Raw genomic sequence first — 115,343 nt, 5'->3', positions numbered from 1 at the left:
GCCAAGCTACCGATCTACTGGATTGATGAGGCTTCAGTTTTGTCGATGATCTGGCTTGGCTTTATTGGTGCTTCGGTGATGACGCGTCTACGAATCGACTTTGCGGTGACGCTTCTGTCCGATCATCTGTCGCCCAAATGGGTTACGCGGCTGCGCGCGCTGGCGACGGCTTTCTCTTTGGCCTTCGCACTCGGCATGATCACCATGTGCTGGCTTTGGATGGATCCACTGGGAATCGCGTCCCACGGTTTTGACGCCAAGGCGTATGCTGCCGAAACGTTCAATTTTCTCTATACGGAAAAAACGCAGACACTGGAATGGCCGACTTGGCTAGTCAATCTCGTCCTGCCGCTTTTCGCTATCACGCTTACCATTCACTGCGCGGCTAACCTTCTTGAGGACTTGGGCATAGCCCGCAAACGCGAGCAGGTCTCTCTCGCTACTGCGGAAGGAGCAGCGTAATGTTTACCTTCGCCGCTTTCGTAGCCCTCATGCTGATCGGTCTGCCGATCTCGATCGTTCTGTGCCTGACCGCTGCTGCCTATATTTTGCAAACAGGCAATACGGTGCTGTTTGTTTCCTTTCCAACGCAGATGTTTACAGGACTGGATAGCTACGGCCTTATCGCTATTCCGCTTTTCATCCTGATCGGTGAAATCATGAATGGAGGTGGCATTACGCGCCGCATCATCGACATGGCCATGGCATTTGTCGGTGCGCTCAAGGGTGGGCTTGCCTTTGTCAATTTGATAGCCAACATGTTCGTCGCCTCCATTCTTGGATCAGCCGCGGCTCAAGTGGCCCTGATGTCCCAGATGGTTGTGCCGGAAATGGAACGCAAAGGCTATGACAAGACCTTTGCTGCGGGGCTGACCGCATATGCCGGTATGCTTGGGCCGATTATTCCACCCTCGATCATGTTCGTGGTGTATAGCGTAATGGCTCAGGTTCCAATCGGCAGCATGCTGGCAGCCGGCATTATTCCGGGCATCATCCTGTTCGTAGCCTTCTGCACGGTCATCGCTCTGATGGGATTAGTCTACAACTATCCTCGCGGCGAACATCTGCCTGTGCGCCAGCGTGTCATCATCACGCTGAAAGCCCTACCGACACTCGTCATTCCCGTGGTCATCGTAGGTTCCATCGTAACCGGTCTCGCCAATCCAACCGAAGCAGCGGCAATGGGCGTCATTGCGGCGACCCTCGTCGGTCGCTTCGTGACTGGCGACCTTCGCTTCGCACAACTACCGCAGATGTTCGTGAAGGCGGGCGTCCTATCGGCAAGCATTCTGTTCTTGATCGCCGCAGCGGCCGTCTTCTCTTGGGTTCTCGTTTACGGAATGGTTCCGCAACGGGTGGCCGAATGGATTCAATCCATCGCTAGGGACCCGATCACCTTCATGCTACTGGTCAATATAATCCTGCTCATCATCGGGACGGTGATCGACGGCGCGCCCGGCCTGATCATGACGGTGCCGATCTTGCTCCCCATCGCCACGGATGTCTACGGTATCGATCCGGTGCATTTCGGCGTCGTCGCGGTCATCAATCTGGTTCTTGGCTTCCTGTCACCGCCGGTAGGGTTGAACTTCTTCATCGCCGCCGCCGTGACGGGAGCGAAGCCTGGCAAGATGTTCATCGTCACACTTCCGTTCTTCTTCGTCTGTTGCATCATACTGGTGCTTCTGTCGATCTTCCCGGCGCTTTCAACCTACTTCTCATAACAGCAAACCAACAGAGAGGGAAAACCAATCATGATATTCACCCGCCGCTCGTTCATGAAGACCATGTCGCTCGGTGCAGCCATGGCCGTTACGACACCGACGATCTTGCGCGCCCAAAGTACCAAAGTCTATCGGCTCGGTATTACCACTCCTCCCGGTCATCCCTGGAACCTTGCCGCCGAAGAGGTTGGCAAGCGCCTGTCGCAAGAAACCAACGGACGCCTGTCAATTCAGGTCTTCCCATCCAACCAGTTGGGCAATGAAGGTGCGATGCTGCAGCAGATGCAGTCCGGCGCGCTCGATCTCGGCTGGATCATGACTGCCGAACTCGGTTCGCGCATCCCACAGATCGCCGCGATAAATGCACCTTGGCTCGTCGATAGCACCGCGAAAGTGGCGAAGCTGGTCCGGCATCCTACCGCCATCAAGCTGCTCGACGTCTTACCTGCTGAAACTGGCACGGTCGGTCTCGGTTACGGCATCACCACGTTGCGCGTCGTGTTCACCGGCAAGGAAACCACTGGAATCGATGACATAAAAGGTATGAAGCTGCGCATCAACACGACGCCTGCCTATCGCGATTTCTATCAGTTGCTGGGCGCCGCGCCAACACCGATCCCGACACCGCAGGTTTTCGACGCGATGTCGAACGGTCAGGTGGACGGATTGGAAGCCGATCTCGACCTGTCATGGAATCAGCGATACGACAAGGTCGCCAAGACCATGCTGCGCATGAATGCCATTTTCATGCCCTGCGTCGCGCTGGCGTCCGGTCGCATATGGAAAGGCGTACCCGACGCCGACCGCGAGCTGATTTCCCGCATCACTCGTGAGGAACTGGACAAGCAAATCGATGCCACAGTCACCAAAGAAGCTGCTCTCCTCCAGAACTTCAAAGAAGCAGGCATCAAGATCGTAGATGTCGATCTAAATAACACGGCCGACATCATTGCCGCTTACGATAAGATTTGGCTGCCAAAAGCGCCGGTTCTGAGTGAGCTGCGTAAGGTCGGCGCTTCACTTTAAAGCAGAATCTGTTTCAATCTTCCCCCAATACCCTCCTGTAACTCGGCAGGGTATTGGGCTTATAATTTAACACCACGCGGCTCGCTTATTAGTACACCCCGAATTTGAACCACAGTTCAAATATTGCCGGACTGCACAGCCACACTTACCCGCCCCACAGCCGAAACTGGTTACTGATGTTCTCCTGGGCGATAGATTTCTGTATGGATGATGCCATCCGCACCGCACCATGCGCGATACATGCCTGGGCTGTTGAAAGGAAGGCAGATATTTCCTTTTGCATCCACGGCCACCAGACCACCTGAACCGCCAATCTCGCCCAGTTCGGTCACGACATCGCCAGCTGCTTTTTGCAAATCCTGTCCTGCCCAGCGCATGCGCGCATCAATCTCGTGACCAACGGCCCAGCGAATGAAGTATTCGCCATGTCCTGTCGCTGAGATCGCCGCAGTCGCATCGTCCGCCCATGTCCCGGCGCCAATAACAGGACTATCGCCAACGCGCCCGGGTGTCTTGGCGGTCATACCACCGGTGGAAGTTGCTGCCGCGAGGTGGCCGAAGCGATCAAGCGCAACCGCCCCGACAGTTCCGTGCTTGCGAGCAGGATCCCCATCATCGGGGAGCCCCAGTTTGCGGCGCTCCATTTCGGCTCTGAGGGCGTTTAACCGATGTTCCGTCCCGAACCATTCTGGACTCTTCATTTCGAGACCAGCATTTTCACAGAAGCGTCGGGCACCTTCACCGGCCAGAAACACATGCTCGGTCGTTTCCATTACGGCGCGCGCGGCCAGTATAGGATGACGGGGCCCACAGATACCCGAGATCGTACCACATTCGCGTGTGGCGCCGTCCATGATCGCCGCATCCATTTCATGAGTGCCATCGGTCGTGTAGACCGCGCCACGGCCTGCATTAAACAACGGATCATCTTCCAACGCCATGACCGACGCCGTAACCGCATCAAGCGATGTCCCACCCGCACGCAAAATATCAAGGCCAGCTTCAAGGCAAGCACGCAAACCAGCATGAAAAGCCGCTTCGCGCTGCGGTGTCATATTGGATTTCAATATCGTTCCCGCGCCACCATGCAGCGCGATAACAGGCATCGTTTCAGACATTCTGACCTCTATTAACGGAAGGAATTCAAGCTTTTCTGAGAGGGTTAGCGCAATGCAAAGCTCATCGCGGAAAGAGCAGTCATCCAGCCGATCACCTCTGCCATCGTCGCGCAATCAAAGCCGATCGTGACCGCATCGACACGTCTGGCTGGTGGGAGGATCGCCATTTGATCCGCAAGGGCCGCACTACCCATTGTGAACTCTAATTTATACGGACCGTTCAACAGGAACGGCTTTTTATCGCCAGCTTCCCGGACGGCGCGCATCGCCGCGTCCTTCAGCATGGTGCGGGCTCGCTGGACCGATACCTGACGCGCCGCGCGATGACCGAAAGATTGTTTAACGACGACAAATTCCGCATCGGGAAAGATGCCGATATTTTCTTCCTTTGTGCAATCGTCGCCGGAAACAAGACCGACCGGGACGCCAATCTCTCCAGCATAGGCTCCATATATGCCTGGCTCTCCATAAGGTTGGCCGTTGATACGCACCTCGCGAAAGGCAAAGCCATTCGTTGTGTGAGCGAGCACGCCGCCTTTGCCGGCCATGGAGTGATGTCCGACCATGAAAAACAAGTCGAAGTCGGCGGTCAAGCCGCATGCCATGTTCATTGGCTTGGGCTTGCCAAGGATCAGATCCGCCGAAGGGTGCAGCAGGGACGGCAGAATATTTGTCATCGGCCCGTGGGAGTCGTTGACGAGAATTTCGGCTACATCCGCCTCCACCAAGCCTTCAACAACGGCATTGACTTCTTCGGTCATGAGAATGCGAGCTTTCTCATATTCCGCATGGCCTGCCTGACCTTGGGCAGGCGCTACGACACCTGCAACACCCTCAATATCAGCGGAAATGTAGACACGCATGACAGGGACTCCTCAGTCGGATCGCAGCTTCGGATCGAGCGCGTCGCGCAAGCCGTCGCCAAAAAGATTGAAACCGAGCACAGTGACGAAAATTGCAATGCCGGGGAACAGCGTCAGGTGGTCGGCGACCCCCATATAAGTCCGTCCATCGGCCAGCATGGCACCCCATTCTGGGCTTGGCGGTTGCGCACCAAAACCGATGAAGGAAAGAGCAGCAGCCGTCAGAATGGATGTGCCGATACGCATGGAAAAATAGACGATGACATTGGGCAGGGTACCGGGCAGGATGTGGCGGAGCATAATGACGCGATCGGCCACACCGATGGCACGCGATGCATCGACATAAACCGTACGCTTCAATTGCAACGTGGTGCTGCGGGCAAGCCGAGCAAAGACCGGGATCGAGAAGATCGCGACCGCGTAGATGACGTTGGTGATACCCGGTCCAAGAACCGCAATTACGGCGATAGCCAGCAGAATGCCGGGAAAAGCGAGTAACAGATCACAGATACGCATGATGATCGAATCCACCCAACCACCGTAAAAGCCGGAAACGATGCCAAGCGTCACACCAAAAAGGGCACCCAGCGTTACCGAAAGAAAGCCGACCGCCAGAGAAATGCGTGCGCCCCAGATGATCCGGCTGAAAATGTCGCGTCCATAGGCATCAGTCCCGGCCCAATGGTCGCCACTTGGGCCCTGCAATACGGCATTATAATCCGGCGCACTGGGATCATAAGGAGCAATTACAGGTGCCAGAATTGCCGCCAGAACCAATGCGATGATAAAGATCAGCGCGACAAGCGCAACTTTCTGCTTTTTAAACCGGCGCCAGAACTCGGCCAATGGTCTGCGCATTTTTTGGGTGGGCTCCACCACAACACTTGTCGCACTCATTTGTAGCGGATCTCCGGATTTGCGAAGGCATAAAGAACATCGACCAAAAGGTTGATGAAGATGAACTGCAACGAAAACAACAGGATCAACGCCTGAATGACGGGATAATCGCGATAGGAAACTGAATCGACCAGCAGCCTGCCCACACCCGGCCAGGAGAACACGCTTTCGACCACGATCGAACCCCCGAGCAAAAAGCCGAATTGTAGGCCAACCATCGTAATAATGGGGATCAGCGCGTTGCGCAGCGCATGTTTCCATATGACACTGCGCTCTGGCACACCTTTGGCGCGCGCAGTGCGAACATAATCCTCACGGGCAATTTCTATGAACGCCGAACGGGTAAATCGCGCCATAACAGCGGCAACGCCAACACCGAGCGTGAATGAGGGCATCACATAATGCTGCCAGGTGCCGTAGCCCCCGGTTGGAAACCAGCCGAGCTTGACAGAAAAAATATTGATCAGAAGCAGGCCAAGCCAGAATGGTGGGAATGATATGCCGGAAACCGCGATGATCATGCCGGCATAATCCGGCCACTTGCCACGTTTCACTGCGGAAATCACGCCGATCAGCAAGCCAAAAAGCGAGGACCACAACATAGCGAATACGGTGAGCCAGACAGTAGGCATCAGCCGCTCGCCAATCTCCTCGGTGACCGTGCGTCGCGTCTTCAGCGAAACACCGAAATCGCCATGAGCCGCACGTGTCAGATAACGCGTGAATTGCTCTGGCAGCGGCTTATCCAGGCCAAGCGAAGAACGAACCGCGGCGACGTCCTGCGGGCTGGCATCAGGCCCAGCCACAAGGCGTGCGGGATCGCCTGGCAGCATATGCACAAAGGCGAACACGCAAACCATCACCATCACGATGACGGGAATGGTGGCGACAAGCCGTTTGATGAGATATGCAAACATAAATTCCCTTTCGGAAAGCCAGCGCTGGCCTCAAAAGGCCAGCGCTCGTTTCACGAGCTGTTATTCAGCAAATGCCGCTTCTTCGAGCAGGAAGCCACGATCCGGAAGCATATAGACACCGGATAGAGCTTTGCTTTTGGCCGAGAGGTTCTGGTTCACGCCAAGGAATATCCAGGGCGCACCTTCCCACGCCGCCTTCTGTGCTTCAGCATAAAACTCTGCCCGCTTGGCTGGATCGGCAGTGCTGATCGCGCCTTCAATGGCTGCATCCACTTTCGCATCCTTGAAGTAAGCAACATTGAACATTGCTGGTGGAAAGCTCTGGCCGTATAGCAGAGGGCGAATGCCCCAGTCAGCATCACCTGTCGATGCGGACCATCCGCCGTAATACATCTGCACTGCGGCATCTTCCGGCTTTTCGACAGACCAGATCTTCTGGGCGGCCACACCTGCCTCAAGCGGCATTACGTTCACTTTGACATTGATCTGTGCAAGCTGCTGCTGAATGAACTGAACAGCGCGAATGGATTCCGTGTTGGAATTGGCCCAGATTTCAGTTTCAAAACCGCTCTCGTGACCGGCCTCCTTCATCAGCTCCTTGGCTTTGTCGAGATTGTACTCGTAATTGCCAACCGGCACGTGGAAAGCGAGGTTTTTCGGGATGATGGAATCGGCTGGCTCACAATGGCCGTTATAAACGATCTTGCAATATGCATTCTTGTCAACGGCATAGTTCAAGGCTTGTCGAACGCGCACGTCATCGAACGGCTTCTTCAAATTGTTGAGGGAAACGTACCATTCGACGATGGACGGGGCCTTGTCCACCTCAACATTAGGGTTCTTTTCCGCAACCTGGATCAGTTCGGGAGGAAAAGACGGTACGAACTGCGCTTCACCTGTCTGGAGCATTGCAAAGCGCGCGCCGGATTCCGGCACCGAGCGAACGGTTACACCGTCGACTTTGGGAAGGCCATCTTTCCAGTAGCTGTCGTTCTTCACGACATCCAGCGTATCCGCCGACCAGTTCTTGAACTTGAATGGTCCGGTTCCGACTGGATTGCGTCCGATATCCTTGCCATACTTTTCAAGAGCTGCTGGCGAAATGATCATGGCTCCCGGATGAGCGAGGGAAGCAATCATTGCTCCGAACGGCTCCTTGAGAACCAACTTGACGGTGGCGTCGTCAACAACCTGAACTTCCTTGACCATGGAGACAAGGCTGCGACGCGAAAGCTTGTTGTCAGGATTTGCGAGACGCTCGATATTTATCTTGACCGCTTGAGCATTGAAGTCCGTGCCGTCGTGGAACTTGATGCCTTTGCGAAGCTTGATGGTGAACTCGGTCGCATCGTCATTGGCTTCATAGCTCTCAGCCAGAAGCGGAATGAGTTTCATGTCCTTGTCGAAGCCGAAAAGGCCCTGATAGATCAGACGAAGCGAGGTCTGCGACAGCGTATCGTTGATATTCGTGGGATCGAGACCCGTCAGATTGTTTGGCACGGCAACGGTGAGCGACTTCGCCCATACCGTACCCGGCAGCACCATCGCGGCGGCCAGCGCCGACGACAGCAACAAGTTTTTCAGTTTCATTGTCATCTCCTTCCTAAGATCAATGAAAGTCGCCAATAGGATGCCGCGCGACGAAATGGCCGGGCTCGACCTCGACCAGAGGCTTGACGACAGGCATGTCGTCGGGTGCGCGTACCGGGCTCGGTATCTCCCCCTCTATAAGTGGACGGCTACGCTCGCGTCGCTGGGGATCGGCAATGGGAACTGCGGACAATAGCCGCCGCGTATAGGCATGCTGCGGATTCTCGAATATCTGGCGTCGCTGTCCGATTTCGACGATCTGGCCCAGATACATCACCGCTACGCGATGGGAGATACGCTCCACCACCGCCATATCGTGGCTGATGAATATGTAGGAAAGACCGCGCTTCTCCTGCAATTCCATCATCAGGTTTATGACCTGTGCCTGAATGGAAACATCGAGCGCCGCAACCGCTTCGTCGGTAATGAGAATATCGGGATCGCCCGCAAGAGCACGCGCAATACAGATACGCTGGCGTTGGCCGCCCGAAAACTGATGCGGATAACGGTGCGCGTGTTCCGGCTGCAGGCCCACATCGCGCAGCAATTCCACCACACGATCCTGAATTTCGGACCCTTTTGCGAGACCGTGTGTGATCAAAGGTTCCGCGATGGAAAAGCCAACCGTCAGGCGGGGATCAAGTGATGCAAACGGGTCCTGAAATACGTACTGGATCTTGCGGCGAATGGATTTCTTTTCAGCTCTTCCGAGCTTGAAGATATCCTTGTCACCATAAAGTACCGATCCGGCGGTTGCATCCTGTAGCATCATGATGGTGCGCCCGGTCGTCGACTTGCCACAACCCGATTCACCGACGAGCGCCAGTGTTTCACCCTGTCGCAGATTGAAACTGACCTGCTCGACTGCGTGTACGCGGCCGGTTAGTTTCGAGAACAGCCCGTTCCTGATGTCGAAACGGGTTACCAGATCGCGCACTTGCAGGACCGGCTTAGGCGACTTGATCGTGTCTTGCGGCGGGTATTCGGCAAAACTGTCCATGCCGGTTGCGTCGGCCTTCAGAAGAGGAAATCGGCGCGGCAGATTTTCACCATTGAGTGCGCCGAGGCGCGGAACGGCTGCAAGCAATGCGCGGGTATAGGGGTGTCGCGGCGCTTCAAATATGGCATCGACCGAGCCTTCTTCGACTTTCTCGCCACGACGCATAACAAGTACCTTGTCGGCCACTTCCGCCACAACGCCCATATCGTGGGTGATGAAGAGGACGGCCATACCCATCTCTTCCTGCAGCAGGCGGATGAGGCGCAAAATCTGCGCCTGAATGGTGACGTCCAGAGCCGTGGTCGGTTCATCGGCAATCAAAAGACGCGGCCGGCAAGAAAGAGCCATGGCAATCATGACACGCTGGCGCATGCCACCCGATAACTGGTGCGGATGACGATCAAGTATGCGCCGGGCATCGGGAATACGAACCTTTTCCAACATGCGCAGTGCTTCAGCCCGCGCTTCGGAAGAAGAACATTTCTGATGCAAACGCACCGCTTCTGCGATCTGTTCTCCGACAGTAAAAACCGGATTGAGAGAAGTCATTGGCTCCTGGAAGATCATGGCAATGTCGTTGCCTCGAATATCTTCCATGGCATTGAGCGAAAGCTTGGTGAGGTCGCTTGTTACGCCATCGCGGCCGGTAAACTGAATAGTGCCTTGCGTAATCTTGCCACCACCGAATTCCACAAGGCGCATGATAGCGAGCGACGTGACGGATTTGCCAGACCCCGATTCACCGACAACCGCCAGCGTTTCTCCAGGTTTGATCTCGAATGAAAGATTGCTAACTGCACGAAACGTGCCATCGTCGCCCTTGAAATCAACGCTGACGTTCTCAACACGTACGATCGGTGCGTCTGCAGGATTACTCGGCTTCACTGGCATCCGTGGTCCTCGATTTGGACTGCGGCTGACTTTCATCTTCCGCATAAAGGTATGGTATGAGGGAGCGCGTTACCGAGACGGCATCTGACACGCTTTGGTGATGTGCCGTCAGCACGGCGATGATCGCTTCGAAAGCCGCGAGCGCCCCAATCGTTGAACTGTGCAGGACAGGATGGCTCGCAGGCACGAAAATCTGCTCATGACTGAGTGGACAAAGCGGTGAGGCAGGACCGTCGGTCACAGCAATACAGTGTGCTCCCCGCCCCCGCGCAAGTTTCAGAAAATCAAGCGTCGCCTGTGAATAGCGTGGCAAGGCCATCGCTATCACGAGGTCGCCGGGGGCTAGGCGGAGTACTTTTTGAGCAACACGCTCAAGTCCACCCGCCCCGTTCAGCATGATCTGCGACTGGGTAAAAAGGATGGACTTGTCCGCGAGATACTGCAGCATGTTCGCGCTAACACCGAAGCCAAGAAATGCAACACGCGGCGCGTTCATCATTTGGGCGGCAATGTCCTCCCACAACGTGTCGCCGCCGTCCTGCATGAACTGCTGAACAATCTCCGCAGCGCTCTGGAAAGAATCTTCAGCAATTTTTCCTGGTGGGATGTGACGGGCGCGATCGACGTTTTCCACGGGACGCAGCAATGACTGATAGCCTTGCACAGCAAGGCCCCGGAAATCCGTAAAGCCCCCCAACCCCAGCGCGCGCACGAAGCGAGTAATAGTCGCCGACGAGGTGGAGGTTGCTTTGGCGAGCTCCTCGATACCCATCGTCGCGACCGCAAATGGATTGGCGAGTACAAAATCTGCAATCTTCTGCTGGTTCGAGGTCAAGCTGTTTCGGCTAGCCTCGATCAATGTAGCCAGATTCATGTTGTTCCCGCTTTTTTATGCGTTTATGAAAGCTTGCTTATCAGACTTTGAATTATTTGAAAATCTTTTTCATATCGATCCGTGCATTTATTGCGTTCGACCATACGTCTCGAAAATTGCGGCTTGGCTTAACGGTGTGAAACTCCTTTTGTCCTGGCAAGGGCATGCGAAGCTACTTTTACACCGCTCAGGTTCTCAGTATCAGATAGAGATTCAGAGGTTCGACGACCTATCAACATCGCGACGGTGAACAGGGACAAAATTCGGAGAGACGGTCGCGCATTTTTTCAGCGAACTACAAGCTTGTTGGTCTCTGGGCGTAGTTATGATGCGCAGATCGAAACGAGATGCCCATTGGGTAAAAATTCATATCCCGCCATACCAGTCATATCCATAATCCTCCCAATACCCGCCTTTTCCTCCCTGAATATTGGCGAAGCTCGACACCAGCTCAATCGATTTGATGTATTTGCTCATCTTGTAACCGAGTTGTCTTTCGACACGCAAACGGAGGGGAGCGCCATTTTCTACGGGAAGGACACGATCATTGAGACCATATGCCAGAATAGTTTGCGGATGACGGGCGTCAATCAGGTCTATACTGCCGTAAAATGATGCTGCACCTTTCGCACCATCTACCTTATCGAAACAGTGGAAAACGACAAAGCGCGCGGATGGCACGGGACGTACAACATCGAGGACCTGGCTCAAGGGAACGCCAGTCCATTTGGCAATTGTACTCCAGCCTTCCACACAGTCGTGGCGAGTGATCTGGGTGCGGCGTGGCATGTTGCGCAGCTCCTGCAGCGAAAAGCCGACCGGCTTTTCCACAAGACCTGTTACCTGCAAAACATAGTCCGAGAAATCAGCGGCACGAAGTGCCTCATACTCTTCTGTCGCAGGATTGGTTTCGCCATTAGGTTTTTGACCTTGACGCAACTCGCTTTCCCCATACTCCCTGGCGAGAGCGCTATCTCCCTGCAGTTTCCTTTGAAGGAAGTAGGTCAGATCGTTGGCCTTTTCGAGGACGTGCCGCGTAACGCTTTCATTGTTGCCGACAAAATCGAAAGCATCGCAACCGCTCAATATAATGGAAGAGGTTGCCGCTCCTGAAAAAGTAAGGAACTGCCGTCTGGAAATATTCAGCTTTCTCATGGGTGCTTATCCTTGTCGTTTTCCGGAAGATCGGCACGATACCAACCAGAAATCATTGATCGCATTTCGTTGATTGGACCTGCCGCAAGCACCATGACGATATGAATGACGACGAATGCGCAAAGAAGGAAAACGGCTACAAAATGAAGCGTCCGGGCTGTCTGGCGTCCGCCGAGCCATTCCGTCAGCGGCATAACGGCATCCATGCCGGGAGACATGGCAAGCCCAGTCACTATAACCATTGGGAAAAGACCGAAAAATACCATGCAATAGGTCAGCTTCTGCATCGGATTGTATGTTTTTCCATGCTCGAAGCGAAATTTCAGATGGTTGAGAAAATCGCCGGGCAGGCGCTTTCCGTCCAATGCAGTAGGCAGCAGATCATGCTTCAGATGCCCATTCAGAACACTGCCGACCAACCATAAAGTGAGCGTACCCACCAAAACCCAGGCAAAGAAGAAGTGTACCACGCGTCCGGTTGCAAGATCGCGATAGGATGGAATGGTCAACACTGAGGGAAATGCCTGATAGTCGGGAGAACTTGAAGCTCCCGATACCCCAAGAAAACCGGTCGTCTGGAAGCTTTTGCCCAAAACGTCGACGCGACCTTCAGGACCGTTTTCGCCATCGACCGCGTAAATTGCCAGAATGGCATTTTCATAGTCGAAACCGGATTCATTCCCCAAATAGAGCGTTGGGTGCGCATTGAATATTTGTAGCCCCGACAGCAGCAGAAAAAAGAGGCTTGCAGCCCATGTCCAATGTGTGAGGCGCGTTAGCAAGCGCTGGCGATAGATAAGCTGTTTCATGATGTTGCGCTCCGGTAATTTACCCGCCAATCCTGCGGGAGGACTGGCGGGCCAGAACATTTACTGAGGCTTTTTCATGGAGTCAGACTGCATCGCGTCCTGTTTCATGGCATCGCTCTTCATCGCTTTGTCGTCATGTTTCTTCATTTTCTTTTTTGTATCGCTATGCATAGCATCGTCTTTCATGGCGTCATGCTTACCCATGGCATCCTTCTTCATAGTGTCAGACTTCATGGTTTCGGTTTTCATCGTGTCTTGCGCGAAAGAAACCGGCGTGAAAGATATAGCTGCAAGCAGTGCGAGCGCCGGAAGGACGGCGATGTTCTGTTTAATGGTCATGACGATACTCCTGTTTGATCTGGGCGCCAGCGGCGCGTAACGGGAGGAATTTCGACAGACATAGGCAAATGGTTACATCGATCACGGCGATGTGATCATTTATCGAGAGATGTAACTTTTTCCGCGTCTTTCACGAATATGCCGGTGATTGGAGTTGCAACCTGACCTGTTCAAATGAAGAAAGGTTAAAACAGCTGATGATACTGGCGCTCGACGGAGACAAGGCAGCCTATCGGACCTTGCTTGAGGACTTGGGGCGCCAACTGAAACCTTTTTTTCTCCGGCGTCTTTTCGGAGACAAATCCCAAGCGGAAGACCTCGTTCAGGAGACGTTGCTGGCAATCCATACCCGGCGCATAACCTATGATCGAGGTAAGGCGTTTCTACCTTGGGTAAATGGAATAGCGCATCACAAGCTTATCGATCACCTACGCCGTCACGGGCGTGAAATGGCTACACCTCTGGACGAGGATGTCCCTGTTTCCGATGAAGGCGACACCGCCGATGCGCGCATGGACGTGGATCGGATATTAAGCGGCGTTTCTGAGCGCACGGCTGGTTTGATCCGCAAAGTAAAGATCGAGGGGCAATCCATAGATGAAGCCGCACGCGACGCCGGCTTGAGCCAGAGCGCGGTCAAAGTCGCTATCCACCGTGGTCTTGCAACACTCACCCAGCGGTTTGGAGGCAAGAAGCGTGACTGATGATCTGATCAACAAGCTGACGGCCAACCTCAAACCGGTTGCCCCTCGCGCAATGCACCAGCTTCTCTTGCGCTATGCGACAGGAGGCATTGCAGGCGGACTGGCGATCATGCTGGGCTTCCTTGGCGCGCGTCACGATTTGTTATCGGTGATGACGACCGCCGCCTATTGGATGAAATTTGGCTACGCGGCTCTGCTTCTCATCCTATTGATCCCTGCTTTATTCACCCTGTCGCGACCAGTTCGCGCAGAACTACACTGGCGACCGCTGGCCATACTTCTGGCCTGCTTCGCAAGTGCGGCTTTAATTCAGCTAATGAACGCAGAACCTGAACAAGCACAAGTGCTGATCTGGGGGCAAACGGCGTTGGTCTGTCCATGGCTGATTGTTCTAATCGCGCTTCCCACGCTCACGCTGCTACTCGTCGCCATGCGGCGGCTTGCTCCGGCAAATCCTGCTCTGACCGGTCTTGCCGCCGGCATCGTTGCAGGCGCCGTGGGAGTCCTCATCTATTCGTTACATTGCCCGGAGTCAGGGATGCCGTTTATTGTGATCTGGTATACGCTCGGTGTCGCAATCACAGGCTTTCTGGGTATGATTGGCGGGAGAGTTTTTTTGCATTGGTAAAAAAGACAGCGATCAGTCTTCGATTACTGCACTGCGGCCGCATGTGAGCGACGTGCTCTGTGTACCCTGTTTGTATAGGCACTTTCGTATCGGTCTCGGTAAATTGGCACTTTCACGCACTCGGTGAAATATGGTTCGCGGATTTAACCCAACCCAAACAAGTAGCCAGGTTGAGTTTGATGATTTCTCAGCTCTTTACCTCGGATAGCCAAGTCCTGAGACGAACGATCATTCCGGTTTGCTGAATCAACAGGGGTGTCTGAACCACAAAGTGTACTCCCGACAAAACAACCGCGCCTGCTGATCGTTGGATGTTCTGTTTTGGGTTACCGATCCTTATCCGCTGCGGCCCTTTGTGCCAGGAAATCGATGACTGCGCGCACGGCGGGAAGCTGTCCACGCTTGTGTGGTGTCAGCATCGTTGTCATCACGCTGCCCGCAGTCCACGCCGGTAATAAACGGACCAACCGTCCATTCCTGACTGCCTGCGCCGAGATCATTTCGGGTAAACAAACAATCCCCAACCCCGACTCGGCAGCCTTTATCAAAGTCATAGATTCATCGGCATAGAACTGTGATCGCGGCACGACTTCTATGGTGCGGCCGTTTGAGTCACTCAACCGCCACGCTTTCATTGTCATCGAGGACATCAGACCGTCGTGCTCGCTCAACGTTTCGGGTGTTGTTGGCTCGCCGCGCTGGGCGATGTAGGATGGCGAAGCTAACAGAGTAATTTGATCCTCACTCAAGCGCCGTTGCAAAAGGTCAGAGTCAGGTAGCGATTCAAAGTGACTGCGAACGGCAATGTCAAATCCCTCCTGCACCAAATCCACGAAGCGGTCCGTCACGTGAAGCTGGACCCTCAGCCTTGGATACTGCCGCGCCAGAAGAGGCAAGCGTTCCGCGAGCTGAAACTGTGCAGCTGGCACTGACGCTGTGATCCGCACCGTGCCGCTTGGTTCAGCCAACCGGCGGTGTACGACGGCTTCGACCGCCTCCGCTTCAATTATCGCGGCGCAAGCATGATCGTAGACTTCACGTCCCAGGTCGGTCAGCGTGAACGTACGCGAGGTGCGGTGTACCAATTGTACGCCAAGTGTTCTTTCCAGGACTGCCACCCTTTTGCTGATCGTGGATTTCGGACAATCGAGCCGTCGAGCTGCTGCAGCGAAGCCCCCGTTATCAACTGCTTGTGTGAAGAAATGCAAGTCGTTGAGGTTAAGCATAGAAGTCTACATTTGTGTACATTGAGTCTCAAAATGACAGTCTTTTAGATAAAAGTCTACGTTTGTAATATGATTCAAGTCAACAAACGGAGATACAAAATGAAACCGATATCCGAACCAATCCTCACCTCCGGCTTTCCGCTTGGCAGTTCTGCTGGCCTCGTCGCTGCCTGCGAATGGCTTGGACAGCCCTATCGCGTTACCCGTGTGGACATGCTTGGGGAGATGCGCACCGAAGCCTACAAACGTCTGAACGGCAGGATGGAAACGCCGGTGCTGATAACCCCTGAAGGTCACGTTCTGACTGAGACGATGGCGATCGTCCTGTGGCTGGAGGCACGTGATACCGAACGCCGGATAAGCTTCGAGCGCGGTACGCCAGAGGCCGACCGCATGCATCAATACATCGCGTTCCTAAACACGAGCTTTACCGGCGCATTCTTTCCGATGTGGGTCGCGCTTGAAGCGGAGGAAGTCACCGAAGGCGAAAAGAGAATCTTGTACAAGATGGGTCGTAGCTTTGTTGCCAAACGCCACGAACAACTCGAAGCGATGATCGGCGACACCGACTATCTGTTAGGCAACGAGCCGACTTTGGCGGACGCAGTATTTGTCGGTGTAGCGCGATGGGCGGATTTCCACCATGCAATCGAGCCGCACGATTATCCGCGCATCCTGCAATTACGCCATCGCCTTGAGGCTGACCCCGCGTTTCGCTTTGCACTGGCGGTCGAAAACGGCGAGCCAGCCACCGGCGGCGGTGCTATGAAAGGGCTTGTTCCGCTTGAAGAGGTGCTGCGAAATACAGGAAGCTTCCTGGCCGCATGAGTTTCAGAAGGGGGCTGCACGCCCCCCTGCCCATCTCTTCGTCGGCGAGTGTTGATCACATAGGAGCAATCCGGCCAGCCCTTGTCATCGCTGTCTTGCTGCTCGCGGCAGCGCTTGCCTGAGACCGAGACTGGATTGCATCTGGATGGTAAGTTCTGCGGGTCAGCTTCGGCGGCAGGAACGCTTTGATCGTGCCTGCAGGAAAGTGTACAATACAAGCTCGTGGGCACATCCAGAATGATTTTTTGCTGAAGTGAAGTAATTGACACTCCAGCCGAGTACGTTTTTTTCCCAATGGCAACCGTTGACCTTTTGCATGACTGCGATAATTCATTAGGGATTGATTGTATGATCATCAGTGAGTGTTAATGATTAGACGCTTTGTAATTAATCCGCCAGTATTCTACGGTTCACTCCTTGTGATCGCCATATTTCTCGCGATAGGAATATTATTCCCGAATAGGTCGTCTGAAATATTCAGCCACATTCAATCAACGGTTCTCGAAAATTTTGGTTGGCTCTATTTATTGTCAGTGGGAATTTTCCTGGCAAGTGTAATACTCTTATGTCTCGGAGAATACGGGCGCCTCAAGCTAGGTCCCGACGACTCCACGCCGGACTTCAGCTTTATTTCCTGGATTGCGATGTTGTTCGCCGCAGGAATGGGCATCGGTTTGATGTACTATGCGGTTGGCGAACCTATGACGCATTTCATGGCGCCACCCACAGCCGAACCGAGAACAGTAGAAGCCACGCGCGAGGCTATGTCAGTAACGTTTTTCCATTGGGGCATTCACGCATGGGCCGTGTATGCAGTCGTGGGGCTATCGCTAGCATACTTCGGCTACCGCTATAACTTGCCACTAACCATTCGCTCAGGTCTCTATCCCGTGCTGAAAGACCGTATCAACGGTCCGATCGGCCACGCCGTGGACATTTTTGCTGTCGTCGGCACAATGTTTGGTATAGCGACCTCACTGGGACTTGGCGTCGCACAGATAAATGCAGGCCTGAATTACCTGCTTGAAGTGCCTATCGGGCTTCAGGTGCAATTACCTCTCATTTTGGCAATTACTGCCTTGGCGACAATATCCGTGGTAACAGGCCTGGATAAAGGCGTCCGAATACTCTCCGAGACCAACCTTATTGTTGCAATTCTTCTTATGATTTTTGTTCTGGTGGTTGGTCCGACAGCTCAGCTCTTCCGGGACTTCGTCCAGAACATTGGCTTGTACCTTGATACGCTGGTGCTTCGGACCTTTAACATATATGCGTACGAGCCGACGCCATGGATTGACGCATGGACACTTTTTTACTGGTCATGGTGGATATCGTGGTCACCATTTGTCGGTATGTTTATCGCGAGAATATCCCGGGGACGCACTGTACGGGAGTTCGTGACAGCCGTATTATTCATACCGGCTGGCTTTACGTTCTTCTGGATGACTGTATTCGGCAATTCCGCAATTTTCATCGACACAACGACAGCAAACGGAAGGCTCGGTGCAGACGTGGCTGCCGATGTCTCCGTAGGGCTTTTCAGGTTCTTTGAGTATCTTCCGCTCACGGGCCTGACCTCTACGCTGGCAGTGCTGCTGGTGGCGATTTTCTTCGTCACATCATCGGATTCCGGCTCGTTGGTTGTTGATTCAATTGCGGCTGGCGGCGAAACTGAAACAACAACCGCGCAAAGAGTCTTCTGGTGCACGCTGGAGGGCATCGTGGCCGCCCTGCTGCTAGTCGCCGGCGGATTAGGAGCGCTACAATCTGCGACGATTGCAAGCGCACTTCCGTTTTGCATCGTGATGCTCGCTCTCGTTTGGTCTCTTTTTAAAGGAATGAGAGCTGATCTGGCGCAGCGAACGGCGAACATCGCCGGACCAGTATCCGTATCGAACCAACCCGGTTCGGGCGTCACCTGGCAACGCCGCCTATCTCTCTTGATGCACGCCCCCTCGGAGAAGGAAGTGGAAATCTTCATTAACACGCAAGTGAAACAGGCTCTCGACGCCGTCGCGGAAGAACTGAACAAGCGTGGTCGTTATACCGAGATCAATCAAGACGAAAACGGTGGCATAAACTTACGATCGCCTGCTGAGGGCGTACGAGACTTTATCTATGGTGTATTGCCTGTTTCTCACAGGCTTCCTTCATTTTCACCAATGATAGTCGGTAAGCCAGAGTTTCGCTTTGAAGCAAGAACCTATTTTTCAAGCGGTGGCCGCGGTTATGATATTATGGGGATGTCGCGGGATCAGATCATCTCCGATGTTCTCATTCAGTTTGAGCGATACCTGAATCTGGTCGTTACCGCGGAGGTACATCTTGTTCATAGTGCACCCGAACACACGACCGAGACTTGAACGGTAATCCCGCGAACGTGATACTGGCCGCAGCCTCGGACTTGAAACCCAGCGCGGCTATCATCGCCATTAGATCTCGCAGATGTACCCGTGAGTATTGACGAAACGCTTGCGCCGGAACCTTCGGACTACTGCGCAGAAACAGGACGCATACAATCGCGTCCTGTTGAGGATCGCGATCAGAATGTTTTGCCGATCTTCAGACCGAACCCGTGGTCCCGATTGTCGTTTCCGAAAGCGGTGCGATAATCGAACCGAACTGTCCAATCCAGGTCGAGCTCCGCATCGAGCGACATTCCGAGCGTCAGGTGGTCACGCCGCGAAGTCTCGATGTCGAGCCAGTAAGGTAGATTAGCAAGGTCGACATAGCCCAGATCGATCCGGCTGGAGCCAGCAAAGTCATGCGTGTACTCAATGCGTCCGCCCGGTGTGAGCGTTCCCCAGCCAGTCTTGAAAGCATAGGCCGCCCGAAGGCCAACGATCCCCGATATCGTGTCAATGTCCTGGTTTCCGTAGCGCAGACCGAAAGCCCCTCCGCCATCCTCTATGAAGCCGTCGAGCCACGTGCGGGAAAGTTCCACCCGGCCATAGGGCGAGACAAGCCATCTTTCGTTACGGAGTTCATAGGATGCGCTCAACGATCCGAAGACCTGTTGTCCTGAGCGGCTGCCTGTGGCGAAGTCACCAGTGGTGGTTATATAGCGATTGCTGTCGAAATCGAGCCAGCTCGCGCCGACGAGCCCATCGATGAAGAATCTATTCGCCGGCTTATAGCTTCCATAAAGCGCGGCACTATAGGCACGCCCGGTATTTTCGGTTCCGTTCGCGCCCACATCCGTGCGATCACGTCCGAACCCGATGCCGAAACCACCGATGAACTTGTCGGAAAAGCGGTAGTCGACGCCACCACTTACGCCGACGAGAGTGCTGTCGAGATCGATGCCGCCTGTATCGCTCTCGCTGAAATCCACAAAACCGCCTGTCCAAATGGCATAGCTTCCCAAGTGCGTATCCCAGCTATCGGGCGCGCCAGATCCGTTCGCCTTGCCTGCGGCAAATCCCGTGCCAGCTGCTCCGCCGGAAGATTGCGGTGCATAGCTGAGAAGACCAGGTATATTGGCTCCGGTTTCGTTCAATGCGCGGACGGCACGATCATTGTCACTCGCCACGTTCTGATTGTAACCCAATCGCACATTCATGCTGTTTCTACGACGGTCGCCTTCATCGTGCAGCTGTTCCAATCGCCCGTTGAAATTGCGGGTCTGCACCTGCGCGAAACGCTTCGCCGTGTCGACCTGCGCCTTCAGCAATCCAATCACTTCGGCATCTTTTGAAGGATTTGGCCGTGCAAGGACCACGAAAGAAATCGTTCCGGGTGCTGAGTTTCCGTATGCGTTCGAGAGTGTGAAGCGAATATCTGCGCCACCCGAGAAGGTCGAGCTGGAGGCGAAGACGAGCAGGAAGTTCTGCCCCTTCTGTTCGATATGTGCAGAACCGGCACCCCTGTCTGAAATATCCACAATTCCGGCCCCCGTAAACGGGCCGCCCGTCGCACCTTCGGAGAGTTCCACGGATGCTGTCTGACCCGCATTTATTTCGATAGTGCGCGACAGGACGGTCGGAGCGGGCAATGCTCGATTGACCTTAACCGTATAGGTTTGTCTGGTCGCCCCGTCCTGCGCCGTCACGACGACAGGAATCTCCGTCGTCCCGATCGCAAGGGCAAGCGGCTGACTGGCGCTGCCCGAAGCAACCGCAACGCCGTTGACGGTAATCGTCGTATTGGGGTCGTCGGCGGTCGGCGTCAGGGTGAGGCTGGCAACGGAATTGGCGACTGCAACGGCATAACCGAACGTAGTCGCATCGAACACTGGATCAAGCTTGCCAAGGCTTGGCGAGAGGCCGGTCAGCAAAGCGTTGGTCGAGGCGGCGCGGACGACGGTAACTGTGTAGGTCCGCAGGGTCGTTCCGTCCTGCGCCGTCACGACGACAGGGATCGCCGTCGTCCCGACCGCAAGGGCGAGTGACTGACTGGTGCTGCCCGAAGCAACCGCAACGCCGTTGACGGTAATCGTCGTATTGGGGTCGTCGGCGGTCGGCGTCAGGGTAAGGCTGGCAACGGAATTGGCGACAGTGATGGTATAGCCAAGTGTGGCAGCATCGAACGCGGGATTGAGCGCGCCAGTACTCGACACAAGACCCGCCAACGATGCGTTGGAGGATCCGCTGCGCATCCAAGGCGTTCCCGACGAGTACGCTGTAATCATCGGATTGCCGGGCGTATCTGTAATCGACCCGTCCGCCAAGACGTCGAGCCGCAATGAGCCGATGCCGGAAATACCGGTGACGCTGACCGTATATGTCACATTATCCGGAGTGGCGACGCCGGTAATGCTCCCTGCGGTACTTCCCGTCGTTGTGAGAACAAAATCCGATGCATCGACACCAATCACCGGCTTTGAGAATGTCACCAGGAAGTCGACAGCAAGCGCGTCCGAGTTCGGGCTGCCATCGACTGCGCTGGAAGTTACCGTTGGCGCGGCGGCGTCAATGAATACACCGCTGGTGCTGCCTATGCCGTTGAGAGTCAGGTCGGCAGGTATGCCGGAGCCGTTTGCAATTGCGCCGCCATTCAGGCCAATGACGCTGCCGACCTGAATGCCATTGAGATCCAGCTGGCCCGGATTGACAAGATATTGGAAGACAAGTGCACTCGACCCGCTTCCGGACACATAGCTGGCATCAACCGTTGTAGCGCCAATTACTACGGAAACGCTTGGCGAACCGCCCGTAGTATTAACGAAAACGGCTTCGTCGAAGTTGACGGTGAAGAAAAGCACATCCCCTGCACGATAGTATCCGTTGGCGGGCACGCTCACGGAACTGACAATCGACGGGACGCCGGCATTAATCTGAAATGAATAGGCCCGGCTACCGCTATGTGGACCGCTGCCAGTACTGCTGTCGGTGGCGGTGACGGTGAAATTAAACGTCCCACCCATCGAAGGGGTACCGGCAAGCACTCCCGCTGAGCTCAGGCTCATACCGGCGGGTAAGGCCCCGGCGGAGACCGTATAGTTGTATGGGCTCGTCCCGCCACTAGCGGTCATAGTTTCACTGTAGAAAACCCCGACTGTTGCGGCCGAAAGACTGGCTGGAGCCAAAGTAATATCGGGTACGGGATCGTCGTTGGCGATGGTGCCCTGCCCCTGAAGATCGCCAGCGACTGCGCCTGCCAGGTTGGTGATGTTGACAAAAAACGTCTCATTGGGCTCGTAGGTCGTATCGCCGTATACATCGACATTGAAGACATAGGTGCTCTGCCCTGCCGATATGCTGGCGCCCACGATGCTGTTTGCCTCGTAGTCCTCACCCGCTGTTGCCGTGCCGTCGGCGGTGGCAATATCAAACGTTACCCCGCCGGGTCCGGCGGGACTGCTGAGCGATATGGTGAACGGTATCGTCGTAGTGCCAGAGTTAGCTTCAGAAAAGTGGACATTGTTAATCGTCAGAGTCGGGATTGCGGGCGGGTTATAAGTAAAGCCACCCGTTTCCGTATCTGTGCCATCGGGTGTCGTCACCGTCACATCCACCGCCCCGGCCGTTCCCGGCGGCGTTACTGCCGAAATAGTGGTGCTACTGTCAACCGTGAAACTCGCAGCAGCCGTGCCACCAAAGGTCACGGCCGTTGCACCGGTTAAGTTCGTTCCGGTTATGACGACCGGCGTACCACCCGAATCCGGACCACTGTTCGGAGAGATGGAGCTGATTGAAGGAGGTGCTGCGTCGTCGTTCAGGATCGTGCCTGTGGCAGTGGAAGGCGCACCGACACCATAACCGGAGCCGGGCAGAACTGTGATTGTAAGCGTTTCGTCTGGCTCCACGGTGGCATCGGAAACCGGATCTATCACCACGATGCCGCTCGTCGAGCCGGGTGGAATGGTTATAGTCAAGGTCCCGCCAACATAGTCGCTACTATCCGCGCTGCCGCTGTAACCGAGATTGACGATAGTGGTTGTCGCCAGGTTCTGGCTGCGTGTGATCGTGTAAACCATGGTGGTTGCGCCGTCCTCATTCACCGCGGAAGGGCTGACGCTTATGGACACTGACGGCGCCGCTGCGACCGTCAGAGTGAAGTTCTCAAGCTCGAAATAGACGCCCGGTCCAGTGCTGGAATCCGTGACACGCAGCACCAGAGGGTAAGATCCTGTTGCGCTGGAGGTGGTACCGCTTAAAAGACCGCTGCTGGATAGGGATATCCCTGTCGGCAAAGCGCCGTTCTCCAGGCTGAAGGTATACGGACCGACACCGCCGCTGGCGCTGATGGTTTGCGAGAACGAGATGCCCTGAATGGCCGTTGCCGATGTCGGAGAAATGGAGATCGTCGGGTTCTGCACCGTACCGGTGTAGCCTTTATCGACAAACTGCCCGATATTGTCGGTCACCCTCACGGTAAACGCGTAACCACCGCGCTGCGTTGGTGTGCCGTTCAGAACTCCCCCGGAGGTTAAGGCGATTCCAACAGGTAGCGATCCAGACTGCAGGCTGTAGGTGTAAGGCGCCGTACCGCCACTGGCCGACAGCGCCTGACTGAATGCCGTTCCCGCTGTCATCGTTGCCAGCGCGCCCGGCGAGACCGTGATGGGCGAGGCCGGCGGATCAATGGTTATGTTGACCGTCACGACCCCCAGGTCGTTATCTTCCAGAAAGAACTGATCGGTCGTCGCCGAATCGCCACTATGAGCATAGGTCACAAACTGCGTGCCGCCACTATTGGCGCCGATGGTCACCGTGCCGTGTTGTGCGAAAGGCGCGATCGGACCGCTCATGCCCCCGTCAAACGGGCCATCACAAGTGCTGACATCGATGTCCACCGACCCACCGTTGGCGACAGTGGCGCTTAAAGCCGAACAGTAGACTGACGACGCGGCTGAAGCAGCAACCGGCATCCAAAGAAGCAAAGCTATCAGAATCGCCCCGATCGACAGGCTTTTTCGGCCCGATACCGGTACCCCCATCTCCACTCCCCCCGTGTTCCCCATTCACGTTAGACGGAGGTATTGGAGTCCCCTCCCCCGAAGAGGGCACCATAAATCTTACTTCAGAAAGTTTGCAAGCAGTTCAGTGCGTAAATCTTACTAATTTATGTTTAGTACCAAACTTATTAGTTGCCGTTAGTCCAACTTCTTGACGGCGAAGCCCTTCTGGTAACCGTACCAAGCGTATCCAATCCGAAGAGTGATCCTTGGCGCAATCTCCTGCCCTTCCCCAGGCTTCAGTACGCATTGCAACACGCCCATGGCGACCGTTCACTCCGGCATTCCCAGCCGCCCTGAGAACGGTTGTTCGGAAGGGCGGCCGGTCTTCGATGGTACTTCGGACGTCAGTTCATGCCGAGCAGCCGTGGCAGGAAAAGCGTGACTTCCGGCAAATAGGTCACGATACCGAGGAAGACGAGCGCAGTGATCAGCCACGGCATGGCCGATTTCGTAACCTCAGTCAGCCCCAGCTTGGATATGGCCGAGCCGACATAGAGGTTGAGCCCAACCGGCGGCGTGCACAGGCCGATTTCCATGTTTACCACCAGCATGATGCCAAAATGGACCGGATCGACACCGAGTTTAACGGCAACCGGATAAAGTATCGGCGCCATAATCAGGACGATGGCGGACGGCTCCATCACCATGCCGATGAACAGCAGGATGACATTCACCATCAGCAGGAAGCCGATCTTGCCGAAGCCGAGGCTGACGATCCAGTCGGAGAGCGTCTGCGGGATCTGCTCCGACGTCAGGATGAAGGCGAACATCACGGCATTGGTGATGATGTAGAGAAGCATTGCCGACATGGCCGCTGAGCTGAGCAGCACCTTCGGCACCTGGCGCAGTGTAATGTCCTTGTAGACCCACACCGCGATGACGAAGGCATAGACTGCACTGACTGCTGCCGCTTCCGTCGGCGTGAAGATGCCGCCATAGATGCCGCCCATGATGATGACGATCAGCATCAGGCCCCAGACGCTGTCGCGGAAGGCACGTCCGCGCTCGCCCCAGGTGGCGCGGTCCATACGCGGATAGCCGTTCTTCCAGGCGCGGTAGATGGTGGTGGTGCCCAGCATCGATGCGAGCATGAGGCCCGGAATGACGCCAGCCATGAAGAGTGTGCCGATCGACGCCGACATGACGGGCTGGCCCTCCGGTCCGGTTACGACCATGCCAGAGGTGGCCACTGCATACATGACCATGACGATAGACGGCGGGATGAGGATGCCGAGACCGCCGGCCGTCGCCACCGTTCCGACGCCGAACTGCGGCGGATAACCCTGCCGGACCATGGCCGGGATCAGGATGGACCCAACGGCCATGACAGTCGCCGGGCTGGAACCGGATATGGCGGCGAAGAGCGCACAGGACAGCACCGCCGCAAGGCCCATGCCGCCATACCAGTGGCCGACCATGGTGGATGCGAAGCGGATCATGCGCCGCGCCACGCCCCCATGAGTGAGGAAGTTGCCGGCCAGGATGAAGAACGGGATCGCCATGATCTCGAACTTCTCGATGCCGGTGAAGAGCTTCAGCGCGATCGAATCCATCGGAATGGACGTGAATGCGAAGAGGAAGGCGAAGACCGTGAGGCCGAGCGCGATGGAGACCGGCATACCGGTTACGAGCAGCACCGCCAGGATTGCGAAAATGATGAGCGCGGTCATCCGTGTGCTCCCTTCGCGAGGTCGTCGGCCTCGTCTTCAAGCCCGTCGACAGCGCCATGGTCGTGATGAGCGATAAAGCCCGTCGTGAGGAAGAGGTAGAGGGCCTGAATGAATCGGAAGCACATCAGCGCCGAACCGAGCGGCACTGCGAGATAGATGATCCACATAGGCATTTCGAGGTCAGGCGAGATCTGGCCACCTTTATGGACGTGATAGACGAAATCCGCGCCGATCCAGGCGATGATCGCCGTGAAGATGATGCCGCCACTCATGGCGATGACGGTGACGATGCGCCGTGCATTGCCCTCAAGCTTTTCGACCAGAATGTCGACGCCGACATGAACGCCCACGCGCACGCCGTAAGCGGCACCGAACTTGGCCATCCAGACGAAGAGATAGATGCAGGCTTCCTGCGCCCAGGTCAGCTTGATCGCGTTGATGGCCTTGAAGGCCGAACGCGCCGACGATTGCAGCCAGGGCAGGTCGTTCGCCCTGCCGACGGCGACCATGTCGGCGGCAAAGCCGATGGAGAAACGGTGGACGACCGCAACGAAGATCAGTGCAACGGCTAAGGCCATCAGCACGGAAATGAGGATTTCTTCGAAGCGGTCGAGGATACGCAGCAACATGGCGAACCTCGCTTTCCTGGGAAATAGGGGTGCGCGTCGAAGCGCGCACCCATGTCGACGGGCAAATGAGCCGCGCGCAGGGTCAGTTCTTGCCGAGCGCAGCGCGCGCTTCGGCGATCAGGTCAGCGCCGATACGGCTCGACATCTCGTCCTGCACCGGGCGAAGGGCATCGATCCATTCCTGGCGCTCTTCATCCGTCAGCTCGTAGAACTCGGTCGTGCCAGCCGCCTTCATCGCAGCGATTGCCGCTTCGTTTTCCTGCTTGGCGATGGAGTTTGCATATTCCGTTGCTTCGGCCATTGCCTTTTCAAGCTCCGTGCGGACTTCCGGCTGAAGCTGCTCCCAAAACGCCTTGTTCACGATCACGGCATAGCCGAGGTAGCCATGGTTGGAGAGCGTGGCGTGCTTCTGCACCTCATGCATCTTCTGGGTATACATGTTGGACGGCGGGTTTTCCGTGCCGTCGACGACGCCGGTCTGAAGCGCCTGATAGACTTCCGAGAAGGCCATGACCTGCGGAACAGCGCCAAGCGCCTGCATTTCGGCTTCCAGAATCTTCGAGGATTGGATGCGCATTTTCAGGCCTAGGAAATCATCCGGCGTGTGCAGCGGCGAGTTGGCCGACATGATCTTGAAGCCGTTATCCCAATAGGCTAGGCCCTTGATGCCTTTGTCCTCGAGCTTGGCGAGCAGCGATTTGCCGACATCGCCGTCAGTGATCTTACGCAGGTCGTCATAGTTGCTCATCAGATAAGGCAGGTCGAACAGTTCGAACTGCTGAACGCCGAGCGGACCGAACTTGGCGAGCGATGGCGCGAGCATCTGCACGGCACCCAGTTGAAGCGCCTCCAGCTCCTCCTTGTCCTTGTAGAGCTGCGAGTTGGGATAGACCTCAACCTTGACCGCGCCGTTGGTATAGGCTTCCGCCAGTTCCTTGAATTTCTGCGCGCCCTTACCCTTCGGCGTGTCGGGGGCGACAACGTGACTGAACTTGATGATCAGCGGCTCGGCAAGTGCTGGCATGGCGGTCGAAAGGGCAATGATGGCGGCACCCGCAAGACGGGTGAAATTGCGACGTGTAAACATAGATTGTCCTCCAGAATGGCGTCGCCCCTCCAGGCGAGTGCCATTTTATTGCCATCTTGCGGAGCGCAGCGCTATTGTGGGAAACCACAATGCGTGACTGGAAAATTGGAGGAGACGCGTCTGAGCGCAAAGGACAAAGATATTACAGCCGAGCCTGGGACGGCGGACCGCCAGACCCGGAAATCCGGTTCGGACCCTTGGGAGCAGGACAAGGCTTTGCCTCGGTGGCGGCGGCTGGATTTTCTCTCGCTCGTGCCGCTGGTCGCAATTGCGACGCTGGCGCTCGGCGTTGCCGCACTCGTGTGGATCGTCGATCGCGGGGAGGAAGCGCAGGCCCGCGTCAAGATAGCGACCGATGCGCTGTGGGTGGAGCAGACCCTTCGCTTCCAACTTTCCGTGCACGAGGATTTGCTTGTCCGCCTCGCGCTGGAACCTACAGAGCCGGCCGCGCAACCGGCGCTGGACGCGCGCATAAAACTCCATATCGCCACCAATCCAGAAGTGCAGTCCGTGACTTGGTACGATGCTTCTGGCAGGGTCAGGCATGCGCTGCCCGGTAGCGGCGCACCACAGGACGCCGCGCTGGTCAACCTCCTTCGCCAGCGCGCCTCCCGAGCGACACGCCCCGTCTATGGCGATATCGGGGAAGACGGTATCGTCTCCATCGGCCTGCCCATGACGGGTGCGGAGGGCGTTGTCTCGGCCACTATCTCTATTCCGATCCTGCTCGAACGGCACGTTCCGTGGTGGATCGCTGAACAATACGGCGTGCGCGTCATCAATGCCTCGGAGGAGACGGTCGCCGCTCGTCAGCGGCTTGAACCGTCCGCCGACAATCCGCGCCATGTCATCAGCTTTGACCCACCCTTGCGCGGCACGCTGCTTCAAATCACGGCCTATGACACGCCGGGTGGCTTCCGCTCGGCGCTACTGCTCGGCACGATCACTGCGCTTGCGGCCTTTGCGATTCTGGCGCTGCTCATCCTCTTCATCAACGCCCGGAGGCGGCGCAATGCGGAACAGCGCCTCAGGGGCGAGACCGCTTTCCGCCGGTCGATGGAGGAAAGCCTGACCGTCGGCCTGCGCGCAAAAGACCACAACGGTCGCATCCTCTATGTCAATTCTGCCTTCTGCAATCTGGTCGGCTGGTCGGCAGAAGAGATTGTCGGGCGCATGCCGCCAATGCCCTACTGGGACTCCTCGCGTGTCGAGGAAACCGTCGAGCGGCAGAAACAGCTTCAGGTCGGCGGTGCCTTCAGCCAGAGCTTTGAGACGCGCTTCCGCCACCGGGACGGCCAGGAGATCGATGTGCAAGTCTATGAGGCCCCGCTGATTGATGCGGGCGGTGTGCATCGCGGTTGGATGGGTTCGGTAATCGATATCACCGAAGCGAAGAAGGCCGCCCGGCGGGCACGGCTGCAGGACGAGGCGATGGCCCGTACCGGCCGTCTTGTAACGCTCGGCGAAATGGCCTCAACCCTGGCGCATGAATTGAACCAGCCACTCTCGGCCATCGCGTCCTACGCCACTGGCATTCTCAATCTGGTCGACCAAGGCAAGATGGACCCAGCCGTCCTGCGCGGCGCGACAGAAAAACTCGCCCAACAGGCAGCGCGCGCGGGTCTCGTCATCCAGCGCGTGCAGGACCTTGCGCGCAAGCGCGAACCACGCTTTTCCCCAACGAAGATCGAGGATGTGATCAACGAAACCGTCTCGCTGCTGGCCGCAGACGCACGCGAGCATCAGGTTCGGCTCGTGCCGGAGATCGCCGCGACGCCGGCGGTTGCCGCCGACCGCATCCTTATGGAGCAATTGCTGATCAACCTCATCCGGAACGGCATGGAAGCGATGGGTGACAGCCGCAGCGGCGACAGCCTGTATATCCGCCTCTTTTCCCGCGACGGTGACACCGTCATCGAAATCATCGATCAGGGCGGCGGCATCAAGCCGGAGATTGAGGGCAGGCTTTACGATGCCTTCGCCAGTACCAAGGCTCAGGGGCTCGGCATGGGTCTCAAGATCTGCCGCTCCATCGTCGAACTGCATGGCGGACAGCTTACCTTCCGCCCCGCAGATGGCGGCGGCACCGTCTTCAGCGTCATCCTGCCGGCGATGAAACAGGAAACAGTACCGCTTGGAGAAGGGCAAGCCGCATGACGGGAACCATTCACATCGTCGATGACGAGGAGGCGATCCGTGATGCGCTCGCCTTCCTGCTCAGCTCGCGGGGGCTTGCAACGCGAACCTGGCCGTCGGGCGAAGCGTTTCTCGCAGCCCAGCCCGTCGAGGACTGCGCCTGCGTCATCCTCGATGTACGCATGGGCGGCATGTCGGGGCCGGAAGTCTTTGAGCGACTTAAGGCGGCGGGGGGCGCGATGCCGGTCATCTTCCTCACAGGCCATGCGGACGTTCCCGTCGCGGTGCGCGCGCTGAAGGCCGGCGCCTTCGATTTCGTGGAAAAGCCGTTCAACGACAACCAGATCGTCGATCTGGCACTCGGCGCCATGGCCGTCCATGCCGCAGGCGCAGCGGACGCCGCCGCTCGCCGGGACCGGGACACACGCAAGGCGACACTTTCCCAGCGCGAGCGCGAGGTGATGCAGCTCATGTTGACGGGCGCCCTGAACAAGCAGATAGCCGATACCCTCGGCATCGCGATGCGCACGGTCGAGGTTCATCGCGGGCGGGTGCTGGCGAAAATGGGGGTGCGGAACGCCATCGAACTGGCGACCCTGATGGGGTCCGTTTCGGCAGAGGACGAAATGGCGCTCTCTCATGAACGGTCCAGGTCTCCCGGAGCCAACTAATCTGCCAGATTGGCTCCACTCTTTCGATTATCACCAAGTGCGAACATGCGTCCTCGGGTGCTGTCCGATTTCATGATACGCGACGGTCTGGCACAATGTCGCAATCAATCGTTTGGTCTCCCGCTAACAGTGGCGCAAGTACTTGGAATAGCATCCGAACGCCATTCGCTCCTCTATAATTGAGGAAGGATTGCGTGAGGCGGGACACGGTAGAGTCGTCGTCATCAATGAGATGCGTGACATTGCGCGGATGATCGAAACGCTCAATCCCGATGTGATCGTCATTGACATCGAAAACACCAACCGGGACATGATGGAACATCTGTTTCAACTGACACGAACCCTCAGCCGTCCGATTGCAATGTTTGTTGATCGTTCCGATACGGCAGTTGAGGCGGGCGTTTCGGCTTATATCGTCGATGGGCTGAAGAAAGAGCGCGTGAAGCCTATTCTCGACATGGCGGTCAGCGCAACTGGTCCGATGCGTCCTACAAGACCTATGTGCGCCCGCTGGCCTTGCCTTGGCCGTACCAGATGGAAGCCTCCAAGCCCCAGCATCAACGCATCGTTCTCAACATCATCGATACGCGCGCAGCGACATCAGAGACTGCTCAGACTGCGGAGCCGGTGAGCATCATACTCCGTGACGCAAGTGGCAGAAGGCCTAATATCGGCATCATCATCACACCGGAAGAGGCCAAAGCAAGCCTTGCAGCAGTTGGTCTGTTGCAGGAAATTGGCCCACAGGAACTCTTATTTTATTACGATCCTATGGCAGGGCACCGAGGTTCGGCCTTTGAGGATTTTGCAACCTTGGCCGCAAAATATATTGGAAGCACTTCGCTTGAAATAGCATTGCCTTGCCAAGCGGCGCTGATTGATGAGACGTCCGCAATCGCTTCTAACATGAAAGCGGCTGGTTTTATCCCGGACGCGATCATTGTCTCACCATCCCCATGCGTCAGAACCCATACGGCAGCAAAACGATGGAAAACCCGAATGGAAAATTCGCAGAAGCATTCGCCTTTGGCTACGCCGCATCTATCTTGGATGCGGAGCTCGACTGCTTGACTCTATCCGCCATAACCGGCCCATTTGGACTCATCGGGCAAGAAAATGAACGCACGCCAACTGGACAAAGGCAACCCATATTCAAATCCGTGAAATCACTATAAAGAATGGCGGGGAAAGTATGGCGTTGTTGTCGTTCTTCTCGTCCAGCATGTGTTCTTGCCTTCGCGGTCCAGGGTGAGCTCTAGCTCGTGAACATTAGCTCTACGATACAAGAAGTTAGCTTCAATCAAAGTATACAAACGACGCTGGATCCTTATACGGTACAATCCTATCCTGGAAACTTTTAGGGATGACAGCACACATTGCGGTACTATCTGATGGGTTTTGTCGCAAGCTCTCGAATGGGAAAAAAGCGTCCTATGTTTGGACGAACTTATGCTACGAGTTCTGCAAAGATTTGAGATGGCTTGCCGTTGATCAGGATGGCTTTGTTCTTGAGGCTCTGCTGCAAAAAGACGCCGTGATCTCGGAGCTGCCAGGCTATATATCCCTAAACTCTTGTCAGGCCAGAGCGCAGTTCCTTGCATCCGAAACCGCACATGGTCGCGTCAGTTCCAGCCTTCATTCTGTATGGTTCCTGTTTACAGAAAATCCTCCCTTATAAAGTTGAATAGTTTCATCTTGTTTTTGTTGATGGTAATCATTACAGGAAACTCAGATTTGGCAGAAATTGGAGATGGGTAGGCGCGCGATGCACAGGATGTTTTTAAGTGTGGGTATATGCGCAATAATCGGTATGCTGGCTACGCCGACCTATGCAGCGTCCACCTCTTATCCGCTTACCATCGAAAACTGCGGCGTGAAGGTGACCTTCGACAAGGCCCCGGAGCGCGCCATTGGACTTGGGCAGAACAGCGCGGAAATCATGCTGCTCCTAGGCCTCGAAGACAAAATGGTCGGCACCGCATTCTGGCCGAACAAGGTTCTTCCACAACTCGCCGAAGCCAATGCACAGGTCAAGGTTCTGACAGTCGAGTTTCCAACCTTCGAAGCCATTCTGGCGCAAAATCCAGACTTCGTCGCAGCCGCGCTGCCAAGCCTGCTGGGCCCTTCGAGTAAAGTTGCTAGGCGTGAAGACTTCGAGAAGGTGGGCGTTCCTAGCTATATCTCGCCGAGCACATGTGTCGCTGAAGGAGCCGCTAAGGACAAGTTCGGATATGGTGACCGATCAAAGCTCTGGAACATGGAGACGCTTTACCAAGAGATTGACGAGATCGCCCGGATTTTTGACGTCAGTGATCGGGGAGATGCCCTGATTGCTGACCTGAAGAAACGTGAAGCTGCACTGCGTGCCGATGCGCCCAAGGACGGAAAAAAGCTGTCCTACGTCTTCTGGTTCTCCAGCCCATCGCCCTCTGCCGACGCCTATTTGGGCGGCAAGAACAGTGCTTCGGGCTTTATTGCCGACGTTCTTGGCGGAACGAACGCGATCACATCCGAGGCTGAATCTCCCGCGCTTGGCTGGGAAAGCATTATTGCTAGCAATCCCGATGTCATCGTCGTTGCGCAGGTCGATCGCAATCGATGGGATCTCGATCAGTCGGCTGCCAAGATCAAGTTCCTGACGACAGATCCCGGCACGAGCCAGATGCCGGCAGTCAGAAACAAGGCGATTGTGGTCATGGACGGTCAGGCCATGAACCCCACCGTGCGCACGATCTACGGCGCTGAACAGATTGCTCAACAGCTGAAAACTCTGGGCCTTAAGTGACAGCCGAAAACATAAACGGTTCATCAGACTTACCACTCCGACGCCTCTGTGCTGCAGCAGGAATCAGTTTGGGGTCGCTTATTGCGATAGCGATCGTGATCGGCATAAGTGTGGGCATTGGAGACATGCCTATCCCGCTGTCAACCACTTATTCGGCTATCACCAATAGACTTGGCTGGACAATGATCCAGCTCAACCCGATCCACGAGACCGTGATCTGGGAGTATCGCTTAAGCCGTGCGCTTGTAGCAGCTTTCTGCGGTGCGGGTCTGGCGCTGTGCGGTGCGATCATGCAGGCTTTGCTGCGCAATCCCCTTGCAGAGCCTTACGTTCTCGGTATCTCTGCCGGCGCCTCAACTGGAGCAGTGGCTGTCGTTATCCTGGGTATCGGGGCAGGAACTGTTTCGCTTTCAGCGGGTGCGTTTGCCGGAGCGTTCGCAGCGTTTCTGTTTGTAGCGCTGCTTTCCAACGGGGCGCGGGGCGGAGCAGACAGAACGATCCTGGCAGGCGTTGCGACATCGCAGCTCTTCAACGCGGCGACCTCGTATATCGTTACCACCTCGGGCAATGCTCAACAGGCGCGAGACGTCATGTTTTGGCTCCTTGGTAGCTTTGGCGGCGTTCGCTGGCCCGAATTCGCCCTCGTTTCTGTCGTCGTCGGCTCGGGCTTGCTCATCGCGATCTCCTACTCCCGCGTGCTTGACGCCTTTGCCTTCGGAGATGAAGCGGCGGCCTCTCTGGGAATTGATGTTGGTCGAACACGGATCATTCTTTTCGCACTTACCGCAGTCATGACCGCTACGATTGTGAGCATGGTAGGCACCATCGGCTTCGTCGGCCTCGTCATTCCGCATGCCGCCCGTTTCGTGGTGGGACCGCTACACGTGAAGCTGCTCCCTGCCTGTGCAGTGACCGGAGCGGTGTTCATGGTTCTGGCTGATATTGCATCGCGCACGCTGATTTCTCAGCAGGTATTGCCGATCGGCGTGGTCACCGCACTTGTGGGCGTGCCCTTCTTCTCTATCATTCTCTACAGGCTGCAGCGGGCGTCATGAGTATAACGGCGAACAATCTGGTCTGGAAAATCGGATCAAAGACCATTGTTGATGGGGTCTCCCTCGTCGCCAAACCCGGCGAAATGTTGGGAGTGCTCGGCCCGAATGGCTCCGGCAAGACATCTCTGCTTCGTCTTCTGGCCGGACTTAAGCGACCCCTTAAGGGAGAGATTCTGCTTGATGGGGAAGACATCCGCGGGCTGCGTCGCAAAGCAATAGCGCAGCGCGTAGCATTCGTCGAACAGCATGCCACCACCAACGCCAATCTCCGGGTAATAGATGTCGTCCGGCTCGGTCGCTTCCCGCACAGATCGATGTTTTCTGGATGGAGCATCGCCGATGATGCTGCCGTTAACGAGGCGCTCGACCGAACTGAAATGACCGTCAAGAGAAATGATTCATGGCAGAGCTTGTCGGGAGGAGAAAAGCAACGGACCCACCTCGCCCGAGCACTTGCCCAAGCACCCAAAGAGCTGATCCTTGATGAACCAACCAACCATCTGGACGTTCATCATCAAATCAGTCTTCTTCGCCTCGTCTCTGATCTTTCAGTTGCCTGTATCATTGCGCTGCACGATCTGAATCATGCTGCGATGTTTTGCGATCGATTACTTATCATGCAGGCAGGAAAACTCGTCGCGTCCGGGAAACCCGACGAGGTGCTGACACAAGACTTGCTGAGAGATGTCTTTTGTGTAGAAGCACACGTATCGTCCTCGCCTTATCACGGTAGGCCACATCTTCATTTCGTGCGGTAATCACGATTGGCTGGGCGGACTCTGCTGGAAGGTTTATCCTCGACGCATCCAACGCGAGAATGCCTCACGTGACACCGGTGGGCACTGGGTGGGGCTTTGTATGCAGCGATCAGTCGCCCGTCACGAACAGGTTCCGGTATTTGGCGGCCATGCATCTCGCCGACTTGCTGATGCGGCGGCTATTTCTTATCATTCCCCGCAAAAGCAGCCGTGAGACCAAGGCCGATATAAACGAGGCCACTAACCCAACGCTCCGCTTTCAGATAAGCAGGCCGACGCTTCAACCATTTGGCGACTGTTCCTGCTGCAAGGGCATAGGAGCTGTCTGTCAGGACACCAATCATCGTGTAGATGATCCCAAGAACCGCTATCTGCATTGCGACAGAACCTCGACCGAGGTCGACAAACTGCGGCAGAAAAGCCAGAAAGAACAGCGCTGTTTTCGGATTGAGAAGGCTAACGATGAAGCCCTCGCGAAAGAGACGAAGGCGGCTTCGCACAGGCAAGCCGTTTTCCACGTCGGAAAAGTCCGAGTGGCCAAAAAGCTTCTTCAGGCCGAGCCAAATCAAGTAGGCAGCACCGGCGTACTTTACAGCGCTGAAGCTAAGCGCAGATGATGCGAGGAGTGCGGACAAACCTATCGCAGCTGCGGCCACATGAACCAGTGTGGCCGCATGGATGCCGAGGATCGAAACAAGTCCAGCCGAGCGACCCTGCTCAACGGAGCGCGCAAATATGTAAAGAACCGCTGGGCCCGGTACAAGAAGCAGCACCAGTGTGGCACTGACGAACAGGCTGAGATTGGTTGCACTGGGAACTGCCATATCCATGTTGTCTTACTCCGCGCTATTTCTGACTGCTTCGTCATCCGCAAAATTACAGAGATCGAGATGGCTATGCATTTGTGTGATTGCACAGTGTCCGTCAGAAAGCGGGATTTTTCCTGCCTCGCTTCAAGAACATCAATCGGAATGTCAGGCTTCGATCCACAACGGCTTGGCAGCACGCTGCACTGTCAAATCCCCGTTTCTCGACAGATCACCACCCGCCAGCCATCGGGATCCTGGTAAGTTAAGCTGCGCTCGAGCCAGTATGGGTTTTCCGGTTCTACCGGTGCATTACCGAGCCTGAGCATCCGCTCATTGAGCTGAGCATAGGCACTGGGCTCGGTGACGTAAAGGACCAGCAGATTATCACGGCTCGGAGCAATGCACGGGCTTCCTTCCGCGTGTTGCGTGAATTCAAGGTGCACCGACTTGCCAGGAAGACCAAGCATAATGCCATCATAACCGGCATGATCTTCGAAACGGGCCAGCTCTGGCATACCCAAGCCGTCTCGATAAAACGCGATCACGGCAGCGAGTTTGTCTGTTGGCCTTGCGATACGCACCTGTGCAGGAACGGCGTTTCCGCCCAGTGAATAGATCGACGGCAAAGTTCTTTCCGGATTGTTCATGCTTCTGCTCCTTTCCAATCAATGCTGCGTTGAAAGCTTGGTGGCAGATTGTATCAACTGCCAAAGTGCAGGCCCCTGCATGACCAGGACGCCAGCGACGACCAGTAGCGCCCCCAGGAGGCGGGACCCTGAAATCGAGCGCGGTACGAAACCGACCAGGCCAAAATAATCGATCGCCATCGAAGCGAGGATTTGCCCCGCAACGACTGCCGTCATGAGACCCGCAGCCCCCAGCTTCGGGGCGAGCAGCAGTGCTGTCGTAATGTAGATAACTCCGGTTATACCGCCGATCCAAATCCATTTCGGCTGAGTGGCAAGATTGGCAATTGTGGGTGCAGAAACCCGTAGCGCGATCATGATTGGCACCACGCAAGCGGCACTTACGGCAAGCGACGCCATCGTCGCCCAGAGAGGATGCCCCAGCGCGCGACCGAGCGCGGCGTTCGCACCAGCCTGCAAGGGGACGAGAGCCCCGGAAGCCAACGCAACGGCAAGGAAGGTTAATGACTGCATGAGAAAAATCCCTTCTCAGATTGAACGGACTCGGTTTTAATTATTATCATTGCCTATTTTAAATTCATTTATTCCACCCTATTATGCATTGTATGAATAATTTGCGAGGCGTTGATCTCAATCTCCTGGTGGTTCTTGATGCGCTACTTTCCGAGCGGCACGTATCACGCGCGGCGCTCCGATTGAATATGAGCCAGCCAGCTGTCAGTCACGCGCTTGCCAGATTGCGTATGCTCCTTGATGACCCGCTCTTTACCCGTCACGGTGGTGGACTAAAGCCGACCGTCCGGGCCCTTCAACTTACCCAGCCCCTGACAGAAGCTCTTGCCCAGATACGTGCAGTGCTGGGCCCCGACGGCTTCGATCCCGTACAAAGTCGCAACGTCTTCCGACTTGCAATGTCAGATTATGGCGCCAGCATCGTTCTTCCCCGTCTGGTGAAACTGATACGGCGATCGGCACCGGGAATTGATCTGTCGGTTACCCAGTTAAGTCGGGAAGGAATGATCGCCGGAGTGGTTGATGGAAATGTCGATCTAGGACTGGGAGTGTTTCCACAATTGCCCAACCAGGTTCTCGCCGAACCTCTATTCGTGGATGAATATGCATGCCTTGTTGATCGCGCGTCGCTTCCGTCACCGGAAATGCGTATTGATCGTGACGACTATCTCAGCCGGCCCCACGTATTGGTAGCCGTTCACGGAGAAGCCTCGACCGAAATTGACGAAACAATTCACGCAGCCGGCCTCAATCGCCGGGTGGCGCTGGTGCTACCACATTGGAGTGTCGCACCAACAACAATCATTGGTACCGACCTGATCCTGACTATCGCCGCAAAGAGTTTACAAACCTTCCGAGGTAGTAAGGAGCTGGCAGTGCTGGATTCCCCCATTGAATTGCCGCTGATCCCCTTCATGCAAATATCCCATCGGCGCAGACAATCGGACCCTGCCCTGCTGTGGCTTCGGCGCCTAATCGCAGAAGTTACTCAGTTCGCCGAAATCCCTGCATAGTTGATTCAGCGGTGGGCTAGCCCCTCCCAATTGGCTTTTTGCAGCACATCCCTGAGGCCCTTGAAAGCTCCCTGTCACTTCGACGGAATGCGGAATTCCATAATCAGCTTGTCCGGGATCGTCACATAGGCTTCGCTGCGACCGTTGAAAACACGGCTCTTCCAATCAAAGACAATGTGCGTGGTGTTGTCTGTCGTCGCCGCAGTGGTCACGGTCATGATGGCACCGGCACCAATCGCATCGGAACGAGCCCAGGATCGCACGCCGTCATGCCCAGTGAGGACACGGCCCCAATCGTTGATCAGACCGTCCGGGCTAAACGCGGCAACGAATGCCTCCTCGTCGCCTGAATTGATGGCATTAATGGCGGACTGAAGAGCTGGCGGGAGATCGATCGACATGTTTGTTCTTTCTTGCTGGAGCGAAGGCAAATGCGCGGGGTTACTCCCCGTCACTTGCCAGATGGCGATTGCTGCGACTGCGGGAATGGCGAATACGACAAGGAGGATTGGAAGTTCCTGCACGACCGTATAGCCAGCGCGGGTAACACCGACCCACATATTCATCAGGGCAATCACGAACCAGACGGGAATAAAGAGTTTCGCTCCCGCAACTACGCCGGAGAAATCACCGCCCCAAAGTTTTCCGAAGAGGGTAAAGACCCCGAGCAGAAGAACGCCTCCGGTGATGACGAGAAACATATGCATGGGATAGTTCCTGAATAAGTACCCGACCGGCACTGTATGGGACGGCGGCGATGGAGGATATTGTTTAACCGGCATGACTGTATCAAGCAGCCATGCCGGTGGATGTGGGCCTTGTTTACTTGGTCGTGTAGCCACCGTTCACCAGGATGGTCTGGCCGGTCATCCACCAACCTTCTGAGACCAGGAAGCGGATGTAGGGGACAATATCCTCAATGTCGGTCAGGCCGGTTTTGGAAAACTTCGACAGTGCCGCCGCCGTCTTGTGGTAGGCGACCGCATCCTCCCCCTCTGCCGGATAGAAGAACGACGTGTCCATCGGGCCAGGGCCAATCGCTGTCACCGAGATACCGCGCTCGCCAAACTCCTTCGACGCTGCTCGCGTAAAGTGCTCGACCGGCGCCTTGGTGCCAGCATAGGCAGCATAGAAGGGCGTGTAAGCACCCAGAAGCGACGTCACGAGTGTGCAAATCTTGCCATTGTCGTTTAGATGTTTGCCGGCCTCTTTGAGGAAAAAGAAGGCGGACTTTGCATTCACCGCGCTCATCTCGTCATATTCGGCTTCCGAGATCTCGACGATCGGCTTCTTCAACACCTTGCCGACAGTGTTAATCGCGATATCCGGCTTGCCAATGGCCGCGACGGCGTCAGCGAACAGCTTTTCCATCGCACCGGCCGTCGTGAGATCGGCCTGGATTGCAACGGCCTCTGCGCCAGCCGCCTTGACCGCGGCTAAGGTCGCATCCGCGTCTGCCTTGGTTTGTGCACTGTTATAATGGATCGCGACCGCCTTGGCGCCCTGCCCGGCAAGATCGCGGGCGATCAGGCCACCGAGGTTCTTCGCGCCGCCGGCAATGATGACGGTTTTGCCCTTGATGCTGTGATCGGTCATGGCGTCAGTCTCCTTTGGTATGCGACCGCGTCATGCCGTCGCTTTCAAGTGAGTAAAATATCGTCTACGATCACCCTATAAAGATGATCATTCTGACATCACCTGTCGGAATTTCTGGACAATAAGAGATGTTCGCGCTGCGAGAGGCATTGACCTTGCACTGAACCCAGGATGGACCGCAGGGACTGGAATTTTCCCGCTCTCCTCCCGATGGCAAGCTGATGCCATCTGAGATGAAACGGTTACAGCAGCTTGAGATTGAGCATGCCACGTCCATTGCCGATTTGTCTTTGGACAAGGCCGAACTGAAGCTTTGATCAAGAACACCAGTCAGACGCGAGTTCGCTACGGCTATCCGTTGAATGGGCAGCTTCAAGCTGATCGTACAGAGGCTATTCGTTCTGAAGCCCAATCTTTTGGCAGGCAGCAGCAGTTGAGCCAAGCGGATGTCCGTTCGACGATCCACCGTTGATTCCCAACTACAAAACCTTTGGCCCGATCAGAATGCCTGACAATCTCAATTACCGATACTTCGATAAGTGCCACAGCAGTTGCCAGCTTTCCGCCAGCATCTCCGCCTTCGGAAAAGAACTTCTAAACGGTAGGATAGGTCAGCGCGATATCGCTGACCTATAATCTTCCCGATCACCACCTCATAGATCAATACGCAGCCGAGCGCGGGCAAGATTGCAGGCCCCCCGATGGCGGCGGGTTCTCGACGAAAGAGCAGGGCTTTTGGCTGGTCAGGCTTCGGCCGGGGCATCTTTCGGCTTCAGGCGTAGGATAAGCGGAACCAGAACAAGCGCGACTGCGGGAAAGACGAGCCAGTTGATGGTTTGCCAGCCCGACGAATGCAGCAGCGATCCTGCAAAGAAGGAAGCGCAGGCCACGGTGCCGAACATGATGAAATCATTGGCACCCTGTGCCTTACCGCGTTCAGCCGGCGTGTGACAGTCCGTCACCATCGCAGTCGCGCCGATGAAACCGAAATTCCAGCCGATGCCAAGCAGGATGAGCGAACCCCAGAAATGGCCAATGTCGAAACCGCCAAGCGCGATAACGGCAGAGAAGGCAATCAGCACCAGCCCGAGCGCGGTTATCTTTTCCTTGCCGAAACGGGCAATAAGTTTTCCGGTGAAGAAACTCGGCGCGAACATGGCCAGCACGTGCCACTGGATGCCAAGCGCTGCATGATCGACGGAATGACCATGCCCCACCATGGCGATGGGCGCCGCTGTCATCACGAAAGTCATCAGCGCGTAGGAACACACACCGGCGGCTACGGAAAGGATGAAGCGCGGCGAACGTAGAATTTCGCCAAGCGCGCGACCTGTGTCATGGATGGCACCAGGATCTTTTCTGATCTTCGGCGCGCGAAGCATGAATAGAACGGGAAGTGCCAGAAGGCCCAGAACCGCCTGACTGAGAAAGCTACCTGCAAACATAGCGTTTGGAATGGTGTCGCGTGTCCAGATAACGAGCTGTGGCCCAACAATTGCCGCAACGAGCCCACCTACCATGACCCACGATATGGCGCGCGCCTTCATGTCGCCCGTTGCCGCATCGGTTGCGGCAAAGCGATAGCTCTGGACATAAGCCGCGTAGAAACCGGCAGCCAGCGTTCCCAGACAGAAAACAAGGAAGGAGGCTGCAAAAATACCCGCGGCTGCGATCAGGCCCGCCGAAGCTCCGACAAGCGCACCCAGCATATAGGCATTGCGGCGACCGAACTGGCGCATGAAGAATGCAGCTGGCAGGGTGCCGAGTGCAAGGCCGAGATTGAACAGGCTGACAGGAAGCGTGACAAGCGCCGGGTCGGAAGAAAGTTTCTGGCCCACCAGACCGCCGAGCGAAATCACGATAGGCGGACTGGAAGCACCCAGTGCCTGCGCAATCGTCAGGACAACAATATTGCGCCGTGCAGTCGTCATGTCGGTCATCGTCAACCCCTCAATCCTTGAACTCGGAAGGGTTTTATCGGAAAGCGCTTTTGCCAGCAAAATTATTCTACCTACCAGCGGAAAATTTCCCGGAACCATGATGGCCGCAGTCATAGTGATAATGTCGTCGGGGTGTCATCAAGTACTTCTAACTTGCAACTCCTCTGTTTGATAGGAGCCAGCAATGTCAGAGAATCTTTCCCAGCAAAGTCTGTTCAAGACCAGCCAGTTGGAAGAAGCAGACGCCGATCCGCGCAATCCGTCCGATAACCCAACCATGGGCGAAATCATCAGTCGACGCTTTTCCCGCCGTGGTTTTCTGCGCGGATCGCTCGCTGTTTCGGCCATTGCGGCAACTGTCAGCCCCCTGGCACTGGTGAGCGCCGGTGATGCACGCGCCGCATCCGGTTCGGCTTTTTCCTTCAAGGAAGTCGAGGCCGGGGTGGATGCCCATCACCATGTCGCAGAAGGCTATGATGCGGATGTGCTCTTGCGCTGGGGCGACAAGCTTTTCCCCGACGCACCGGAATTTGATCCCACCAAACAATCTGCCGAAGCACAGGCACGCCAGTTCGGCTACAATAATGATTATGTCGGTTATATTCCAATTGAAGGCTCGCCCGAGCATGGCCTTCTCGTGGTCAATCACGAATATACCAACCCGCACCTGATGTTCCCCGGTCTCGTCAAGATCGTCGATGGTAAGGTGGAGCAGGCTCCGCTCTCCAAGGAACAGGTGGATATCGAAATGGCCGCCCATGGCGGCACGATTGTCGAAATCCGCAAGCAGAACGGTAAATGGCAGCCGGTGCTTGACGGTGCGAACAACCGTCGTATCACCGCTAGCACCGAGATGGTGCTGAGCGGTCCGGTCGCCGGTCATGACCGCGTCAAGACCAGCGCCGACCCTTCCGGCACCAAGGTTTTTGGAACGGTCAACAATTGTGCAGGTGGGGTCACGCCCTGGGGTACCTACATCATGGCTGAGGAAAACATTCACGGCTATTTCACCGGCGAACTGCCGGAAGGTCATGCGGAAGCTGCCAATTACAAACGGATGGGTATTCCTGAAGGCTCCTACGAGTGGGGGCGTTTCTACGACCGGTTTGACGTTTCCAAGGAACCCAACGAGCCGAACCGTTTCGGCTGGATCGTCGAGGTCGACGTTTCCGATCCGAATTCAGTACCGAAGAAGCGGACCGCGCTTGGTCGTTTCAAACACGAGGGTGCGGAATCCATCGTCAGCAAGGATGGGCGCGTAGTCTTCTATCTGGGCGACGACGAACGTTTCGATTACGTCTACAAGTTCGTGACTTCGGGCAAGTTCAACCCGGATGATCGTGCCGCCAATATGGACTTGCTGGATGAAGGCACGCTTCACGTGGCGAAGTTCTATGAGGACGGCAAGGTTGAATGGATGCCTCTGATATTCGGCCAGGGTCCGCTGACCGAGCAGAACGGCTTCAAAAGTCAGGCAGATGTGCTGATCGAAACCCGTCGCGCCGGTGATCTTCTCGGCGCCACCAAGATGGATCGCCCCGAAGACGTGCAGCCGAATCCGGTCAATGGCCGCGTCTATGTCATGCTCACCAACAATACCAAGCGCAAGGACGATCAGGTGGATGCCGCCAATCCGCGCGCCAAGAACGCCTTCGGCCACATCATCGAGATCGAGGAAGACGGGCAGGATTTTGCGGCCACGACAGGTAAGTGGGAAGTATTATTGAAGTGCGGCGATCCTTCTGTTGCCGAGGTTGGTGCCAGCTTCTCCACCGACACGACGCGCAATGGCTGGTTCGGCATGCCGGACAACGCCGCCGTCGACAGCGCGGGTCGGTTGTGGGTTTCGACAGACGGCAACAGCAACAAGGCCACTGGCCGCACGGACGGGCTTTGGGCTGTCGACACGGAAGGCGATGCGCGCGCGACCTCGAAACTGTTCTACCGCGTGCCGGTGGGAGCCGAAATGTGCGGTCCGCTGTTTTCACCTGATGACGAGACGGCTTTCGTTGCCGTGCAGCATCCAGGCGATGGCGGCGAGGATTGGGACGGCCATGGCCGACCGTCCTATTACGAGGACTTGTCGACCCGCTGGCCTGACTTCAAGGACGATATGCCCGTGCGACCTGCTGTGGTGGCTATTACCAAACAGGGCGGCGGCAAGATCGCAATCTGATCGATCGGAGATTATGACGAAGGCTCCGGCGAAAGCCGGGGACTTCGCCAAAGGTTCACGGAAGCGTCAAGCCAGCGATACAAAGCCAGCCTAATTGCGTCCCTGTGTTTCAATTCCAAACGGGGACTTATCATGATATCGCGTCTCGTCGCCTCGACCATGCTTGCCGGTGCCGTCGCATTGGTACTTCCGGCCTCCGCTGAAGAAAAGGCCTTTCCGGCCACGCTCAAGGCTCATGCCATTCTGCCAGCGAACACGATTATCGCTGCGCCTGATGATGCGGCCGAACATCTGAAGACGTCAGGCAAGTTCACCACCGCCGACCGCAAGCGTACCGAGGGTACCGGCAGCTTGGAAGGCAAGGACGGTGTGCGCAAGACCGGCCTTTCTGTGCCGTTCAATGGCCAGCCTGTACAGGGTTTTTCCGGCATCAAGACCATGGAAGACGGTAGTTTCTGGTCTTTGTCCGATAATGGCTTTGGCTCCAAGCTCAATTCGCCGGATGCCATGCTGATGTTGCACAACGTCAAGTTCGACTGGGACAAGGGGACGGTTGAGCGCGTAAAAACCATATTCCTCAGCGATCCAGACAAGAAGGCTCCGTTCCCTATCGTCATGGAAGGCGCTGAGAAGCGCTATCTGACAGGTGCCGATTTCGACGTAGAATCCATCCAACCGGTGGGGGACGGATTCTGGGTCGGCGAAGAATTCGGGCCGTTCCTGCTAAAGTTCGACATGGACGGCAAACTGACCGATGTGATCCCGACTTTTGTCGGCGAGACGGAAGTGATGTCGCCGGACAATCCGAAACTCGCATTGCCTGCCAATCCGAGCCTCAAGCTCCCGGCTTACAATCTGAAGCGCTCCGGCGGCTTCGAGGGACTGGCCATGTCGAAGGATGGCTCTAAACTCTACGGTCTTCTGGAAGGCCCGCTTTTCGTGGATGGCGCGCCGGAAAAAGCCGAAAGCGGCAAGACGGCACTTCGCGTCATCGAATTCAGCGTTGCCGACAAGAAGTGGACGGGCCGTTCCTGGCTCTATCCTCTGGCAGAGGGTGGCGAAGCCATCGGCGATTTCAACATGCTTGATGAAACCACAGCGCTGGTCATCGAGCGTGATAACGGCGTCGGCACGGTGGACAAGGCATGCGCCGATCCGAAGCAGCCGCAAGCCGATTGCTTCAACGTGCCGTCAAAGGTGAAGCGTATCTACAAGATATCGTTCGACGATAGCAATATCGGTAAGGACGTGCGCAAGATCGGCTATATCGATCTGCTCACCATTGCCGACTTGGAAAACAAGCGCCGGCAGGGCGGACGTGAAGGCATTTACGATATGCCTTTCCTGACCATCGAGAATGTTGATCGTGTGGACGACACGCATATCGTCGTCGGCAACGACAACAATCTGCCATTCTCTGCAGGTCGTTTCCTCGACAAGGTCGATGACAATGAATTCGTGTTGCTGGAAGTGCGCGATTTCCTGCAGGCTGAATAAGCCCTACGAACAGTCAATATGATGAAGCCCCGGAGAAAGCGCCGCATATAGGGCGTTTGAAGGCGGCCTGCGCTTGCATCGGCAGGCCGCCTTCAGCCTTAGTTAGTCGTCTGGTCGCCACCATTATTGCTGTCAGCGCGCGTGAAATCCCAGTAAATCACGCCTGGCACTTTTGCGGCAAATAACGAAATCGCAAAGCAAAGAGTAAAAGTCGGTGTCGCCGCGCAGCTCCAAGGCATACGATCTGCCCGTTCCCTGTCCCGGCATACTGGTCAGCCTATCAACGAACTCGTCGAAGGCGCACGAAAGCTTAACTATAGTTTATTGCGGCAGGATTTTCTTGTCATGGTTGCCGTTGAAGGTGTAGTGGTTGTGTCATAGCCAAAACCACATATAGCAAATTCTCAATTTAGGAGCGATTTAGACCGCTATATACAACCATCGCTTTTCTAAATTGCTGTTTCAATGGAATTGCAAGCTTCTCTTTCAGGAAGGAGAAGAAATCCCAGGATCTCAAAACACGTTCAGGCTCGGTTCATCAATGATGATCCAGAGTTACCCGGGGATTGGAGCCTTCCCGAGGCCCCAGTTAATTACATCACGTTAATCACTACGAGCTCAGAATGACTCTTCCTACAGCTGGCCATGAAGGTCTGACTCATGGCGGGTTCGCCACCCCCGAGAAACTTGCCAACCAGATCCGCGCTGTCTGGCACGAAAGCGGCTTGACGTGGAAACCCACGGCCCGCTGGTTTCCCCGTATGCCCGCGCATCTGGATGAGATATTCGGCCTCCTGTTCGACATGGATGCAGACGGCCATGTCGATGCAATTCTATTCGCCGATGAGCGGCGTTCGTCGCCCCTGCATAACATTCGCGATTTTGTCGGATCACTTCAGTCTCCGCTGATAGACCTCAAGGGGCGTGCGGGCGATTTTGCTGACGCGCATTTCGACCTGCAAGAGCCCCGGACCTGGACAGAAACCGCTCGACGTATTCTCAAATTTCGCCAACAGCGGGACGCGCTTCCACTCCAATTCCGCAATTCTGTTGATCCCGAGATTCAGTTGCTTTCACACCTGTATGTTTCGAACAAGGAGCTGCGGGGAATGCGTTATCCACTGGCGCCAGAGGCAATTTGTTATCCAGGCTTCTATTCGGCGGCCAAAACTGTTCCTCTTGCCGAAAGCCTTGCGTTGCGTGGCTTTCTCAAAAAGCGTTTCTTCGATCGGCTGCATGAATGTTCAAACTGTCAGTCGCGCCGTTTGTCGGTACGTGAAGAATGCCCGTCATGCCGCTCGGCCGACCTGCACGAAAGCTCACTTATCCATCATTTTCATTGCGCATCCGTATTACCGGAAGAGCAGTTCCGGCGCGGAACGGCGCTTGTATGTCCCAAATGCCAGCGCCAGCTTCGCAATTATGGCAAGGACTATGACCGACCCGGTGAGGCTTATACCTGCAACACATGTGAGACTACATCGTCTGAAGTGGAAGTCGGTTTCGTCTGCTTCGATTGCAACTGCCGTATCGATGGCGAGGCAATTCGGCAAGTCGATCTCTACAGCTACCTCCTGTCAGATGCCGGCGTAGCGTTTCTCGAGGGCGATCCGTCTGCAATCACGTCTTCATTGCCGGTTTCATTACAAAGAGAGATCGATCGCATCGACGCGACCGCCAATGCGAATGCTGTCCTTGCCGAAATTCGGTTCGCCAACGGCGAGGAATTGATTACGTTGAACGGGCGGCCCAGTTTTGACAAATCCCGCGATCTCTTTTTCGAAACGTTGCGTAACCGTCTCGGCGTCGCTGCTTCGCTCTTTGTAGACGGCGATATGGCCTATCTACTTGCAGAGCGTTTCGATATGGATTTTGAACGCGAATTGCGGGATGCTGTGACCAGGAGCGGCGAAATCCTTCGTCTCAAGCTGTCTCCTGTGCTGACGGTGAAACAACGTCTCGGAAGAGCCTGATCGTGAACACGCTGGAACTGGGCTTCGCATTTCTGCTGAGCCAGACGACCCTTAGTATCATGTCGGTCTTCTGGTACACATTGATCTTCGAATTTCCGCGCTACATTCTGCCATTTCTTGTGGCAGGGATGGCCATGCGGTCGCCTGATTATGATGCGCTCCCCGATGAAGAGGAGATTGCGGCCCGCAAGCATCCAAGCGTGAGTGTCATTCTTGTGGGGCATAATGAAGAAGATGCGCTTGAAGCCTGCGTCCGCTCCATGCGCGAACAGTCATTGCAGAATTTCGAGATAATCATTGTCAGCGACGGCTCCAACGATGGCATGACCAAGGTAGCCCAGTCCCTTGTCAAACAAGGATTGGCAACCAAGGTGTTGTCAACCAGCTTACGTGGCGGCAAGTCCAGCGGCATCAATCTGGCCTGCGCTTACGCTTCAGGCGATATCATAATCAATGTTGATTGCGATTGTTCGTTTGACCGATACGCGTTCGAATACCTTTTGGAGCCGTTTTCAGATCCAGATGTGGGCGCGGTCTGCGGAGATATCGCTCCTCGCAACAGTAGCGAGAGTGTTATCAGCCAGTTTCAAGAAATCGAGTATTTGCAATCCATTGCAGTTGGCAAACGTATCGCCAGCGCCGTTAATCAGGTTGTATGTGCCTCTGGAGCCTTTAGCGCTTTCCGACGCAAGGCTCTGGATGACATTCGCGGCTTCGACGTTGGTGGTGGGGAAGATCTCGATACGACCATCCGCCTTCGTCTCAAAGGCTGGCGCATTGAATTTGCGCCCGAGGCAGTATGTTATACCGACGTTCCTACGACCTTTTATCAATACATTCGGCAGCGCTTGCGCTGGGAACGCGACGCAATCTGGATCCGCTATCGCAAGCACGTGCGATTGATGAATCCTCTATCGCCTGCATTCCGCATTACCGAGGCCGTCCATCAATGGGACTTCCTGCTTTTTAATGTCGTGGGAGCCTTCATCTTTCCAGTCTATCTGGTCTGGCTGTTCATCCAGTATGGAGCCTTCACGCCAGCAATTCTGATTGCAATGCAGATCGGTCTGCTGGTTATCGACGTGCTTATTCTGGCAGCTTCAGCCTGGTGTACGGGCCGACATGTGTTCCTGCGCAATCTTTTGTTTCTGCCGGGTTACTCCCTGTTCATGACCTATGTCATGCGCCCCGTCAGGCTCATAGCCTATATCGATGAATGGGTGTTCTCCGGCTCCCATCGCGACAATTACACGCCGGTGAAAGTCCGCATGCAACGTCCCTGGTAACAACGGAAAGTCAAGTGAAACGTCTACGCAAAAAGTCTCGCATTGATGTACTCGATGCTCAAAAACGCTCGTCATCGGGTAAGCTTGGTCGTACGGTTTATCTCGGCCTGGTTGTGCTTTTCCTGGGCTCGCTCGCCTATTATCTGTTCGGCAACATGTTCGTTCTGTCTATTGATGGCACTGTACTCAAAGAACGCTACTTGGTTAGCGCCAACTATCCGGGCAAGGTGACCGAAGTTTTTGTCAAGGAAGGTGACGAAGTGCAAGCCGGTACCCAGCTTGCCCGCATTGAATCGTTCGAGATGATCCAGCAACTGGCCGATATCGCCTTCAAGGATAGCGATCTCGCTATTCGGGAGGGGCAGCTCCAGGGTAAATTGGACTCCATCACCGCTGTCTTCCCTCTCGCTGATCGCACCGCACGCGAAACGAAAGGCACTTCGAGCCAGTTCGATACTGTCTCGGGGAAAGGCATCGTGTCTTCGCTTGCCAAGGATGATGCACTTCGCAACAGCCTGCAGGCTGCCGAGCGGGTTGCCCAATTGCAAAGCGAAAAGGCAGCGACCGAGAACGAACTGAAGCTGCTTCAGCAATCACGCGCGATCTATCGTCAGGCGATGGACAAATTAAATGGGATTTACGATCAGGGTTTCCTCCGCGCGAGCATGGCGGGAACTGTGGGTGCCAAGGTGCCCCTCCCAGGTCAGGTTGTGAAATTCGGCGACGAACTTATGCAGCTAAATGGGGGAGAGTCCTATATTCTCGCCTACCTTCCAGACGAGTATCTTTTTGATGTCCGCACAGGCATGTCCGTCAACGTCTCCGGTGGAGCACAGTCCGCCAAAGGAAGAATCGAAACTATCCTGACGGTTGCCGATGCCCTGCCCGCGGAGTTTCAAAATATGTTCCGTCCGCGTGATCGGTCTCGGCTGGTTCGCATCGCGTTTGAGAATAAGAATCCCTTCGCAGTGTCGCAGAAAGTAACGATTTCCGGGTGCGCTTTCGGGTATTGCTGGGCTCGGTAGAACAAGACCTTATTGAAGCGGTGACGGCACCGTAGCCTTAACCTGTGCTTGGCTGCGTATTGATCTTGCCAAGCCGGAAATACAGCCACGCCGCTTCGACCATCGAGCCCTCGGCTTCAATAACCTCGCTCGCGGTCTATCTCACCTATAAGCGCTTCGCCCTTGTGCAACCGTTGCAGGTTCTCGACCAGTATTTCAGCCGCTCCGTGGCTGTCAGTCACGCAAGCGATATGAGGCGTCACGATCACCTTTGCATGAGACCAGAGGGGATGTCCCGCCGGAAGCGGTTCGGGTGCTGTTACATCGATAAACGCCGACGAAAGCTGGCCGCTATCGAGAGCTGTGAGAAGCGCGTCATAGTCCGTATGCGGTCCGCGACCGACCAGAACCACGCTTGCCCCCGTCGGCAGGCGCGCGATAAACTCGGCATTGATCAAGCCTTCTGTTTCCGCTGTGAGCGGCAGAAGGCAGACCAATATATCTGTTTGCGCAACGAAGGCTTGAAGCCCATCCGCGCCGGAAAAACATTGCACGCCCTCAATATTCTTCTCGCTTCGGCTCCAGCCGGACAGAGGGAAACCGAAGGGCTTGAGCGCTGTCAAAGCGGCTTGCCCCAAATATCCAAGTCCCATTACACCCACCCGGCGGCGACCTGCACTTGGCTGAGGTAAGGTCTGCCATATCTCATTGCGGCATTGTTCCACATAACGGGGCAACTGTCGGAATAAGGAGAGCACTGCGAGTGTCACATATTCCTGCATCATCCGTGCAAGACCTGGCTCAGTCATGCGGACAATGCGGACGTGAGAGGGAATCTCTGCCTCCAGGAACTGTTCTACACCCGCCCCACTTGAGAAGATGGTCTCAAGCGCCGGGAACCGCTCCTGCAATCCTACAGGAGCCTGCCAGCAGAGCAGATGACGCACCCTCGCCGCGGCATCGGCATCCAACTCGCCGGACAGAAACTCTACGTCCGGCAGTTCGCGCGCGAATACATCGCGGATCGCACCGGTGCGTGCCGCGTCCAGATAACAATAGAAAGCCATGACGCCTCCCCCCCGCGCAACACGCAGCCGTGTGGCACATCAGTACAAAGCATTTCCAGCAAACACGCGAAGCAGCTTTAACTGGAAATGCCCCGGATCAGTGATTGAGAACGCGGCGCAGGAAATCCTGCGTACGCGGATGCTGCGGCGCACCGAGCACGTCCTTCGCCTGCCCCTGTTCAACGATGACGCCGCCATCAAGGAAAAGCACGCGGTCAGCCACATCGCGGGCAAAGCCCATTTCGTGCGTCACGACCAGCATTGTCAGCCCCTCTTCGGCAAGGCTGCGCATGACATCCAGCACATCGCCCACCAGTTCGGGATCGAGCGCAGATGTTGGCTCATCGAACAGGATCGCCTGCGGTCGCATGGCCAGGGCGCGGGCAATCGCAACACGCTGCATCTGACCGCCGGAGAGCTGGCCCGGATAATGGTTGGCCCGGTCTCCCAAACCAACGCGCTGAAGCAGATGCTCGCCATATTTGCGGGCTTCGGCAGGTTTCTCGCCTTTGACGTAAACCGGCCCCTCAATAACATTCTCAAGCGCAGTCCGATGGGGAAACAGGTTGAACCGCTGGAAAACCATCGCCATACGTGTGCGAAGATCGCGGATCGAGCGATCCTTCGCGTCAACCCGCTGGCCTTCGATCAGAATGTCGCCGCCCTGATAGGTTTCGAGTCCGTTCAGGCAGCGCAGCATCGTCGACTTTCCCGACCCCGAAGGGCCAATCAGACAGACAACTTCACCCTTCTGCACCTCGGCGCTTATACCCTTGAGAACCTGAAGCGGACCGTAGGATTTGGTGACGTTCTTTATTTCAATCATCGCCATGATCAGTGCCCGTTTCTTTTACCAAAGAGCTTTTCGAGACGCCCGACAGCCATCATCAGTGGCAAGCTCAGGCAGAGGTAGAACATGGCAACCAGCGTATAGACGCTCATGTTCTTGAAGGTCGAAGAAGCGAGCAACTGACCTTGCAGCGTCAGTTCGGCAACCGTAATGGCCGACGCCTGCGAGCTGTCCTTCAAAAGCATGACCATGATGTTGCCGTAAGGCGGCAGAATCACACGAACGGCTTGCGGCAGGATCACGCGACGCATGGTCATGAACCAGCCCATACCGATAGATTGCGCGGCTTCCGTCTGCCCGTGATCGATCGCTTCGATGCCAGCGCGGAAATTCTCTGCCTGATAGGCCGAATAGGCAATGCCGAGGCCAATGATACCGGCCTGAAGAGCGGAAAGAGCAATACCGAATTCCGGTAGAACGAAGTAGATATAGAACAGCTGCACCAGGATAGGAATGCCGCGAATTACATTGATGATAGCGCTGGCAACAGCCGACAGCCAGCGGATTCCCGACACCCGCATCAGCGCCCAGACAAGTCCGAGAAGGGTCGAAAGGACAAGGGAACCCAAGGTCACGAGAAGCGTATATTTCACGCCTTCCAGCAAGATCGGGAAGAACTCGCGGATGTCCATGAGAAAGTTTTGCATTGGCTTTAACTCTGATTATTTGGCGCGATCAAACGGGGATGAGGCCCCGTTTCGTGCGCAGACCGGAAAGCATGATGAGCTTCTGCTTGGACGCACTTGGAGCACACCTGAAACTTACGAGCACGGGGATCGATCCCCATGCTCGCACCGGAATTATTTCAGTCCGTATTTCGCAAGAATTATCTGCAGCGTGCCGTCCGACTTGATGCGGGCGATAGCCGCATTGATCTTGGGCATGCGTTCGTCGCCTTTGCGCAGTGCCAACCCAAACTCGCCCCCAGCCGAAGCCTCGTAGCTCTCGACCATCTTCACGTTCGGGAAGCGTCCCTGAGAGAGGTAATAGGCAGCCATTGGACCATCCCCGAAACCGGCGTCGATACGCCCGGCATTCACGTCGGCAATAATATCGGGAATACCCTTATAGACCTTCACCTCACCGAACAGACCGCTTTTCTTGAAAAGATCAACGAAGGTTGTCCCCACTTGTACACCGATGGTCTTGCCCTTCAGATCCGCATAGGTCTTGTAGGCCGTATCATCGGAGACCGGTACGAAAACGCCCTCACCGTAACCATAGACCGGATCGGAAAAGTCCACGACTTTTGCACGCTCTTCAGTGATGAACATTGCCGAAGCGATCATGTCGATCTTGTTCGCGGTGAGTGACGGCACGAGTGCCGAAAACTGCACGGCCTCAAACTCCGCCTTGATACCGATATCAGGTTCAATGGCCTTGACCACGTCGATCAACACCCCATCCATGGCTTTGGTTTCCGTGTTCACAAAAGTGAACGGCAAACCGGTGGGCGAAGAACCCACTTTGACAATCTCCTGCGCCAAGGCGGGCATAGAGACCCCCATAACGACCGCCATAGCCGCCAAACCAAAAATTTTCTTGAGACGCATGGCATTCTCCTTCCTAAATGCAGCGATAAGCCTGTTATTCGTCACGCTGGTTGTGAAACCGCGTTTGATAAAGTGAAATTCGTGGTGACCAGCGTTCGCGTTACGGCTCACTTGTCGCCACCTTGCGCACGCAAGCTGTTTCTCAATGCCCGTTCACTGGATGCTGTGGCTTCCAACTTACGATCCTTCCGTTCAAGATCGGCGAAAACCAGCGGCATGAACCAGGCCTTTCCGCGCCACGTCGGCACAAACCGCGGCGGACGGAAATCGAAACTGCTTTCGCTGTTCGGCACAGCCAATATTTTCTGGGCGACCTTGAAGCCAAGCCATGGTGCCCAGACAACGCCTGAGCCACAGAAGCCGGTTGCATAGTGCACTGCCCCACGCTGGAAAATTCGCGGCACCATGTCCCGGTTCATTGCCACATAGCCGAACCAGCTATGCGAGACGCCGACACCTTCAAGCTGCGGGAAAACCCTGCACATTTCTGTATAGTTACGCTGCGTAGCGCTATCGGGGTCACCACGGCTTGTTACATCGCGACCACCGAACAAAATGCGCCGTCCATCCGGTGACGGTCGGAAATAGTACGTCATCGCCCGAGTGTCGGTGAGCATTTTCAAACCCGGTACCAAGTCGCGTACACGCTCCTCGCCCAGATCTTCAGTTGCGATGATCCGCGAACGCAAGGGTACCAATCGCTGACGCAACCAGCGGTCTGAATGGTCGGTATAACCATTCGTGCAAACCAGAACCTCACGGGCTTGAGTTCGACCACGCGCAGTAATGACCGTCTTCTTATCGGCCCCCTCATTGATGCCTTCCACACGACATTCACTGTGGATCAGCACGCCTTCGGCAACCGCCAGCCGCACCAGTTCTGCATGGAACTTCGCCGGATGCAGGCCACCAATATCCATGCGCACGCTACCGCCCGCATAGAGGTCAGTCGCGATATGCTGATGAACCTCGCTAAGGGGAACCGCATAGGATTCGATACCGGTTGCGCGCTGGATAGCTTCGGCGCTGCGAGCCATGGCGTCATATTCCGAGCGCGTCATCGCGCCGCTGAATCGACCCACAAGCTTGAAATCCGCGTCGATACCTTCCCTCGCCAGAAAATCGATCATGAAGCGGCGCGCTTCATGGCCTTCGGCAGCAATCCTTGCTGCCCGTTCCATGCCGAATTTGCGGATCAGCGTCTTGTCATCAGGGCGAATATTGCCGCTGGTGAAGCCACCATTACGACTGGAAGCACCAAAGCCCAGTTGCTCCCGCTCGAAAACCTGGACCTTCCGCCCTGCGCGCGCAAGATGGAGTGCAGCGCAAAGTCCGGCATAACCCGCACCAACGATGGCTACATCACAATCCGGCTCAATTGCACGATGCCCGGCGCTACACGGCGGGGCCGCCTCCCACCAGTAGGGCGTATCCTTGTGAGCCATATCTTTAATGTCCCCCTCCATGTTTTGGATGGATTATATTTTTAGTTTATTGAATGTCTGGCAATTATGAAGCAGAATAATGAAAACTAATCAACCCCGATTCATTCCGGTTCGTAGCGAGAGCCACTAAAGGAAGCCAAAAGTGAACAAGGCAGAGATATCCCGGACCGCCCCTGTCAGCGAACCTACACCGAACGATGCGGGGGATATCGGCGCACGTATCCGCACGCGCAGGCAGACACTGGGCCTCACTCTCGGCCATCTGTCGGAAGTGTCAGGACTGTCGACCGGTGCGTTATCCCAGATCGAACGTGGCCTGGTGTCGCCAACGGTGCGCACCCTTTATACAATTGCCGATGTGCTCGCCATGAGCCCGGCGCAGCTCATTGACCCACAAGGATTTGCAGCGGCAGGTCGCGCCAATCCCTACGTACTGCGCGCGGGTGAGCAGCCCGAAGTGTTGAACGCTGGCGGCGTCATCAAGCGCCGTGCTTCACCTGAACTTATCGAGACCATGAAATCCTTCGCTGTGCAGATCATTCCTGGCGGGAGTTCCGGCGAGGAGTGCTACACCCATTCCGGCGAGGAACTGGGTTATGTCATTTCGGGCAGTTTCACGTTGCAGATTGAAGATGCTCAATATCTGCTTTCGGCAGGAGACGGATTTGCCCTGCCTTCAACGACCCGCCACAGATTCTTCAATAATGGTGAAGCCGAAGCTTTCGTTCTCTGGGTGAACAAGCCCGAGTGAAATCGCCTGACGGGCAGAAGAAACGCGCTGGAGGAAAATAAGAATGGCAAGCAGTCCTGAGAGTTTTTCGCGCTCGCTTTGGTGGAACGCAGCTGGCGAAGCGAAGGTGGACCACCCCAGACTGAACGGCATACATGAAGCCGATGTCGTTATTGTCGGCGGCGGTTTTACGGGTCTTTCAAGCGCATTGTTCCTTGCCGAGCGTGGCAAAACGGTGGTGATCCTTGAGGCGCGTCATGTCGGCTTCGGCGCGTCTGGACGTAATGGCGGGCAGGTGATTCCCGGCTTGAAGCATGATCCCGAAGATCTCCTTGCGACCTATGGACCCGAACATGGCAAACGCATGATCGATCTTGTCGGCGGCGTAGGTGATCTTGTCTTCGGCCTTGTGCGTGATCATGCTATTCAATGTTCGCCCGTTCGTGCCGGATGGATTCAGGCTGCGCATTCCCAGCTTGCAACCGCCGCCGTTCACAAACGCGCCCGGCAATGGCAGGCACAGGGCGTTGAAGTCGAGATACTGGACCGCGCGCAGATTGCCAGGCTTTCCGGCACGGAACGCTATTTCGGCGGATGGCGCGATCCACGCGCCGGTGCCCTGCAACCGCTGGATTATGCCCGCGGGCTCGCCCGCGCCGCCTCAACGCACGGTGTTCAGATTTTTGAAGATTCGGCCGTCACCGCTCTCGCGCAGGAAAAGGGCGAATGGGTCGCAAAGACCGCGAATGGATCGGTTCGCGCACGCGAAGCCCTCGTCGCGACCAACGCCTACACTGGCAATCTTGTACCGGGTCTTGCCCAAAGCATTCTTCCGGTGCAAAGCATGCTGATCGCGACGGAACCGCTTTCACAAAAGCAACGGGGGCAAATCATGCCGGGAGGTGTGGTTCTGTCTGAAACACGCAAAATCGCTTTTTATATGCGCCAATCAGAAGATGGGCGTTTTCTTATTGGTGGACGCGGCGCCGTAGGAATGAACGAAAAGAGAGCGCTGATGGAAGCGCTGAAAGCCGGAATGGTGAGACTGTTTCCACAACTGGAAGGCGTTGGCATAGATTACCACTGGTCTGGGCACGTGGCACTCACCATGGATGGCCTGCCCCATCTTCATAATCCCGCCCCAGGCTTGCACGCCATGCTCGGTTATAATGGCCGAGGCGTTGCCATGGCGACCGCCTTTGGCAAGATGTACGCCGAATACATCGCAGAAGGCCGTCCCATGGTTTATCCGGCTACCAAGATTCCGCGCCTTGCCTGGCATGCGATCCGAAAGCCCGTCATGGATCTTGGTATCCGCTGGTACTGGATCAAGGACAGTCTTGGCTTCGCATCCAAATAACCCTACGCAGAAAGAAACGAACTTGCTGAGAAACGTAATCAATCTGGGCGAGGCGCCTTCATGCGCCTCCGATCTGGAAGCAGCTTTTCAAGCCATCACTCTGGACAGCCAGCCTACTGAAGCTTTCGGCGTCGGACGCGCGGTCCTTTCTGGAGAAGGAAAGGAGGCAAAGAGCCTGTTCCCGTCGATCATGATGCTTCGTGACGGCACTCTGACGCTCAAGAACAGTAACGGCCCCGAAATTCTGCTGGGCAAGGGCGAGGCAGCGAGCCTGCCAGCGGGTAGCTTTGCATGGAAGGCGCAGGCGGCGGATTGCGTCATTCTAACAATTCATCAGGAAAACGCGCCCGTATCATTCACCAAGCTTGACCTTGATCACCCTATGGCGCCTGGCGGCGCGCCTAATGCAGCACTGCTCACCACGCCCGCTCCAACGACCTTCCGTTATGAATTCCAAGGTGATGATCCGCTTGCATGGGGCATATGGGCGACCACGCCTTATGCCCGCCACCCTATCACCTATTCCTTCTCGGAACTGATGATGTTGCGCAAGGGCGAGGTTACCTTGTCCAACCCGGACGAAGGAAGCGTGACGTTTGTGGCAGGCGACATTTTCCTTGTTCGCTGCGGCGCCGTCGCGGCATGGCACAATCCGGTTGATCTCCAAAAACTCTGGATCATTCACAGTCCGAATTGAACTCAATCCAGCGAGCGGTTCTGGTCATCAGCGGCCGATGACAACCGCTCTTTTGATACCATCCGGCGGATCGTTCCGGTGTGGCATCTCGCCCTGCTCAATCTGACATAGCGACGCGAGTTATGACATCCCATCACGGATTGGCCGCCACCGCTGAAACAGAGCCCCAGAACCACCCGAAACAACCAACAGCGACGGCACAGTAAGGCATCTCTATTGCGTTGGAAAACTTATCCGTTCTGACGAAAAGTAAACCTAATCTTATGTTAGGTTTCGTCAGCCTGACGATCAAGTTTCATATTCTGGAAGGGTTTTCGGTGAGGCTTGGGGCGAGTTTTTAGCAATGCCGGCAAAGCCTTCTCGGCCTCTTCAAACCTATCCTGATTTGGTTAAGAAATCTACCCCCACCTGAACAAAGTTGGACCAACAGATGGGCAGGCGAAGCGTCATCCTCACATGATCGAAGGCCGGATCGTACAATCAACCAAGTCAGGAAGGGGCAACCGAATAGAAACCGACGTCTACGCAGTAACCGGTGCTAAGCCTTTTCAAGTCAAAGTTCTTGCTTCGCTATTTCAGTCAAGTGCCGACCTCCCTCCCCCAACTTCCATGCGCTCATCTGAACGAAGGCATCATATTGCATGACCAAAGCCATGTTCGTTGCGTTATCGTGATGGGGACAGCCTGTCGTCCGGCGGATTATCACACCTCGCGCCAACCCAACGCACATTCCGTAAAAGCTTCGACCAACACCATGTGGGAATGAACCTCCGGCCAGAGATGTGCAGAGAAGTAAACGGGCTGTCCTCCGCCGCCTCGGCTCAAAATTGCCTGGCGCGCGCTTCCTTGCAATAGAATTTCGCAATCGGCTGTCGTTTCGGCCTCGCAATGATGGCATCAAACCAGTGCCGTTAGAGAATCGGTCAGAGGCATTGCTTCACGGGAAAAGCCGCGCTTCTAGTGTGTGGAAACAGACTCTTAACAATTGAAAATGAATGGCAGTTCATATTGGTGATTTGTAGACCGCCGTCTAAATTCGATAAAAATACATAAAAACAAAGAGATAGAAACATTCCGAGCGAATCGATAAAATTTTCCTTAGTTTAAACGTCGACGCTAACTCTTTGTTAATTCGGCTGCCTCTTGCGATACAATAAGAATCGGACATAATGACGGTATTTAGGCGGTATCAGTTCCAATGCCGTCACTAGGGACCTCAAGTAAATGAATATCGCAAATCCAGCAGCAGCTTTGTCGTTTGACGACATGATACTATCGCAAGGGCGCGAGATTTCTCGCAAGCTCAACCTGCTGCGTCACGAAAATTTTCCACCGGATGCGCGCAAGAATATGTTGCGCCAGTTTTCGATGGCCGAAGCTGCATATTTCCTTGGTGTGTCACCCAGCAATCTTAAGAAACTACATCTGGAAGGCAAAGGTGTCGAGCCGACCATCCTGACAGGTGGCCGCCGCGCCTATAGCGTCGAACAGATTCAGGAGCTTCGCCAGTGGCTTGACCAGAACGGTCGCGCCGAAGTGAAGCGCTATGTCCCGCATCGTCGCGGCAATGAAAAACTTCAGGTCATCGGCGTCGTCAACTTCAAGGGCGGGTCCGGCAAAACCACCACGGCCGCACATCTGGCGCAACATATGGCTCTGACCGGCCACCGCGTGCTGGCAATCGACCTCGATCCGCAGGCTTCACTTTCGGCCCTACACGGCATCCAGCCGGAGCTGGACGAATTTCCGTCACTCTACGAAGCCATTCGTTACGATTCCGAAAGGAAGCCCATTCGCGAAGTCATCCGCCGGACCAATTTCCCCGGCCTTGATATTATTCCGGCCATGCTTGAGCTTCAGGAATATGAGTATGACACGCCGCTCGCCATGCAGAATGGCGGCGAAGGCAAGACTTTCTGGAACCGTATTGCGCAAGCTCTCTCCGACGTGGACAGTGACTACGATGTGGTCGTGATCGACTGTCCTCCCCAGCTAGGCTATCTGACGCTCACGGCACTTTCTGCCGCAACATCCGTCCTGATTACTGTTCACCCGCAGATGCTCGACCTCATGTCGATGTCGCAATTCCTTCTGATGCTCGGCGATATTCTGAAAACCGTCCGTCAGGCGGGCGGTGCGGTACAGCTCGACTGGTTCCGCTATCTGATCACGCGTTATGAACCAACCGACGTTCCCCAGGCGCAGATGGTCGGGTTCATGCAGAGCATGCTCGCCTCGCATATGCTGAAGCACCAGATGCTGAAATCGACAGCGATTTCGGATGCTGGTTTGACCAAGCAGACTCTTTATGAGGTTGAGCGTTCATCAATGAACCGCGGCACTTATGATCGCGCCATGGAAGCCATGGAAGCGGTCAATACCGAGATTCGCGGCCTCATTCATGAGGCATGGGGACGATAGACCGCCGTCTAAAGCGGCGAATGTTGAATAAAATCAGGTCTCTGACCGGTTTGAGGATATGAGAATGGCGAGAAAGAACATATTCGAAAGCGTTATGCGGGACGAACCGGCGGCTGATCAGACCTCGCAGCCGGTCGAAAACGTATCGCGCCGCTTCGGTGCCGCCAAGTCTCTGTCCGCTTCAATTGACGAGCTGGCAAAACAGGCCGCACAGAAACTCGATGGCGAAACCATTGTCGAGCTGGATCCCGGCAATCTGGATGTCTCATTTGTCGCCGATCGTCTACCTGAAACAGATGATGAAGAATATCGTGAGCTTCTGGAAGCTATTCGCGAGCGCGGTCAGGACAGTCCCATTCTTGTGCGTCCGCATCCCGAGACCACCGATCGCTATATGATCGTTTTCGGTCATCGGCGCGCCCGGGTCGCCCGAGAGCTTGGCATCAAGGTTAAAGCGGTTATCAAGCCTCTCGCCGACCTGGAACATATTCTGAGCCAAGGTCAGGAAAACTCAGCCCGCGCCAATCTGAGCTTTATCGAGCGTGTTTTCTTTGCTGCCCGCCTGGAGGCGCTTGGCTTTGAACGTGAGGCCATACAGGCTGCATTGACGGTCGATTACCAGACCCTGTCGAAGATGCTGACCATTCCGAAGGCCATTCCAGAGCATATTCTGCTCGCTATTGGCCCGGCAAAGGGCATAGGTCGGGACCGCTGGCTGGAGCTGCGCAAACTGATCGAAATACCGGGCAAGAAAGATGCAGCGGAAGAGCTTTTGGCAACCTCCGCCTTTGAAAAAGCGTCGTCTGTTGATCGCTTTGAGCAGCTTTATGGCTATCTGAAAGGCGGAAGGCAGAAGAAGCCTGTAACCAAGGCAGCTCTGCGTCCCGGCGTCAGCTGGACGGCTTCAGATAAATCCGTCAGCGCAGTTATCAAACAAAATGGCAAATCAGCTACATTGGCGCTCAGTGCTGCCAACGGGCCTCGTTTTGCCGATTGGCTTTCTCGCAATCTGGACGAACTCTATGCGTCGTTCCAAAGCGAGGAGAAGTAAGTAGGCGTACCGGCGGCGGTTGCTGCCGTGAGTTTGTGTAGCGTTCAATAGTAAGTGTGTTTGCGTCGAAACTGTTCAGGAAGAGGAACGAGACAGCAAAAGAAAAAGGCCCCCAAACGTCGCCGTGTGGAAGCCCTTCTCATTGGTTTAGCAGCTAGAGAATCGCAAATCCACGAATCACTGTCAAGTGTAATTAGCGTCATTTCGGCGGGTGGATTTCTTTTGCCTTGTGGAAGGTGAAAGAAAATGGAGATTCAATTGGCCTCGACGCCGTTTGGCAGTCGAAGGATGACGCTTGCCTTGTTGGCAAGTCAACAGAACACACAGCAAATAGCATCGGGAACGGTTGCCGATAAATGGCAACTCCATCGCTGGCTGTGTGAAGCAAAGACGCAATTCGGCCTGAATGATCGTTCTCTGGCGGTTCTTTCAGCCTTGCTGTCATTCTATCCGGAAACGGAACTGAATGCGCAAAACAGCCTGATTGTGTTTCCGTCCAACAAGCAACTGGCATTGCGTGCCCATGGTATGGCCGATGCAACCTTGCGCCGTCATTTGGCAGCGCTGGTCGATTCCGGTTTCATCCTTCGTCAGGACAGCCCGAATGGCAAGCGTTATGCCCGTCGTGCGAAAGGCGGTGACGTGCAGATAGCCTTCGGATTTTCACTGACGCCGCTATTGGCCCGTGCTTGTGAACTGGAAACGGCTGCGGAACAGGTGAGGGCGGGAAAAGCAGCGTTACGTGAAATGCGTGAACGCCTGACTTTGCTTCGCCGGGATATCACCAAGCTTGTTGAATTTGCCGCTCAGGAGAAGCTTCCTGGAGATTGGCAAGGCATTCATCATCGTTTTCGCCAGATCGTCGACAGCATTCCGCGTCGTGCAGAGCGTGAAGAGCTGGCAGCTCTGGTTGAGTCCTTGCAGCTCATCCGTGCCGAAATCAATAACGCATTGAAACTTCATCAAAATGTTCAAAATTTGCACGCCAATGAAGCTCAAAATGAGCGGCAGCAAATTGAATCGAATCCAGATTCCCATTCTGAAAAGGCAACGCCTGAATTTATCGACCAGCGCGTGAATGACATCATCAGTGCTTCGGTTGAACCCACGGTTTCGCTCGACATGGTGCTTCGTTCTTGTCCAGAAATCACCGTCTATGCTTTATCATCCATCCGACATTGGCAGGATTTAGCCAACACAGCAGAGAAAGTACGATGTTTCCTCGGCATTGATGGAAAGCTCTACAATCACGCAAAGAAAACGCTGGGAACACATAACGCGTCCATTGTGATTGCTTATATCTTGCAGCGCTATGAACAAATTCAATCCGCCGGTGGTTATTTGCGAATTCTGACGGAGAAGGCTGCCAGTGGCTCATTCTCAATCCGGCCGATGCTCATGGCTGCTCTGAATGGGCAAAATCATTAACCAAAACGTGCCGTCAGCATGACATAAGCAAACGGCTAGTTAGGTTTCGTATCGTTCAGGAACTTTAAGGAGATCAAGCTATCCCGTGGCAGCCCGAAAAGGGGCATGGAGGCTGGAATCATAGGAAGATCACCCGAAAGACCCGGCAAATGCAGACTTATGTACTCGCTCCAGTCGGGAAACTTGAAATCAGTCCAACGCCTGAAAGCGGCGGCGACGCGACCGACGGCGAGGGCGTAACGTGTTCAGGTCTTGTGCCTGACCGACTTTACGAGGTGGAGGAGGTGAAAGAAGGCGCATGATGAAGAGGATGCAGCACCCGATGGTGAATATCCAAAGTATCTCATCGGTGAGATCATTAATCATGGCGCAATCCAGAGCAAACCGTTTGTCCGTTTTCGCGACGCGCGAAACGGTATTCGGAGACAATTATCTGCTTGCGAGAGCGCGGCCAAATCACGAAGGCGTGCTCTATCTCTGGGACGGTCGTACTCTCAGATAGGGGCCCGAGGACAGTCAAAAAGCGCTGGTCACGAAGTCAGTAGCGGAATGCTGCGATTAGCGGCTTTGGTTAAGCTAGCCGGAGCCACGGGCAGGGAACTCCCCCACATCAGGGGCAGCCATTGCTGTCCACAGCTTGACGATCCGATTGAGACGCTCCGCTCCAGCGCAGTTTGAACCATTGATCAGACTGCTTCCTTCAGAATAGCGCGGGTAGGCAGTGGTGCTGTACCGAGATAGCCTGCAATCATCCGGGTGATATGTTCCACGATATCCGCTTCATCGGAAAGGGAGTGACCGCAATCATTGAGGACGATGGCATGGGTCAACGTCTCCACCGTGGTGACGCAAATAAACGCAGCCGTATCAAGGTCTTTAAGGTGAACGTCGTCCTTACATTGTTCCAGATACTGCCGAACAAGATGTAGCGTATCCTTTCGGATAGCTTCCACATCTGCAAGTTTTCCAATACGAGGGACTTCTTCTTTCAAGATGCGGTGGAGCTCGGGATCGACCCGATGGGCGGCGATCATCGCGCGAATAAGCTCGCGCATGGCGCTGTTCAAGTCGTTTGAAGCGCATTCCTGCATCGCGTTTTCCAACAGAGCCAGGATATCGCGATTGTGCCTTGCGACGAGCGCAGCCACAAGCGACTCCTTATTGGGAAAGTATTGATAGAGCGATCCGATACTCACACCGGCCACTGCGGCGATGCGATTTGTGCTGGTCCGGGCATATCCTTCACGCACCAAAACGCGAGCAGTGGCATCCAGTATCGCCTCGACAGTCATTTTCGACCTCTCTTGCGAAGCCGATTTTCTAGGATTTGTTGGGTTCAGCTTGGCCATCTCTTGAATTTCCCCAATGCGAGTAGACAATGTGAGTAAACACTCACATATTCCGTATAAATCGTCAATATCCATGAAAATGAAGGGCTAATCGGCGATTAAAACCGAAATTATGCTCCAGTTTTCAAATCTGAACACTAGAAACTAAGAGTTATATAATACAATGAAAAGCATCAATGGTTTTTTGCTTGGAGCTATGGTGGTAGTCGGAACTGGCTGTGTTAGTTCTGCACCAGAAAATAAGAACGTTTTGTTGGGCGAATGCGCTTTTGCGCAGCAGAGTAAGTCATTCAAAGAAGAATGTGATACGCCCAAGCTCGGTTGGAAGGGCGCAAACGGCAGCGATTTCATCATTAGCCAGTAACGGATACGAATAGGGGAAAACGTAAACGTCGAACCCTTTTGACCAATCTCCTGACAGCTGAGCCAGGAAGATGAGGGCGGCAGGTTGGAACGCTTGTCCGCCCTTTTGCTCCGCTTCTGATATAAGGGATCAGATGAGCATCCCGGACATGCTTAACGTTTCACGGATGTGATGTGAGTAATGGAGCGTGCGGCGGCCGTCACAAGCGGGGCGAATTTTTCTTCTGACTCTTCCGGTGTGAAGCGGCTGCGCGAAACGGCGATATTGATTGCACCATAAGGACGCCCGTCCGAATCCAGAACCGGTGCAGCGAGAGACAGGTCGCCGTGAAAGTATTCTTCAAACGCAGTTGCATATCCCCTGTCCGCCGACAGCTTGAGCTTGTCATGAAGCTCTTCAAGATTCCACGTCGTGTGAGGCGTGTAAGGATGAAGGTGCGATCGCTGGAGAATGTCTTTTGCCTCGTCTTCAGGAAGCGCCGACAGAATGGCAATTCCTGGTGCAGTACAGTAGGCAGGTAACCGCATACCGGTGACGACGTCGTTGTTCAAAACATGGCGGCTCATGAAACGCGACACAAACACTATGTCCGTCTCATCGAGCACGGTCAGGTTGACCGTCTCTTCCGTAGTCTTGCTGAGATGAAGGAGATAGGGCATCCCCCGTTCGACAAGCGCACTTGCCCGACTGTAATGATAGCCGAAATCAAGCGCCTTCACGCTCAATTCGAAACGTTTGGTGTCGCTGTTCTTCGTCAAATAGCCCAGCTTCGTCAGTGTGTGCGTAAACCGTTGTGCCGCACTGATGTCCAGCCCTGTCTCCTCGGCAATTTGAGACAGGCTGAGGTTTGGACGGCTTCCGTCAAATGAACGCAGCACCCGAAAGGCCTTTTCGACAGACTGCACAAGCAGCGGATCGCGATCGTCGCTACGGTTCTGGGTAATTGATTTTACTGACTTTTCCGCTTTGCGCGCCATGTGAAAACTCGCTCATGATAATTGCCGATTAATAACAGGATGCTCAAACATTTTAAAAGATGCTTGACATACAAAATAGACCTATTCACACTATAAAATAATAATTATTGCATTGCAATAAAAATACAGTGTTTACAGCGCGAAATCCAAGGGAGAACAAAATGGATCGCTTTATTCTGACGGAGCGTCGCGGCGAGGTCGGCATTATTACCCTCAATCGCCCGCAAATTCTGAATGCCTGGCACAGTGCCATGCGCCGTCAGTTGATCGAGGCATTCGATGCATTCGAGAACAATGCGGAGATTCGAGCGATCATTCTGACGGGTGCAGGCGATCGTGCATTCAGCGCCGGACAGGATCTTAACGAGACACGTACTTTCGACGCCGAACGGGGCAAGGAATGGGTCGGGGAATGGGAGCAGCTCTACAACCGTATGCGTTCGTTGTCCAAGCCGCTGATCGCAGCACTCAACGGTGTCGCCGCCGGTTCTGCATTTCAGGTTGCGCTCATCTGCGACTTTCGCATTGGTCATCCGGCCGTTCGTATGGGGCAGCCGGAAATCAATTCAGGTATTGCCAGCACCACCGGTCCATGGATCATGCGCGAGATACTCGGCCTCGCACGTACCATTGATCTGACGCTCAGCGGTCGCCTTATGAATGCTGATGAATGCCATGCCATTGGCATCATCAATCGGATCGTCGATCAGGACAAGGTTCTGGACGAAGCGCTTGCCCTTGCGCGTGAGCTAGCCGCCAAGCCGCCGGTTGCTATGCGCCTCGACAAGCAGCGTTTCCGGGAAATGACCGAAGACGGATTCCGCGACTGTCTTGCTGCTGGCGCGCGTATCCAGAAGGAAGCATATGCATCTGGCGAACCGGCGCGGATGATGGAACAGTTTCTCGCCGAACGCGCTGCCCGCAAGGCATCCTGACGATCCAAAATTGCCGGCCGCTATAAAGGTGGGCGGCTTTTATACCGCAATGCAAGCCTGAAATACCTGCAGGAGGGAATAATAATGAAAAATGGGAAGACGATTACGCTGCATCGCCGCGACGTGTTGAAACTGGGCAGTGGACTTGGCATAGCTCTTGCCGCTCCGGCTGTCCTGACAAGACGAGCATTCGCCGCCGATACTCTTACTGTTGCCGATCCAGGCGGACCATACAGCCCAGGCTATCGCAAGGCTTTCTATGATCCATTCGAAAAGGCGACCGGCATCAAGGTTGTGAATGTTGCTCGCGATGCTGAGCCGACCGCGCAGTTCCGTGCAATGGTGGAAACAGGCTCATATAGCTGGGATGTCTGTACGCTGACGCTTTCGGCCCGTGACATTCTCCAGAAGCGCGACCTGCTGGAACCAGTCAATATCAATGCGGCAGACGTGCCGGGACTCATGCCGGAAGCGTTGACCGACGTTTGGCTTGGCGTCGATGTCTACTCCACCATCATGGCCTATCGCACCGACAAGTTTGACGATGTTTCTGCGCCAAAGTCCTGGGCCGACTTCTGGAATGTCGATAAGTTTCCCGGTCGTCGTTCCCTGCGCAAGAACCCCATCGATACGCTGGAACAAGCGCTGCTCGCCGATGGCGTCCCGCTGGACAAGCTCTACCCACTCGATGTGGATCGCGCCTATGCCAGCCTTGAGAAGATCAAGGAACATGTAGACGTCTGGTGGACAGGTGGTGCGCAGTCAAGCCAACTCATCCAAAGCGGCGAAGTCGACATGATCGCGCTGTGGAATGCACGTGCGCAGGCTGTAATTGATGGTGGCGCTCCAGTCAGAATCGGCTGGAATCAGGGCCTCTATTCTATCGAGGGTTGGGGCATTCCTAAGGGATCACCGCGCGCTGAGATTGCACGCCAGTTCGTCAAGTTTTGTACCGCCCCAAAACAGCAAGCGCTCTACACGGAGTTTCTTGCTTACGGCCCCACCAATCTGGAAGCCTACGGACATATTCCCGAAGAACGCGCCGCTTCTCTGCCGACCTACGAAGCAAATCTCAAGCAGATGGCCATCGCCCAGGAAGACTGGTGGAGCGCCAATCGTTCTGAAATGACCGAGCGCTTCAACGCGTGGATTCTGGGCTAGGACGGAAGGGAGGTGATTGAACCTCCCTCTCCATACAAAACAAAAGGTGGAGCGGCGTCCAGTTGGATGACTTGCTTCGGATTTGAAGGGAACACCATGCTTGCCAAGCCCGAACAGGCTCAAGAGCCAAAACTTCTCGTTGACGGACTGTCCAAGCGTTATGGAGAAACAACCGCGCTGAAACCAACGCATATCGCAGTTCAGCCTGGTGAGTTTCTAACGCTCCTTGGACCTTCAGGGTCCGGCAAAACAACGCTTCTGCAAATGATCAGCGGGCTCGTTGCACCAACCGAGGGACGCCTGTTCATTGATGGCAAGGATGAGACTGACACGCCGGTTTACAAGCGCGACATTGGGCTTGTCTTCCAACACTACGCCTTGTTTCCCCATCTCACTGTGGAGGAAAATATTGCTTTTCCGTTGAGAATGCGCGGGCAGGGTGCCGTGGAGGTCAAGGAGCAAGTCCAGAAAACGCTGGAAATGGTGCAACTTTCCCGTCTCGCATCGCGCTTCCCGCGTGAGCTTTCAGGTGGACAGCAACAGCGCGTTGCCCTCGCCCGTTGCTTTGTCTACCAGCCGTCCATCATCCTGATGGACGAGCCTCTCGGCGCGCTGGACAAGAAACTACGCGAGCATATGCAGTTCGAGATCAAGCGCCTGCATCGTCAGACCGGCGCTACCATCGTTTATGTCACCCACGATCAGGAAGAGGCGCTGGCATTATCGGACCGCATTTGCCTGATGAATCATGCAATGGTGGAACAGATTGCGCCGCCGCAGGAAATCTACTCCCGGCCCGCGACCACTTTTGCCGCTGACTTCATCGGAATTTCCAACATCTTCCGCGGCAAGGTCGAAACTGGAAAGGACGGTCGCAGACATCTGGCAACCAGAAATGCGAAACTGCTGCTCGATAATACCTGTGACGCCAGTGCTGGAGAAATGGCGCTTGTCGTGCGCCCGGAGCATCTGGAACTTGGTGAATCCGGTGCCAACCGTGTCAGCGGTCAGGTCGCCGAGGTTGTTTACGCCGGTTCGGAGACACGTATTCTCGTTGATGCCGCCGAAGCCAGCTTACTGACTGTACGTGTTCTGCCGGGCAAACCCATTCCGGAACTCGGCGAAAAAGTAACACTGAGCTGGCACCCGGAAGCGGCCGTTCTGGTGACACCATGAGCATCGCTGTCATTTCTCCATTACGTGCGACCCGGTCCCGCTTTCGCTTTGGCCCACTTTGGCTGGCCTTGCCTGGCCTGGCATTTCTCGTCGTTTTCTTCCTTGTGCCCGTCGCTCGCCTTATGGGTCTCAGTTTTGAAGATGCCGATACCGGCGCGATGACGTTGACGCATTACACGAGGATATTCGATACGGGGGTCTATTTCCGCGTCCTGCTGATCACCTTCCGTATTGCGGCCCTGACCACACTGTTCTCACTTCTGTTCGGCTATCCCGTCGCCTATTGGCTGTCACGTCTTCCAGAACGGAAGCGTGGACTTATGATCCTGCTCGTAATGGTGCCATTCTGGACAAGCTATCTGGTGAAGAGCTTTGCCTGGGTCATTCTTCTGGGAAGAACTGGCGTCATCAACCAGCTTGGTCTTGACACAGGCATTCTGGGCAAACCGCTCGAAATGCTGCACAACGAGTTCGGCGTCATGATTGGCATGGTCCATGCAATGATGCCGCTCGCAGTTCTCACCATGTTGCCGGTGATGACCGGCATTGACCGCAGGCTGACACAGGCATCAGGAACACTTGGCGCCGATCCGGCCAAGAGCTTTTGGCTGGTTTATTTTCCGTTGTCACTGCCGGGTGCAGCGGCTGCCGGCCTTCTCACCTTTATTTCCTCTCTCGGTTTTTTCATTGTCCCGGCTTTGCTCGGCGGGCGTCAGCAGACCATGCTGGCTCAGCTCATCATTGTGCAGGTGCAGGAAATCCTGAACTGGGCATTCGCCGGCGCTTTGGCGGCCATGATGTTGATCGCGGCAATGGTTACGTGCTGGATTTATGATCGTGTGTTCGGCCTTTCCAGCCTTTCCGGGGACACGGGGAACGATAAAAAAGGCAAGAACGGTATCCTGCGGCGCTCGGGTCTACGCATACTCGAAACCTGTGCAGTCGTGTCCAGCAAATCCGCATCGGTGGTCCGCGCGATGATCGGACAGGCCGCCGCCAGCCGTCTAATGGGGCTCTATTGCGTCCTGTCCTGTGCCTTCCTTCTCTTGCCCACACTGATCGTCATTCCGATCGCTTTCACTTCGTCACAGTTCCTGGAGTTTCCACCTCCCGGCTTCGGTCTTGATTGGTTTCGTGCTTATTTCACTTCCGATCTCTGGGTGTCCGCTACCCTGCGCTCGTTCGGTGTTGCATTTGCTACTGCAATTCTGGCGACTGTAATCGGTGGATTTGCTGCCTTGGCGCTTGCGCGTTCAAGATCGCGATGGTCGGGATTGATCTTTGCCTTCTTCCTGGCACCGATGATCGTGCCGCGCATCGTGATCGCCGTCGGCCTGTTCTATTTGTTTGCGCAGATCGGCCTGGTCGCCACGAATACGGGCCTCGTAATCGGCCATACTGTACTTGCCTTGCCGTTTGCCTTTGTCGCAATCGCAGCCGTGCTGAAAAGCTATGACTGGCGGCTGGACCAAGCTGCAGCAACGCTCGGTGCAAACAGAGTGCAGGCTTTGCGTTTCGTGACGGTCCCACTCATCCGCAGCGGCCTAACAGCGGCATTTCTCTTTGCCTTCATTACATCCTTCGACGAACTGACAGTCGCGATTTTCGTGAGTGGCGGTATCAAGACCACCCTGCCGAAGCAGATGTGGGATGACATGATCCTCCAGCTCAATCCGACACTCGCTGCTGTTTCAGTTGTCGTCTTCCTTGTAGTCACGACGCTTCTTCTTGCGGCGGAGAAACTCCGCCGCTCCTCCTGACCCCAATTGAGTGCCACCCATGACTAAGAAATTTGAAGGCTTTCTCGGAAGCTTCCTGACCAAGGCTGTTCAAAAGCCAGAACAGATTTTTGCGCTTTTCAATGGTGCCCCGATTACCTTTGCAAGCATCGACCGCAAATCTGCGGCGCTTGCAGCACATCTTCGTGCACGCGGTCTTAAACAAGGAGACCGCGCGGCTGTGATGATGCGCAACTCGGAACTGTCGCTTCCAGTGCTGTTTGGGCTTGCACGGGCCGGAATTGTCTGGGTTCCGGTCAATGCGCAGCAGCGTGGTGAAGGCCTCCGCTATATTCTGGAGCACTGTGAGCCGGGCATCATCATCTGCGATCCCGACGCGCAGGAAACGATCCGAGAATGCGGAGCAGAGATTCCTGCGGGAAACTTTCTTCTGACTTCGGGTAACAGCTCGGTTGCGGACATAGCGCAAGAAACGCCAAGCTTCGAAGAAGAACCGCCAACCGCCACCGATCTGTTCGCAATCATGTACACTTCCGGCACCACAGGACGTCCCAAGGGTGTGCTTGTCACTCACGGCATGATGCGGCTTGCAGGGGAGGCCGTCCGAACACTGACGATGGCGCGTGCGGACGATGTTTTCTTCGTCTGGGAACCTCTTTATCATATTGGCGGCGCACAGCTCATCGTACTTCCCATACTGGAAGACGTTTCGCTCGCGATGGTCGATCGTTTCAGTGCCAGCCGCTTCTGGTCGCAGGTTCGCCAGTATGGCGCCACGCATATCCATTATCTGGGCGGCATCCTGCAAATTCTTCTCAAACAGCCCGAAAGCGCTGCGGACCGGGAGCACCCCGTGCGTATTGCATGGGGCGGCGGCTGTCCAAAGGAAGTCTGGCCCTTGTTCCGCGACCGCTTTGGTGTCGAAATACGCGAATGCTACGGCATGACGGAAGCCTCCAGCATTACTACCTGCAATGACAACGGCACCGTTGGTGCAGTAGGCAAACCGATGCCCTGGTTCACCGTAGAAATTCTCGATGAGAAAGGCATTCCTGTCGAGAAGGGTGAGAAAGGGGAGATCGTTGTCAGTTCCTCGCTCCCCGGCGCATTGTTTCAGGGATATCTTCGTAACCCCGAAGCCACCGAAAAAGCATTACGGAATGGTGCCCTTCATACAGGCGATTCCGGTTCATTCGATGCCGATGGCAATCTCTGGTTTCATGGACGCCTGACCGACAGCGTTCGGTGCAGGGGCGAGAATGTCTCGGCGTGGGAGGTTGAGCATATCGCCGGCGCTTATCCAACTGTTGAAGATTGCGCAATGATCGGCGTTGCTGCAGATGTCGGAGAGCAGGATATCAAATTGTTTGTAAAGCCGAAGAATGGCAGCCAGGTCGACCCGGCGGCTCTGTCGGTGTGGCTGACAGGCCGTCTCGCAAACTACCAGAACCCCCGTTACATCGCGGTGATCGAGGAGTTCGAACGCACTCCGAGCCAACGCATCATGAAGCATAAATTGTCGAAGGCTCTTGATGACTGCTGGGATCGTCTGGGGTGATGCCTGCCCTCGGGACGAAAGCAATTTGTTGACATAGCGTGATCAACCAATGATGCGGAAAAGCGCAGTGTCCTTCACAAGGACACTGTAACCTTAACCTGCGCTTGGCTTTATAGTGATCTACGAAGCCAAGATTCCCGGTGCAGCCGGCGATGACAACAGTTTTGCCCTCAATGTCGTGGCTTCAACCTTCTTTTGGGAAGTGACCGCGCCACACTGTCGCTTTCAAGCCGGAGGAGCATCGTCTAGAATAGGAGCATAAAGACGGTTACTCTGACATCACCTGTCAGATCGAATAGACAATTGGGGCAGGGCTACCTTGGATCGCATCGACCTCTTCCGTATCTTCGCCCGCGTCGTCGAATGTTCGAGTTTTACACGTGCTGCCGATACGCTTGGCGTGCCGCGCTCCTCTGTTTCAGCCGCGGTTATCGAACTGGAGGGGCGTCTGGGCGCGCGGCTGCTCCACCGAACCACCAGAAAAGTGTCGACGACACAGGATGGTGCCGCATTTTATGAACGATGCCTGAGCCTAATTGCGGATATGGAAGAAGCGGAAAACCTGTTTCGGAAAACTGCGACGCCATCCGGTACATTGAGGATCGACGTCCCCGGCCGCATCGGGCGCCTGATCATTGCGCCAGCCTTGCCCGAGTTTCTGGATGCCTATCCGGAAATCGACATACATCTCGGGGTAACTGATCGCGCCGTCAATCTTGTCGAGGAGAGTGTCGATTGCGTTCTGCGCGTAGGTCCATTGTCTGATTCCGGGCTGATCGCCCGATCATTCGGGGAGCTTCCGCTGATTAACGTCGCGAGCCCGGCATATCTGGAGCGGTACGGCATTCCCGAAACGCCTTCTGACCTTTCCGCGCATTGGGCCGTTAACTATGCCTCTCCGTCGAGTGGGCGCGTCGAGCCTTGGGAATGGGCCGAAGCCGGTGTAACGCGTTCCATTCCAGTCCGCAGTCGCGTCACCGTCAACAGCGCTGAAGCCTATATCGCCTGTTGTCTTGCTGGCCTCGGCCTCATCCAGATTCCGGCCTATGATGTCAAACAGCATCTGGAAGCGGGCCAACTGGTTGAGGTAATGGCCGATATACGCGCCGAGCCGATGCGAATGACATTTTTATACGCACACCGTCAGCACCTTTCCCGTCGTCTCCAGGTCTTTGCCGAATGGCTTGAAAAACTGCTGAAGCGGGAGCTGCTTTTGAAGACGGGGGCAGATTGATAAAAAGCCCGTTCTCTCTGTGCATGGCGAAAGCCTGGCGTGGAAGTTTTGTTTAGGCGCAGCTATGGTGCGGCGATTGAGCGATGGAGAAAGCCGTTGAAGATTTTTGTTTTCGGCAGTGTGAATGTTGATGTCAGCGCCCGGATGGCCGCGCTGCCGCGTCCGGGGCAGACCGTGAACGCATTGGGTTACGGTATTGGCCTTGGTGGCAAGGGAGCAAATCAGGCGGTTGCAGTCGCCAAGCTTGGCGGCGATATTCGCTTCGTCGGTGCTGTCGGCGATGATGCCTTTGGTGAACTGGCCTTGAAGCAGATGCGGGAATTTGGCCTCAACACCGAAAGCGTGCGTGTGATTGACGGTGTCGATACCGGCATTGCGATCATTCAGGTTGAAGAAGCGGGGCAGAACACGATTGCGGTCTGTGCCGGGGCCAATGCGCGCTGGTCGGCTGCCGATATTGATGCTTATGCAGCAGAAGTTGCCAAGGCGAAGATCACGCTGTTGCAGCGTGAAGTTCCCCATGAGGCCAATCTGGCCGTGGCAAAGGCGGCGCGTGCGGCAGGCGGCAGTGTTTTGCTTGATCCAGCCCCGGTTGGTGACGCAAGCCGCATGGCGGACCTGATTGCGCTCAGCGACATCATTTCTCCCAACGAAACGGAAGCTGCCGAAATTACCGGTATTGAGCCAACCGATCTCGCTTCGGCGGAGGCCGCTGCGCGCAATCTTCTGGAGCGGGGACCGAAGACGGTCATCGTCAAGCTTGGAAGCCGTGGCGCGCTGCTGGTGACGGCGGACGAGGTGAAACACTTCCCGCCGTTCAAGGTCAAGGTGGTGGATACGGTCGCAGCGGGCGACAGTTTCAATGGTGGTTTCGCGGTTGCCTTCTCGCAGGGCCAATCCCTGCACGATTGCGTGCGGTATGGTTCAGCGGCGGGTGCGATTGCGGTCACAAGAGCCGGAGCCGGCTCTGCTGCGCCCACCGCTGAGGAAGTGGCAGCGTTGCTGCAAAGCCAAAGTTGATCTGGCCTTTTAAAATTGTGACAAAGTGAAGATTGAGGGCAATTTGCGCCAATCTCGCTGAAATTCAGCAGGAAATACCGGAAAAGTACCTCGCCAAATAGGGTGAAGAAGCCGCGAAAGTGTGACTCTCGCGGCTTCTTTCTGGCCAAAATAAGATTCAGAGCGTTGCGAGGCGCTCGGTCAGCAGGTTGAAGAAACCATCCGCATCCACATCCTTGATGAAAAGCGCGTTCTTCGGACGGTCGGTCACTTCCCACCAATCAACGACTGTTTCGCCGATGGTAAGTTCCGAATTGATTTCGATTTCCACATTGCATTGGCGCCCGGAATAGAGTTCCGGCTTGATGAGATAGGCAATCACGTTCGGGTCGTGCAGCGGGCCGCCATCGGTGCCGTATTTGGCTTCATCGTAGCGCTCGAAGAATTCGAGCCATGCCGCAACCACTTCGCCGACATGGGTGCCGATGCCGCGAATGGCGGCGATGCGTTTTTCCGTGGTAAGAACCTTGTGCGTCACATCGAGCGGCATCATGGTGATCTTGATGCCGGATTTGAACACAACTGCCGCGGCGTGCGGATCGACATAGATGTTGAATTCCGCCGATGGCGTGATGTTGCCGCCCTCGAAATAGCCGCCGCCCATCAACACGATTTCCTTGACGCGTTCGGCAATCTTCGGCTCGCGGATCAGTGCGGATGCAATGTTTGTAAGAGGACCAAGTGGGCAGAGGGTGACAGTGCCGGCTTCTTCCTTCATCAGCGTTTCTATAATGAAATCAACGCCATGCTGCGCTTGAAGCGGCATCGTCGGGACGGGCAGGTCGTAGCCGTCGAGGCCTGTCTTGCCATGGACGTTTTCAGCCGTCACGAGCGGTCTCACCAGGGGACGGATGGAGCCTGCAAAAACCTTGGTTTCGGGCTTTTTCGCCACTTCGCAGACTGTGCGGGCGTTGATTTCGGTACGGGCCAGCGGGCCGTTTCCTGCAACGGCTGTAATGCCGAGAATGTCGAGCTCGGGGCTTGCCAAGGCCAGAAGAATGGCGACGGCGTCGTCCTGACCGGGATCGGTATCGATAATGATTTTACGGGCCATAATGGGTCTTTCTACAAATTAAACTGCGTTGCGCGCGGCAGTGACCGTCTGGTCGACAAGCGCATCGAAGGAGATTTTCGCCGGGCGGCGCATATAAGTAACGATATCGTCGGCCAGAAGCGGCTTCGACCATCTCTCGGCGATAATGCCGGGCCCGCGCTGGATGGCGATCATGCTCAGTATCTGCGCGGCATTGCAATCAACGTCGTGGCCGATACCGCAGACGATTTCGAGAGTGCGGTCGAAATCTCCTTCGCCGAACCACAGCGCAATCACCTGTGCCGCTGCATTCGGATAGACGTGAATCCAGTTATATTCGGCATATTCTGCATCGCATTTCGCCCATGCGTCCTGCCAGTTATCGGCAGAACGGCAGGCATCAAGCGCAAAGGCCAGAACCGCGCCATATTCGGTCTCGGCCGGGAAAAGTGCTGCCGTCGAAACGAGCAATTCATGCGTGTCTTGAACGGCAAAGGCGCGCGCTGCCATCACAGCATTGAAAACCTCGCCCAGAATACCGTTTCCGGCATGGGAGATTTCGGCGTCCATCCAGGCGAGCCGGGCAGCTTCACGGGCGCGACCAGGCACCACCATGCCGCAGATTGTGCCGCGCATCTGCGCGCCGATCCATTCATCGAATGGATTGTCGCAAGTGCCGGTTTCAGGCGCGGTAAGGCCGCGACGCATATTGGAAAGCGCGATTGCCTCTGCCGACCAACCAAGCGGGATCAGCGAGGTCCAGCGCTCGGCAATGTCGGCGCTGGTCACGGCAGAACCCTTGTGGCTAAAAGCCTCCAGAAAGGCGATTTCAAAGGTAATATCGTCATTATAGGTGTTGGGTTCGCGCACATAATCGCGGATCGGTCCGAAAACCTCGGCGATGTTTTCAGCCGTATAGCCTTCGAGCGCCGTGCCAGCGGCAGCGCCCACGAGTTGCGCCATCCAGGCGGCTGCAGTGCGATCGCGGAAGTCTTCGGACTGGATGGCACAGAGCACGTCGTCAGGCCATTGAACCGCAGCGTCGAATTCGTCCCATGATCTATAGCGCACCGTCTTTTGCGATGGGTGGTTCGGGTCAGGCTTTGCCGCACGCATCAGGATACGCAGACGCATGTCGATGCGATAGAGCGTTTCAAAGTCACCGCGTTCAAGTGCCGTTAGTCCGTCGCGAAGAAGTTCTTCATAGGGCGCAAGGACAAAACCCTTGTTTTCCAGTGATTGCAACGCACCGGCCATCAGGCATTCAGGTGCTGCCGATCCCGGCACATTGCTTTTCCAGAACAAGGCCATAAGGTCGTCCTGCGCCTTCATGACAGCACTTGCATCCCAGGTCTGTTCTTCTGCCGTGCGCACGACTGGCTTTGTGTCGCGCAACAGATCGCGGGTCAGTTCCCAAGCCTTCATTTCATGCTCATTTCAATATTTTGGATATGCATTTCAGGAGTTTTTCAGTTGCTTTGCGCGCCGCTGTCGCCGCGCCGCGTGGATCGTTAGCACGACGACTGGCACGAGATAAGGGATCATCTGCATCAGTTCGAACGGCAGTCCTAGGCTCTGTAGCGTAATGGCGAGAGACTCCGCCGCTGCAAGAACGAGGCTCGCCACAAGCGTTCCCCATGCTGTTCCCTGCCCCATCACTTCCGCCGCAATGGCGATGAAACCGCGACCTGCGGTCATGTTCTGGGCGAACCATGTGACATAGCCAAGCGACAGATAGGCACCGGCTGCGCCGCCGAAGAGACCGGAGAGGACAAGCGCTATCATCTGCACCCGGCCTGTATGAATACCGGCAGCACGTGCAGATTTCGGATCAACGCCGGTCGCACGCAGATGCAAGCCGAAGCGCGTGCGCATCATGAGAAGGCTGACGGCAGGAACGGCGAGAAGGGCTGCAAAAGTCAATATGTGGATATTGCCGACGAAAGGCACGGGAAGGCTTGGCAGCGCACCGCTTTTCAAAGCGCCCGACATACCTTTGTCTCCCGTTGCAAGATACAGTCCGAGCGTCGTTGCCGCAGCAGCCGCAATGTTGAGCGCGATGCCGGTCATGATAAGGTCGGTGCCAAGCTTGTTGACAGACAGAGACATGAGCCAGCCGAGAAACGCGCCGACGATCAATGCTGCAAGTAGGCCAACAGCTGGGCTTCCAGTTGCGGCACTGGCCAGAACGGCGATGAGTGCTGCCGACAGCATCATGCCTTCCATGCCGATATTGAGGACGCCCGCGCGGTCGGAAATCATCACGCCGAGAGCTGCCAGTAATAGCGGTGTGGCGACACGCAGGATGGTGCCAATGAAGGATGGATCGAGGATTTGTGCGAGAACCATGCTCATGCCTGTACTCCGGTCTGCACTCCCGCTTGTTCTCCTTCGCGATTGCGAAGGTTGCGGATCAGCCGCAATACGGTCGGATGATTGTGAATGACGCTTGCTGTCGCGCCCACCATGATGGCAGCGGTTACAAGTCCCACCACCTCCGTCGGAATGTTCATGTTGCGGGCCAGAAGATCGCCGCCCACCTGTACGAAACCGAGGAAAAGTGCGGATGGAATAAGCAGGAACGGATTTTCACGCGCCAGAATGGCGACGACGAGGCCGGTCCAGCCATAGCCGGGCAGGTCAAGCCAGGCAAAGCGGGCGTGAAGGCCCAGAACTTCGAGCGCACCGGCCATGCCTGCGACCAGACCACCAACGATTTGCGCGCGCATGATGATGCCCTTCAGGGGGAGGCCAAGATGGTTGGCAAAGCCCGGGCTTGAGCCTGCAATACGAATATTGAGGCCTGAGCGCGTCCAGTAAAGCCAGATACCGCCAGCGATACAGGCCAGGATGGCAATGATCGAACCGCTGTTGAGGCGCGTGCCGGCGAGCAGGCGGTCCAGCTTGGCTTCCGGCGGAATCCTGAGCGACATCATCCCGCCCGCATTGGGATCACGGATGACATAGTTGAGGACGAACAGACCGAAAAACAGGAAGGCATAGTTGAGGACGAGCGACGTCACCATTTCCGATGCGCCAAACCGTAGCCGCAGCGCTGCCGGAATGGTGCAGGCGAAGCTGCCCGCCACAGCGCCGCACAGGATGGCCACTGGCAGAGAGAACCAGCCGAGCGAAGGGAGCAGAACTGCCCCCGCCACAGCGCCGAGCGCGCCAAGGAAGAAGCCGCTTTCTGCGCCCAGATTGAACAGGCCGGAGCGGAACATGATAGTTATCGCAAGCCCGGTCAGCATGATGGGCGTTGCCGCTTCCACCACATTTCCCATATGGCGAATACTGCCGAATGGCCCGAGGAAAAACGTCCTGAGAACTCCTGCGGGGTCGTCCTGCATCAGCGCCAGAGGCACCAGAAGAACGGCCATGATGATGGCGATCACCAGCACGGTGAGGAAGAAGGGAATGAGATAGGATACAAGTCTGCGCATCAGGCAACATTCCTCGTGCCAAGCATATACGGGCCGAGAACCGCTGGTGTGATGTCTGGTCCGTTTTCCAGAACGGCGACAATGCGCCCGTTGAAGAGAACCACGATGCGGTCGCTCAGGCGCAGCAATTCATCGAGATCGGCGCTGACGAGCAGTACGGCGCAGCCGCCCTGTGCCACTTCGTCGATACGACGGTGCAGGAAGGCAGCCGCCGAAACATCAATGCCACGTGTCGGCTGGTCGGCGATCAGGAATTTCGGATTGGTGGCAAGTTCGCGCGCAGCGATGAGCTTTTGCGCATTGCCGCCGGAAAGGGAATCCAGCCGTTCGGTAATGGCGCCTGCACGCACCGAATATTGCTTTATCATCCCGCTGACACGCGCCTTTATCGCGCTCCATCGCAGAAACGGCCCCCAGAATATCTGCTTGTCGGGGATAATCGATCCGGCTCCGGCTATCGCGTTTTCTGCGAGCGACAGGCCGGGTGCGCCGCCTTGCGAAAAGCGATCGGCAGGCAGATAGGCGAGGCCTTGTCTGCGCCAGCCTGCCGTGTCGGCGGGCAGCATATCCTCACCGTTGAGGGTGATGGTGCCGCTGGCTGCTTCGGCCAGACCTGACAATACCGATACGAGACCGCGCTGGCCGCTGCCATCGACACCGGCGACGCCGACGATCTCGCCTGCGCCCACGGTCAGGTTCACATCCGTGATGCGGTCTGCCGGATCAGCTGCTTTGGTGGTGACGCCCCTCATGTCTAGAACGGTTTTCATTGCGCCGTGCTTGTGCGCGCGCTGTGGAATGTCGACCGCATGGCCCATAACCATCTGCATGATGGCATCGTCCGGTACGTCGGCAAGCTTTTCGGTACCCGCTACGGCACCGGCACGCAAAACGGTCACGCTTTCGGCCAGTTCGCGCACTTCGTTCAGCTTGTGGGAAATGAAGAGGATGGTAATGCCTTCGTCGCGGAGCGACTTCAGCTTGCGCATCAGTTCCTCGATCTCCGGCGGAGAGAGAACGGCGGTCGGCTCGTCCAGGATCAGGAGCCGGGTACGGCGCGCCAGAGCTTTCAGGATTTCAACCTTCTGCTGGGCGGCGACGGAAAGCGCGCCCGTGATCGCGTCCGGGTCGGCGTGGAGATCATATTGCTGCATCAGCGCTTCGACCATTTGACGCGCGCTGACACGGTCAATCAACCCGGCCTTCACAGGCTCATGACCCAGAATAATGTTTTCTGTAACCGTCAGGGTCGGCACAAGCGAGAAATGCTGGTGCACCATGCCGATGCCTTGTGCCGCGGCATCTTCGGGTGACCAGGACGCGATATGCTGCCCATCGACGATGATTTCGCCTGCCGTGGCATTTTCGATGCCGAACAGGATTTTCATGAGCGTGGATTTGCCTGCGCCGTTCTCGCCGCAAATGGCGTGGATTGAACCGGCGCGGATCGAAAACGACACGTCGCGAAGCGCCTGCGTGCCGTTCGGATAAACCTTGCTCACATCGCGGAAGGCGACGATTGGGCGGAAGGCGACGATAGCATCGCCGCCTTCGATATTTTCAGCTTGTTTTTCCACGATCAGGGACGAACCTTGTTGCGGATCGCGTTGAGATCCTCGGTGCTCATGCCGAACGCGGTCGGAACCGTGATCTTGCCCTCGGAAATCTCGTCGGAAGCCTTCTTGATGGCGTCCTTCATTTCCTGTGTGGCCATGGAAGCCATGTTGCCGTCCTGTACAATGCCGACTGCGCCTTCCTTAAGGCCAAGTGCTTCGGCCTTGCCGAACGGAAGGTCGCCTGCCTTGAAACGTTCATAGGCTTGCAGCAGGCTCACATCAACGTTCTTCAGAACGGAACTGACAACCTGCTTGGCCATGGCCGGATCGCTGTCCTTGAAGATCGCTTCCTGATCGGAATCAACGCCGAGAACATATTTGCCGGTCTCCTTGGCAGCCGAAAGCTGGCCGAGGCCGGTCTGCGAGGCGACGACAAAGCCGAGCGAAACGTCGGAACGATACTGTGCGAGACCCAGTTCCTTGCCCTTTGCGGCATCCATGAAGGAACCGGCATAGGAAATGGCGATCTTGGCATCAGGCATCACGGACTGCGCACCGGCAATATAGCCGACGAGGAAGTCGTTGATGACTGGAATGTCCATGCCGCCGAGGAAGCCAAGATTCTTGCCGGTATCGCCGAGCTTGCCTTCCTTCAGCAGCGAAGCCGCCAGCATGCCGCCGAGATAGGAACCTTCGTTCTGTTTGTACTGGATGGAATAGACATTGTCGTAGCCGCCTTCTTCATAAGGCACGCTTGCATCATAGAGGATGTACTTCTTGTCTGGATATTGCTGGGCAACGGAACCAACGGTTTCCGACATCTGGTAGGTGCCGCCGATGATCAGGTCCCAGTCCTGCTCGGACGCATCGAGGAACACCGGCTCCCATTTGGTCGGGTCGTCGCCGATTTCGAGAATCTTGGTCTCGACGTCGTCACCATACTTGTCCTTGATCATCTTCATGCCCTTGGCGGCGCTGTCGAAGAACGACTTGTCGCCGAGCGCGCCATTGATGATGAGCAGGATCTTGTCCTGGGCTTGCGCGGCTGTGGTGGCGAACGTGCCCATCGCCGTCGATGCGGCAAGGGCAAAGGCAAGGTGGATTATTCCCCGTCTGGTGGATTTGATCACAACAGAACTCCAATAGTGTAGCGTTATAGAGATGGATTTTCTGCTTTGGATAATTTGCCTCCGCCCACAGAACCCCCACACCTGAAGAACGATCAAACGCTGACGACGTGTGTGAGTCAATCGCCAAACTTTTTGCCCGCTGTGGACAAAGCAAGTCTGTTGCGTGGAACGTTGCTAAAGCTTTCGTTTATTTCAACAAAGCTTGATTGGGGTGCCGCAGCGTCGGGTCGAACGGATTAAGCTTTTGCGAGATGATCGCGGCTTCCTTGCGTAGAAGCTCCGTGACCGTCTGCTGGCGCTTTTCGGTCAGGCGCGCGGCAAGAGTACCGATGCTGAGTGCTGCTACGGCTTCACCGTCGCGGTTGAGCACAGGCACGCCAAGACCTGCCATGCCGTCGATCATGTTGAAGTTGAAGGTTGCGACACCTGTTTTGCGTACTTCCTCGATCATGATACGCAGGTCAACCTCGTCCACGGCGGACTTGTCCAGAATGCGGGGCATGTTGAAACGAATAATCGCTTCTCGCTCTTCCTCCGGCAGGAAGGCCAGGATGGCGAGGCTGCCCTGACCGATACCGAGCGGCACCTTGCCGCCAATATCGCCAGTGAAGGAGCGGATCGGAAACGGCCCTTCCACACGGTCGAGGCAGACTGCATCGAAGTTGCTGCGCACAAGCAGGAAGACCGTATCGTTGAACGTGCTCGAAAGCCGGAGCAGCGACGGGCGTGCTATGCTTAATATGCCGTCGCGCAGACGTGCCTGCGCGGCGATTGCAAAAAACTCCAGCGAGAGGCGGTAGGCCTTCTTGTCGGGAAGCTGTTCAACAAGGTTTTCCGCAATCAGCGTCTTCAGCAAGCGATGCGCCGATGGCTGGCTGAGTTCGAGGTCCCGCGCCAGATCGATAAGCCGCACGCCATCATCCGCACTGGCAGCGAGACCTTTCAGAATATGGATGGCCTTGACAAGACTTGAGTTAAGCGCGGCACCGGATTTCGAATTCTCAGATGTATCACCCATAAAATTGCTTCCAAATTTTGTATTATGAAAGAAATATATAATTTCTTCCAAATTTGAAAATTATAATTTGCATTCATACGGATTTTTCCGCCATCTAAAACTGTCGCCAATGGGAAGGTCCGGCAAGGCACTGGAAAAGCGCCAGCAAGCGGATCGGCGGTTTTACTTGTAATCAAGGGGAACGCTGCGGCTGCGTAGGCGGCTGGGCAGTCATGCGTTCAAACGGACAAGTCAGGTCAGCGCTTAAAGGCGCGATCAAGCCGCTCCCGCCAGCCAGCCCGACGAAGAGGCGACGTGAGACAACATCACGGCGCTTCCGCTCCCCCGCACAATTCTGCGGAAGTCATGCCGAGAGGGAGACGAAATGAGCTTTTTGACCCTGACCGGAATTTCCCGCCACTACGGCAAGTTCGCGGCCGTCGACAATTTCAACTTGGCGATTGAAAAGGGCGAGTTCATTTCGCTTCTCGGCCCTTCGGGCTGTGGCAAGACGACGACCTTGCAGATGATCGCCGGTCTGGTGACGCCGACGGCAGGTTCCATCACGCTCGACGGCCGTGAAATAACGCGCCTTGCGCCAGCCAAGCGCGAACTCGGCGTCGTCTTCCAAAGCTATGCGCTGTTTCCGCATATGACGGTCGCGCAGAATGTGAGCTTCGGCCTCGAAATGCGCAATGTTTCCAGGGCAGAGCGCGAAAAGCGTGTTCGCGACGTGCTGGAGCTGGTGCATCTGGGCGCGCTTGCCGATCGTTACCCGCGTGAAATGTCAGGCGGCCAGCGTCAACGTGTAGCCATTGCCCGTGCGCTGGTTATCAATCCGCCGGTTCTGTTGCTCGATGAGCCGCTTTCCAATCTCGATGCACAGTTGCGCGAAGAAATGCAGTTTGAACTGCGCCGCATTCAGCGCACAGTTGGTATCACCACCATCATGGTCACGCATGACCAGGCCGAAGCGCTCTCGATCAGCGACCGCATCGTCGTTATGGAAAAGGGCGTCATCACGCAGGTCGATGCCCCTTACAAGCTCTATGAGCATCCGCATAACCATTTCATTTCCAACTTCGTTGGCAAGTCGAATTTCCTCAAGGCGCGCGCCGAAGGGGATATGATCGCGCTGGCCGAAACCCCGATCCGATTCCCTGCAAATGGCAAACAGGTTTCCGGTGAGCTGTCCGTCTTTATCCGTCCCGAAAAGGTGCAGCTCGTGGCAGCGGGTGAGGGGCATATCGCCGGAGAAGTGACGACGCGATATTTTATGGGTGCGCAGTGGCTGCTGGGCGTGACAACGCCTGCGGGCCAGCTTTCCGTCGCCCTGCCCAATCTCGGCAACCCGCCCCCATCGGAAGGCACGGCGGTCGGACTGAGCTGGAACCATGAGGATTGCCGCATCCTCACGGCAGGGGTGAACTGAGCATGTCGGCCGTCACCTCACAGGATACTTCCGCCGCGCCAAAGCAACGGCGCGATCTGACCCCGCTTTTTCTGGTTGGGCCATCGACGCTTTTGTTTTTCGCACTGGTGCTGCTGCCGCTCGGCCTTACCGTGCTGCTTTCCTTCAACAGCTACAGCTATGACAAGGGTATCGAGAACGTCTACTCGCTTGCCAATTATGTGCAGGTTCTGAAAGACCCCTATTATCTCTCGATCTTCTGGCGAACGTTGAAGCTGGCGCTGATCACAACCGTCATTACGGTGCTGATTGGCGTGCCGGAAGCTTATATTTTGTCAAACATGCGCAAGCCATGGCGTTCGATCTTTCTGCTGGTCATCATCGGCCCGCTTCTGGTTTCGGTCGTGGTCCGCACATTTGGCTGGAGCATGTTGTTGGGCCGCAATGGCCTCGTGAACAGCGCGCTCGACATGGTGGGACTGCCGACAACGCAAATCCTTTACAGCGAAACGGCGATTGTCATCGGTCTGGTGCATATCATGCTGCCATTCATGGTGATCCCGGTCTGGACCGTGCTGCAAAAACTCGATCCGTCGGTGGAAGCTGCAGCGCTGACACTCGGCGCATCGCGCCTGACAGCACTTCGCCGCGTGGTGTTTCCGCAGGCAGTGCTTGGCATCCTGTCCGGCAGCCTCATCGTCTTTGCGCTTTCGGCCAGCTCCTTTGCCATTCCGGGTCTGCTCGGTGGACGTCGCCTCAAGATGGCGGCCACCGTTGTCTATGACGAGTTTCTGATTGAACTGAACTGGCCGCTGGGCGCTGCCATCGCCATCATCGTTCTGGTCGCCAATCTCGCCATCATGATTGCCTATAATCGTCTGCTCGAAGGGCAGGCCAAGAAGAAGCTGGGATAGAGCCATGGTCAAGAACGGTCCTTTTGCCCTTTTCTTCCACACGCTGATCGTCATCTTCATGCTGGCGCCGATGGTTGTGGTGTGTCTGGTGGCCTTCACGCCGGAAAACACATTGACCATGCCGTGGAGCGGCCCCAATGCGGGCTTGTCGCTGCGCTGGTTCGAGGCCGTGTTTGCGCACAATGATTTCATGACCTCGTTCTATAACAGCGTGCAGCTCGCCTTCTTCTCGGCGACGATTTCGACGCTTCTGGCCGTGCCGTCGGGGCTCGCGATTGCCCAATATAGTTTCCGTGGCCGCGATGCGCTGAACGCACTTTTCCTGTCACCGCTCATCATTCCGCATCTGGTGCTGGGCGTTGCATTCCTGCGCCTGTTCTCACTAATGGGCTTCACTGGCTCCTTCGTCTGGCTGGTCGCGGCGCATTCGATTGTTGTCACGCCCTATGCGCTGCGCCTTATCCTTGCTTCGCTGGGCAGCATGGATCGCAATGCGGAAAATGCGGCGCGCACGCTGGGCGCGGGTGAATGGACCGTGTTCCGCCGCATCACCCTGCCATTGCTCTTGCCCGGTCTGTCGGGTGGCTGGCTGCTTGCCTTTATCAACTCCTTCGATGAGCTGACGATGTCGATCTTCGTCACGTCGCCCTCGACGGTCACGTTGCCGGTCCGCATGTATATGTATGCCAGCGAGTCCATCGACCCGATGATGGCGGCGGTTTCGGCCCTGATGATCCTCGTTGCCACCGTGAGCATGATTATCATTGATCGTCTGTTCGGTCTCGACCGGCTGTTGGTTGGCAAGGGTTGAGCGGGCAGACCATGACTATACCGGTTCCCCCTTCGGCGGCTCAGTTCCGCAGACGGTATCGGCTGGCCGAGCAGCCGATCAGCTTCTCACTCGACGGTGTTTCCTTTGAGGGACGTCGGGGTGACACGGTGCTGACCGCCATTCTCGCCGTGCAGGGAAAGCTGCGTCATACCGAGTTTACCGGAGAGCCGCGTGCCGGCTTCTGCCTGATCGGCGCGTGTCAGGATTGTCATGTCATGACGGCTGAAGGCCGCAAGCTTCGCGCCTGCACCACCCTTCTGGAAGATGGCATGGCCTTTGTGACGGAGCCTGCGAAATGAGTGCGGTGCTCGATCCGGTTATCGTTGGCGCTGGTCCGGCAGGCGTTCGCGCCGCCGAAATACTGGTCAAGGCGGGTCTCAGGCCCATCGTGCTTGACGAAGGCTTTCGTTCCGGCGGCCAGATCTATCGCCGTCCACCGCTCGATGACGGGCGCAGCTATCGCAGCCGTTACGGCTCGGAGGCGCACAAGGCTGAAGCGTTGCACAAAACCTTCGACGCATTGCGCGGCGCAATTGATTATCGTCCGGAAACGCTGGTCTGGAATATCACCTGGAACGATGGTGATCGTCTCGATCTCCTGACCAAGGGCATGCATAGCCAGTTGCCCTTCGGCCATCTCATTCTGGCGACGGGTGCTACCGACCGGGTTCTGCCGTTCAAAGGCTGGACCAAGCCCGGCGTCTATACGCTTGGTGCATCGCAGACAGCGCTCAAAGCGCAAGGCTGTACGGTCGGCGAACGTGTGGTGTTCATGGGATCGGGCCCGCTGCTTTATCTGGTGGCCTGGCAATATCATCATGCCGGCGCGAAGGTTGCTGCGGTGCTGGATACGGCGCCTTTCGCTTCAAAATTCCATCTGGCGCATCTGGCGCTTTATGCGCCGCGCATTGTGGCGCTCGGTGCTTATTACGGCCTGCGGCTGAAGCTTGGCGGGGTGCCGATCCATTACAATGTGCGGCCGGACGAAGTTCTGGGCGAGGGCCGTGTCGAAGCCATTCGCTATCGCACGGGCAAGCGGGTTCGCGAGGCCGAGTGCGATGCGCTGGCTTATGGTTTTGCGCTGCGTCCTGAAACGCAGCTCGCCGATCTTGCCGGTTGCGAGTTCCGTTTTGAAGAACGCGACCGCGCATGGCTTCCTGCTGCTGACAGGTTTGGCCGGTCAAGTCGCGAAGGCGTCTATGTAGCGGGTGACGGTGCAGGCATTGCCGGTGCGGACGCTGCTGAAATTCGTGGACAACTGGCCGCGATTGCCTTGCTGCATGATCGGGGCCTGCCGTTTGACAAAGGCATGGAGCGCGACCTTCTCGCAAAGCTCGATCATATCTATCGCGAGCGCCTCATTGTCGAAAAGGCTTTCCCGTTTCCCCATGACTGGTTTGATACTGTTGCTGGCGATGTCACGCTTTGCCGTTGCGAAGAGATCGCCGTGAGCGATGCCAGGGCGGTTATCGGCAAAGGCGACACGCGCGAGATCAACCGGCTCAAGGCGCTCACCCGCGTGGGTATGGGACGTTGTCAGGGCCGCATGTGTAGCGCTGCAGCCGCGGAACTTCTGGCTTCGATGCAGGACAAGACGCCCGCTGAAGCAGGTCGCATCCGCGCGCAAGCACCGGTCAAGCCGATCCCGCTTGGCTTTGGCGCTTCGGACAGAGAAGGCGCTTCGTCATGACCAGACATCTTCAGGCCGATGCGGTGATTATCGGGGGCGGGATTGTCGGCGGTTCGGCGGCGCTTTTCATGCGTCAGGCAGGGCTGTCGGTCATACTGCTCGACAAGGGCTTTTGCGGTGCGCAGGCAAGCGGCGTCAATTATGGCGGCGTGCGCAGGCAGGGCCGCGCGCCGGAACAATTGCCACTCGCACAGCGCTCGCATGCATTGTGGGCGCGTCTGCCGGAACTCATCGGCATTGATGGCGAATATATCCGCAGTGGACATTTGAAGCTTGCCCGCACGGAAGCGCATTTCGCCATGCTGGAGGCCTATGCTGCCAAGGTGCAACCGCTCGGTCTCGATGTCGAGTTGATCGGTGGCAATGCGGTGCGGGAGCGTTTCCCATGGCTTCCGGGCGACGTGGCGGGTGCTTCGCTCTGTGCAGAAGATGGTCATGCCAATCCGCGTCTGGTTGCACCTGCCTTTGCCCGAGCGGCATTTGATGCCGGTGCCACCGTGCTGGAAAATACGCCGGTCGTCGAAACGCGTGAAACAGGAGACGGCTTTGCCATTCTTGCGGCAAGCGGCATCGAAATCCGTTCGCGTCTCCTGTTCAATTGCGCGGGTGCCTGGTCGGATCAGTTTGCGGCGTCGTTCGGCGAGCCGGTACCACTCAAGCGCATCTATCCCTCGATGGTCGTTACCGAGCCCATGCCGTTTCGCCTGCCGATGAGTCTAGGAGAAGAAGGCGGCGGCTTTTATGGTCGTCAGGTCACGCGCGGTAATTATGTTATGGGCGGCGGACGCGGCGCACCGCTTGAAAACCCCGACTTTTCGCGGCCCTCGGTCAATGCGGCCTCCTCGGTGATGCTGCGCGCCATCGAACTTTTCCCGCATCTGAAAGGTGCGCAGGTTATCCGCTTCTGGTCCGGCACTGAATCGGAAATGCCGGATGACAATCCGGTGATCGGGCCAAGCAGCCGGGTCAAGAATCTCTTTCATGCCTTCGGATTTTGCGGTGCCGGTTTCCAGACCGGCCCGGCTGTCGGCGCCATTCTTTGCGATCTTGCCGTGCGCGGCGAGACGGAAACGCCGATCGATGCCTTCCGTATCGATCGGTTCGATATGAACTCAAACCACAAAGGGGAGTAGCATGAAAAATCAATCCATCACCCAGTCCACCCTGTTGGCGCTCGGCCTGTCGGTCGCTTTTGCTTCCGCCGCTTCGGCTGAAACCAAGACGCTTTATATCGGCATGAATGGCGGCAATTTCGAGCGCGCCTATACCGAACATGTGCTGCCGGATTTTGAAAAGGCCAACAATGTCAAGGTCGTGGTGGTGCCGGGCACTTCCGCCGATATTCTCGCCAAGGCGACGGCGCAGAAAGACAATCCGCAGATGCACGTCATGCTGCTCGATGATGGCGTGATGGTTCGCGCTATCAGTTCCGGCCTGTGCCAGAAGATTTCGGACGATCCGGTTCTGGCCGACATTCAGCCTGCCGCGCGCCTTAAGGACGACATGGCGATCGGCGTTGATATGGGCATGACCGGTATCGCCTACAACAAGAAGCTTTTCGACGAAAAGGGTTGGGCAGCCCCAACCTCGTGGATGGATTTCGCTGACGAAAAATATGCGAATGCCGTTGTGTTCCAGTCGGCTTCCGCTTCGACTTTCGGCCTCCATGCATTCCTGATGTTCAATCGCATTCAAGGCGGCGACGAGAAGAATCTCGAGCCGGGCTTCGAGAAGTTCCCGGACATGATCGGCAAGAACGTTCTGGAATTCATCCCATCTTCGGCCAAGATTTCGGAAATGGTCCAGACCGGGGAAGCAGCAATCTTCCCGCTGACGCCAACCGGCGTGAACAACCTCAAGGACAAGGGCGTTCCGGTTGAATATGCGCAGCCGAAGGAAGGCTCCGTGGTCCTCGCTGTGACTGAATGCGTGCTTGCAGGCAACAGCGAACCGGAACTGAGCCAGAAGCTTGCTCACTATCTGCTTTCCGCCGAGGCGCAGAGCAAGGCACTCGACCATGGCAACGTCATCCCGTCGAACCAGAAAGCCAAGGCCGGTTCGCCGGAAGTCCAGGCCAAGCTGGATGCTTTCAACGGATATATGAAAACAGCCAAGACGCTCGACTGGGATGCGGTCAATGAAGGTCGCCAGCAGCTTAACAGCCGCTGGAACCGAACCATCGAAAAGTAAGACCGGCAACCCATTCTGAAAGCGCCCGTTCCGGGAAACCGGGGCGGGCTTTTTGCTTCAGGCCGCTTACGCATCCTATGCTGATATTGTAGCTTACCAGCAAATCATCCTGGCAGATCTATGGATTGGGGCAAGCGTGAAAAAAGCGGCAGCATTCGCAGTAGTTGGAATTCTGATGGCGGCCCCTGCACTGGCTGAAGATAACTGGAAAGCCACCGAGGAAATCAAGACCTATGCCATAGCGGGAAAGACCGGTCCCGAACTTTATGAGTCCATCGGTGAGCGTGGCCCGAAGATCGGGGGCGGGAAAACCCGCGTCATCGCCCATACGAGCTATGTACTGACCTGGGACCGGCAATTCGACCGCTCCAACAATGCCTGCACGATCCTGTCGGCCACGCCCAAGCTAAAAATCACTTATACGCTCCCGAAACCCTCGCAGAAGCTTGTTTCCCCGGTGAAGGAACATTGGGAGACGTTCTCGGAAGGTATCCGCAAGCATGAGCTTGTGCATGGCGACCATGCCAAGGAGATGACGCGCGAGATCGTGCGCCGGACCGTTGGCCTGTCGGTTCCAAATGATCCGAAATGCCAGAAGATCCGCAAAGTGCTGATCAAGGAAATCACCGATATGGTGGGCGTGCAGCGCGCTCAGGGCCGCGCCTTCGACAAGGTCGAGATGGGCAATGGCGGCAATGTTCACCAGCTCATTCTGGCGCTGGTGAACGGCGGCTGATTTCTCCGCGTAGACGTTTCTCACGTATGGGTGTTTTTCTCTCGAATATCGAGCGAAATGGCGCACTCGGGACAGCGTAAAGGCGTTGGATCAAAGAAACCGCCCATACTTCAAAAATGGACGCAAGGATAAGTTTCCGGATTCTACGCTAACGACTCAAGACCTCAGCCCGGCTATTTTCAATCATCTTGTAAAGCAATCGGAAAACACCGAGCAGTGCGCTTCTATTCAAGCGCGTTGAGGGGATTTCTTTGCCTTTTACCAGATGGCGCAAGCGAAATAGTGGTGTTGGAGGTTCTCGTGAGTATAAACTTCAGATCATCGGGTATATCTGCAGAGCGCATGTCGACACGGCGCATTCTGGTGGCAGGCGGTGCCGGATTTCTTGGCTCTCATCTTTGCGAACGTCTTCTGAACGAAGGAAACTTCGTCATCTGCGTCGATAATTTCTCGACGGGACGGCTTGAGAACCTGCGTAATCTCCTGCGTTACGACACGTTCAGCTTCGTGCGCCACGATATTGTCAACCCGATCGATCTGCCGGTGGACGAGATCTACAATCTCGCATGTCCCGCATCACCACCGCATTATCAGGCTGATCCGGTTCATACGATGAAGACGAGCGTTATCGGCTCACTCAACCTGCTTGAGCTTGCAGCGCATTATCAGGCACGGATTTTTCAGGCTTCGACATCTGAAGTGTATGGCGATCCGCAAACACATCCGCAGCCAGAGGCCTATTGGGGCAATGTCAACTCCTTCGGCCCCCGTTCTTGCTATGATGAAGGCAAGCGTTCAGCCGAAACGCTGTTCTACGATTTTCACAAGCAGTATGGCGTCGACATTCGTATCGTGCGCATCTTCAACACCTATGGTCCGCGCATGCGGCCGGACGATGGCCGTGTTGTCTCGAATTTCATTGTTCAGGCGCTCAAGCGCGAAGACATCACCATCTATGGCGACGGCTCACAGACCCGCTCCTTCTGCTATGTCGATGATCTGATCGAAGGCTTCAGCCGGCTGATGAGCAGCCAGGTTCAAAAGCCGGTCAATCTCGGCAATCCGGGAGAGTTCACTGTCCGCGAACTGGCTGAGCAGATCATTGCGCTGACAGGTTCCTCCTCGCGCATAGTCTATCGTCCGTTGCCCACCGACGATCCGCGCCAGCGCCGCCCCGACATCATGCTCGCCAAGCGTGAGCTTGGTTGGGAGCCACAGGTTGCCCTTGTTGAAGGACTGACGCAGACGATTGCCTATTTTGAACGCCAGTTGGTCAGGCCGTCGGCTGAGCTTTTCGAGGTGGCGAGATGACCCGGCGGAACGTACTCGTCACCGGTGGCGCGGGCTTCATCGGGAGCCATACAGCCAAGCTTCTGCACAAGAGCGGATTCTCGCCGGTCGTCTATGACAACCTGTCGACTGGTCACCGGTCTTCTGTGCGTTGGGGCGAGTTTGTCGAGGGCGACACGCTTTCACAGGAGCAGCTTATCGCTGCCATCAAAATCTTCGATCCGGCTGCCATCATTCACTTTGCGGCTTCGGCCTATGTGGGAGAGTCCGTCACGGACCCCGCAAAATATTATCGTAACAATGTCGGCGGCATCCAGTCCGTTCTGGAGGCCAGCCGCCTGACAGGCGGACGCCCGACTATTTTCTCGTCGAGCTGCGCCACTTACGGCATTCCGGATATGTTGCCGATCCGCGAAGGCGAAACCCAAAATCCGATCAACCCTTATGGGCGCACAAAGCTGATCGCGGAACATATGCTGGCGGATTATTCGGCAGCCTATGGCATTCCTTATGCGGCGCTGCGCTATTTCAATGCCTGCGGTGCCGATCTGGATGGCGAACTGGGTGAAAAGCATGATCCTGAAACCCATCTGATACCGCGCGCCATGCTGGCGGCGACGGGGGTGGCCGATTGCCTGGAAGTTTACGGCGATGATTACGACACACCGGACGGTACCTGTATCCGCGACTATATCCATGTGGTCGATTTGGCGCGGGCCCATGTGCTGGCGGTTGAGCATCTTCTGAATGGCGGTGGCAATCTGGTCCTTAATCTCGGAACCGGGCGCGGAACATCCATCAAGGAAATCGTGGATGCGATAGACCGGCTGACCGGCCGCACGGTGCCCGTCGAAATGCGCGCGCGCCGGGCAGGCGATCCGCCGGTTCTTTATGCCGATCCGGCTGAAGCGGCCGCAAAGCTCGGCTTTCGCACCCTGTACTCCGATCTCGATACAATCATCCGCACGGCAGCGCCCTTCTTTGGTTTGGAGATGCGGACATGACGCGGCACAAGCTTGATCCAGCCATCAACGCTAACACAGGGGAAAGGGAACCATTTCTGGCGCCCATCTTCACTGGCCGCAAGCGTGCGGAATATGTGGTGGGCATTGTCCTCTGGGCCTTAGCCCTCGCCTATTTCTGGCAATGGTGGCTGATGAGCGCTACGCCCAATCACCTTGCGGGTTATATTCTGGTGACGGCGCTCCTGGCCTGGATCACGATCCTGCCGCTCTATTTCATCACGGTTTTCTTCCACGCGGCGCGCCCCACCGGGCCGCTTCGCATTCCTGCCGGAAGCCGCGTCGCCATGGTTGTCACCAAGGCGCCGTCGGAGCCCTTCGAGGTGGTGGCCGAAACTTTGCGCGCCATGCTGGCGCAGGATGTGCCACACGATACCTGGCTCGCCGACGAGGACCCTTCACCCTCGACGCTTGCCTGGTGCCGCGAGCATGGTGTGTTCGTTTCCACGCGCAAGGGGCGCGCCGATTATCATCGGCAGTTCTGGCCGCGCCGTACCCGGTGCAAGGAAGGCAATCTCGCCTTCTTCTACGATCACTATGGCTATGAGCGCTATGATTTCGTCTCGCAGCTCGATGCGGATCATGTGCCTGAACCGGGTTATCTCTTCAACATATTACGGCCTTTTGCCGATCCCGCTGTCGGTTATGTTTCTGCACCGAGCATTTGTGATCGCAACGCACGTGAAAGCTGGTCGGCGCGTGGGCGTCTCTACGTAGAAGCCAGCATGCATGGTTCGCTGCAAGCCGGCTATAATGGCGGCTTCGCCCCACTGTGCATCGGCTCCCATTATGCGGTGCGTACGGCAGCGCTGAAAGAGATCGGCGGTCTTGGGCCAGAACTGGCCGAGGATCATTCGACAACCCTGTTCATGAACGCGCATGGCTGGCGGGGTGTTCATGCGCTGGACGCAATCGCCCATGGCGACGGTCCGCGCACCTTCGCCGATCTCGTGACACAGGAATTCCAGTGGTCGCGCAGCCTTGTGATGATCCTGCTGCAATATACGCCGAAGCTGATTGGCCGGTTGCCGCTGCGGCTGAAGTTCCAGTTTCTGTTCTCGCAGCTCTGGTACCCTCTCTACGCTTTCTTTCTGGGACTTGCATTCGTCTTACCGATAGCCATTCTGGCTTATGGAGATAATTTCGTCAGCGTTACCTATCCTGAATTCCTGACGCACTTCCTGCCGCTCTCGCTCGTCACGTTGGCGCTGGCATTCTGGTGGCGGTCGAGCAAGACATTTCGCCCGGTCGACGGAAAGATTCTTAGCTGGGAAGCGATGCTGTTCCTGCTGGCCCGGTGGCCCTGGGCTCTGGCTGGTACCTTGGCGGCCTTTCGCGACTGGCTGACCGGTTCCTTCGTGGATTTCCGCGTCACGCCGAAAGGCTCATCGGAGGTCGATCCGGTACCGCTGCGGGTGATCGCTCCCTATGCGCTGATCTCCGGGCTCTCGATCTTGCCGGTGCTCTTTATCAGGGATGCCCACGAAACCCGAGGTTTCTTCATTTTCGCCATCGTCAATGCCTGTTCTTACCTGTTGCTTACGGCGATGATCGTGATCCAGCACACCCGCGAAAATCGGGTGCGGATGACCAGCCGCCTCTATCGACCGGTACTGGCATGCAGCTTTACCGCACTGGTCGCGCTGACTGGCTTTACCACTGTTGAACGCGGTCGCGATGGCATCGAGGCACTGAGCTGGGGCACGAAAAGCTTCACGATATTTGACGACCGGTTCTCGGTTGCCGGTGCCGGTGTGGGTGGACGCGACATCCACAGGACAATTTTCAATCCACGCTGGCGCACAGCTCCAGCCACTGAAACAGACTAGCAAGAGAGGCGCGAAAAAATGAAGATCGCTGTCATCGGTACGGGATATGTCGGATTGGTCAGTGGCACGTGTTTCGCAGCATGGGGACACGAGGTCGTCTGCGTCGACAAGGATGCCCAGAAAATCGCGCGGCTTGAGCGCGGCATTGTGCCAATCTACGAACCGGGGCTGGATGAGCTGGTGGAACGCAATTTCGCCTTTGGCCGTCTCAGCTTCACCACCAGTCTGGCGGAAGCGGTAAAGGGCGCGGAGCTTGTCTTCATCGCGGTTGGCACGCCAGCGCGTGCGGGTCATGGCGATGCTGACCTGTCCTTCGTCTATATGGCCGCTCGCGAGCTTGCGCCATTGATCGAAGACTCCAGCGTCGTCGTGGTCAAGTCGACCGTTCCGGTCGGGACCGGCGATGTGGTGCAGAAGATCATCGGCTCGGTTCGCCGGCCCGGCACATTCTCCGTTGCGTCCAATCCCGAGTTCCTGCGCGAAGGTGTCGCTATTCGGGATTTTCTGCAGCCTGATCGCGTCGTCATAGGCGTGGAGGACGAACGTGCACGTTCCGTGCTTGTTGCCCTTTATGCGCCGCCGCTCGAAGCCTTGAAGACGCCAATCGTAATCACGCAGCGGCGGACGTCGGAGCTGATCAAATATGCGGCCAACGCTTTTCTCGCCACGAAGATCACCTTCATCAACGAACTGGCGGATCTGTGCGAGGAAGTCGGCAGCGATGTCACCGAACTGGCGCTTGGCATGGGGCTGGACAAGCGTATCGGCACCAGTTTTCTCAATGCAGGGCCAGGCTATGGCGGCTCCTGTTTTCCGAAGGATACGATAGCGCTGTTGCGCACCGCCCAGGATCACGGGGTTGCCCTGCGGCTGGTCGAGGAAACGGTTACCGTCAATGAAGCACGTAAGCGTCGCATGGCGCTGAAGGTACTGGATGCACTCGGCGGCAGCGTCGAAGGCCGCACCATTGCCGTTCTTGGCCTGACGTTCAAACCCGACACGGATGATATGCGCGACGCGCCGGCCATTCCGCTCATTGAAACCTTGCAGCGTTTCGGCGCTAAAATTCGAGCCTATGATCCGGCAGGAATGGAGAATGCGCGCCGCCTTCTCAGCGATGTCGAGTTTTGCGACGACCCCTACGAATGTCTGAACACAGCCGATGCGGCGGTGATCGTGACCGAATGGGACAGCATTCGCAAGCTGGATCTCGTTCGGATGAAACGGGTCATGCAGGACGCGGTACTGGTCGACCTGCGCAATGTCTTTTCACCGGCGATTGCCGAGAATCTGGGCTTCCAGATTTCGACAATAGGCCGTTCGGTTCAACAGCGGCAGGAAACAAGACCAACAAACGTTCTGCCGCATGCGCGCATCCGTCAATCGCAAGAACCCTTGGCGGGTGCGCGCAACCTGAAGGTCGTGGGAGGTGCAAATGAAACATTCGATGTTTGAAGGCCAACGGTCCCGCTATGGCCGGAGCACGGAAACGAGCAGAGGCGCTCTGACACTCGTTGTCGTGCTGGTCGGGATCGGCGCGTCAGCCGGTGCAGCATCGGCCGCCAATGATGGTCTGCCCGATGGTGCCCGCGTGATGACTCCCGCCGAAATCTACGTGCTTTATCGCGACAAGAACTGGCAGTGGGCAGATGGCGCGGGCCGGATGGAAAGCCAGAACCGCCGTTTCACTGCTCGTGTCGATGGGGATAAAGGCAAGGCCTGGGCGGAAGGGCGCTGGCGGATCACCTGGTCGGGTCAGATGTGTTTCGATGCGAAATGGCATCTGGCTCAGGGTGTCTTCCCAAACAAGACCTGCTTTTCCCACCGAGTCGTCGATGGGACGATCTACCAGAAACGCGAGCCGGACGGAGACTGGTATGTCTTCCGCCACGCTGGCGGAAACAAGGATGACGAGGCGCGCAAGCTCGTCTCCATCAAGACAATAAAGCCAAAAACGGAAGCGCTCAATCTGGCGCTGCCCGTTGCGCAATCGCCAACGCAGTAAAGGAGGCGGCGATGAAAACCTCATATAAAATAGCAACAGCCATTCTTTGCGGTGGACTGCTTTCAACCGCAGTCTACGCGGCGAGTGGTGTGTCGGGTGCCAATGTCGATACCCGTAACATGTTCCACGACAAGCGGCCGGTCATAACCCCGCAGTCCATTACATTCGGAGCCTATGATCCGCACGGGGATTTCACCAACGATGCGAATTCCCGCATAGAGCATCTATTCCTTCCATGGGAAGATGTCGATCTGACCAGCCTGTCGACTGCTGATGCCTATGCACAGGAGCGGGGCCGTGAATTGCTGATCACCGTGGAACCATGGTCATGGGCTCGCGACTGGCGCGTCGCGCCCGATGATCTTCTGAACGGCATCGTACGTGGCCGCTATGATTCAAACATGGCTGCCGTCTGCTCTGCTGCTTCCAAGCTGAAGAGTCCGGTCACCATTCGCTGGGCGCAGGAAATGGACGACAAGACAGGGCAGTTCACCTGGTCCTATTGGTCGGCTCAGGGGTATATCCGGGCCTATCAGCACGCGGTCAATGTCTGCCGTAAGACATTGCCGAACGCCAAATATATGTGGTCGCCGAAGGGAGATGCGGGGCTGGAAGCCTACTATCCGGGCGATGGCTATGTCGATGTGATCGGCCTTTCGGTGTTTGGCTATGAACCCTACGATATGCTTGAACTCGGTCGCGCATCCACCTTTGTCGAACGGGCAAAGCCGGGATATGACCGTGTGGTGGGTTTCAATAAGCCGATTGTTATCGCCGAACTCGGCTACGAGGGAAGTGACGCCTATGTCCGCGCCTGGGCGCAGGAGACCAATAAGCCGCAACCCGAATTTCCAGAACTGACAGCAACCGTCTACTTCAATGACCGCGAAGTCTATCCGTGGCCACGTGGTGTCGGGCGGCCTGACTGGCGGGTTGCGAACCATCCGCTTGATTGAGCCGAGACGTGAAGCGTTCCGGTCTGATCATGCTCGATATTTGTTTCGTTGCATTATCCTTCACAAGGCCGGTTCAAGCCTTCGCTGGAAATGCTCTAACGTCTGAACAGGAATACGACAATGTTTTCGATCCATTTGAGAACCGTCAGCGCGGCGCTGTCCGTGCTTCTTATGGCAGGCGCTGCCGATGCGGCGCCGAAGCCGAAAAGCGAAGATCCGGTTGCCATCAAGGCTGCTGCGGCCTCACCGTTATCAGCCCAAGCGCTTGAGGCGCTTTACTCTGGCAAAACGTGGAAATGGAAGGATGGCGGTGGCTATTTCTCTGCCGACAGACATCGTTTCACCGCCTGGTCGCAGAAAGGCAGGGCGTGGTCCTATGGGCAGGGGCACTGGTATGCCACCAATCGCGGCAAGCTCTGCCTGCGGGCCTATTGGGTCAGCAAAGCGGGCGATGGCGGCAATATCACCTGTTTCATCCATCGTCAGAAGGATGGCGTGATCTATCAAAAACGCTCATTGGGCGGTGACTGGTATGTTTTCCGCAACAATCCGCCACGCCGGACGGATGAGGCAGCAAAGCTGCTGCGCGGTGATCGTATCAGCAAAGGGCTGGCAATCATGAAAGCCAAGGCGAGATGATCGCCAGGCAAGCATGCCGGCTCGTCTGATCTGTATTGAGTTGTGGCGAGCCGGTATGCCTTGGAGCTTATACTGAAAATTTTTGCACATTATGCTCTAATCGCGGGGGAAGCAGCGAGATTTCTGCCCGAAGCCGCTTGGCGTGCACACATAGGGCGTACCGGTCGCATATTGCGACGCGGACACCTTGATGACTTTTGCGGTTGCCGGTTTGTGGAAGCGAGCCTGGTTACCTACCTTGAACTTAGCGAGATAAACCGAAACTGTTTCGCTTTTTTGCTTGCGGGTGTCCTTGGCTTCTGCGCCTGCCGTCAGACATAGAGAAGCGGATAGTCCAACGATGATAGCGGCAGCCCATTTCAAGCTTTCGCGGCGTACAGCATATGCAAATACATTGTTCATGCGATTGCCTCCGGTTGTTACTGCCGTTTTTCTATCGGATGCGTTTTAATATTTTGGCCGGATTTTCATGAAAATTTTCATCAAATGGGATGCAAACAATCTGCTTTATAGTCCGTTCCGAAATCTTTGATGTTTCCGGCCCGAACATTGGCTGACTGATAGTGTTCCGGCTTATTTTGATTTTATGCAAGTAGATGCTACTATTGACACAGGGACTTGGGTTGCGGTCTCCGTGGCTTGAGCCTTCGGGTTGGTTTAGGGAGTTGCCGTGACATCCCAAAGCGACAAAGCCACGCGTGATCTTAAGCCCGATTTTGTGGAACGCCGCCAGTCAGCGCGTGTTCCACTCGCGCCGCTTGGGGAAGATGCCCGAAGCGCCAATATTCTGTCTCCGCTGGTCTTCACGACGAACCAGCTTGAGCCTTCCGCCCAGTTCGCTGCATGGCAACAGCACGTAGCTCCCCTCTATGAGGTCCGTCTGCCGGACGATACGAACGCCGCAGATGGCTTTCCGGTTACCCAGAAAGTCTGGAATCTGCATGGAATGCTGCTCATAGAACAGACCGCCCCGCCGTTCAGTTACGAGCGATCGGCGGAAAAAGTCCGCTTCAGCCCGATCGATCATTGGCAGGTCAGTTTTTTGCGCAGCGGTCAGACATGGACGGCGGTAGATGATCGTGTGGCGGAAAACGAGCCCGGCATGATCAATATCCGTTCATTTGGCTATCCGTTTCGCGGTCGCGCACTCGCAACGGAAGCGGTACTGCTGATCATACCCATCGATCAGTTCACAGCTTTGGGTGGCATGCCGGAAGCATGCAACAATGCGACGCTTGGAGGTTATCGCGCCAAGCTGCTTATCGATTTCGTATCGACGATCGAGGCGGGATTGGACCACATAACGAGCGAAGACCTGCCGGAATTGCGCGACGCCTTGCGGCAGCTCGTATTCGACACCATCGCGCCGCTGGTGAAGGAAAGTGATGCGAGCGAGCATAATGCTTCTCTGGGGCTGATGACCAAAGCCAGACGTTTCATCCAGAAAAACCTCATGTCCCGCGAACTCACGCCAGATACGCTCAGCAAAGAACTCGCAATCTCACGCACGCATCTCTATCAGCTCTTTGAGGGTTCGGGCGGGGTGCTCAGCTATATTCGCCAAAAGCGGCTGCTTGCAGCCCACGAGATGCTCGCGGATGCATCGGAAAACCGCAAAGTATCCGATGTTGCGCAATTGTTTGGCTTCGACACGGCAGCCAATTTCACGCGGGCCTTCACCCAGCAATTCGGGTACAGCCCGAGCAATGTCCGTAAGTCGCCGCCGCGAAACGATGGCCCCAGCGACAATCAATCCGACGCAAGCCGATCCCTGACTTTCTCCGACCTGTTACGAACACTGGCCATGTACGATACATGACAGGGTAAACGAACGCGCGGCTCAGTCTGGCTGACAGTCAGACAAACCGCTTTCTCCCGCTTGCTTTTGCGCAAGATATTGCGGACGTTGTGCTCTGGACTCCCATTCGGGAGAACATACGGGAGGAAAGACATGCAGCATTACAGACTGAAATCGCTTTCCCTTGCCGCTGTTATCGCCGTTGCGGGCCATCTGCCTTCGGCTTATGCGGCATCACCAGCCCCGGCAGAAGGCCAGAATGGCATGGTGGTTACGGCGCAGCATCTGGCCTCACAGGTGGGTATTGACGTGCTGAAAAGCGGCGGCAATGCCGTCGACGCGGCCGTGGCCGTCGGCTATGCGCTGGCGGTCGTTTACCCGACCGCGGGTAATCTTGGCGGGGGCGGTTTCATGACGATCCGCTTCAAGGACGGCAAGAGTACTTTTCTCGATTTTCGTGAGCGCGCACCGCTCGCCGCCACCAAGACCATGTATCTAGACAAGGATGGCAAGCCGGTAGAAGGCGCCAGTACTGAAACCTATCTGGCCATCGGCGTACCAGGCACGGTGGCTGGCCTGGAGGAAGCGCGCGAAAAATATGGCACCCGCAAGCGTGAGGAGCTGATCGGCCCGGCCCTGAAACTTGCCAAGGACGGCTTCACGCTCGAGCTGGGGGACATTCTCTCGTTTGCCGACGGCAACGAAAGACTGGCGAAAGACCCGGCAGCGGCGAAAATCTTCCTGAAAGACGGAAAGCCGCTTCCTCTGGGTGAGAAACTTGTCCAGCCGGATCTCGCCAAGTCCCTTTCGGCCATTTCAGAAAGAGGTCCAGCGGCCTTCTATCAGGGCGATATCGCCGATCTGATTGTCAAATCGAGCAAGGAAAATGGCGGCATTCTCGCCAAGGCTGATTTCGAGCAATACAAGGTCCGTGAGCTGGAACCGGTCAAGTGCAGCTATCGCGGTTATGATATCGTCTCATCGCCGCCGCCTTCTTCCGGTGGACTAATTATCTGTGAAATCCTGAACGTGCTTGAGGGGTATCCGATTTCCTATCTCGGCTATGGTTCTGCGGAGACCACACGTTTGATGGTGGAAGCGATGCGCCACGCCTATGTGGACCGCAACACGGCATTGGGAGACCCTGATTTTATCGATAATCCAGTCCAGAAGCTCACCAGCAAGGATTATGCGGCAGAAATCCGCAGCCGCATCGATCCCTATCGCGCTGGAGTCAGTGAGGCGCTGAAGCCAGCCGAATTCAAGGAGTCCAACGAAACCACGCATTATTCCATCGTGGACAAGGATGGTAATGCCGTCGCAGTGACTTATACGTTGAACGGATCGTTCGGCACGGCCAAAGTGGCCGAGGGCACGGGCATTCTTCTCAACAATGAGATGGACGATTTCACGATCAAGCCGGGCGTGGCCAATCTCTATGGACTCATACAAGGCGAAGCCAATGCCATCGAGCCGCGCAAGTCGCCGCTTTCTTCAATGAGCCCGACCATCGTGTCGAAGGACGGTAAACCGTTCATGGTTATCGGCAGCCCCGGCGGCTCGCGCATCATCACGATCACGCTTGAGGCAATCATGAATGTAATCGATCATGGTATGGACATTCAGGAGGCTATTGACGCCCCGCGCATCCATCATCAGTGGCTGCCTGACCGGGTCTACATGGAAGCGAATGCGCTTTCGCCGGATACGATCCGGCTCTTGACCGGTATGGGCTACACTGTCGGTGAGGACCATAATTGGCCAGTGTGGGGTGAGGCTGCAGGCATTCTTGTTGGCGGCAAGGATATGGCGGCTATCGAGAAGGGCGGCGACAACCGCTATTACGGCGCTATCGACAGCCGCGCCGTCGCTGGTGCCGCCATAGGGTACTGAACTGGAACCACTCCAATATTAACAGAAGGCCCAGACAGGAAGCGGGGAGACGAGATGAATTCACGTCTCCCCATATTGAGGCTGATCAACCGGCGCTTTTATCGGGTATCCGTGCGCTCTTCAGTATTTCGATGACCATCTCGGAGGCTTTGTTAAGCGAGCCAACCGGTAGAAACTCGTAAATCGAGTGAAAGTTGTGCGCGCCGCAGAACAGGTTCGGGCATGGCAGTCCCTTTTCGGAGAGCACGGCGCCGTCATAGCCGCCACGCATCGGCAGCGGTGTCGGTACTACCCCGATTGCTTTCATGGCCTGTAGGGCAAGCACGACCGGATAGCGGTTTTCGCCTTGCAAGCTTTCGGCGGCGTTCCGATAGACAGGCTTGTAGTCCACATGAACCGTGCCTTCTCCGTGGAGCTGGTTGAAACTTGCAGCCAGGTTCTCGATGAATGCACGCCGTGTTTCGTAACCGTCTTTCGTGAAATCGCGGATGTCGACAATCAGGATTGTCTCGGCAACAGTCCCGTGAATGCCCTTGGCCCAATAATAGCCCTCGGTGCCTTCCGTATACTCCGGGCGTTCGCCGCCCGGCATCATTGAAAGGAATTGCTGGGCATAGAGAATAGCATTGCGCAGCTTGCCCTTGGCCGACATCGGATGAGCGGGCTGGCCTTTGAAAGTGAGGCGGAACTCACCCGCATTCCAGTTCTCATACACGATCTCGCCAACCGCACAGCAATCGAGCGTATAGGCGAAATCGGCTTTCAGGGAGGCGACGTCGAGCGCCTTGGCTCCAAGCAGTCCGATTTCCTCATCCGGGACGAAGACGACCTTGACGGTGCCGTGTTCTATTTCGGGGTGGGTGGTCAGGACCTGCATGGCATGCATGATCTCGGCAATGGCGGATTTGTTATCAGCGCCGAGCAAGCTGGTGCCGTCCGTCACGATAATCCTGTCCCCGACATAACGTTCCAGCTCGGGGAATTCGGCAAGCCGCATGGTGGCGCCGGTCGCCTCGTTGAGCACGATATCGCCGCCCTTGTAATCGACCACATGAGCGCGGGTATCGGTTGTATATTCGCTGGACGTATCGAGATGGGCGACCCATGCGATTGTCGGAAACTGATGATCGGCATTGGAGGCATTGGCAGGCAGCGTGCCGACGACGATTGAATGGTCGCGCTCCTCAACCTCCATGCCCATGGCGCGCATTTCGCTGGCGAGCAACTTTGCGAGATCGGTTTGCCCCTGGCTCGACGGAAGTTTGCCTGTATTCGGCACAGCGGTCGTGTTGATGCGGGTATAGGCTAGGAAGCGGTCTACGATATCCATCTTATTTTCTCGGCTAGTGGTCGGAATCGGCCCGGATTCACACAGGCACGAAAGAAGGATAGCGGGCGTTGTTTCACGCCTGTCGGATTATGCTCCATGCCCGCTACCTGTAATCTATCGCCAGCCATCAAGCTGGTAAGGGCCAGGCCTATTCCTCAATGTCGACGTCCTCGAAAAGATAGCCGCCAAAGGGATCGATGCGGAAGTCCTTGACCTTCTTGCTGATCGGCTGCTCGACGATCTGATGGGCGATTGTCAGCCAGGGAGCCTGTTCCTTGAAGACGACCTGCGCCTGCTCATAGAGCTTGGTGCGTTCTGACTGGTCGGTCGTCAGCTTGGCTGCCTGAATGAGCTTCTCGAAATCCTGATCGCACCAGTTCGCGCGATTGGCGCTGCCGATGGCCTTACAGCTCAGCAGGGCTGCGAGGAAATTGTCGGGATCGGCAATTCCGCCGGTCCAGCCGAGCATGACGGCACCGTCTCGGTCCTTATCCAGAGAACGCTTTAGATATTCGCCCCAGTCATAGGTGACAATTTCCGCCGTGACGCCAACCTTGGCGAAATCGGACTGGATAAGCTCGGCAGCGCGCCGCGCGTTCGGCATATAGGGCCGCTGCACGGGCATGGCCCAGATTTTCATCTTCAGGTCTTTGACGCCTGCTTCATCAAGCAGCTTCCGCGACCGTTCGGGATCATAAGGATCATCCTTTACGTTCTTATTGTAACCCCAGATACTCGGGGGCAGAGGATTGACCGACGGGACTGCCGAGCCGAGATAGACCGCATCGATGATGGCAGCCTTGTTGACCGCCATGTTCAGCGCCTTGCGGACGCGCACATCATCAAACGGCTTCTGCTGGGTATTGTAGGCGAGGAAGGACAGGTTCAGGCCTTCCTTGTGCAGCATTTCAACAGCCGGGTCCTTCTTCATTTCCGCAATATCGGCGGGGTTCGGAGCGGCAATGACATGGCATTCGCCCGACTTCAGCTTCTGATAACGCACTGCCGCATCCGGCGTGATCGCAAAGATGAGATTGTCGATCTTCTGTTTGCCTGCCCAATAGTCAGGATTGGCCTGATAGCGGATGGCGCTGTCCTTCTGATAGGCAACGAACTGATAAGGGCCGGTTCCAACGGGCTGTTGGCTGAACTCCGCAATGCGGCCTTCCGCGACGAGCTTGTCGGCATACTCCCTGGACTGAATAACGGCGAATGTCAGCGACAGCGTCGAGATAAAGGTCGCTTCGGGATGCGCCAGCACAAACTTCACTGTGTGATCGTCAATCTTCTCGATTTTCTCGATCAGCGAGGGAAAGGAATAGGCCCCGAATTGCGGCCATGTACCCTGATTGTAATAGGGATTGTCCTTGTTCCCCTGGCGGTCGAAGGTGAAGATTACATCATCCGCATTGAATTCACGCGTCGGGGTGAAAAAACTTGTGGTGTGAAACTTCACGCCTTTTCGCAGATGAAAAGTATATTCCTTACCGTCGGCAGAAACGTCCCAGCTTTCCGCGAGGCCGGGTTCCAGCTCCGTCGAGCCTCGCTTGATCTTGATAAGTCCGTTGGAAACATTGCGCGCCGATGCGTCATAAACGGCACCGGATGTCGTCTGTGCTGCGTCGAACATTTCAGGAGACGCCTCGGAGCAATAGATCAAGGTCTTGGCAAAGACCTGTCCAACTGCCGTGCTGTTGAGGGCAGCCGCGACCAGCGCGGCTGAAAATAGTTTTCCATATGTATTCATGAAGCTGCATTCCCTTGCTGGCGACGCGACCGACCTTCGGCGGTGTGTTTGTTTAGTATCGACTTTTCCAGATGATTCTAAACGACACTTCAATTTTATATGAGCGCGCCGAGGCGCACGAAGCAAGCTCAAAAGGTTGGTTAGACATGCGTGGAAATGGTCTATCCGGCGTTGCTGTCTCCCGGCATTTCGGGGATCATCTGGCGCAGCAGATTTCGCAGGATGGAACGCACGGCGACGGTGGCCGCTGATTGTTCGCGGTCGCGGGGCGTGATGAGACGAACCTCTCGCACGATTGCCGGGTCCGTCAGCGGGCGGGCCACGATGCCGCGACCGCGCAGAGCGGTGAAAGCATAGGCAGGCAGTACAGCGATACCGGCATTGACCTCCACCAGCGACAGGACCGTATGAATCTGGTTGACCTCCATATGTGGTCGAAGCGCCAGTTTCGCCTGTTCAAAGCCGAGTTCTGTCAAAAGCCGGATGTTGCTTTTCTGGGTAAGCGTAATGATCGGCTGATTGTCGAGCTCAGACCAGCACACGTGTTGATGCCCCGCGAAATCGTGATCAGGCGACACGAAAATCATCAATTGATCGCGCAGTGCCATCTGGCTTTCAACATCCGAATCCTCACCGGAAAAAGTGCCGACGCCGAGGTCGCACCGTCCGTTCCGAACCTGTTCGATGACGATTTCAGGTCCGACATCCTCGATCTTGATGACAAGGTTGGGATGTTCGTCGGCCACACGGCGAACCAGCCGCGGAAGCACTGTCGTGCATAGCAATGGCGGAGCGGCGATACTGACCTGACCGCGCCGCAACTTGCCCAGATCGCGTACGACTTCAGCGGCACGATCAATTTCGGCAAGGCCGGCAAGCGCGCCTTCCGCAAAGGCTCGTCCTGCATCCGTCAGGCTGACGCGCCGCGTCGTCCGGTCGAACAGCCGCGTATCCAGCACCGTCTCCAGATCGCGTATGGTGTGGGAAAGATTGGCCTGGGTCGTTCTGACACGCTCGGCTGCACGTGAAAAATTTCCCAGTTCGACCACGGCCTGAAAGCATTCGATCTGGCGGAGAGTGGGACGCATCAGCTCACTTATGAGTTTTTGTTTATGAATATATTCTACTTACAAGACTTCTCGAATGAAAGAAAGTGAGGCTCGATAGGAAAAACGCGGGTTTGGAGTGACCCGCCCCGAAGCGAGGATTCCGATGAAATATGACCGTCAGAACGCCAAGGCCCACTCGCGCGCAACGATGCGCGGTATATGGGCTGCGGCAAACACACCTTTCAAAGAGGACGGATCGATTGACGAAGGCGGCTTTCGCAAGAATGTCGACCACTGGATCAACGATCTGGGCATTGACGGACTTTTCGTCGCGGGAAAGCAGGGCGAATTCTTCTCCATGTCGGTTGACGAGCGCAAGCGCATGTTCGATCTGGCTGTCTCGGCAGTAGGCGAAAAGGCGCAAACGATCATGTCCTGCTCGGACCAGAACATGGACGTGGTTATTGATCTGGCCAAGCACGCGCAGGCATGTGGCGCGGACTATATTGTCGTCCACGCACCGGTTCTGCATTTCCTGCGGGCGCAGGATGAAACGCTCTTGCGCTACTATGAAACGATTGCCTCGAAGGTGGATATCGGCCTTGCACTCTGGTCGCATCCCGACAGCGGCTATCTGATGAGCCCGGAGCTCTGTAATCGTCTGGCCGACATCGAGACAGTTGTCGCAATCAAATATTCGGTCCCGCGCGACATGTATCGCACGCTCACGGAACTTGCAGGAGACCGCATTCTGGTCTCGACCGCATCGGAAGACGAATGGCTGGATAATATTCTCGAGCTAGGCTGGCAGCTTTATCTCTGCTCTTCGCCGCCTTATACGCTGCAAACCAAGTTTGACCGCCGCATGCGGGACTATACCGACTTGGCCTTTGCGGGCAAAGAAGCTGAGGCGCGTGCCGTCTGGCAGAGCCTCGAACCTGTCCGCCACGCCTTCAAGTCGACGCGACCGGCTGAAAAGCCAACTTCGCATCAAAAATACTGGCAGGAGCTGCTTGGCCAGGTTGGTGGACCTGTTCGCGCGCCGATGCTTGAGCTGACCGATGCTGAAAAACGCGCAATCCGGGAGGCATTCGATAGCTGCGGTCTCAAGCTATCCTGATAGAACCGAAAAGGGGAACAAGAATGACAAAACTCAGCGCTTTCAATTTTCAGAAATGGATCGATGAGCACAAGCATCTGCTCAAGCCACCTGTGGGCAATCAGCTTGTGTTCAAGGATGCGGACCTGATGGTCACGGTTGTCGGTGGCCCGAACAAGCGCACCGATTATCATGACGACCCGGTCGAGGAATTCTTTTACCAGCTCAAGGGCGATATGCTGTTGAAGCTGCACGATACGTCGACAGGCGAATTTTACGATGTGCCGATCCGCGAGGGCGATATCTTCCTTCTGCCGGCGCATATCCGCCATTCGCCGCAGCGCCCCCAGGAAGGATCCATCGGTCTGGTGATCGAACCGGCCCGTCCCGAAGGCGTTCTTGACGCCGTCGAATGGTATTGCTTTGAATGCAGTGGCCTCGTTCATCGCGCTGAAGTTGATCTGGAATCCATCGTCGACGATCTACCGCCGCTCTACGCCGCTTTCTACAACGATGAGAAATTGCGAACCTGCCCGCATTGCAACACTGTCCATCCCGGCAAAAACCCGCCAGAAGGCTGGGTTGCGCTCTGATGAGGCGCGCCCGACGAAACTGTCGGGTGCTTATCCATAAAAAGACAAGGGGAAATGAAATGAGAAACAAACTCCTGATGGTCGGCCTGCTGGCAGGGCTGACGACTGGCACCGCGACCGCCGAACCGGTCAAGATCGGTGTGATAACGACATTGTCAGGTCCCGGGGGCTATCTTGGTCAGGACGTGCGCGACGGCATGAAGCTTGCCATTGATGCGGAAGGCGGCAAACTCGGAGGTGTGCCGGTTGAATTGGAGGTCGAGGACGACGCCGCCAAGCCCGGTAACGGACGACAGATCGCCGAGCGATTCATGTCGGAAGACGGCGTGAAGCTGTTTACCGGCATCATCTTTTCGAATGTAGCCGGTGCAACGGTGCCGGATATCGTCGACAATGACAGCATCTATATCAGTGCCAACGCGGCGCCCTCGAACATGGCGGGCAAGGGCTGCAATGCCAATTATTTCGTGGTTTCCTGGCAGAATGACTCGCTCCATGAAGCATCGGGCATTGCTGCGGAACAGGAAGGGTTCAAGCGCGCTTTCATTCTTGCGCCGAATTATCAAGCAGGCAAGGATGCGCTCGCGGGCTTCAAGCGCCGGTTCAAGGGCGAAGTTGTCGGTGAAATCTACACCCAGCTCGACCAGACCGATTATTCGGCCGAGATGGCGCAGATCCGTGCGGCAAACCCCGATGTGGTCTTCCAGTTTCATCCCGGCGGCATGGGTATCGCTTTCATGCGCCAGTATCAGCAGGCCGGTCTGCTCGGCAAGATTCCGATGGTGCTTTCCGAGCCGTCCAGCGATGCTGTGATCCTCAAATCACTGGGGGACGCTTCGGTTGGAATCATGGCCACCAGCCACTGGAGCCCGGATATGGACAATGCCGCAAGCAAGGAGCTCGTTGCAAAGTGGAAAGCTGCTTATCCTGACCGGCCTTTAACCTATTACGGCACGCAAGGCTACGATGTGGCTCGGCTGATTGCTTCTGCATTGAAGCAGACCGGTGGCGTTGACGATATCGACGCAGTACGTGAAGCGCTGCGGAAGGCGGATTTCCAGTCGGTGCGTGGCAATTTTGCCTTCGGCCCAAACCAGCATCCGATGCAGGACTGGTACCTTCTTGATGTCGTCAAGGGTGAGGATGGCAACCCGACCACCAGGATCAAAAAGAAGCTGATCGAAAATTACGGTGATTCCTATTCCGCAGAGTGCAAGCTCTGACATCCACCGTCCGGCGCGCGCGAAAGTGCGCGCCACGCTTCCTTTCATTTCTCATGAAGGTCGTTTCCTCCAATGACACTCATCTTCGAGCAACTTTTAAATGGCCTTCTCTACGGCGTTATGTTGTTCCTTCTGGCGGCAGGGTTGACGCTGATCTTTGGGATCATGGGCGTTATCAACCTCGCTCACGGCTCGCTCTACATGATCGGCGCTTTCATCGGCACCTGGGTGGCCGTGCAGACAGGAAACTTCTGGTTGGGGCTGCCGGCAGCCATTTTGGCGGCAACAATTGCAGGTATTGTGATCGAGCTTGGCATCATGCGAAAGCTCTATCAACGCGATCATCTGGATCAGGTGCTGGCGACTTTCTCGCTTATTTTGATTTTCAATGAGCTGACCGTTCTGATGTTTGGCCGCCAGCCGATTTTCACGCAGCTACCGGCATCGCTCTCCCAGCCGATCGAGCTGTTTTCAGGCCTGAGCTATCCGCCGTTCCGTTTGCTCATCATTGTGGCCGGTCTGTCGGTCGCCGGCGGTCTTTATCTGCTCATCAACCGCACCCGCATCGGCATGCTGGTCCGTGCAGGATCGACCAACCGCGATATGGTGCGTGCGCTTGGCGTCGACATCCGCCTGCTTTATACGCTGGTTTTTGCGCTTGGTGCGGCTTTCGCGGGCCTTGCCGGCTTCATGACCAGCCCGATTTTGGCAGTTCAGGTCGGTATGGGCGAACAGATTCTTCTCGCCACTTTCGTGGTTGTGGTTATCGGCGGCGTCGGCTCCATCAAGGGAGCTTTTATCGCGGGTATTTCGCTCGGCATCATCGATACCTGCCTGCGCGCCTTCCTGCCTTCCATTCTGCGCCACTTCATGGCGGGGCCCGAAGCCGACGCGCTCGGCGTGGGTATCGCGTCCATGGGCATTTATCTACTGATGGCTATCGTTCTTCTGTTCCGCCCGAGAGGCCTCTTTCCGGTGGGAGCCTAAATCATGTCATACCGCTTTTTGTTCGTTCTTCTCGGCTGTGTGGCGCTCGCACTTTTTCCTTTTGGGGCCGAAGCGCTGGGGCAGACGGCTGCGTCCAGCCTCGTCGCCCGGATCATGATCTATGCCATTGCCGCGGCCAGCCTCAATCTGATCCTCGGCTATGGCGGGATGGTTTCCTTCGGTCATGCCGCCTTTTTCGGGATCGGTTCCTATGTTGTGGGTATTCTTTATTTCCACCATGCCGAAGAGACGATGCTTTTCGGTTTCATTCCCGGTTCTGACCAGTTTCTGGTCACCGTACCGGCGGCAATACTGGTTGCAGGCCTTGCCGCGCTGATCATCGGTGCTCTGGCATTGCGCACGTCTGGCGTGCAATTCATCATGATTACGCTCGCCTTCGCGCAGATGCTGTTCTTTCTCTTTGTTTCGCTCAAAACCTATGGCGGTGAAGACGGTATCATCGTGCGACGGGCAAATGATCTTTTCGGTCTCAGCCTGCGTGACAAGACGACGATGTATTATGTCATCCTCGTTTCTATGATCCTATATTTCGTGTTCCTCTGGCGGGTCGTTCATTCGTCCTACGGCGCGGTTCTTTCCGGCATTCGCCAGAGCGAGCGGCGCATGACGGCCATGGGGATCGAAACCTATCGCTACAAACTCTATGGCTTTGTGATTGCCGGAATGGGCGCTGGTCTGGCTGGAGCGCTTCTCACCATTTTCATGCGTTTTGCGAGCCCGGATACGCTGCACTGGACCAAATCGGGTGAGTTGATGGTCATGGTCATTCTGGGAGGCGTCGGCACGTTCTTCGGTCCTATTTGGGGAGCGGCTGCGTTCCTGATCCTGCACACCTATCTTGCCGCCTGGACTGAGCATTGGCAGCTTGTCATGGGCATCATTCTGCTCGTCGTGGTTTTGGGAACCAAGGGCGGCATTGTGGGCGGTTGGCGCGCGCTTTGCCGTCCGTTTCGCAAAGACCGCAAGGTGGAGGTGGCCGCATGACTGCGATATTGCAGGTCCGCGATCTGGTGAAGCGTTTTGCCGGTCTGGTCGCGACCGATCATGTGACGCTCGACGTTACACAGGGGCATATCCATGCCCTGATCGGTCCGAATGGGGCGGGAAAGTCGACACTTATCAACCAGCTATGCGGTGAGCTGACGCCTTCATCCGGGACGATCAGCCTGATGGGCGAGGATATTACCAAACTGCCTGCCGCCACACGTGTCGGACGCGGATTGGGACGCACATTTCAGATATCGACGCTCCTGAACGACATGAGCGTGCGCCAGAACATCGCGATGGCGGTGCAGGCGCGCGAGGGACACAATTTCCGGATTCTCGACAGTCTCAAAGGTCGCAGCGCCATCTGGCGTGAGGTTGATGCAATTCTTGCTGGAAGCCGTTTGGCCAATCACCCGGAAAAACTTGCAGGCGATTTGTCGAGCGGCGGGCGCAAGCAGTTGGAGCTGCTTATGGCGCTGGCCGGAAAGCCGAAGCTTCTGCTCCTCGATGAACCGATGGCTGGGCTCGGCCATGTCGAAAGCCAGGAAATGATCGAACTTTTGCAAGGGCTGCGCGGCAAGGTTTCGATGCTGCTCGTCGAGCACGACATGGAGGCGGTGTTTGCGCTCGCTGACCGCATATCGGTGCTGGTCTATGGCCGCGTCATCCTGACGGGTACGGTTGAAGACATAAGGGCGAGCGAAGCTGTGCGGGAAGCCTATCTCGGCGGGGAGGAGGAACTGTGCTGAAAATCGAAGGACTTCAGGCCGCTTACGGACATTCGCAAGTACTGTTCGACATCTCGCTGGAGGTGAATGAGGGGGAACTGGTCACGCTCATGGGCCGCAACGGCATGGGCAAGACCACGACCATACGCACATTGATGGGCCTGCTCACCCCGAAAGGCGGATACGTCCAGATCGCAGGACGTGACACGACCAGCTATAGCCCTGAAAAAGTGGCACGTCTCGGTGTCGGTCTTGTGCCGGAGGGGCGGCAGATATTCCCCACGTTGACAGTGCGGGAAAATCTGGTCGCAACCGCGTCGAACCGTTGCAAGCGGCAGTCGCCGTGGGATCTTGGCAAGATATATGCGCTTTTTCCGCGTATGCAGGAGCGTGCGGACCAGACGGCGGGCACGCTTTCAGGCGGCGAGCAGCAGATGCTGGCCATCGGGCGCGCATTGATGACAAACCCGCATCTTCTGATCCTTGATGAAGCGACGGAAGGGCTTGCCCCTGTCATCCGCACGGAGATCTGGCATTGCATCATGCAATTACGCGAAATGGGCCAGTCGATCCTCCTGATCGACAAGAATATCGCGGTGCTGAAGAAGCTGGCAGATCGCCACTATATTGTCGAGAAAGGCCGAACAGTCTGGTGCGGGACGAGTACCGACCTCGAAAGTGACCGTGATCAGGTACATGCCTATGTCGGTATCTGAGACAATCGTCCTCGTCGGATGGGGTGCTATCGGCAAGCGGGTTTCGGACCTTCTCGCAGAGCGGAAAAGTTCCGTAAAGATCGGCGCGATTGCGGTGCGTGACAAGTCGGGCCCCCGCGACGGACTGCCTGCCGGAGCCGTGCTTATCGAAAATTTTGCCGAGCTTGCAGCCACCGGCGCAAGTCTAGTGGTGGAGGCGGCAGGTCGCCCCAGCGTCTTGCCGTGGGGCGAAGCGGCGCTCTCCGCCGGAATGGATTTCGCGGTTTCATCGACGTCGGCTTTCGTAGATGATGCCTTGTTTCAAAGGCTGAAGGACGCGGCTTCGGCCAGCGGTGCGAAACTGATTATTCCACCTGGCGCGCTCGGCGGCATCGACGCGCTTTCGGCAGCAAGCCGGCTTTCGATTGAAAGTGTCGAGCATCGCATCATCAAGCCAGCAAATGCATGGGTGGGAACTCCAGCCGCCCAACTGGTGCGGCTTGACGAAATCAGCGAGGCCACGGTTTTCTTCACGGATACAGCCCGCAGGGCAGCAGATGCTTTTCCGCAGAATGCCAATGTCGCGGTGATTGCTTCACTTGCCGGGATTGGTCTTGATCGTACCCGCGTTACATTGGTTGCGGACCCGGCAGCGCGCCTCAACACCCATGAGATCATAGCCGAGGGCGATTTCGGCAGGATGCATTTGCGGTTTGAAAATGGCCCGCTCGCAACCAACCCGAAATCATCTGAAATGACCGCCCTTGGTCTGGTCCGCGTTATCGAGAACCGCGTCGCTACGACCGTGATTTAGAGCGCATCCCGCAAAGTGTGAAACGGCTTGGAACGTAGATATGTGGAAGAACAAAGATGGCATGTCGTGTCTGGCTGAAGAAGCAGGCTTCGACCCTGCCCAGCTTGATCGTGACTATAATGCCAAGGCCACTGTTACACCGGAAGAGTTTGCCGCCGAAATGGTGCGCTATCGCGAGGCAAGTGTTGCGCCCCGCACCGATTGGGGCCGACATTTCGATGTGATCTATGACGAAGAAAGCGGACAGCGGGTCGATATCTTCGGCCCGCCGTCCCTGGGCGGATTGAACCCGGTATTTGTGTTCGTTCACGGTGGTTACTGGCGTGCTCTGTCGAAGGAGGATTCCTCCATGATGGCGGGAATGCTCGCAGCCGAAGGTATTGCGACTGTCACTGTTGATTATCGTTTGGCGCCGGAAGCATCGCTAGCGGAGATTACACGGGAGGTGCGTGCAGCCCTTGCTTTCGTCTGGCATCACGGACGGGCGTATGGTCTCGACCCGGACCGGATAGCGGTCGGAGGGAGTTCAGCGGGCGGCCACCTTGCCGGAGCGCTTCTTGCTGAAGGTTGGCATGGTGATTTCGGCTTGCCGTCAGACGTTGTGAAGTTTGGCATGCCGGTCAGCGGACTTTTCGAGCTTGCGCCCCTGGCGGCAACTTTTCCGCAGGAGTGGTTGAATCTCAGCCCGGCTGACGTCGATCTGCTCAGCCCGCTAAGGCACATTCCCGAGTGCGGCTGTCCGATTACGGTGGCATGGGCAGAGCATGAGGCGGATGGCTTCAAGCGTCAGTCGCGCGCTTATGCCGAGGGCTGGACTGCGGCAGGCGGAGTGGCGGAAACCATCGAGGTCGCCAGCCGAAACCATTACGATATTCTGATGGACTGGTGTGCGCCCGAAACCGAGATGTCACAGGCTTTGCTCGCTGGCATTCGCAGCATCCGTTAGCGCGCATTTCCAAAGAGAAACCTGTGACCGCGTCGTAATGCGCTGCTTGCAGTCTTGCGCGGGAAAGCTTTGTCGGCGTTTGTCTTAATTCATGCGATTATCCTCATGGATATATAGTTTCAAGATGAATTGTCGCATGAATTAAAACATTCCATTGTGACCGTAACGATGATCTGGGCGTGGCCCGAATTTCTAGATTGCAGAGGCTTTCTGATGCAAAAATCCGACGTGCAGCTTTTCATAGGCGGTGAGTGGCGCAAGACCGTCAATACGCTTCCCATCATCAATCCGGCGGACGAGACCGAAATCGGACAGGTTGCGGTCGCAGAACGGGAGGATCTGGAAGCTGCACTTCAGGCGGCGTGGAATGGCTATCAGGTCTGGCGCAAAACTGCGCCTGCGGCCCGTGCTGCAATCATTATGAAGGCGGCGGCGCTTATGCGTGAGCGGCAGGAGGAGATCGCGCGTGCGATCACGCTGGAAAACGGGAAACCGATCACCGAAGCCCGACTTGAGGTTATTCGCGGATGTGAATTCTTTGAATGGGATGCTGGCGAGTGCATTCGTTTCTATGGCCGTGTTATTCCGAGCGCACCCGGCATTCGCTATATCGTCGTGCACGAGCCGATCGGTCCGGTCGCGGCATTTGCACCGTGGAATTTCCCGATGAGCCAGCCGGCCCGCAAGATTGCGGGCGCTCTGGCTGCCGGTTGCTCCATCATCCTGAAAGCTTCCGAGGAAACGCCAACGGCGGTGACGCACATCGCGCGCGCCTTCCAGGACGCAGGATTGCCAGCAGGCGTGTTGAATCTGGTTTTCGGCGTTCCAGCCGATATCTCGCAATTCCTCATCCCACGCCCCGAAATCCGGGCCATTGCGTTCACCGGATCGACTGTTGTTGGCAAACATCTGACCGAAATAGCTGCACGCCACATGAAACCGGCTCTGATGGAACTCGGCGGCCATGCGCCCGTGATCGTTTGCGAGGATGCTGATCCGGTCGTCGCGGGCATCGCCTCGGCGCGCCGCAAATACCGCAACTCGGGTCAGGTTTGCACATCGCCGACGCGCTTCTTCGTTCATGAAAGCCACTATGAACGGTTCACCGCGGCGTTTATCGAAACAGCGCAATCGATCCGTGTCGGCAACGGCTTGGATGAGGGGGTGCAGATGGGCCCTGTTGCCAATGATCGTCGCGTCATGGCGCTGGAAGAGCTGGTTAGCGACGCCGAGGCGAAGGGCGCAAAACTGCTTTTCGGTGGTCATCGCCTGAAGAACAATGGCTATTTCTTCCCGCCCACGGCTCTGGCTGAATTGCCGGACGATGCCCGTGCGATGTCGGAGGAGCCGTTCGGTCCGCTGGCACTGATCAATCCGGTTGCGTCTCTTGATGCGGCTATTGAGAAGGCGAATTCGCTTCCGTTCGGTCTGGCGGCGTATGGCTTCGCAAACTCAGCGGAGAATGTGGATCGTCTGATGTCGGGGCTAGAAGCGGGAAACGTCTCGATCAACACGCTTGAGGCTTCCGTTGCCGAAACACCGTTTGGGGGCGTCAAGGAAAGCGGACTTGGCCGAGAAGGCGGCGCCGAAGGACTGCATCATTATACGGTCGTAAAAAACGTCTCGCACCGTCTGGTGAGCAGTCTCTAAACGACTTGGTCCCAATCACGAGGCTTTCGCCTGTAGCAGGTCCCATAGGAGCAAACCGGCTTTAGTGCCCGTTTTCAACCGGACCTCTAGGAGCCGAGGACATCGATAACGCTGGCGAGCTGCATGTCATGTTCTCCGGCCCCCATTGTACGCCTTAGGACCTCGGAAATGGTGACAGCGGCACCGCGCGCTGCGTCGACCAGTGTGTGGCCTCGCGTAAGTTTGGCGGTCAGGAGACCGGTGAAAAGATCGCCGGTCCCGACTGGTACGATTGGCAGGCGCGGCGAGGTCAGCCGCGTACAGGTTTCCTGATCGAAGACGACATTTTCCAGCAAGCCAGCTGGCGTGTCAGCGAGATTGCAACCTGTCACGACCAGTCTTGCGCCGCGATGCGCCTGCACCTGACCGGCAGCGGCTTCAAGCGCAGACCAGGATGTTGGTTCGGTGCTTGCGACAAGCCCTAGCTCGAACTGGTTGGGGGTCAGCAGATCGGCCAGCGGAACAAGTCTCTCGATGATACATTCCACTACTGGATCGGCAACGAAGATGCCAAGATTCGCATCGCCCATTACCGGATCGCAAATATACTTTATGTCTGGATTGATCCGACGCGCGCGTTCGACGAACGCGGCGACCACATCTCCGTTTGCCTGAGAACCGAGATAGCCCGAGACTATATAGCGGCTTGTTTCAATCAGACCGCGTTCTTCAACGCCGCGC

General features: G+C 56.1%; 101 protein-coding genes and 1 pseudogene (2 of these 102 running past the window's edge). 62 read left to right on the top strand and 40 right to left on the bottom strand.

Annotated features, from left to right (window positions below; translation table 11 throughout):
* The 3 genes in view from FJQ48_RS19870 to FJQ48_RS19860 are tightly spaced (at most 30 nt apart) and all read left to right on the top strand, a layout consistent with a single transcriptional unit that may run on beyond the window.
* Nucleotides 1-462, top strand: the 3' portion of a protein-coding gene (locus FJQ48_RS19870) for a TRAP transporter small permease (protein ID WP_247870431.1). 168 nt of this gene lie to the left of the window's left edge; 462 of the gene's 630 nt are visible here — the last part of the coding sequence; its start codon lies beyond the left edge, outside the window; its stop codon occupies nt 460-462.
* Nucleotides 462-1,724, top strand: a complete 1,263-nt coding sequence (locus FJQ48_RS19865) for a TRAP transporter large permease (protein WP_139976640.1) — start codon at nt 462-464, stop codon at nt 1,722-1,724. Before FJQ48_RS19870 ends, FJQ48_RS19865 begins: the two co-directional genes overlap by 1 nt.
* Nucleotides 1,725-1,754: 30 nt before the next feature.
* Nucleotides 1,755-2,750, top strand: a complete 996-nt coding sequence (locus FJQ48_RS19860; RefSeq protein ID WP_139976639.1) for a TRAP transporter substrate-binding protein — start codon at nt 1,755-1,757, stop codon at nt 2,748-2,750.
* 170 nt (nt 2,751-2,920) lie between these two features.
* Here FJQ48_RS19860 and FJQ48_RS19855 read toward each other — a convergent pair whose 3' ends face one another.
* From FJQ48_RS19855 to FJQ48_RS19810, 10 genes are all read right to left on the bottom strand, one after another.
* A complete protein-coding gene (locus FJQ48_RS19855; RefSeq protein ID WP_139976638.1) occupies nt 2,921-3,868 on the bottom strand; it encodes an isoaspartyl peptidase/L-asparaginase in 948 nt (315 codons plus the stop codon).
* Nucleotides 3,869-3,912: 44 nt separating this feature from the next.
* Nucleotides 3,913-4,731, bottom strand: coding sequence for a M55 family metallopeptidase (locus FJQ48_RS19850; protein WP_139976637.1), 819 nt, complete (start codon nt 4,729-4,731; stop codon nt 3,913-3,915).
* A 12-nt stretch (nt 4,732-4,743) separates the two neighbouring features.
* Complete coding sequence (locus FJQ48_RS19845; protein ID WP_247870420.1) at nt 4,744-5,589, bottom strand: ABC transporter permease subunit; 846 nt, start codon at nt 5,587-5,589, stop codon at nt 4,744-4,746.
* Nucleotides 5,590-5,624: 35 nt separating this feature from the next.
* Entirely contained in the window at nt 5,625-6,545 is a 921-nt protein-coding gene (gene gsiC, locus FJQ48_RS19840) for a glutathione ABC transporter permease GsiC (RefSeq protein WP_139976635.1), read from the bottom strand.
* A 60-nt stretch (nt 6,546-6,605) separates the two neighbouring features.
* Complete coding sequence (locus tag FJQ48_RS19835; RefSeq protein WP_139976634.1) at nt 6,606-8,135, bottom strand: glutathione ABC transporter substrate-binding protein; 1,530 nt, start codon at nt 8,133-8,135, stop codon at nt 6,606-6,608.
* A 19-nt stretch (nt 8,136-8,154) separates the two neighbouring features.
* A complete protein-coding gene (locus FJQ48_RS19830) occupies nt 8,155-10,026 on the bottom strand; it encodes a dipeptide ABC transporter ATP-binding protein (RefSeq protein ID WP_139976633.1) in 1,872 nt (623 codons plus the stop codon).
* Nucleotides 10,007-10,900 (bottom strand): MurR/RpiR family transcriptional regulator, encoded by an 894-nt coding sequence (locus FJQ48_RS19825; protein WP_139976632.1) that lies wholly within the window; start codon nt 10,898-10,900, stop codon nt 10,007-10,009. The genes FJQ48_RS19830 and FJQ48_RS19825 overlap by 20 nt, the downstream gene beginning before the upstream one ends.
* A 366-nt stretch (nt 10,901-11,266) precedes the next feature.
* Nucleotides 11,267-12,055, bottom strand: a complete 789-nt coding sequence (locus FJQ48_RS19820) for a molybdopterin-binding protein (protein ID WP_139976631.1) — start codon at nt 12,053-12,055, stop codon at nt 11,267-11,269.
* Nucleotides 12,052-12,864, bottom strand: a complete 813-nt coding sequence (locus FJQ48_RS19815; RefSeq protein WP_139976630.1) for a cytochrome b/b6 domain-containing protein — start codon at nt 12,862-12,864, stop codon at nt 12,052-12,054. The genes FJQ48_RS19820 and FJQ48_RS19815 overlap by 4 nt, the downstream gene beginning before the upstream one ends.
* A gap of 60 nt (nt 12,865-12,924) precedes the next feature.
* Complete coding sequence (locus tag FJQ48_RS19810; RefSeq protein WP_139976629.1) at nt 12,925-13,203, bottom strand: pentapeptide MXKDX repeat protein; 279 nt, start codon at nt 13,201-13,203, stop codon at nt 12,925-12,927.
* A 197-nt stretch (nt 13,204-13,400) separates the two neighbouring features.
* Here FJQ48_RS19810 and FJQ48_RS19805 point away from each other — a divergent pair, with 197 nt between their 5' ends.
* Together FJQ48_RS19805 and FJQ48_RS19800 are read left to right on the top strand one after the other, a co-directional pair.
* Nucleotides 13,401-13,907: a sigma-70 family RNA polymerase sigma factor gene (locus FJQ48_RS19805; protein ID WP_139976628.1), complete on the top strand. Its 507-nt coding sequence runs from the start codon at nt 13,401-13,403 to the stop codon at nt 13,905-13,907.
* On the top strand, nt 13,900-14,535 hold the full coding sequence (locus tag FJQ48_RS19800) for an NrsF family protein (protein ID WP_139976627.1): 636 nt from the start codon (nt 13,900-13,902) through the stop codon (nt 14,533-14,535). Before FJQ48_RS19805 ends, FJQ48_RS19800 begins: the two co-directional genes overlap by 8 nt.
* Before the next feature lie 326 nt (nt 14,536-14,861).
* Here the strand turns inward: FJQ48_RS19800 and FJQ48_RS19795 are convergent, their stop codons facing one another.
* A complete protein-coding gene (locus FJQ48_RS19795; RefSeq protein WP_139976626.1) occupies nt 14,862-15,761 on the bottom strand; it encodes a LysR family transcriptional regulator in 900 nt (299 codons plus the stop codon).
* Between the two features lie 99 nt (nt 15,762-15,860).
* Between FJQ48_RS19795 and FJQ48_RS19790 the strand changes: the two genes are divergently transcribed.
* Nucleotides 15,861-16,589, top strand: a complete 729-nt coding sequence (locus FJQ48_RS19790; RefSeq protein WP_139976625.1) for a glutathione S-transferase family protein — start codon at nt 15,861-15,863, stop codon at nt 16,587-16,589.
* A gap of 368 nt (nt 16,590-16,957) precedes the next feature.
* Entirely contained in the window at nt 16,958-18,952 is a 1,995-nt protein-coding gene (locus FJQ48_RS19785) for a BCCT family transporter (protein ID WP_139976624.1), read from the top strand.
* 179 nt (nt 18,953-19,131) lie between these two features.
* On the opposite strand, the gene FJQ48_RS19780 is transcribed toward FJQ48_RS19785, so the two are convergent.
* The 4 genes from FJQ48_RS19780 to FJQ48_RS19765 form a co-directional block, all read right to left on the bottom strand.
* Entirely contained in the window at nt 19,132-23,970 is a 4,839-nt protein-coding gene (locus tag FJQ48_RS19780) for an autotransporter domain-containing protein (protein ID WP_180350261.1), read from the bottom strand.
* A gap of 365 nt (nt 23,971-24,335) precedes the next feature.
* A complete protein-coding gene (locus tag FJQ48_RS19775; protein ID WP_139976622.1) occupies nt 24,336-25,661 on the bottom strand; it encodes a TRAP transporter large permease subunit in 1,326 nt (441 codons plus the stop codon).
* Nucleotides 25,658-26,290: a TRAP transporter small permease gene (locus tag FJQ48_RS19770; RefSeq protein WP_139976621.1), complete on the bottom strand. Its 633-nt coding sequence runs from the start codon at nt 26,288-26,290 to the stop codon at nt 25,658-25,660. The genes FJQ48_RS19775 and FJQ48_RS19770 overlap by 4 nt, the downstream gene beginning before the upstream one ends.
* An 82-nt stretch (nt 26,291-26,372) precedes the next feature.
* Entirely contained in the window at nt 26,373-27,314 is a 942-nt protein-coding gene (locus FJQ48_RS19765) for a TRAP transporter substrate-binding protein (RefSeq protein ID WP_247870430.1), read from the bottom strand.
* Nucleotides 27,315-27,425: 111 nt separating this feature from the next.
* On the opposite strand from FJQ48_RS19765, the gene FJQ48_RS19760 reads away from it, so the two are divergent.
* From FJQ48_RS19760 to FJQ48_RS19725, 7 genes and pseudogenes are all read left to right on the top strand, one after another.
* Nucleotides 27,426-29,534 (top strand): PAS domain S-box protein, encoded by a 2,109-nt coding sequence (locus FJQ48_RS19760; RefSeq protein WP_210236269.1) that lies wholly within the window; start codon nt 27,426-27,428, stop codon nt 29,532-29,534.
* A complete protein-coding gene (locus tag FJQ48_RS19755) occupies nt 29,531-30,184 on the top strand; it encodes a response regulator (protein ID WP_139976618.1) in 654 nt (217 codons plus the stop codon). The genes FJQ48_RS19760 and FJQ48_RS19755 overlap by 4 nt, the downstream gene beginning before the upstream one ends.
* A 163-nt stretch (nt 30,185-30,347) precedes the next feature.
* A pseudogene (locus FJQ48_RS19750) lies at nt 30,348-30,653 on the top strand (two-component system response regulator); the annotation flags it as partial.
* A gap of 894 nt (nt 30,654-31,547) precedes the next feature.
* The gene (locus FJQ48_RS19740) at nt 31,548-31,862 is read left to right on the top strand and encodes a hypothetical protein (protein ID WP_139976617.1); all 315 of its coding nucleotides are present in this window, start codon (nt 31,548-31,550) and stop codon (nt 31,860-31,862) included.
* Nucleotides 31,863-31,949: 87 nt separating this feature from the next.
* Nucleotides 31,950-32,969, top strand: a complete 1,020-nt coding sequence (locus FJQ48_RS19735) for an ABC transporter substrate-binding protein (protein ID WP_139976616.1) — start codon at nt 31,950-31,952, stop codon at nt 32,967-32,969.
* A 62-nt stretch (nt 32,970-33,031) separates the two neighbouring features.
* Entirely contained in the window at nt 33,032-34,024 is a 993-nt protein-coding gene (locus FJQ48_RS19730) for an iron chelate uptake ABC transporter family permease subunit (RefSeq protein ID WP_139976776.1), read from the top strand.
* On the top strand, nt 34,021-34,782 hold the full coding sequence (locus FJQ48_RS19725) for an ABC transporter ATP-binding protein (protein ID WP_139976615.1): 762 nt from the start codon (nt 34,021-34,023) through the stop codon (nt 34,780-34,782). Before FJQ48_RS19730 ends, FJQ48_RS19725 begins: the two co-directional genes overlap by 4 nt.
* A gap of 179 nt (nt 34,783-34,961) precedes the next feature.
* Here the strand turns inward: FJQ48_RS19725 and FJQ48_RS19720 are convergent, their stop codons facing one another.
* The 3 genes from FJQ48_RS19720 to FJQ48_RS19710 form a co-directional block, all read right to left on the bottom strand.
* Nucleotides 34,962-35,612: a LysE family translocator gene (locus FJQ48_RS19720; protein ID WP_139976614.1), complete on the bottom strand. Its 651-nt coding sequence runs from the start codon at nt 35,610-35,612 to the stop codon at nt 34,962-34,964.
* Between the two features lie 185 nt (nt 35,613-35,797).
* Nucleotides 35,798-36,238 carry a VOC family protein gene (locus FJQ48_RS19715; RefSeq protein ID WP_210236268.1) on the bottom strand — a complete coding sequence of 147 codons (441 nt, stop codon included), beginning with the start codon at nt 36,236-36,238 and terminating at the stop codon, nt 35,798-35,800.
* Nucleotides 36,239-36,256: 18 nt separating this feature from the next.
* Nucleotides 36,257-36,751 carry a DMT family transporter gene (locus tag FJQ48_RS19710; RefSeq protein ID WP_139976613.1) on the bottom strand — a complete coding sequence of 165 codons (495 nt, stop codon included), beginning with the start codon at nt 36,749-36,751 and terminating at the stop codon, nt 36,257-36,259.
* A gap of 92 nt (nt 36,752-36,843) precedes the next feature.
* Between FJQ48_RS19710 and FJQ48_RS19705 the strand changes: the two genes are divergently transcribed.
* Complete coding sequence (locus FJQ48_RS19705; protein WP_210236267.1) at nt 36,844-37,764, top strand: LysR family transcriptional regulator; 921 nt, start codon at nt 36,844-36,846, stop codon at nt 37,762-37,764.
* 74 nt (nt 37,765-37,838) lie between these two features.
* Here FJQ48_RS19705 and FJQ48_RS22610 read toward each other — a convergent pair whose 3' ends face one another.
* From FJQ48_RS22610 to FJQ48_RS19685, 3 genes are all read right to left on the bottom strand, one after another.
* Entirely contained in the window at nt 37,839-38,471 is a 633-nt protein-coding gene (locus tag FJQ48_RS22610; RefSeq protein ID WP_210236266.1) for a hypothetical protein, read from the bottom strand.
* 115 nt (nt 38,472-38,586) lie between these two features.
* Nucleotides 38,587-39,360 carry an SDR family oxidoreductase gene (locus FJQ48_RS19690; protein ID WP_139976611.1) on the bottom strand — a complete coding sequence of 258 codons (774 nt, stop codon included), beginning with the start codon at nt 39,358-39,360 and terminating at the stop codon, nt 38,587-38,589.
* A gap of 743 nt (nt 39,361-40,103) precedes the next feature.
* Complete coding sequence (locus tag FJQ48_RS19685) at nt 40,104-41,300, bottom strand: MFS transporter (protein ID WP_139976610.1); 1,197 nt, start codon at nt 41,298-41,300, stop codon at nt 40,104-40,106.
* Nucleotides 41,301-41,484: 184 nt separating this feature from the next.
* Between FJQ48_RS19685 and FJQ48_RS19680 the strand changes: the two genes are divergently transcribed.
* The 5 genes from FJQ48_RS19680 to FJQ48_RS19660 all read left to right on the top strand — a co-directional run bounded on the left by FJQ48_RS19680 (nt 41,485) and on the right by FJQ48_RS19660 (nt 49,257).
* Complete coding sequence (locus FJQ48_RS19680; protein WP_139976609.1) at nt 41,485-43,476, top strand: PhoX family phosphatase; 1,992 nt, start codon at nt 41,485-41,487, stop codon at nt 43,474-43,476.
* A 132-nt stretch (nt 43,477-43,608) separates the two neighbouring features.
* Nucleotides 43,609-44,973, top strand: a complete 1,365-nt coding sequence (locus FJQ48_RS19675; protein WP_139976608.1) for an esterase-like activity of phytase family protein — start codon at nt 43,609-43,611, stop codon at nt 44,971-44,973.
* Between the two features lie 623 nt (nt 44,974-45,596).
* Nucleotides 45,597-46,946: a hypothetical protein gene (locus FJQ48_RS19670; RefSeq protein WP_139976607.1), complete on the top strand. Its 1,350-nt coding sequence runs from the start codon at nt 45,597-45,599 to the stop codon at nt 46,944-46,946.
* 2 nt (nt 46,947-46,948) lie between these two features.
* Nucleotides 46,949-48,232: a glycosyltransferase family 2 protein gene (locus FJQ48_RS19665; protein ID WP_139976606.1), complete on the top strand. Its 1,284-nt coding sequence runs from the start codon at nt 46,949-46,951 to the stop codon at nt 48,230-48,232.
* A 14-nt stretch (nt 48,233-48,246) separates the two neighbouring features.
* A complete protein-coding gene (locus FJQ48_RS19660; protein ID WP_139976605.1) occupies nt 48,247-49,257 on the top strand; it encodes an HlyD family efflux transporter periplasmic adaptor subunit in 1,011 nt (336 codons plus the stop codon).
* A 116-nt stretch (nt 49,258-49,373) separates the two neighbouring features.
* Here the strand turns inward: FJQ48_RS19660 and FJQ48_RS19655 are convergent, their stop codons facing one another.
* From FJQ48_RS19655 to FJQ48_RS19635, 5 genes are all read right to left on the bottom strand, one after another.
* Complete coding sequence (locus FJQ48_RS19655; RefSeq protein ID WP_139976604.1) at nt 49,374-50,303, bottom strand: glyoxylate/hydroxypyruvate reductase A; 930 nt, start codon at nt 50,301-50,303, stop codon at nt 49,374-49,376.
* A gap of 97 nt (nt 50,304-50,400) precedes the next feature.
* Entirely contained in the window at nt 50,401-51,129 is a 729-nt protein-coding gene (locus FJQ48_RS19650) for an amino acid ABC transporter ATP-binding protein (protein WP_139976773.1), read from the bottom strand.
* A gap of 8 nt (nt 51,130-51,137) precedes the next feature.
* The gene (locus tag FJQ48_RS19645; protein ID WP_180350260.1) at nt 51,138-51,800 is read right to left on the bottom strand and encodes an amino acid ABC transporter permease; all 663 of its coding nucleotides are present in this window, start codon (nt 51,798-51,800) and stop codon (nt 51,138-51,140) included.
* Nucleotides 51,801-51,953: 153 nt separating this feature from the next.
* Nucleotides 51,954-52,706: an ABC transporter substrate-binding protein gene (locus FJQ48_RS19640; protein ID WP_139976603.1), complete on the bottom strand. Its 753-nt coding sequence runs from the start codon at nt 52,704-52,706 to the stop codon at nt 51,954-51,956.
* 107 nt (nt 52,707-52,813) lie between these two features.
* Complete coding sequence (locus FJQ48_RS19635) at nt 52,814-54,151, bottom strand: FAD-binding oxidoreductase (protein WP_139976602.1); 1,338 nt, start codon at nt 54,149-54,151, stop codon at nt 52,814-52,816.
* Between the two features lie 142 nt (nt 54,152-54,293).
* Between FJQ48_RS19635 and FJQ48_RS19630 the strand changes: the two genes are divergently transcribed.
* The 7 genes from FJQ48_RS19630 to FJQ48_RS22510 all read left to right on the top strand — a co-directional run bounded on the left by FJQ48_RS19630 (nt 54,294) and on the right by FJQ48_RS22510 (nt 62,140).
* Complete coding sequence (locus tag FJQ48_RS19630; protein WP_139976601.1) at nt 54,294-54,902, top strand: cupin domain-containing protein; 609 nt, start codon at nt 54,294-54,296, stop codon at nt 54,900-54,902.
* A gap of 43 nt (nt 54,903-54,945) precedes the next feature.
* The gene (locus FJQ48_RS19625; RefSeq protein WP_139976600.1) at nt 54,946-56,241 is read left to right on the top strand and encodes an FAD-binding oxidoreductase; all 1,296 of its coding nucleotides are present in this window, start codon (nt 54,946-54,948) and stop codon (nt 56,239-56,241) included.
* A 22-nt stretch (nt 56,242-56,263) separates the two neighbouring features.
* Nucleotides 56,264-56,938 carry a cupin domain-containing protein gene (locus FJQ48_RS19620; protein ID WP_247870419.1) on the top strand — a complete coding sequence of 225 codons (675 nt, stop codon included), beginning with the start codon at nt 56,264-56,266 and terminating at the stop codon, nt 56,936-56,938.
* Between the two features lie 1,224 nt (nt 56,939-58,162).
* A complete protein-coding gene (gene repA, locus FJQ48_RS19615; RefSeq protein ID WP_139976598.1) occupies nt 58,163-59,359 on the top strand; it encodes a plasmid partitioning protein RepA in 1,197 nt (398 codons plus the stop codon).
* A 64-nt stretch (nt 59,360-59,423) separates the two neighbouring features.
* A complete protein-coding gene (gene repB / locus FJQ48_RS19610; RefSeq protein ID WP_139976597.1) occupies nt 59,424-60,410 on the top strand; it encodes a plasmid partitioning protein RepB in 987 nt (328 codons plus the stop codon).
* A gap of 246 nt (nt 60,411-60,656) precedes the next feature.
* The gene (gene repC / locus FJQ48_RS19605; RefSeq protein WP_139976596.1) at nt 60,657-61,838 is read left to right on the top strand and encodes a plasmid replication protein RepC; all 1,182 of its coding nucleotides are present in this window, start codon (nt 60,657-60,659) and stop codon (nt 61,836-61,838) included.
* Between the two features lie 149 nt (nt 61,839-61,987).
* Complete coding sequence (locus FJQ48_RS22510; protein WP_180350259.1) at nt 61,988-62,140, top strand: hypothetical protein; 153 nt, start codon at nt 61,988-61,990, stop codon at nt 62,138-62,140.
* Nucleotides 62,141-62,524: 384 nt separating this feature from the next.
* Here the strand turns inward: FJQ48_RS22510 and FJQ48_RS19600 are convergent, their stop codons facing one another.
* A complete protein-coding gene (locus FJQ48_RS19600) occupies nt 62,525-63,130 on the bottom strand; it encodes a TetR/AcrR family transcriptional regulator (protein WP_139976595.1) in 606 nt (201 codons plus the stop codon).
* A gap of 220 nt (nt 63,131-63,350) precedes the next feature.
* Here FJQ48_RS19600 and FJQ48_RS19595 point away from each other — a divergent pair, with 220 nt between their 5' ends.
* Nucleotides 63,351-63,551 carry a hypothetical protein gene (locus tag FJQ48_RS19595; RefSeq protein ID WP_139976594.1) on the top strand — a complete coding sequence of 67 codons (201 nt, stop codon included), beginning with the start codon at nt 63,351-63,353 and terminating at the stop codon, nt 63,549-63,551.
* 152 nt (nt 63,552-63,703) lie between these two features.
* Here the strand turns inward: FJQ48_RS19595 and FJQ48_RS19590 are convergent, their stop codons facing one another.
* The gene (locus tag FJQ48_RS19590; protein WP_139976593.1) at nt 63,704-64,528 is read right to left on the bottom strand and encodes an IclR family transcriptional regulator C-terminal domain-containing protein; all 825 of its coding nucleotides are present in this window, start codon (nt 64,526-64,528) and stop codon (nt 63,704-63,706) included.
* A 161-nt stretch (nt 64,529-64,689) separates the two neighbouring features.
* Here FJQ48_RS19590 and FJQ48_RS19585 point away from each other — a divergent pair, with 161 nt between their 5' ends.
* The 7 genes from FJQ48_RS19585 (at nt 64,690) to rbsK (ending at nt 73,351) form a co-directional block, all read left to right on the top strand.
* On the top strand, nt 64,690-65,463 hold the full coding sequence (locus FJQ48_RS19585) for an enoyl-CoA hydratase/isomerase family protein (RefSeq protein ID WP_139976592.1): 774 nt from the start codon (nt 64,690-64,692) through the stop codon (nt 65,461-65,463).
* A gap of 84 nt (nt 65,464-65,547) precedes the next feature.
* Nucleotides 65,548-66,624 (top strand): ABC transporter substrate-binding protein, encoded by a 1,077-nt coding sequence (locus FJQ48_RS19580; protein ID WP_139976591.1) that lies wholly within the window; start codon nt 65,548-65,550, stop codon nt 66,622-66,624.
* Nucleotides 66,625-66,720: 96 nt separating this feature from the next.
* Complete coding sequence (locus FJQ48_RS19575) at nt 66,721-67,800, top strand: ABC transporter ATP-binding protein (RefSeq protein WP_139976590.1); 1,080 nt, start codon at nt 66,721-66,723, stop codon at nt 67,798-67,800.
* Complete coding sequence (locus FJQ48_RS19570) at nt 67,797-69,560, top strand: ABC transporter permease subunit (protein WP_139976589.1); 1,764 nt, start codon at nt 67,797-67,799, stop codon at nt 69,558-69,560. The genes FJQ48_RS19575 and FJQ48_RS19570 overlap by 4 nt, the downstream gene beginning before the upstream one ends.
* A 19-nt stretch (nt 69,561-69,579) precedes the next feature.
* Nucleotides 69,580-71,097: an AMP-binding protein gene (locus tag FJQ48_RS19565; RefSeq protein WP_139976588.1), complete on the top strand. Its 1,518-nt coding sequence runs from the start codon at nt 69,580-69,582 to the stop codon at nt 71,095-71,097.
* Nucleotides 71,098-71,416: 319 nt separating this feature from the next.
* Nucleotides 71,417-72,331, top strand: coding sequence for a LysR family transcriptional regulator (locus FJQ48_RS19560; RefSeq protein WP_139976587.1), 915 nt, complete (start codon nt 71,417-71,419; stop codon nt 72,329-72,331).
* A 144-nt stretch (nt 72,332-72,475) separates the two neighbouring features.
* Nucleotides 72,476-73,351, top strand: coding sequence for a ribokinase (rbsK, locus tag FJQ48_RS19555; RefSeq protein WP_247870429.1), 876 nt, complete (start codon nt 72,476-72,478; stop codon nt 73,349-73,351).
* A 157-nt stretch (nt 73,352-73,508) separates the two neighbouring features.
* On the opposite strand, the gene FJQ48_RS19550 is transcribed toward rbsK, so the two are convergent.
* The 7 genes from FJQ48_RS19550 to FJQ48_RS19520 form a co-directional block, all read right to left on the bottom strand.
* Nucleotides 73,509-74,444: a nucleoside hydrolase gene (locus FJQ48_RS19550; protein WP_139976585.1), complete on the bottom strand. Its 936-nt coding sequence runs from the start codon at nt 74,442-74,444 to the stop codon at nt 73,509-73,511.
* A gap of 18 nt (nt 74,445-74,462) precedes the next feature.
* Nucleotides 74,463-75,848: an ADP-ribosylglycohydrolase family protein gene (locus tag FJQ48_RS19545; protein ID WP_139976584.1), complete on the bottom strand. Its 1,386-nt coding sequence runs from the start codon at nt 75,846-75,848 to the stop codon at nt 74,463-74,465.
* Between the two features lie 33 nt (nt 75,849-75,881).
* Complete coding sequence (locus FJQ48_RS19540) at nt 75,882-76,778, bottom strand: ABC transporter permease (protein WP_139976583.1); 897 nt, start codon at nt 76,776-76,778, stop codon at nt 75,882-75,884.
* Nucleotides 76,775-77,866 (bottom strand): ABC transporter permease, encoded by a 1,092-nt coding sequence (locus FJQ48_RS19535; protein WP_139976582.1) that lies wholly within the window; start codon nt 77,864-77,866, stop codon nt 76,775-76,777. Before FJQ48_RS19535 ends, FJQ48_RS19540 begins: the two co-directional genes overlap by 4 nt.
* On the bottom strand, nt 77,866-79,443 hold the full coding sequence (locus FJQ48_RS19530; RefSeq protein ID WP_139976581.1) for an ABC transporter ATP-binding protein: 1,578 nt from the start codon (nt 79,441-79,443) through the stop codon (nt 77,866-77,868). Before FJQ48_RS19530 ends, FJQ48_RS19535 begins: the two co-directional genes overlap by 1 nt.
* Nucleotides 79,444-79,445: 2 nt before the next feature.
* Complete coding sequence (locus tag FJQ48_RS19525; RefSeq protein WP_139976580.1) at nt 79,446-80,552, bottom strand: BMP family ABC transporter substrate-binding protein; 1,107 nt, start codon at nt 80,550-80,552, stop codon at nt 79,446-79,448.
* A gap of 187 nt (nt 80,553-80,739) precedes the next feature.
* Complete coding sequence (locus FJQ48_RS19520; RefSeq protein ID WP_139976579.1) at nt 80,740-81,570, bottom strand: IclR family transcriptional regulator; 831 nt, start codon at nt 81,568-81,570, stop codon at nt 80,740-80,742.
* Nucleotides 81,571-81,934: 364 nt separating this feature from the next.
* On the opposite strand from FJQ48_RS19520, the gene FJQ48_RS19515 reads away from it, so the two are divergent.
* The 15 genes from FJQ48_RS19515 to FJQ48_RS19445 all read left to right on the top strand — a co-directional run bounded on the left by FJQ48_RS19515 (nt 81,935) and on the right by FJQ48_RS19445 (nt 97,063).
* The gene (locus FJQ48_RS19515) at nt 81,935-82,981 is read left to right on the top strand and encodes an ABC transporter ATP-binding protein (RefSeq protein ID WP_139976578.1); all 1,047 of its coding nucleotides are present in this window, start codon (nt 81,935-81,937) and stop codon (nt 82,979-82,981) included.
* A gap of 2 nt (nt 82,982-82,983) precedes the next feature.
* Nucleotides 82,984-83,874, top strand: a complete 891-nt coding sequence (locus FJQ48_RS19510; protein WP_139976577.1) for an ABC transporter permease — start codon at nt 82,984-82,986, stop codon at nt 83,872-83,874.
* A 4-nt stretch (nt 83,875-83,878) separates the two neighbouring features.
* A complete protein-coding gene (locus FJQ48_RS19505) occupies nt 83,879-84,685 on the top strand; it encodes an ABC transporter permease (protein ID WP_139976576.1) in 807 nt (268 codons plus the stop codon).
* An 11-nt stretch (nt 84,686-84,696) separates the two neighbouring features.
* On the top strand, nt 84,697-85,005 hold the full coding sequence (locus tag FJQ48_RS19500; protein ID WP_139976575.1) for a (2Fe-2S)-binding protein: 309 nt from the start codon (nt 84,697-84,699) through the stop codon (nt 85,003-85,005).
* The gene (locus FJQ48_RS19495) at nt 85,002-86,396 is read left to right on the top strand and encodes an FAD/NAD(P)-binding oxidoreductase (RefSeq protein ID WP_139976574.1); all 1,395 of its coding nucleotides are present in this window, start codon (nt 85,002-85,004) and stop codon (nt 86,394-86,396) included. The genes FJQ48_RS19500 and FJQ48_RS19495 overlap by 4 nt, the downstream gene beginning before the upstream one ends.
* Nucleotides 86,393-87,529, top strand: coding sequence for an FAD-dependent oxidoreductase (locus tag FJQ48_RS19490; RefSeq protein ID WP_139976573.1), 1,137 nt, complete (start codon nt 86,393-86,395; stop codon nt 87,527-87,529). The genes FJQ48_RS19495 and FJQ48_RS19490 overlap by 4 nt, the downstream gene beginning before the upstream one ends.
* A gap of 1 nt (nt 87,530) precedes the next feature.
* Nucleotides 87,531-88,586, top strand: coding sequence for an ABC transporter substrate-binding protein (locus tag FJQ48_RS19485; protein WP_139976572.1), 1,056 nt, complete (start codon nt 87,531-87,533; stop codon nt 88,584-88,586).
* Nucleotides 88,587-88,722: 136 nt separating this feature from the next.
* Nucleotides 88,723-89,322 (top strand): DUF922 domain-containing Zn-dependent protease, encoded by a 600-nt coding sequence (locus FJQ48_RS19480; protein WP_139976771.1) that lies wholly within the window; start codon nt 88,723-88,725, stop codon nt 89,320-89,322.
* Nucleotides 89,323-89,664: 342 nt separating this feature from the next.
* A complete protein-coding gene (locus FJQ48_RS19475; protein WP_139976770.1) occupies nt 89,665-90,633 on the top strand; it encodes a UDP-glucuronic acid decarboxylase family protein in 969 nt (322 codons plus the stop codon).
* Nucleotides 90,630-91,616, top strand: a complete 987-nt coding sequence (galE, locus tag FJQ48_RS19470; RefSeq protein ID WP_139976571.1) for a UDP-glucose 4-epimerase GalE — start codon at nt 90,630-90,632, stop codon at nt 91,614-91,616. The genes FJQ48_RS19475 and galE overlap by 4 nt, the downstream gene beginning before the upstream one ends.
* Nucleotides 91,613-93,463, top strand: a complete 1,851-nt coding sequence (locus FJQ48_RS19465; RefSeq protein WP_139976570.1) for a glycosyltransferase family 2 protein — start codon at nt 91,613-91,615, stop codon at nt 93,461-93,463. Before galE ends, FJQ48_RS19465 begins: the two co-directional genes overlap by 4 nt.
* A gap of 18 nt (nt 93,464-93,481) precedes the next feature.
* Nucleotides 93,482-94,918 (top strand): UDP-glucose/GDP-mannose dehydrogenase family protein, encoded by a 1,437-nt coding sequence (locus FJQ48_RS19460; RefSeq protein ID WP_139976569.1) that lies wholly within the window; start codon nt 93,482-93,484, stop codon nt 94,916-94,918.
* The gene (locus FJQ48_RS19455; RefSeq protein ID WP_180350258.1) at nt 94,899-95,468 is read left to right on the top strand and encodes a DUF995 domain-containing protein; all 570 of its coding nucleotides are present in this window, start codon (nt 94,899-94,901) and stop codon (nt 95,466-95,468) included. The genes FJQ48_RS19460 and FJQ48_RS19455 overlap by 20 nt, the downstream gene beginning before the upstream one ends.
* 11 nt (nt 95,469-95,479) lie before the next feature.
* The gene (locus FJQ48_RS19450; RefSeq protein ID WP_139976568.1) at nt 95,480-96,424 is read left to right on the top strand and encodes a glycoside hydrolase family 26 protein; all 945 of its coding nucleotides are present in this window, start codon (nt 95,480-95,482) and stop codon (nt 96,422-96,424) included.
* A gap of 120 nt (nt 96,425-96,544) precedes the next feature.
* Nucleotides 96,545-97,063 (top strand): DUF995 domain-containing protein, encoded by a 519-nt coding sequence (locus FJQ48_RS19445; RefSeq protein WP_139976567.1) that lies wholly within the window; start codon nt 96,545-96,547, stop codon nt 97,061-97,063.
* Between the two features lie 96 nt (nt 97,064-97,159).
* Here FJQ48_RS19445 and FJQ48_RS19440 read toward each other — a convergent pair whose 3' ends face one another.
* Complete coding sequence (locus FJQ48_RS19440; RefSeq protein ID WP_139976566.1) at nt 97,160-97,465, bottom strand: hypothetical protein; 306 nt, start codon at nt 97,463-97,465, stop codon at nt 97,160-97,162.
* A gap of 268 nt (nt 97,466-97,733) precedes the next feature.
* Here FJQ48_RS19440 and FJQ48_RS19435 point away from each other — a divergent pair, with 268 nt between their 5' ends.
* Both FJQ48_RS19435 and ggt read left to right on the top strand, forming a co-directional pair.
* Nucleotides 97,734-98,882: an AraC family transcriptional regulator gene (locus FJQ48_RS19435; protein ID WP_139976565.1), complete on the top strand. Its 1,149-nt coding sequence runs from the start codon at nt 97,734-97,736 to the stop codon at nt 98,880-98,882.
* Nucleotides 98,883-99,014: 132 nt separating this feature from the next.
* Entirely contained in the window at nt 99,015-100,754 is a 1,740-nt protein-coding gene (gene ggt / locus FJQ48_RS19430) for a gamma-glutamyltransferase (protein ID WP_139976564.1), read from the top strand.
* A gap of 85 nt (nt 100,755-100,839) precedes the next feature.
* Here the strand turns inward: ggt and pepT are convergent, their stop codons facing one another.
* From pepT to FJQ48_RS19415, 3 genes are all read right to left on the bottom strand, one after another.
* Nucleotides 100,840-102,084 (bottom strand): peptidase T, encoded by a 1,245-nt coding sequence (gene pepT, locus FJQ48_RS19425; protein WP_139976563.1) that lies wholly within the window; start codon nt 102,082-102,084, stop codon nt 100,840-100,842.
* Nucleotides 102,085-102,232: 148 nt separating this feature from the next.
* A complete protein-coding gene (locus FJQ48_RS19420) occupies nt 102,233-103,831 on the bottom strand; it encodes an ABC transporter substrate-binding protein (RefSeq protein WP_139976562.1) in 1,599 nt (532 codons plus the stop codon).
* 161 nt (nt 103,832-103,992) lie between these two features.
* On the bottom strand, nt 103,993-104,919 hold the full coding sequence (locus FJQ48_RS19415) for a LysR family transcriptional regulator (protein ID WP_139976561.1): 927 nt from the start codon (nt 104,917-104,919) through the stop codon (nt 103,993-103,995).
* A gap of 124 nt (nt 104,920-105,043) precedes the next feature.
* On the opposite strand from FJQ48_RS19415, the gene FJQ48_RS19410 reads away from it, so the two are divergent.
* From FJQ48_RS19410 to FJQ48_RS19365, 10 genes are all read left to right on the top strand, one after another.
* Nucleotides 105,044-106,000 carry a dihydrodipicolinate synthase family protein gene (locus FJQ48_RS19410; RefSeq protein ID WP_139976560.1) on the top strand — a complete coding sequence of 319 codons (957 nt, stop codon included), beginning with the start codon at nt 105,044-105,046 and terminating at the stop codon, nt 105,998-106,000.
* Between the two features lie 23 nt (nt 106,001-106,023).
* On the top strand, nt 106,024-106,572 hold the full coding sequence (locus FJQ48_RS19405; RefSeq protein ID WP_010660590.1) for a 3-hydroxyanthranilate 3,4-dioxygenase: 549 nt from the start codon (nt 106,024-106,026) through the stop codon (nt 106,570-106,572).
* A 59-nt stretch (nt 106,573-106,631) separates the two neighbouring features.
* The gene (locus FJQ48_RS19400) at nt 106,632-107,795 is read left to right on the top strand and encodes an ABC transporter substrate-binding protein (RefSeq protein WP_139976559.1); all 1,164 of its coding nucleotides are present in this window, start codon (nt 106,632-106,634) and stop codon (nt 107,793-107,795) included.
* 72 nt (nt 107,796-107,867) lie between these two features.
* Complete coding sequence (locus FJQ48_RS19395) at nt 107,868-108,782, top strand: branched-chain amino acid ABC transporter permease (RefSeq protein WP_139976558.1); 915 nt, start codon at nt 107,868-107,870, stop codon at nt 108,780-108,782.
* Between the two features lie 3 nt (nt 108,783-108,785).
* Nucleotides 108,786-109,787: a branched-chain amino acid ABC transporter permease gene (locus FJQ48_RS19390; RefSeq protein WP_139976557.1), complete on the top strand. Its 1,002-nt coding sequence runs from the start codon at nt 108,786-108,788 to the stop codon at nt 109,785-109,787.
* Complete coding sequence (locus FJQ48_RS19385) at nt 109,784-110,539, top strand: ABC transporter ATP-binding protein (RefSeq protein WP_139976556.1); 756 nt, start codon at nt 109,784-109,786, stop codon at nt 110,537-110,539. The genes FJQ48_RS19390 and FJQ48_RS19385 overlap by 4 nt, the downstream gene beginning before the upstream one ends.
* Nucleotides 110,533-111,234: an ABC transporter ATP-binding protein gene (locus tag FJQ48_RS19380; protein ID WP_139976555.1), complete on the top strand. Its 702-nt coding sequence runs from the start codon at nt 110,533-110,535 to the stop codon at nt 111,232-111,234. Before FJQ48_RS19385 ends, FJQ48_RS19380 begins: the two co-directional genes overlap by 7 nt.
* On the top strand, nt 111,221-112,027 hold the full coding sequence (locus FJQ48_RS19375) for an aspartate dehydrogenase (RefSeq protein ID WP_139976554.1): 807 nt from the start codon (nt 111,221-111,223) through the stop codon (nt 112,025-112,027). Before FJQ48_RS19380 ends, FJQ48_RS19375 begins: the two co-directional genes overlap by 14 nt.
* A gap of 40 nt (nt 112,028-112,067) precedes the next feature.
* Nucleotides 112,068-112,973, top strand: a complete 906-nt coding sequence (locus FJQ48_RS19370; RefSeq protein WP_247870418.1) for an alpha/beta hydrolase — start codon at nt 112,068-112,070, stop codon at nt 112,971-112,973.
* A gap of 213 nt (nt 112,974-113,186) precedes the next feature.
* Entirely contained in the window at nt 113,187-114,623 is a 1,437-nt protein-coding gene (locus FJQ48_RS19365; protein WP_139976553.1) for an NAD-dependent succinate-semialdehyde dehydrogenase, read from the top strand.
* A gap of 86 nt (nt 114,624-114,709) precedes the next feature.
* On the opposite strand, the gene pdxY is transcribed toward FJQ48_RS19365, so the two are convergent.
* Nucleotides 114,710-115,343: the 3' portion of a pyridoxal kinase gene (gene pdxY / locus FJQ48_RS19360; protein WP_139976552.1), read on the bottom strand. 212 nt of this gene lie beyond the right edge of the window; the window shows 634 of its 846 coding nt (coding positions 213-846); its start codon lies beyond the right edge, outside the window; the stop codon is at nt 114,710-114,712.

Source organism: Ochrobactrum sp. CGA5, assembly GCF_006345815.1.
Classification (GTDB): Bacteria; Pseudomonadota; Alphaproteobacteria; order Rhizobiales; family Rhizobiaceae; genus Brucella.
The sequence above is the reverse complement of the archived record's forward strand: the minus strand, read 5'-3'. Positions and strand labels throughout refer to the sequence as shown.

Coding starts and splice junctions, on each gene's coding strand:
- FJQ48_RS19565 (WP_139976588.1), top strand. CDS start 69,580: ATGACTAAGAAATTTGAAGGCTTTCTCGGAAGCTTCCTGACCAAGGCT.
- FJQ48_RS19715 (WP_210236268.1), bottom strand. CDS start 36,238: ATGAACAATCCGGAAAGAACTTTGCCGTCGATCTATTCACTGGGCGGA.
- FJQ48_RS19490 (WP_139976573.1), top strand. CDS start 86,393: ATGACCAGACATCTTCAGGCCGATGCGGTGATTATCGGGGGCGGGATT.
- FJQ48_RS19780 (WP_180350261.1), bottom strand. CDS start 23,970: ATGGGGGTACCGGTATCGGGCCGAAAAAGCCTGTCGATCGGGGCGATT.
- FJQ48_RS19395 (WP_139976558.1), top strand. CDS start 107,868: ATGACACTCATCTTCGAGCAACTTTTAAATGGCCTTCTCTACGGCGTT.
- FJQ48_RS19685 (WP_139976610.1), bottom strand. CDS start 41,300: ATGACCGACATGACGACTGCACGGCGCAATATTGTTGTCCTGACGATT.
- FJQ48_RS19740 (WP_139976617.1), top strand. CDS start 31,548: ATGACAGCACACATTGCGGTACTATCTGATGGGTTTTGTCGCAAGCTC.
- rbsK (WP_247870429.1), top strand. CDS start 72,476: ATGGCCGCGCTGCCGCGTCCGGGGCAGACCGTGAACGCATTGGGTTAC.
- FJQ48_RS19485 (WP_139976572.1), top strand. CDS start 87,531: ATGAAAAATCAATCCATCACCCAGTCCACCCTGTTGGCGCTCGGCCTG.
- FJQ48_RS19370 (WP_247870418.1), top strand. CDS start 112,068: ATGTGGAAGAACAAAGATGGCATGTCGTGTCTGGCTGAAGAAGCAGGC.
- FJQ48_RS19550 (WP_139976585.1), bottom strand. CDS start 74,444: ATGGCCCGTAAAATCATTATCGATACCGATCCCGGTCAGGACGACGCC.
- FJQ48_RS19375 (WP_139976554.1), top strand. CDS start 111,221: ATGTCGGTATCTGAGACAATCGTCCTCGTCGGATGGGGTGCTATCGGC.
- FJQ48_RS19460 (WP_139976569.1), top strand. CDS start 93,482: ATGAAGATCGCTGTCATCGGTACGGGATATGTCGGATTGGTCAGTGGC.
- FJQ48_RS19735 (WP_139976616.1), top strand. CDS start 31,950: ATGCACAGGATGTTTTTAAGTGTGGGTATATGCGCAATAATCGGTATG.
- FJQ48_RS19710 (WP_139976613.1), bottom strand. CDS start 36,751: ATGCAGTCATTAACCTTCCTTGCCGTTGCGTTGGCTTCCGGGGCTCTC.
- FJQ48_RS19820 (WP_139976631.1), bottom strand. CDS start 12,055: ATGAGAAAGCTGAATATTTCCAGACGGCAGTTCCTTACTTTTTCAGGA.
- FJQ48_RS19860 (WP_139976639.1), top strand. CDS start 1,755: ATGATATTCACCCGCCGCTCGTTCATGAAGACCATGTCGCTCGGTGCA.
- FJQ48_RS19510 (WP_139976577.1), top strand. CDS start 82,984: ATGTCGGCCGTCACCTCACAGGATACTTCCGCCGCGCCAAAGCAACGG.
- FJQ48_RS19850 (WP_139976637.1), bottom strand. CDS start 4,731: ATGCGTGTCTACATTTCCGCTGATATTGAGGGTGTTGCAGGTGTCGTA.
- FJQ48_RS19810 (WP_139976629.1), bottom strand. CDS start 13,203: ATGACCATTAAACAGAACATCGCCGTCCTTCCGGCGCTCGCACTGCTT.
- FJQ48_RS19670 (WP_139976607.1), top strand. CDS start 45,597: ATGACTCTTCCTACAGCTGGCCATGAAGGTCTGACTCATGGCGGGTTC.
- repB (WP_139976597.1), top strand. CDS start 59,424: ATGGCGAGAAAGAACATATTCGAAAGCGTTATGCGGGACGAACCGGCG.
- FJQ48_RS19625 (WP_139976600.1), top strand. CDS start 54,946: ATGGCAAGCAGTCCTGAGAGTTTTTCGCGCTCGCTTTGGTGGAACGCA.
- FJQ48_RS19465 (WP_139976570.1), top strand. CDS start 91,613: ATGACGCGGCACAAGCTTGATCCAGCCATCAACGCTAACACAGGGGAA.
- FJQ48_RS19645 (WP_180350260.1), bottom strand. CDS start 51,800: ATGCAAAACTTTCTCATGGACATCCGCGAGTTCTTCCCGATCTTGCTG.
- FJQ48_RS19770 (WP_139976621.1), bottom strand. CDS start 26,290: ATGTTGCTGCGTATCCTCGACCGCTTCGAAGAAATCCTCATTTCCGTG.
- FJQ48_RS19705 (WP_210236267.1), top strand. CDS start 36,844: ATGAATAATTTGCGAGGCGTTGATCTCAATCTCCTGGTGGTTCTTGAT.
- FJQ48_RS19590 (WP_139976593.1), bottom strand. CDS start 64,528: ATGGCGCGCAAAGCGGAAAAGTCAGTAAAATCAATTACCCAGAACCGT.
- FJQ48_RS19385 (WP_139976556.1), top strand. CDS start 109,784: ATGACTGCGATATTGCAGGTCCGCGATCTGGTGAAGCGTTTTGCCGGT.
- repC (WP_139976596.1), top strand. CDS start 60,657: ATGGAGATTCAATTGGCCTCGACGCCGTTTGGCAGTCGAAGGATGACG.
- ggt (WP_139976564.1), top strand. CDS start 99,015: ATGCAGCATTACAGACTGAAATCGCTTTCCCTTGCCGCTGTTATCGCC.
- FJQ48_RS19585 (WP_139976592.1), top strand. CDS start 64,690: ATGGATCGCTTTATTCTGACGGAGCGTCGCGGCGAGGTCGGCATTATT.
- FJQ48_RS19805 (WP_139976628.1), top strand. CDS start 13,401: ATGATACTGGCGCTCGACGGAGACAAGGCAGCCTATCGGACCTTGCTT.
- FJQ48_RS19815 (WP_139976630.1), bottom strand. CDS start 12,864: ATGAAACAGCTTATCTATCGCCAGCGCTTGCTAACGCGCCTCACACAT.
- FJQ48_RS19445 (WP_139976567.1), top strand. CDS start 96,545: ATGTTTTCGATCCATTTGAGAACCGTCAGCGCGGCGCTGTCCGTGCTT.
- FJQ48_RS19400 (WP_139976559.1), top strand. CDS start 106,632: ATGAGAAACAAACTCCTGATGGTCGGCCTGCTGGCAGGGCTGACGACT.
- FJQ48_RS19390 (WP_139976557.1), top strand. CDS start 108,786: ATGTCATACCGCTTTTTGTTCGTTCTTCTCGGCTGTGTGGCGCTCGCA.
- FJQ48_RS19790 (WP_139976625.1), top strand. CDS start 15,861: ATGAAACCGATATCCGAACCAATCCTCACCTCCGGCTTTCCGCTTGGC.
- FJQ48_RS19640 (WP_139976603.1), bottom strand. CDS start 52,706: ATGCGTCTCAAGAAAATTTTTGGTTTGGCGGCTATGGCGGTCGTTATG.
- FJQ48_RS19410 (WP_139976560.1), top strand. CDS start 105,044: ATGAAATATGACCGTCAGAACGCCAAGGCCCACTCGCGCGCAACGATG.
- FJQ48_RS19680 (WP_139976609.1), top strand. CDS start 41,485: ATGTCAGAGAATCTTTCCCAGCAAAGTCTGTTCAAGACCAGCCAGTTG.
- FJQ48_RS22610 (WP_210236266.1), bottom strand. CDS start 38,471: ATGCATATGTTTCTCGTCATCACCGGAGGCGTTCTTCTGCTCGGGGTC.
- gsiC (WP_139976635.1), bottom strand. CDS start 6,545: ATGTTTGCATATCTCATCAAACGGCTTGTCGCCACCATTCCCGTCATC.
- FJQ48_RS19570 (WP_139976589.1), top strand. CDS start 67,797: ATGAGCATCGCTGTCATTTCTCCATTACGTGCGACCCGGTCCCGCTTT.
- FJQ48_RS19575 (WP_139976590.1), top strand. CDS start 66,721: ATGCTTGCCAAGCCCGAACAGGCTCAAGAGCCAAAACTTCTCGTTGAC.
- FJQ48_RS19545 (WP_139976584.1), bottom strand. CDS start 75,848: ATGAAGGCTTGGGAACTGACCCGCGATCTGTTGCGCGACACAAAGCCA.
- FJQ48_RS19595 (WP_139976594.1), top strand. CDS start 63,351: ATGAAAAGCATCAATGGTTTTTTGCTTGGAGCTATGGTGGTAGTCGGA.
- FJQ48_RS19755 (WP_139976618.1), top strand. CDS start 29,531: ATGACGGGAACCATTCACATCGTCGATGACGAGGAGGCGATCCGTGAT.
- FJQ48_RS19505 (WP_139976576.1), top strand. CDS start 83,879: ATGGTCAAGAACGGTCCTTTTGCCCTTTTCTTCCACACGCTGATCGTC.
- FJQ48_RS19795 (WP_139976626.1), bottom strand. CDS start 15,761: ATGCTTAACCTCAACGACTTGCATTTCTTCACACAAGCAGTTGATAAC.
- FJQ48_RS19540 (WP_139976583.1), bottom strand. CDS start 76,778: ATGAGCATGGTTCTCGCACAAATCCTCGATCCATCCTTCATTGGCACC.
- FJQ48_RS19865 (WP_139976640.1), top strand. CDS start 462: ATGTTTACCTTCGCCGCTTTCGTAGCCCTCATGCTGATCGGTCTGCCG.
- FJQ48_RS19420 (WP_139976562.1), bottom strand. CDS start 103,831: ATGAATACATATGGAAAACTATTTTCAGCCGCGCTGGTCGCGGCTGCC.
- galE (WP_139976571.1), top strand. CDS start 90,630: ATGACCCGGCGGAACGTACTCGTCACCGGTGGCGCGGGCTTCATCGGG.
- FJQ48_RS19655 (WP_139976604.1), bottom strand. CDS start 50,303: ATGGCTTTCTATTGTTATCTGGACGCGGCACGCACCGGTGCGATCCGC.
- FJQ48_RS19520 (WP_139976579.1), bottom strand. CDS start 81,570: ATGGGTGATACATCTGAGAATTCGAAATCCGGTGCCGCGCTTAACTCA.
- FJQ48_RS19415 (WP_139976561.1), bottom strand. CDS start 104,919: ATGCGTCCCACTCTCCGCCAGATCGAATGCTTTCAGGCCGTGGTCGAA.
- pepT (WP_139976563.1), bottom strand. CDS start 102,084: ATGGATATCGTAGACCGCTTCCTAGCCTATACCCGCATCAACACGACC.
- FJQ48_RS19855 (WP_139976638.1), bottom strand. CDS start 3,868: ATGTCTGAAACGATGCCTGTTATCGCGCTGCATGGTGGCGCGGGAACG.
- FJQ48_RS19475 (WP_139976770.1), top strand. CDS start 89,665: ATGTCGACACGGCGCATTCTGGTGGCAGGCGGTGCCGGATTTCTTGGC.
- FJQ48_RS19405 (WP_010660590.1), top strand. CDS start 106,024: ATGACAAAACTCAGCGCTTTCAATTTTCAGAAATGGATCGATGAGCAC.
- FJQ48_RS19450 (WP_139976568.1), top strand. CDS start 95,480: ATGAAAACCTCATATAAAATAGCAACAGCCATTCTTTGCGGTGGACTG.
- FJQ48_RS19775 (WP_139976622.1), bottom strand. CDS start 25,661: ATGACCGCGCTCATCATTTTCGCAATCCTGGCGGTGCTGCTCGTAACC.
- FJQ48_RS19835 (WP_139976634.1), bottom strand. CDS start 8,135: ATGAAACTGAAAAACTTGTTGCTGTCGTCGGCGCTGGCCGCCGCGATG.
- FJQ48_RS19440 (WP_139976566.1), bottom strand. CDS start 97,465: ATGAACAATGTATTTGCATATGCTGTACGCCGCGAAAGCTTGAAATGG.
- FJQ48_RS19725 (WP_139976615.1), top strand. CDS start 34,021: ATGAGTATAACGGCGAACAATCTGGTCTGGAAAATCGGATCAAAGACC.
- FJQ48_RS19495 (WP_139976574.1), top strand. CDS start 85,002: ATGAGTGCGGTGCTCGATCCGGTTATCGTTGGCGCTGGTCCGGCAGGC.
- FJQ48_RS19650 (WP_139976773.1), bottom strand. CDS start 51,129: ATGATTGAAATAAAGAACGTCACCAAATCCTACGGTCCGCTTCAGGTT.
- FJQ48_RS19825 (WP_139976632.1), bottom strand. CDS start 10,900: ATGAATCTGGCTACATTGATCGAGGCTAGCCGAAACAGCTTGACCTCG.
- FJQ48_RS19515 (WP_139976578.1), top strand. CDS start 81,935: ATGAGCTTTTTGACCCTGACCGGAATTTCCCGCCACTACGGCAAGTTC.
- FJQ48_RS19580 (WP_139976591.1), top strand. CDS start 65,548: ATGAAAAATGGGAAGACGATTACGCTGCATCGCCGCGACGTGTTGAAA.
- FJQ48_RS19635 (WP_139976602.1), bottom strand. CDS start 54,151: ATGGCTCACAAGGATACGCCCTACTGGTGGGAGGCGGCCCCGCCGTGT.
- FJQ48_RS19455 (WP_180350258.1), top strand. CDS start 94,899: ATGAAACATTCGATGTTTGAAGGCCAACGGTCCCGCTATGGCCGGAGC.
- FJQ48_RS19830 (WP_139976633.1), bottom strand. CDS start 10,026: ATGCCAGTGAAGCCGAGTAATCCTGCAGACGCACCGATCGTACGTGTT.
- repA (WP_139976598.1), top strand. CDS start 58,163: ATGAATATCGCAAATCCAGCAGCAGCTTTGTCGTTTGACGACATGATA.
- FJQ48_RS19535 (WP_139976582.1), bottom strand. CDS start 77,866: ATGCGCAGACTTGTATCCTATCTCATTCCCTTCTTCCTCACCGTGCTG.
- FJQ48_RS19365 (WP_139976553.1), top strand. CDS start 113,187: ATGCAAAAATCCGACGTGCAGCTTTTCATAGGCGGTGAGTGGCGCAAG.
- FJQ48_RS19690 (WP_139976611.1), bottom strand. CDS start 39,360: ATGACCGATCACAGCATCAAGGGCAAAACCGTCATCATTGCCGGCGGC.
- FJQ48_RS19785 (WP_139976624.1), top strand. CDS start 16,958: ATGATTAGACGCTTTGTAATTAATCCGCCAGTATTCTACGGTTCACTC.
- FJQ48_RS19720 (WP_139976614.1), bottom strand. CDS start 35,612: ATGGATATGGCAGTTCCCAGTGCAACCAATCTCAGCCTGTTCGTCAGT.
- FJQ48_RS19500 (WP_139976575.1), top strand. CDS start 84,697: ATGACTATACCGGTTCCCCCTTCGGCGGCTCAGTTCCGCAGACGGTAT.
- FJQ48_RS19675 (WP_139976608.1), top strand. CDS start 43,609: ATGATATCGCGTCTCGTCGCCTCGACCATGCTTGCCGGTGCCGTCGCA.
- FJQ48_RS22510 (WP_180350259.1), top strand. CDS start 61,988: ATGCAGACTTATGTACTCGCTCCAGTCGGGAAACTTGAAATCAGTCCA.
- FJQ48_RS19765 (WP_247870430.1), bottom strand. CDS start 27,314: ATGCCAGCACTTGCCGAGCCGCTGATCATCAAGTTCAGTCACGTTGTC.
- FJQ48_RS19600 (WP_139976595.1), bottom strand. CDS start 63,130: ATGACTGTCGAGGCGATACTGGATGCCACTGCTCGCGTTTTGGTGCGT.
- FJQ48_RS19845 (WP_247870420.1), bottom strand. CDS start 5,589: ATGCGCAGACCATTGGCCGAGTTCTGGCGCCGGTTTAAAAAGCAGAAA.